Origin of the sequence: Pseudovibrio sp. Ad37 (assembly GCF_001623075.1) — a bacterium.
In the GTDB taxonomy this organism is placed as follows: Bacteria; Pseudomonadota; Alphaproteobacteria; order Rhizobiales; family Stappiaceae; genus Pseudovibrio.
Map to the genome: position 1 here is coordinate 1 of NZ_LMCF01000012.1, position 115343 is coordinate 115343.

Sequence of the window (115343 nt, forward strand, 5' to 3'; positions counted from 1 at the left end):
GGTGCATGGTTTTTATTCCTCCCACCTTACAGTCCGGATCTCAATCCCATCGAGATGGCATTTTCCAAACTCAAGGCCTTGATCCGCAAGGCCGCAGCAAGAAGTTATCAAGCACTGTGGCAGGCCGTAGGCCAAGTCTGCGACCTCTTCACAAAGCAAGAGTGCAACAACTTCTTCAAAACAGCTGGATACATGACCGATTAAACGCGACAAGCTCTAGGCACTTTGAGTCGGAAGCCTGATGGTGCGTGCAGCACGTGTGATATCCGCATAATTCACAAGAATGTGTAGGTAGATATCCTAAAGTAATACGAGCCAAATAAGGCAAATAAGGCACCTTAAACGCCAATAAAATACCAAAGATCTTTCTAAATCTATAGAATCGTTAAGCCGCGGAAATACTGAGAGAAAACAGAAACGTCAGATTCTAAAAACGGTATTCTGTGATGTAAAACATTGATTCGCAGAGATTTTTTTAAAATCGTCTGTAATAAATACTCCATTTTTCTTTCGAAATTTGGCCCCAATTTCCAGAAAAATCAGCCTCGTCGAACGCGGAAGCGATCAGATGCACTGCAAACAATGCGCTGTTGGAAACGCAAAGAACAAAATTGCAGTCAGATCGCATCAGCGTTCGTTTTTAACGAGAGCGGCTCGGTGAGCCTTCCGGACCTTAGCAATTCGGCTTGCTCCATTAATTTCGGAGTTGTCTGGAACCTCTCAATAAAAATTGAGGGAATACAATGGACTATCGTGGCACATATGACGAATTCCGTGACGCATTGCGGGCTTTCGAATCCGGTTGGGATCGCGAAAGATACAACGACGGCAGAATTCAGGATTGGCAGCTCAACGAATGGGCAGGCGGTCCGGTGCAAGACTTCTTTCCAGAGTATGATAGTTGGGGGGATCTGAACGACGACCAATGGAGTGCGATGTCTTATCGCTCCACCAACTCTCTTGGGTTCGTCGGCTACCAGTTCGGTGAAGCTCTGCTTATCGATCTGGGTTACTATGATGATGACGTCTTTTACGGCAACGGCGCAGCCACCAACACTTGGGATGGCACCTGGACCGGCAAAAATGGCGTCGACTCACTAGAAGAGTTTATGACTCCTGAAGCACAGGAAGTTGCTATTCAAGAAGCATTTGGCTTCAATCTCCAGATTATTGAAAATGGATTGTCCAACAGCGGCCAGTCACTGGACGACTTTATTGGACAAGACTTCACCTACGAGCAGAAGGGTCAGGATGTCAGCGTAACCCTCACACTGACGGGTATTTTGGCTGCTGCCCACTTGCGTGGCGCTTACGGTACACTTGCTCTCCTGCAGGGCGGCAACGTTTCGCAGGACGAATACGGTACCTCTATTCTGCAGTATGTTGAGCAGTTTGGCGGCTTTGAAAGCCCAACTGTTGATGAAGCAATCGACTACTTCCAGGATCGTCTGACTGGCGAAGAAGGCCTGAACGGCCCTCTGCCAGGCGTTGGCGTTCCAAAAGAAGATGCTGATGTGGTGGTCACATGGTCATATGGTGAACAGGAAGTCGTCAACGACTTTGACACTGAAGACGGCGTGATCTTCGTTGACTGGATCAGTGCAGACCAACTTGAAGTGACCGAGACACCAGACGGCGTACTCTTCTCTATTCCGTCCAATGGCGGGCAGACGCTGCTCCTGGCCGGGGTTGCACTTGCTGACCTGACACTGGCAAACTTCTCCATTCAGGATGCATCAGCAGCTGAATTGATCAGAGACCTTGTTGGCGGAAACACTCAGCCTGAAGAACCAACCGATCCTGTTGATCCGGTTGATCCCGTTGACCCGGTAGATCCAGGTGATGGTGACGATGGTCATGGTCATCCAGGCGATGGCGATGATGGGCATGGTGGCCATACTGGCGACATGTATATGCTCGGTCTGGACAGTGAGTCTCAGGTCATTGCAGACTTCGATCCATCTTCTGACATGATCCATATTCTGGAAGGTGTGACTGGCGAACAATTCGAGATCTTCGAGGAAAGCGGTGACGCACTCGGACAAACAGTCCGCATCGTGATCACTGATCAGTTCGGTAACATCATGTCCACCACCATCTTCCAGGGTGTGACACTCTCCGATCTGTCTCTGGCAAACTTCTCTGTCGCAGAACAGTCTGCGTTCAACGAAGTTGTCTCTGCCATTGGCGAGACCGTTGAAGTGCCGGACCCAAGTCAGGGTGGCGGATACGAGCTTGTTTATGACAACGACGGTTCAAACCCACCAACAGTCACCGGCACGACCGATGAAGGTGGTTCCAAGTTCCGCGCTGACGTAAACGCAGACGATATCGTTGGCTTTGATCCTGATAGGGACGAGCTGGACTTCGGCGGAACATCTGTTCACGGCCTCATCGTGACCAAGTCTCCTGCTGGTGAAATTGTTCTCGACAGCCCGTGGAGCTCTTCTGCACAAATTGTGCAGGGCGTCACCTATCAGGATGTCGACATCTCAGACTTCGGAGTGGTTGGCAATGAACACCTCCGTCAAGATCTTGGTGGCGTGGTCTCTTGGGAACAAGGCGTGGGCCCTCGCGAAGACGACACAGTCTACATCCGGTCTCATGAGTACGGCGTACACGAAGTTATCTCTGACTTTGACCCATCATCCATGAAGATCAGCTTCCTGTACTACGGTACACGTGAGCGTCTGAGCGTTGAAGAAACTGACGACGGCCTGCTGATCTCTACTCTGCCAAGTGGTCAGAGCTTCCTGTTCGAAGGCATTTCCCTTGATGATCTGGTCCCAGGTCAGCTGGAATTCCACTTCGATCAGGTCATGGAAGATAACCTTGAAGTTCCATTTGGCTTTGATCAGGATGATGTGACCCTCGTCAGCCGTGAAGACCTGTTGACTCCGGAAGCACCAGCTGGCGACACAACGGATGGCCACCAGACCAGACCGGGTGACTTCGGTCCAACTGATCCGGTTGAGCCAGTCGACCCAACTGATCCAGATCCGGACCCAGTTGATCCGGGTACAGGCACTCCGGGTCAGGTTCCTGGTGATGGTGTGGTCGTGTTCACATGGGCTTGGGGTGAAAACAGCGTTATCACCGACTTCAACCCAGCGGATCATAAGATCAGTATTGGTTGGATCAGTTCAGACCAGATCAGCTTCACAGAATCTGAAGACGGTCTTGTGATCTCCCTGCCATCAAATGGTGGACAGACCCTTCTGCTCGAAGGTGTGTTCCTTGAGGATCTGAATGCCGATAACTTCGACATCAAAGATCCATCTACATTGCAGGAAATCCTTGATCTGCTCAGCGGTGAAGGTTCACAGCCACCTGTCGACCCAACTCCGGACCCAGACCCAACCCCAGATCCTGACTCGGTCGACCCTGTAGATCCAGTGGATCCGGTTGACCCAGTTGATCCGGGCGATGGTTCACCTCGTGAGTTCACACTGGATTGGCAGTGGGGCAAGCAGGAAGAAGTTGCAAACTTCAACCCGGAACAGGATACCGTGAACATCGGTTGGATTGGCGGCGACCAGTTCGAAGTGGAACAGACCGACAATGGTGTGTTGTTCACTCTGCCGGGTAACGGTGGTCGGTTACTTCTGCTGGTTGGTATTGTCGTAGCCGATCTGACAGCAAACAGCATCATCGCAAATGATGCAGCTGCTCAGGCTAAGATTGATGACTTCCTGTCAAATGCTGAAAATCTGGCAGATGTGGGAACTCAGTCCGAAGCTGAAAGTGTAGACTCTACCTACATTCCAGAGGCTCCTGAAGCATCAACCACTGCACAGGAAGCAGCTGCTTCCAATGACAGAGATGATGATGCGGTTGCCGCTCCTGCTCAGGAAGCTGAACAGGAAACTGGTCCTCGTGAGGCTCAGAATGCTCCTGAATCAGCTCTTGCAGCTGCGGCCAACGGCAATGGAGCAATCGGAGGCGATACCGTTGAGATCAATTGGGATTGGGCATCAGAAGAAGTCATCACAAACTTCGACCCTGCAACCGACACCATTGATTTTGGTAATCTGAATGCATCACAGGTTCAGATCACGGAAGAGAACAACAGTGTTGTGATCGAGGTTTTGGACAATGGTGGCCACACCTACACCTTGAACGGCATTAACGTGGAAGACCTCACTGCGGAGAACTTCGAAGCTGACGACTTCAACACCATAGTAACTGAAGACGGCGGAGTTGTAGATCAGATGCATTCGATTAATCAGGATGATAGCCTGATCTGATTGATGAGCTAATCAAAAGAACGGCTCCCTCCCGGTGAATACCGGGAGGGAGTTTCTTGCTTTAATTCCCAAAGCAATTGAGAGAAAGCTTATGCCCGACAGCCAAAGACAGAAAGAATCTGTAATCACCAGTGCATTCAGATCTCTAAGGTCCGCACTGGTTGGAATTGGTGGCGTCAGCATGCTGTTGAATATTTTGATGCTGACAGGACCACTCTTTATGCTGCAGGTCTATGACCGCGTGCTGGCAAGTGGATCGGTTCCAACGCTCGTCGTTTTGGCAACTCTTGTTGGTGTCCTTTTTCTTTTCTATGGAATTCTGGAAACACTCCGCAGTCGTGTTTTGTCCCGTCTTGGGCAACGTGTAGATGCCCAGCTCTCTGGCGTTTCCTACGAGATCTCAACGAGCCTACCACTTATTCTCGGCCCCAAAGGTGCAAAGATGCGCCCGGTTCAGGACCTGGATCAGGTGCGCAGTTTCCTTTCAGGCCCAGGCCCTGCCGCCATCTTCGACTTGCCGTGGATGCCACTCTATTTCGGTATCGTGTACCTCTTCCATCCCTATCTTGGCATGATGGCAATCGGTGGTGCGTTGGTCATTTGTGCGCTGGTTGGGTTGAATGAACTTACCTCCCGCAGACCTTCGAGTGAGGCTGCAGCTGAAACAAACCGCCGCTCTGCTATTGTTGAAGCCAGTCGTTCCAATGCTGAAGTCATTCAGGCAATGGGCATGATGGAGACGATGAAGAACAGATGGCACAAGGGCAATGATGCCTACTTGGTCAAGCAACGCAAAGCAGGTGACCGAGCTGCCTTTTTCGCAACAGCCGTCAAAACCTTCCGCTTCATTTTGCAGTCCGCCATGCTTGGCATGGGCGCATGGTTGGTCATCCAGCAAGAGGTCACCTCTGGTGTCATGATTGCCTCTTCAATCATGTCTTCCCGTGCTTTAGCTCCCGTTGAGCAAGCTGTTTCCCAATGGAAAGGTTTTCTGGCAGCCCGACAAGGCCTCGCCCGTTTGCGCAAGGTAGTCGAAAATAAAGAAGACACCAACAACGTGATGGAACTACCCCTTCCGCATCAGAAGATTGATCTGGACGGTGTGGCATGTGGTCCGGTTGGTATCCGTCAGCCAATCGTGCAAGGCATCTCGTTTAGTCTTGCGGCTGGCGAAGGTCTTGGCGTTATTGGCAAGTCCGGTTCTGGCAAATCAACCTTGTCTCGCTCGATTGTCGGCATCACCAATGCTCTGACAGGATCAATCCGGTTTGATGGCTCAGAGCTTGATCAATGGACGTCGGAGCGCATCGGTGAATTTGTTGGCTTCTTGCCGCAGGACATTCAATTGTTTGATGGCACGGTTGCGGAGAATATTTCCCGGTTCAAGGAAGACGCAAACCCTGATGACGTCATTGAAGCCGCGAAAATTGCCAGTATCCATGAGTTCATCACAAGCCTGCCGGACGGTTACAACACGATTATTGGTAGTGGTGGTTATGCCTTATCTGGCGGCCAACGTCAGCGTATCGCCCTCGCCCGTGCCATGTATGGTGAGCCTTTCCTCATCGTTCTGGATGAGCCCAACTCCAATCTGGATTCTGAAGGCGAAGCCTGTCTGAGCCATGCGATCAAGCTGATGCGGGGCCGAGGAAAGATCGTCATCGTGATTGCCCACCGCCCAAGTGCGATAGCAGCGGTTAATAAGGTGCTTGTGCTCAACGATGGCCGACAAGCCGCTTTTGGTCCGCGTGATGAAGTTATGAAGCAACTTGTGACACCGGTTCAAACCCAGCAAGTCCCGCAAAAAGCAGCAATTAAAGCTCCGATCAAACGAGGAGCAGCATAATGTATAATCATTCTGAAAGTGACAAACAGATTAAGGGCAGTATCAGGTTTCATCTGGTCTGCGCTGGTCTTCTGGTTGTTATCCTTGTCGGAGGCGTAGGTCTTTGGGGCGGCCTGATGGAAATTCGCGGTGCAATCATCGCTCCCGGTACCATTGTCGTTGAGACCAACACCAAGAATGTGCAGCACATGGAAGGCGGCATTGTCCGCTCCATCATGGTGACTGATGGGGATACCGTTGATGCGGGAGACACCCTGCTCCGCCTTGATGACACGGTGACCCGAGCCAACCTTGCTGTTGTGACCAAACAGCTCGACAACCTCTATTCGCAGGAAGCTCGCTTGATAGCTGAGCGTGATGGAGAGGAAGAAATTCTCTTCCCAACACGAGCCACAGATGATGCACATTCTCAGGTTCTGAATACCATTCAGGAAGGGCAACGTCGAATGATGGTCGCGAAGACCAAGAACCTTCGTGGCCGACAGGATCAGATGCGTGCTCAGATTCAGCAGTATAAAAAGCAGATAGATGGACTGTCTCAGCAAAGAGATGCCAAAGAAATTGAAATCAGCTTGATAGATGGCGAACTGGAAGACCTCAACAAGCTGCTGGCCAAAAGACTGGTCACAGAGTCCCGTGTCACAGCCCTCAAACGGGAGAAAACCAAGCTTCAGGGTGAATATGGTGACTTCATAGCCCAGATTGCCAAGACAGAAGAAGCCATCGCAGAGCGCAATATTCAGATCATGCAGATCGAAGAAGATGTGCTGACAAAGACACTGGAACAGCTTCAGCAAGTCCGGGCAGAGGTTGCCCAGCTTGAAGAAAAGAAGATCGCTGCACAGGACCAGCTGATGCGCATGGAAATCAAATCACCTCAGTCTGGCACAGTGCACGACCTGACCATTCACACCATCGGCGGTGTTATCGCTCCCGGTGAGGTGTTGATGCAAGTTGTGCCACGTGAAGACGTTCTGGTGATTGAAGCGCAGGTGCAGCCAATCGATGTAGATCAGTTGACACCCAATCAGGAAGCAACGATCCGCCTGCCAAGCTTTGATCAACGCACAACACCTGAGTTGATAGCAGAGGTGAAGACGATCTCACCTGATCTTTTGGAAGACCCCAAAACCGGTCTCAGCTTCTATATGGCTGAGCTGACAATCTCAGAAGATCAGCTGGATAAACTGGGTGGTAAAAATCTGGTGCCAGGTATGCCGGTTGAGGCGTTCATTCAGACAGAAAACCGCACGGTGATCTCATACATCATGAAGCCAATGGTCGATCAGATCGCCCACGCAATGCGTGAGTAGGGACGCCGTGTATCGCCGAAAAGTGGAAACCGGTTTTCGGATAAAGATACGCGAGCAAAAGCCCCTACTCTGCTCATTCACATTGATGGTTGAGGCTGTTTACCAGCCAGCCTCAACATCACCCATCTCTACATAGATGCTCTTAACCTGAGAGTATTGATCCAGCGCCCACTGACCATTCTCGCGGCCAATGCCGGAGTTCTTGAAGCCACCGAATGGCATCTCGACCGGGGTCAGGTTGTAGTTGTTGATCCAGCAAGTGCCAGCTTCCAACTGATCAATCACACGGTAGGCACGCTGAATATCTTTCGTGAACACAGCAGCAGCCAAACCAAACTCGGTGTTGTTGGCGCGGCGGATCACATCAGCTTCATCATCAAAGTCCAGCACACACATCACAGGACCAAAGATCTCTTCGCAAGCAATGCGCATGTCGTCTTTGACTTCAGTGAAGATGGTTGGCTCAACAAACAGGCCGCGACCAAGGCCGGCCACCTGCGGACGTCCACCACCAGCATAGAGAACCGCACCTTCGCTCTGGCCAATCGCGATGTAGTCCATCACTTTCTCAAGCTGAGCTTTGGAGACAAGCGGGCCAAGTTGTGTGTCTTCATTCAGCGGATCACCAATAAGGATCTTCTCGGTCCGCTCTTTCAGACGCTTCAGGAACTCATCTTTGATGGAAGAATGCACGAACACGCGTGTGCCGTTGGAGCAAATCTGACCGGTGGAATAGAAGTTAGCATTCATCGCCGCAGCAACGGCATTGTCGATGTCACTGTCTTCAAAGATCACGATCGGAGACTTGCCGCCCAGCTCAAGGCTCATGTGCTTCAGCTGAGAAGCTGCTTTTTCAGCAACCTTCATACCTGTTGGCACGGAACCTGTCAGGGAAACCTTGGCAATTTCAGGATGGGATACCAGAGAAGCAGCCGCTTCACGGTATGCCTGCACCACGTTGAATACACCATCCGGCAGGCCAGCTTCACGGAAGATCTCAGCAAGCTTGAGCGCAGACAGGCAAGTCACTTCAGATGGTTTGAAGATCATCGCATTACCAGCAGCCAGCGCCGGAGCAGCTTTCCATGCAGCAATCTGGATTGGGTAGTTCCAAGCGCCAATGCCAAGGCAAATGCCCAGTGGCTCGCGCTTGGTCAAGGCATAAGAGCCACCCAGATCGATGTGTTCGCCGTTGGAGGTTGCCGCAACGCTTGCAAAGTATTCCAGCGCTTCAGCACCGGAAGCAGCATCAGCCACCAGAGTTTCCTGCAGCGGCTTACCCGTATCAAGCGTTTCCAGCTCGGAAAGCTCACGGTTACGCTCGCGCATCAGGTCGGCAGCCTTACGCAGAACGCGGGAGCGCTCAGCAGGTGCCATGGAGCGCCAGATCGCAAAGCCAGTCCGTGCGGATGCAACAGCTTTGGTGATGATTGCCGGTGTTGCGGAGTGAACCCGCGCAATCACTTCCTGTGTTGCTGGATAAAGGCTGAGGATCTCCTCACCCATCGTATCTTCAACGTAAGTGCCGCCAATAAAGTGAGAGCCACCAGGCTGCGCACGCTGGGATGCATTTGTCAGGTTATCTGTTTTCGTCATTTCTTAATCCAACACTTACCGTTGTTCGTTCTGCCAGTTAGGGTGAACCCACGCCTGCTTATCACTGGCAGGAAGCATACCTTTTCCGAGAATATGGTCTGCAGCCTTCTCACCAACCATAATGGAAGGCGCATTGAGGTTTCCGTTCGTAATCTGCGGGAAGATGGAGCTATCCGCAACGCGCAAACCGTCAACACCAATCACACGACATTCGCTGTCAACCACAGTACTTTCGTCATTCGCGTCACCCATCTTACAGGTGCCACACGGATGGAACGCGCTCTCGACATGTTCTTTGATGAAAGCATTCAGTTGATCGTCGCTTTCAACGTCTTTGCCTGGTTGAATTTCCTTGCCGCGGAATGGATCAAACGCCCGCTGAGCAAAGAGCTCACGTGTCAGGCGAATGCACTGGCGGAAATCTTCCCAATCGTCTTCATGGCTCATGTAGTTGAACAGCACATTCGGCTTGTCCATTGGGTCCGCAGATTGCAGCGTTACTGCACCACGAGACTTGGAGCGCATCGGGCCAACATGAACCTGATAGCCATGGCCTTCAGCTGCCGCCTGCCCGTCATAGCGAACCGCAAATGGTAGGAAGTGGAACTGAATGTCAGGGTACATCACGCCCGCTTTGGAGCGAATAAAGCCGCAGGTCTCAAAGTGGTTTGTGGTGCCTAGACCAGATTTTGCCAGCTGCCACTGAGCTCCAATCACGCCTTTGGAGATCAGATTCCAGTGCTTGTAGAGCGTAATCGGCTGAGTACAGGCCTGCTGAATATAGAGCTCCAGATGATCCTGAAGGTTCGCACCAACGCCCTTACGATCTGCAATCACATCAATGCCCAGAGCAGACAGAGCCGCCGCATCACCGATGCCGGAATGCATCAGCAGCTTTGGTGAGTTGATGGAAGACGCAGAAACGACAACTTCGCGGGAGCATTTGACCTGATACACCTGCCCGCCGCGCATATACTCAACACCAACAGCACGTTTGCCTTCCATAAGAATGCGATTGACGTGCGCGCCGGAGATAATCTCCAGATTTTCGCGGCCTTTGATGGGCCAGAGATAAGCGTTGGAGGCGGACCAGCGACGGCCATTGTGCACCGTCATCTCCATATCGCCAAAGCCTTCCTGACGATAACCGTTGTAGTCGTCAGTTTTAGCGTAACCAGCCTCTTCACCAGCCTGCACAAAGGCATCGTAAAGCGGGCTCCAGCGTGTACCGCGAGAGACGTAGAGTGGGCCGGACTTTCCGCGCCAGTCCCCTTCTACTTCGGTGTTCTCAAGGCGCTGGAAGTAAGGCAAAACGTCTTGATAACCCCAGCCTTTCGCCCCCATTTCCTCCCAGCTGTCAAAGTCGCAGGCATTGCCGCGCACATAGACCATGCCGTTGATGGAGGAAGAGCCGCCAATCACCTTACCACGTGGCAAAGCAAGCTTACGCCCATCCAGATGCGGCTCAGGCGCACTCTCATAGCCCCAGTCATAACGGGACATGTTCATGGGATAGGACAAGGCAGCAGGCATCTGAATAAACGGACCAATATCCGAACCACCAAACTCCAGCAAAACCACCTTGTTTTGGGGATCTTCAGAAAGACGGTTTGCCAGGGCGCATCCAGCAGAGCCGGCGCCTACAATAATGAAATCTGCAGTCATTGTATTCTCTTGGGCTTGAAGCCGTATTCCAGTTATTATTGTGTCGTTTCTGTCGTTTCAAAACTGTCGAAACATTTCTTCACGTAGTCCTGAACCAGCATTGTTGCCGGTGACCCGTCAGGTCGGTTTGTCGTTAGCACGCATTGCAGCCAGAGCCCGTCAATCATCGCAGCTGTACCTTCTGCCGCTGTAATCGCCGTCTCACGATCTGTGACGCGGTGGTATTCCGCAGTCAGGTTCGAGATCAGCCGTCGGTGGTAGATCTGAAGCAACCGGCGTGTTCCGGGTTCAGTCCGTGCCACCACATAAAACGCAAACCACGCCGAGATAACGGAGGGCTGAAACTGCTCATCGCTGAAGTTGGTATGGATGATCGCATCGATCCGCTCCATAGGGGTTTTCGTCTTCAGCAAGCGCTTGCGGGATTGCTTGCTCAAGTCCGTCAGCAAAAAGCTTATGGTTGCGTTGAAGACAGCTGCCTTCGAGCCAAAGTAGTGATGTGGCAGGCCCGTCGAAACGCCGGCATTCTTGGCAATATCTGCCATTGTTGTCGCTGCGTACCCCTTTTCATGGATCGCTTTGATCGTTGCCATAATTATCGAGGTTTTGCGTTCCTTTTCCATTCCGACCTTAGGCATTTGTGCCGAACTCACTCCAAGCTTATTTTTATTGAACGTTCAATCAATAAAAATAGTTATTAGAACATTTCGGAGCTTTTGAAAAGTATTGCACTCAGATTTATCGTAATTAATATCTGACGGAGAGGTTGCCTTTAGTCCATCGGGTGTTTATTAGCTTTAGTGAACGAAGGAATTTGAAAATTTAATTGTCGTCTAGGTATTGTTGAGGACATGTTTTCTGCACAATTCTACGGCTCTATTAAATAAATATAGAAATTGGGGAGATTTACATGAGTGTTGCTAGTGGCCTGATAAAGAAACTTTCTACTTCTGCTTCAGTACTATTACTAATCACTGGGTCAGCTCTCGCCGCAGAAGCGGAAGCCTGTAAAACCGTACGCTTCTCCGACGTGGGCTGGACAGACATCACCGCAACCACCGCCACAGCAACGTCTGTGCTGGACGCGCTCGGTTACGAAACAGACGTAAAAGTACTTTCCGTTCCAGTCACTTATGCGTCTCTCGCAAACAACGATATTGATGTATTCCTCGGCAACTGGATGCCGACAATGGAAGCTGATATCGCGAAATATCGTGAAGCTGGCACCGTTGATACTGTTCAAACCAACCTGACTGGCGCCAAGTATACTTTGGCTGTTCCTAAGTATACCTATGACAAGGGTTTGAAGGACTTTGCGGACATCGCAAAATTCTCTGGAGACCTTGATGGCGAGATCTACGGCATTGAAGCAGGCAACGACGGTAACCGTCTGATCCTCGATATGATCGAGAAAAACGCGTTCGGTCTCAACAAAATCGACCTCGTCGAATCATCTGAAGCTGGCATGCTGTCCCAGGTCGCGCGTAAAACTCGCAAGAACCAGGACATCGTCTTCCTCGGTTGGGCTCCGCACCCAATGAACTCCAATTTTGAGCTGGAGTACCTCACCGGTGGTGACGAGTTCTTCGGTCCAAACTTCGGTGGCGCTGACGTTCTGACCAACACCCGCGCAGGTTACTCTGCTGAGTGTGCGAACATGGGCAAATTCCTTCAGAACCTCACCTTCTCCCTGCAGATGGAGAACGAGATCATGAACGGTATTCTGAACGATGGTGAAGAGCCAACAGACGCAGCAAAAGCATGGATCAAGAAGAACCCTGAGGCTCTTGATAAATGGCTTGCTGGCGTAACTACTTTTGACGGTAAAGATGGTCTTGCTGCTGCAAAGACTGCATTCGGCCTCTAAGGGTCATTACCGAGCATGAATTGAGAGGCGGATGCGATACACTCGCAGTCCGCCTCTTAGCGCATTATTCCAGAACACTCCGACAGCTGGAATAGCGATTGCGCAACTGGGGCAAGCTGCTTGTCGGTACCAACTATTTTGTATCCTGCCCTACAAATGAAATGACGCTTATGCGTTGATATACAATAACAAAATCTGAGGTTTCCCGTGGAGTGGCTAACAGAGCACAAACTACCCATCGGCAAATGGGCCAAGTGGGGAGTTGACTGGCTCACCGACAATGCAAGTGGCTTTTTCGATGCGATTTCCGTTGCAATCGAATGGCTCATCGACAGTGTACTATGGCTTTTACAAGCCCCTCACCCGCTCGGCATTGTGGTCATTGCCACAGCTTTGGCCTTCGTGGTCAGAAGATCCTTCGTCTTTTCAGCCTTTGTTGCGGTGAGCCTGCTGCTTATCATCAACCAGGGTTATTGGGATGAAACCACAGAAACGCTGGCGCTGATCCTCAGCTCCACCTTTATCTGTATGTTGATTGGTATTCCTGTCGGCGTTTACTCCGCGCATCACCCTAAGTTCTTCTCATGGGTACGGCCTGTGCTGGATTTGATGCAGACAATTCCAACGTTTGTTTACCTTATCCCTGCCCTGATCCTGTTCGGTCTGGGTGTAGTTCCAGGTCTGATTTCAACAGTCGTCTTTGCCCTGCCAGCATCCATTCGCCTCACCCAGATTGGTGTTGCATCCACGCCGCAGCATCTGCTGGAAGCCGGTGAAGCTTTTGGCGCGACCTATTGGCAGAAGCTCTTTAAGATTGAGCTGCCATATGCGCTGCCAAACATCATGGCTGGCTTGACGCAAACCATCATGTTGTCACTGTCCATGGTTGTGATCGCTGCCCTTGTTGGCGCGGATGGCCTTGGTGTTCCAACACTTCGTGCGTTGAACACAGTGAACATCGCTAAAGGATTTGAGGTTGGTATTGCAATCGTGCTGATTGCTATTGTGCTTGACCGTTTCTTCAAGAGCTCAGAAGAAAAGGGCAGCAAAAAATGACGAATCCTGTTGTTTCCTTCAAAAACCTTTCCATTGTTTTCGGAGATCAGCCCGACGCTGCCCTACCCTTAATTGATGCCGGCAAAACCCGCGCTGAAATTCAGGACCAAACCGGCCAGTTGGTTGGCGTTGCCAACGCGACCTTCGACATCCAGCAGGGCGAGCTTCTCGTTCTCATGGGCCTGTCCGGTTCTGGCAAGTCCACCCTGCTCCGCGCCATCAACGGCCTGAACAAGGTTTGCCGCGGCGAAGTGCTCGTTGCTGATGATGGCGAGCAGGTCAACCCAACCACCTGCTCTACCTCGCGCCTGCGTAAACTGCGCCGCGAACGTGTTGCCATGGTGTTCCAGCAATTCGGCTTGCTGCCTTGGCGTACAGTCCGAGACAACGTTGGCTTCGGCTTGGAGCTCTCCGGTATTCCTAAGACTCAGCGTCTGGAACGTGTCGAAGAACAGCTGGAACTTGTCGGTCTTGGCGGCTGGAGTGATAAATACGTGCATGAGCTTTCTGGCGGCATGCAGCAGCGTGTTGGTCTGGCGCGTGCATTCGCAACAGATGCTCCAATCCTGCTGATGGATGAGCCGTTCTCTGCACTCGATCCTCTCATTCGCAGCCGTTTGCAGGATGAGCTGCTGGAACTGCAGGAAAGATTGCACAGAACCATCGTGTTCGTGAGCCATGATCTCGACGAAGCCGCCAAAATCGGCAACCGCATCGCCATCATGGAAGGCGGTCATGTGGTGCAGATCGGTACTCCGCAGGAAATCGTGAAGAAACCAGCGGATGAGTACGTTGAGTCCTTCGTTGCGCACATGAACCCGCTCAATGTTCTGCACGCTGAAGACATCATGACTGATCTCTCGCAGATGAGTGCTGATGTGATCGTGAGCGTTGAAGAGATGCCAAAGTGCACAGCAAAGCAGATGATCCGAGAAGTGATTGAAATGAAACGCCACAGCGCAGGTCCAATCGCGGTTTATCGCGGAGACCGCCCGGTCGGCATCATTCGCGAACAGGAAATCATGGACTGTTTCGTTTAGGACGAAGAACATTCATCGATTCTAAACAGGCGCATCTGCAAAGATGCGCCTGTTTTCGTTAACCTAAGAAATCCTCAGGCATTTGCGGCCTAATAGTTGCTTTAGAAGAATAGTGCTCACTCAGCTTTCGAGTGTTTGCATAATTTGACGAGTGGAATTACAGAGAAAGACGTTTTTATTTAAAAAATTTGGATCGTGCCATGACTATTGACATTGCTCAGGAAAATCCGGGTTCAACAAAGCGGAGTTATATCCTCTTTTCTGGCGGTTCGTTCTTCGGGCGTATTATGACATGGGTCACTTTGACGATTGCTACATTGGGTATCTACCGTTTCTGGGCCATGACGGGCCTGCGTAGATCTCTTTGGTCCGCGACCCATCTGGAAGGCGATCATCTTCGCTACCATGGCACGGGCAAAGAGCTTTTCATTGGTTTCCTGATTGCTCTGGCAATCCTAATTCCATTCTACGCGCTTGGCTTTGGCCTCCAGTTCATGGGGCCGATTGCAACAATCGTTGGTTTCGGCATCATGTTTGTTGTTGGTTTTCTGCTGACACCCTACGCCTTGTTCCGCCGCCGCAGATACCTGCTAACCCGCACAAGCTGGCGCGGCATTCGCTTCCACATGCAAGGCTCTGCCTGGCGTTATGTGGGCGCATGGCTCTTCTGGACCATCCTCTCAGTCCTCACCCTCGGCATTGCTCTGCCATGGCGCATGGCAAAGCTGGACAGAATGTTGGCAGAAGCCAGCTACTTTGGGAACCAGCGGTTCAGTTATTCTGCGACAGCGAAGGATTACTTCCGGGCATTGGTACTTGTTTTTGTGATTTTGTTTTTCCCGGGCATCATTGCGTTGTTAGCAGCAATATTCACGCAAGGTAAATCACTTGCCCTGCTGCCTATTGTTCTAGTCCTCGCAGTATTCTTAATGCCTCTTGCTATGGCTAGTATTTTCCGCCTGCAAGTCAACTCCACAAAGATTGGCGATGCTAGCTTTGAGAGCCATATCGGGGCCTCCAAGTTCTACGGCGCCTATATCATTCATGGTGTGATTGTTGGCGTTGGTATCTCAATTGTAGGTGCGGTTGGCACTCTGCTGGCTGTAACCGTTGGAGTCCAGCTAGAGCCACAGAGTGGCTTTTTCAGTCTGGCTTTCTTGCCAGTTTTTGCTCTTTATTACGGTGTGCTTCTGTTCGCCAACATGATGGTCCTTCAAGTCATGTTGTTTGAGTGGAAGATGAGCAGCATGGTGGTCATCAACGCCCACAGCGTAAAGGACGCAATTGCTGCTGGTGATTTGGAAAATGCAGTCGGTATGGGGCTCGCTGATACACTTGATGCAGGATTTGAAGTGATCTGACCATGAAGCTACTGCTTGGAAACGCTGAGTTTTTTGACGGCACTTCTGCCGCTGTACGCAACTGTCAGATCTGGTTTGACTACGATGAGATGATCCTGACAGATCTGGCGGGCGATCAGGAGTATACGCGATGGTCTGCAGCGAAGCTGCTCTGCGACTGGACATCTCCATCCGTTATGGTCGTGGAGGTGAATAAGCCCACCAGCACCGCTTACGTCAAAATCACGGATGTAGAGACTGCAAAATCCGTTGAACGCAAAATTCGTTTGGTAGCAGGGCTTCCCAAACGTGAAAACACAAAGAAAATTGTATTCGGAAGTTTGACATCCATTGCCCTAATCGCGGTCGCTCTGATCTTTTTCCTGCCTGCCTTCTCAAAATACGCGGTTCACAACGTGCCAAAGTCCTGGGAAGCAGAGCTTGGTAAGAGCGTTGAAGCAACACTGATCCCGGCTCTGAGTGAAGAGAAGATCTGTAAGGCATCAACGGGTCAGGCCGCTTTGGAGCAAATGGCAAAACGCCTCACAAAGGGCATGGATTTGCCGTTTGATCCGGTGTTGACGGTGGTTGAAAGCAAGATACCTAACGCCTTCGCCCTTCCCGGCGGCAGGATCACTATTCTCTCCAACACATTGGAAGTGGTTGATAGTCCTGATGAACTGGCAGCTGTGCTGGCGCATGAGCTTGGCCATGTCAAACACCGTCACTCCATGCAGCAGCTCATCAATGTGGCTGGTACGGGTATTGTCTTTTCCATGTTCATCGGAGACTTCACCGGCGGCAGCATCATCGCCAGTGTGGGTGAAGCTATGCTCGACAGTTCTTATTCCAGAGATATGGAGCGCGAAGCTGACTTGTTTGCGGTCCAGATGCTGGAAAATGCAGGTGTAGACCCAACCGGATTGGCCAGTTTCCTCGAGAAAATCTCGAAAGAGCATCACGATGAGAATGCCATCTCACAGGCTTTGGGCTTCCTCTCCAGCCATCCACCGACGAAAGAGCGCGTGGATACGCTGAACGAGATTGCTGATCCGGAAGCACCAAAAAATCCGGTCCTCAACAAGTGGCAGTGGGAAAGCTTGAAAAACATCTGCTCTGAAACAGCAGAGTTGAGCGCATAAGATTAAGTGGCTGGGAACCAAACCCCCAGCCATAAAGCGACATTAATCCAACAGCTTGCCCAACCTCACGGCAGTCTTGCCAACCAGCAGGCGACGACTTGGCATAATCAGCACGCAGTTGTCGTGTGGTGTTGTAACTGGCGTGTCCCCATCCATCGCGATCACTGTTCCTTTCTCGGCAATCACCTCCATCCCGAGGTAATCTTCGCTGAAACGGAAGCTCTCATTTTGAACCGTAACAGGGGCCACGATTTCTATCGTCTTTTGCGGAACCAGCGGTGGCTGCTCAGCAAGAAATGCCTCGCCAAAATCAGCTGACACGCATTCTGTTGCGCGCAGGAACCGTATAGACGCCGCAATAGCACGAGGCCCAGCCGCAGCTTCCCAATGTTGCCCTGCTTCCAGCAACAGCGCAGCCTTGGGGCTCATTGCGTCGCCAAACCCATCATAATCACGCAGCCGCTTGCCTTCCTCATGGCCGGAATCGCAGATAATCCACTCAGGATCAGCCACTTGCTTGGCTAACGCACGGCCTTTTTCCTGATCCCCAGCCAGCATAAGCGGCGGATTCTTGTGCTGCATGCTATGCAAATCCAGCAGGTAATCTACGGTATCGACAACAGGCCGCACTTCGCGTGCTCGTTCCAGCTCGCGCGTCACTTCCGGGCCATTCAGCGAGCAATTTTGCCAAATGCGGTTGAAATCCTGATCCAGATACCGCGAAGCAGTTGGGTCATTCCGGTCAAACGAGTTGTAAGCCGCTACATTCATAAAAGCGAAGCTCAGCTTGCCACGCACAGGGCGAACTTCCTGCTTGAACAACCAATCCAAAGCAACAGCGCCACACGGCTCATTGCCATGCACCAGCGCAGAAATCATCACATGCGGGCCAGCAGTGCCGGAATCAAATGTGGTGATCCAGTCCACTCCGGTATTGCCGACTTTGTAGGCCAGGATATCGGGAAAATCGATTTCGATAGGGTAAGCTGTACTTTCAATAATCATGGCAATGGTCCTTGAAAAGTATAGGTCACACCAGCCAAACAACCATATCTAGGCCGGTGTCGAATATGGGTCCTCAATCTCAAAGGCGCGCGTGAACTCAATGAATTTTCTGGCGATTGGCGTGCTTGGTGTCGTTGCAGGCAATATGAAGGCGTTGAGGTAGGAGATACGCGGCTTAAACGGCAGAAAAACCAGTGTTTCTGGATGGTTTCGCGCCACAGGAAACGGGTTGAGGACGCTGACACCAACACCTGCATGCACCAGCTCACTCACGGAGACGGCGGTAGAAGATTCGGCAACAATATTAGGCCGAATTCCCCGTTCCGCAAACATGCGCTCCAAAATCGCTCGCACGGGAAACCTTCGTGTGAGGGCGACGAAATCTTGCCCATCGAAGTCCTCAGGCTCAATAAATGCTTTGCTGGCAAGAGGATGATCCCGATGCAAAACCGCATGTGCAATGGCAGAGCGCAGCGGTTCCAGGGTCAATCCAGCGTGCTTGGATAACCCGTCGGTAATCCCCAGATCGGCATGCCCTTCGGCCACATGATTGCGAACGTCCGAGGATGTACCAATCTCCAACTCAACCTTCTGCCCCGGATAAGCCTTGATGAAAGCAGCCATCACACCCAGCAGAAAACGGTGTGAGATCGTTGGCGGCGCAGCAAGGCGCAGCGGCTTGCTACTGTGCTGAGAAACGAAGGTCTCGTTCTCAATCCCCGCCAGCATCTCAAAAACAGGCTCTAGCTTCTCATTCAGAGCCAAAGCATCAGAGGTTGGCACAAGCCGACCACTTTCCCGATTAAACAGCGTTTTACCAAGACGTTCCTCAAGATGCTTGATCGCGCGGCTCACCGCAGGCTGCGAAATACCAAGGCGTGCAGCGGCGGCAGTTGTTTTCCGAACGCTGATGACAGCGCGTAAAACTTCAAACTCTCGAAGGCTGAGACGGGGGCGTGTAGGGGTATTTGACATAGTTCTATGCGTTTTGATTATAAAATTTTGAATGACAATGTTGAAAACACATACTACGGTTTAAGTCAACCGCCAAGCTCTACCGGTGATTTGCCCGTTTTGGCAGAAGCACACTCATATAAAGAAGCAGCGGCATTGTTACTGGGCGAATGAATTTTAATCGCCAGAGGGAACGAAAATTTTGAGGGGGGAGCAGCAATGATTAAGCTGCACAAATGGCTTGCTGGAACAGCAAGTGCCATGTTGCTTATGGGTGGAATAGCGTCTGCTGAAGACCTGACAATCGGCTTGTCTTCAGAGCCAAGCGCGATTGACCCGCACTACCATAATCTGGGTCCGAACAATATGATTGCCTATCATATGTTTGACCGGCTTATTCACCAAAACGAAAAACAGCAGCTACAGCCTGGTCTCGCAACCAGCTGGAAGCCAATTAACGCCACCACATGGGAACTGAAACTGCGTGAGGGCGTGGTGTTCCATGATGGTAATCCGTTCAATGCGGATGACGTGGTGTTCTCATTTGAGCGCGCACCAAATGTGCCAAACTCACCATCCAGCTTTGCCACATACACCAAAGGCAAAACGGTCAAAAAGATTGATGACTACACAGTCCATATCACAACTGAAAAGCCTTATCCGCTTGTTCCTAATGACATTTCAACCGTCAGCATCATCTCTGTAGAAGCCGGAACGGACGCGACAACCGAGATGTACAACTCCGGCAAGGCAACTGTTGGCTCCGGCCCGTACAAATATGCTGAGTACGTACCAGGTGACCGCATTGTTTTGGAAGCAAACCCTGATTACTGGGGCGCAAAGCCGAAATGGGACAAGGTAACCTTCAAGCCAATCAAATCCGGCCCATCTCGTGTGGCTGCTTTGTTGGCGGGTGATGTTGATCTGATCAACGGCGTCCCAACAACAGACATTGAAGTGCTAAGCAGCAACGACAAAGTCTCCTTGTGGCAGGGCCCATCCAACCGCGTCATCTACTTGCATCTGGATCATGACCGCGATGACAGCCCATTCGTGAAAGCCATGGGCGGCGGGGCCATCAAAAACCCGCTGAAGGATCAGCGTGTTCGTGAAGCGATCTCCAAGGCCATCAGCCGCGATCTGATTGTTGAACGTGTGATGGAAGGTGTCGCCGTCAAAGCAGGCCAGCTTCTGCCAGATGGCTTCTTTGGGGTCAGCGAAAACCTGAAACCGGTTGAATACGACGCAAAGGGCGCGAAAGAGCTGCTTGCAGCTGCCGGTGTTGGTGATGGCTTCGAACTGCGCATCCACGGCCCGAATGACCGTTACATCAACGATGCCAAGATCGTGGAAGCTATCGCACAGATGCTCAACCGCGTTGGCATCAAAACCGATGTGGAGACCATGCCGCGGTCTGTTTACTTCAAGCGCGCATCTCGTGGTGGTCCAAACAACACGCCCGAGTTCTCAATGGTTCTCGTGGGGTGGGGCGCTGGTTCTGGCGAAGCATCGTCACCACTGCGCTCTCTCATCCACACCTACGACAAGAGCCAGGGCTTCGGCTCTTCCAACCGTGGCCGCTACTCCAATGCTGAAGTGGATGCCATGATTGAAGAAGCTCTGGCAACTGTCGATGATGAAAAGCGTCAGGACCTGCTCGCAAAAGCAACTGAAATCGCCATCAACGATCAGGCGATCATTCCGCTGCACTATCAGGTGAATACGTGGGCGACCCGCAAGGGCCTCGAGTACCTGCCTCGCACAGATGAATACACCCTGTCCTGGGGCGTATCCGCTGAGTAATCGCATGCAAACAAAAGACCGGCATAGCGCTTATGCCGGTCTTTTTCTTTTCTAAGGCCAAAACTCACCTCTATTATTTCAATGGGTTGGCTTTACCTGCGAAAGATTTAAAGACATGTCTGTCTTCGTTCTCAGACGCCTGATGCAAAGTGGCATAGTCATGATTGCTATGTCCGTCATTGTGTTCTTTGGCGTGAATGTGGTGGGGGACCCCATCGATATGCTGGTCGCACCGGATGCGGATCAGGCCGAGATTGAGCGCGTCATCCGCGACTTCGGCCTCGATAAGCCCGTGTGGCAGCAATATACGGTCTTCGTCAGCAACGCCTTCAAAGGAGATCTCGGTACCTCCTTTATCTTTGGTGAGTCAGCGCTCAAGCTCATTGTGGAGCGGATGCCCGCCACACTGGAGCTCGCCTTCATGGCGCTTCTCATGGCGATTGTCATTGGCATTCCGTTAGGTCTTTACGCGGGTCTACGCCCCAACGCCATCTCCTCGCGTCTCATCATGAGTGGCTCAATTTTGGGTTTTTCACTGCCCACATTTTGGGTTGGCATCATGATGATTATGCTCTTTGCCGTGATGCTCGACTGGGTGCCCGCCACAGGGCGTGGAGACACCATCTCGGTGCTCGGCATGCAGGTCTCGTTCCTCACCGCAGATGGCTTCTCTCACATTGTTCTCCCGGCTCTCAATCTCGCGCTCTTAAAAATCTCGCTGGTGATCCGCCTGACACGGGCAGGGGTGAGGGAGGTCATGCATATGGACTTCATCAAGTTTGCCCGCGCCAAAGGCCTATCCTCCAGCCGTATTGTCATGGTGCACCTGTTCAAGAACATCATGATCCCCGTGGTCACGGTCCTCGGCTTGGAGTTTGGTTCACTCATTGCCTTTTCAGTCGTAACGGAAACAATCTTCGCATGGCCCGGCATGGGTAAACTGCTCATTGATGCCATTCAGCAGCTCGATCGCCCGATCATCGTAGCCTACCTGATGATCATCGTGGTGCTCTTCGTCGTCATCAACCTGATTGTTGACATCCTTTATTCCATTTTGGACCCGCGCGTGCGGCTTCAGGATGCGGCGAACTAAGGGGCATCTCATGACCATCGAAACAAGCCTCAAACCACCGCGAAAGCAGCTTTTCTCTGGCGATACTCCTATGAGCCGCTTTCTCTCGGAGTTTGTGGAGAGCAAAGTCGCTGTCGCCGCTGCGCTCCTGCTGTTCACAATCATCATGGCAGCACTGTTCGCCCCATGGATCACCCCGCAAAACCCTTACGACCTGGCGCAAGTCAGCGTGCTGGATGCCCGCATGGAGCCGGGAGAGCAAAGCTTTGACGGATACACCTTCTGGCTTGGCACAGATGGGGCAGGGCGCGATCTGTTCTCTGCAATCCTCTACGGCCTGCGCATCTCGCTCTCCGTCGGGGTGACAAGTGGCATCATCGCTCTTGTCATCGGCATGTCCGTCGGCCTGATCGCAGCTTATGTTGGAGGCCGTACAGAAACCTTCATCATGCGCATTGTGGACCTGCAGCTCTCCTTCCCAGCCTCTCTGGTTGCTTTGATGTTGCTGGCACTGATGGGCAAAGGCGTCGACAAAATCATCCTCGCCCTCGTTGTCGCGCAATGGGCCTATTACGCCCGAACGGTGAGGGGAACAGCCCTTGTTGAGCGTGGCAAAGAGTACGTGGAAGCTGTCACGTGCCTTGGCCTCAGTCATGCCCGCGTGCTCTTCCTGCACATCATGCCAAACTGCCTGCCGCCACTCATTGTGGTAGGAACGGTTCAGACCGCCCATGCCATCGCGCTGGAAGCAACCCTGTCGTTCCTCGGCGTTGGCCTGCCACAAACAGAACCATCTCTCGGCCTGCTCATTGCCAATGGCTTTGAGTATGTGATCAGTGGCAAATACTGGATCTCAATCTTCCCCGGCATAGCCCTGCTCATCACTGTGGTTTCAATCAATCTGGTGGGTGATCAGCTGCGTGATGTCCTCAACCCGCGCCTGAGGAAGTGAGGACAATATGAACACGCCAAACACACTCACAGTCAAAAACCTCAAAACCCACTTCTTCACAAAGGCAGGTGTGGTCAAAGCCGTTGATGATGTCAGCTTCTCTGTCAAACCCGGCGAAATCCTGGGCCTCGTTGGTGAAAGCGGCTCCGGTAAAACCGTCACGGGTTTCTCGCTCATCGGTCTGGTGGATGAGCCGGGCAGGGTGATCGGCGGCTCAATCCTCCTCAATGGGGATGATCTCGCCAGAAAGAATGAAAAACAGTGGCGCGAGCTGCGGGGCAAGAAGATCGCTATGATCTTTCAGGACCCCATGATGACCCTCAACCCCGTCCTGCGCATCGATACGCAGATGATTGAGGCCATTCAGGCCCACGAGGACATCTCAAAACAAGCTGCACGACAGCGTTGCCGAGAGGCACTGGTTCGTGTCGGCATCGCTTCTCCGGATGAGCGCCTCGCGTCCTACCCGCACCAGTTCTCAGGCGGCATGCGCCAACGTGTTGCCATTGCCATCGCATTGCTGCACGAGCCGGATCTGATCATTGCAGATGAACCAACAACAGCGCTGGACGTCACCATTCAGGCACAGATCCTCTACGAGGTTCGCAAGCTGTGTTCCGAGACCGGCATGTCCCTCATCTGGATCACGCATGATCTGGCTGTCATCAGCGGTTTGGCAGACAGGATCGCCGTTATGTACGCTGGGCGGATTGTGGAGCAGGGCAGCATTGATGAAGTGCTGGACACACCGCTGCACCCCTACACCAAGGGCCTCATTGAATCCGTCCCAAGCCGCAACAAACGCGGCGCCAAGCTCTACCAGATCCCCGGCATGACACCCTCTTTGCTCAACCTGCCCGCTGGTTGCGCCTTTTCCAGTCGTTGCTCGGCAAAGCAGAGTGACTGTCTGGTTGCTACGCCAGAAATCACGCAGTTAGGAGAGGAAAGGCAAGTCCGTTGCTTCCATCCTGTAAAGCAGGAGGAAATGGCATGACACTTCTGGAAACTCCGGTCATCGAGCTGCAAGGCGTCTCCAAGCGCTTCACCAAAAAACTGGACCTTGCTGAAAAAACACTTCGTTTCTTCGGCTCCAACCTCAAAGAGCAGGTGGTCCACGCCGTTGATGACGTCTCGCTCAGCATTGCACCGGGCGAAGTGGTTGGTCTTGTTGGTGAAAGCGGCTGCGGAAAATCCACGTTGGGCCGCGTCGTGGCAGGCATCCATGAGGCCAGCAACGGCACCGTTCAGTTCCACGGAGACAACGTGAAACAGCTCTCCGGTGCGGATGCCAAAAACGCCCAGCTGAAGGTGCAAATGATCTTTCAGGACCCCATGTCCTCTCTCAACCCACGCAAACGGGTGAATGAGATCATCGGGGAAGCCCCGCGTGTCCATGGCTTGGTCTCAAAGGCAGAGATCTCCGACTATGTGGACCAGATGCTGCTGCGTGTGGGGCTCGATCCGGATTTCAAAACCCGCTATCCGCATCAGTTCTCCGGCGGGCAGCGACAGCGTATCGGCATTGCCCGCGCTTTGGCGGTGAATCCGGAGTTCCTCGTCTGTGACGAGTCCATTGCAGCGCTGGATGTGTCCATTCAGGCGCAAGTCATCAACCTTTTCATGGACTTGCGGGCACAACTCGGGCTCACCTATCTGTTCATCAGTCATGACCTTGGCGTGGTGGAGCACCTTTCCGACCGTGTGGTGATCATGTATCTGGGCCGCGTGGTTGAGATTGCTAAAACAGACGAGCTTTTCGCTAGACCCAATCACCCCTACACACAGGCCCTGCTGCGTGAAGTCCCGCGTATTGATGCCCGCAAACAGGTGTATGAGCCGATCAAAGGCGAAATCCCGTCACCTCTTGCACCACCAGGCGGATGTCATTTCCATCCGCGCTGTCCATTTGCCACCAAACGATGCTCAGAGCAGCAACCAACCTTGAGGGAAATTGCTCCCGGCCATGTCTCTGCCTGTCACCTTAATGATGCCTAGTTAAACCAAAAACATTTGAGAGAAACACATTGCCCCAATCCATCGAAAACGTGCTGAACATCCATCGACCCATAGAGCTGACCAACCCGCTGGTGGTAGACTCTCCTCATTCCGGAGAGATCTACCCGGCGGACTTCCGCCCCTGTGTGCCCGCCAGCCGCTATAAATGCGCAGAAGACAGATACGTCCACGAACTCTTTGAAAAAGCAGCTGAAACCGGCGGTGTCTACCTCGAGGCGCTCTTCCCTCGCATCTACATCGACCCAAACCGCCGCGCAGACAACATTGACCCGGCCACCATCAAAGGCTGGACACGAGCAGCGAAGCCCGATTTCCGCAGTGACCTCGGCAAAGGCCTCATCTGGACAGAAGCCCCACCCACCAGCGGCCCGCTTTATGATCGTGAGTTGAGCGTTGCGGAGATCGAAAACCGCATAGACGCCTATTACACGCCCTACTACGGCGCCCTCACTCGCCTCATGGAACAAGCCCATGCCCGCTTCGGTGTGGCCTATCATCTGGACTGCCACAGCATGCAGGCGGTCTCCACCGTTATGCACGAAACTGGAGCAGGCGAGAAGCGGCCAGACATCACCCTCAGTGATCGGGATGGTACCACCTGCGACCGCGAATACATCTACACAGCTTGGGAAATCCTCACGAACCTTGGCTATGAGGTGAAGATCAATGATCCCTACAAAGGCGCAGAACTGGTCATTCACACAGGCCGTCCCGCCCAGAACTGGCACTCAATCCAGATCGAAGTCAGCCGCGGCCTCTACATGAGCGAAGTGACACTCGAAAAATACCCAAACTTCATCACTCTCCAACAAGACCTGGGAACCTTCCTGAATCGCCTCTCCGAGTTCACAAAACAAAAAATCCAGCAGCCCGTTTAACTTAACAAACTTTGTAGAGCGGAACTAAGAGATATAGCGCGGCAATCATAATGGAAAAATATGGTGCACCCGATAGGATTCGAACCTATGGCCTCTGCCTTCGGAGGGCAGCGCTCTATCCAACTGAGCTACGGGTGCATATTGCCAGACAAGGATGCCCTTGAGATTTTTAGTCTTTACCTGATCCTTGACCGTGCTGCAATGCGCCAAATTCTTAGAGCACTCTTAAATGTGGAAAGTCCTTTGGGGAACTCCATAAATAGCGTCATCATCAGATTGATCTATCATACACGCTCATTTGATTATTTAGGAATTTAAGTAATTTTTAAAATATATTAAGTTGGAAAGACGTAAAATAATCCAAATAGTAGATTGTACTTGTGATGAATTCGAACTACGAAAGTAAAATATAAGAAATGCTGTATAAATAAAGGGTGATTAGCTTATTTTCTTGTTTTGCGCATGATGATACATAAAGAGAAGAATTAAAAGAGTGATTAACTTGAATAATAAATTACTTGCAGCAGCCTCAATTGTTGTTGCAGGTATGTCAGTTTCAGCATTTGCTGGTGATATTGATGTTGTTGCAGACCAAGTTTGGTCCGGTGATATTGGAGCTGTAAAAACAGCAATTGAAGCTGATCGCACGCTTGTAACCGCTCATAACAGCGGTAACAGCTTTACGCTGCTTCATCTGAGCGCAATGAACGGTAACTTGGAAATTGCGACATATCTGCTTGAAAACGGTGCCGAAGTGAATGCGGTCGACGCAGACAATCTCACAGCTTTGCATCGCGCGTCTGCCAACAAAAACCAGAAAATTGTTGACCTGCTTAAAAAGCATGGCGCCACTCAGTAAGTTACTGGAGACGTGGACCTTTTTATAAAAAACAACCTATACTCAACCGTGTGGAGTATAGGTTGTTGGGAGGCGATTATTCAAAGGTTGATCCTATTCAATCAGATGAACCGTGTTCTAGCTGCTTTTTAGGATACCCAGTGGTGTCAGGTGGTTATCCCAGCTGACGCCAGCGCTCTGGCTGATAATCTGAGCCACACCATCCTCGGTTCCGCCAAAGCTGATTGCGCCGTTTCCGTCAGTAATCGCAAAGCTTTCCTCGTCCAGCGGAGCCACACCACAGCCATCTGCAACCTGGTGGAACCCGATGAAGGATCGCTGCGCCACATCCCAGTACAGGATTTTGCCGCCACGCGGGCAGGAGGCAGCTATCACATTGCCGGATCGGTTCATCTCCACGCTGCCAACATAGTTCTGCAGGCCCTTTGTAAGCTCCAGAGGCATCTCCAGCGTCGTGGCAGCCTTATCAAGCCCCAGATGCACCATCAGCGGAGGCGTTGCATCCTTCGCGCCCTGAAACTGTCCACCAACCCACACATCACCATTGCCGTCAAAGCTCATGTGGCGCAGGGAAAGCTGGTGCAAGTCAGAACCCAAGGCCTGCTTGGCAAGCAAATCACCTGTTGCGGTGTCAATGAAAGCCACATTCGGCGTCATCGTGTCCAGGTTCAGCTTCTCGCGCCCCATGTCAGGATGGGTTTCAATCCCACCATTGGCGACAACAAGCTGCGACCCATCGGGAGACATCAGCAGATCATGCGGACCAACGCCATAGCTCTCGAACTCGCCAACCTGCTTTGGCTGGTCACCGGAAACATCATAAACGCCGATAACACCGCGCACGTTTGCAAAGTCATTTTCCGGCGCGTAGGCGAGGCGACCATCAGGCGAGAACACGCCATGGCCATAGAAGTGGCGATCTTCTGGAGATGTGAAAACAACCGGCTCTCGTGCACCTGTCAGGTCTGCAAGCACCGCGAAGGTCTCAGGCCGCCGTGCAAACGAAAGTAGGCGCATAGAGTTGCGGTCAAAGGAAATGGCATGCCCGCGATCCGGCAACGCTGTCTGGAACAGCACCTCGCCATCTTCGCTAAACACAGCAAGAGCATAACTGCCCGTTGGTGTACGCAAAGCGCTGGCGAACAGTTGCAGGTCTGCGGCCTCAGTAAAAGGCAGGCCATTGGCGAAAGCCAGAGAACTGCTGGCGCTTAAAGCAACACCAGAAGCAGCAAGACCCGTTAAAAACTGCCGTCTGCTCAGAGCAAGGGGCTTAGTCGCCATCAAGCGCATTAAAGCCTCCTGCAAGGCCAACATAGCCAGCAAGGTCTTCTGCCATCACCACCTTGATGCCATCGATAATGGTGATGAGATAACGCAGTTGCTCGCGCACTTCTGGCTCTTTGCCAGTGTCCTGAAGTGGTTTTGGCAGGTTAGCAAGCACACGCTGCGCATTGGAAAATTCAAAGTTCAGCGAGCTTTCCACCCAGTCCTGCTCGTCTTCCAACACCTTTGCGTAGCCACCTGCATTCAAAGCACCTTGCAAACCTGCAAGGCTGGCTGAAAGGTAAGTGACAGCATTACCGCTGCGGGCAAATGGGGCCTTCTTTGGATTGGCCTTCTTCTCAGTCTTGCCAAGCACAACAAGCAGATACTGGTCTTTGTCGACAATCAGGCCTGTGGTGATGGCATTGAACACCAGCTCCGCAGCTTCTTTGTGGGTATGTACGACACCGCCGCCTTTGGTTGGCTCCAGAAGCACCTTGGAAAAACCGTCAGGATCAGCCCATTCGGCTTCAAGTTCCAATCCGGCACCAACCAGATTGATGCTGATGCTCTCGGCATAATCGCATAGATAAACAGCGTCCTTGCCAGAACCAAGCGTCAACGTGCCATCACTGGCGTAAGAGATGCGCTCAAGAGCAGTCAGCCCTTGCAAGGCGACGCTTTTGACAGACAGGGAAGCGGGATCGCGAACGGTAGGGTCCTGCTTGGCAACCACCTTATTGATCTGGCGGCGAACCACACCGCGACTGTCCGGCAAAAAGGCGAGGCGCTGAGCAAGGTTGTCCTGCGCCATCGGCCCATAGCGTAAAAAGTCAACACCAGCGAGTGCAGCAACGGATTTGCTGAAGGCCTCGTTAAAGGCAGTGGTACTTTCAGTCGTGGAACTGGTGCACAAATCACCAGTCCGTTTCTCAAGATCGGTCAACGCGCTGACAAGCTGTTTGGTCGCCGGGCGAATATACTGCTCTACGCTGGAGCGCGGGAACTGAGCATAGTCAGTGGTATCTGCCGCAAAAGAGGGCGTAGAGACAACAATTGCCGAGGCAACGGCCAGGCTGAGAGTGACAGCACGCTTAAACTGCATCAAAGAGACTCCAGGAACCGGATCAGATTAGCTCGATCCTTAGCAGGCATTTCAACTACACGGGTTTTGGCAGCTTCTGCTTCACCGCCGTGCCACAGCACAGCTTCCAGCAGGCCACGTGCACGTCCATCGTGCAGGAAGAACCTGTGATTATTGACAGTTTCAGTCAGTCCAATACCCCAAAGCGGCGGTGTTTTCCATTCATTTCCGCTGGCAGAACCTGTTGGACGACCATCAGACAAACCTTCGCCCATATCGTGCAACAACAGGTCTGTATAAGGCCAGATCAGTTGGAACTGATGCTCCGGGTTTTCAGCCGTGCGGCTGGTGACATATTTAGGCGTATGGCAGCTTGCACAGCCTGTCTCGTAAAATACCTTTTTACCAGCAAGCACTTGGGTGTCATTCGCATCACGACGCGCTGGCACGGCAAGGTTTTGAGAATAGAACACCACAAGGTCCAGAACCGGGTCAGGCGCCTCAGAAACACCAAGATGCGCCTGCTCGCCATGGGCCTGCTCAAAGCAGGCCGTCTGGGCTTCGGTGCAGTCGCCATAATTGCGCAGGTCATACGGTGTTGAAATGCCGATATCGCCTGCAAATGCGCCGGCAGATTGAGATTGCACGGTGGCGTTCAGGGCTTTCCAACCAAAGCGGCCAACCTGCTTTGCGTCAGGGTCAGCAGGGTTTATCCAGCTCACACGGCCAGAGATGCCATCACTGTCAGCGTCATCCGGGTCTGCTTGCGAGGTGATGTCGGTTTCTGCAATCGCTTCCAGCAGGCCAAGGCCAATCATTGGCGGCGCAACACGAGCAGAAATCAGCGCATGCTCAGACATCGGTCCATAAGCTAGATTTTCAATAGTGTAGGTCGGTTTGCGTAAAGAGGCTGTCTCACCTTCAGAAAGATCAATCTTGATCTCTTCATAAGTGATCTTCATCTCACCTTCACCCGGAACACCCGGCACGCCAAAGTTCTGCAACTGGCCACCATAGGTCGGTTCGGGAAGGAGAGGCACTTCACCGCTCTCAATCAGAGCCCGCTCTTCCGGCGTGGAAGGGGCAACTGAGAGGCGCATGAAGATGGAAACTGGGCGTTCGTCATCAACCGGCGGGCGACCACGCCCTGCTTTCGGGTGACAGCTTTCGCAGGCGCGGGCGTTAAACAGAGGGCCAAGACCGTCAGAGGCGCGCGTAGAACTTGGGGTCGACACCCAGAACTTTTGGAACAGGCTCTCACCCAGACGGAAGTCCTGATGCTGCTCGAAAGGGAGGTTGGCACTTGGGTAGGTAAAGACAGCGCGATTGAGAGGCTTCCGGGTCGTTGTTTTCCCCGCTTGCATCAACTCAAAATTTTCAGCTTTGGAAAAATCAGTCGGCGCCTTCAAAACCCGGCTGACTTTCGCTTTATCCCCGTCACTGAGATCGGTTCGCTGGTTCAGATCAACAGCAGAAGCGGCGGGAATGAGGAAGCTGGTAAAAGCGGTGGTAGTGGCTATCACTCCTGCACGACGGCGAAGTGTGGCTGGAACCATTCCTGGCATAACGGGTGCCTGTATTTACATAGGCCTTCGCAAAAACGCTAAAACACGCAAATGAACGCACATAACAACGCAAACAAAAGGCGAGGGGGATAAGTCCCGCACGAGGTGTCTCGTGCGGGACTGGATATCTTATTCGAATACTGCAGAAGGGTTGTCGAGGCTGTCGGAGCCTTCGAATGCAATATTTTCCAGCTTCAGCACCTGAACAGCACGCTGAATGGAAGATGTCTGGTCAACCAGGCTATCGATAGCAGCCTGTACCACTGCGTTACCCTCTGTGTTTCCTTCACCAATCATCTGGTCGTAGGATTCAGTGGTTTCAGCGTGGGTTTTCATGGCTGTAAAGGTGCCGAGGGAAGCATTCAGCTTGCCTTCCAGCTCAGTTGAAACAGCGGAATCTGCCTTTGCAAGCAAGTCCTTAAGGGAAGCACCCTCAACAACAGAACCGTCAACGCGGGTGTATTTACCCTGGAATACGTTGTTGATGCCAACCACGTCGTTGTAGTGGGACATATGGGTGTTGTCAGAGAAGCAGTCATGCTCTTCTTCAGGATCGTTCAGCATCAGGCCGAGCTTCATGCGCTCACCAGCCAGTTCACCGTAAGACAGGGAACCCATGCCGGTCAGGATGGTTGCGATGCCTGCAGCTTCGCCTTTGTCAGCCAGCTCTTTACGTGCTGCGCCGTCGGCTTTCCATGCTGCGACCATCTCTTCCAGATCGGTGATAAGCAGCTTCGTTGCAGCCTGAAGGTAGTCAGCACGGCGCTCACAATTGCCACCGGTGCAATTTGCAGTGTCGAAATCAGAAGCAGGACGGTTGCCAGCACCTTTCCCCGTTCCGTTCAAATCTTGTCCCCACAGCAGGAATTCAATTGCGTGGTAACCGGTCGCAACGTTTGCTTCCACTTCACCAGCTTCCTGAAGCTGTTCAGCAAGCAGCGCAGGGGTGATTTCAGTGGCGTCGATTTCTTCGCCAGCAACAGTCAATTTAGTGTTTGCAATGATGTTCGCTGCGTAAAACGGGTTCTCTTCGGACTCATTGCCGTAAGCACCATCAACGTAGTCGATCAGACCCTCGTCAAGCGGCCAGGCGTTGACCTTGCCTTCCCAGTCATCAACGATCGCATTACCAAAGCGGTAAACTTCTGTCTGCTGGTATGGGTTACGAGCTGCAATCCATGCGCGGCGTGCGGCTTTCAGGTTGTCTTCAGTTGGCTCTGCGACAAGCGCGTCCACTGCACCCTGAAGGGTCTTCGCAGTTGTCAGAGAGTCTTCAAACGCTGCCTGGGCGATGTCGCCGTAGGTTGCAAGAACGTCAGAAGGAGTTGCAGCGACAGCAACAGTAGAAAGGCTGCCGAGTGCTACAGTGCCGAGCAAAGCGCCACGGATAAAGCTCATTGTAATCCCCTTAAATGTGCAGTGAATTCGCCTCGCGCTGCGAGCGGAAAATCCGGGCTGCACGAATTCAGTTTGCCAAATGTTGTCATGCCCTAAAGCGTGAGAAAACTGCGGCTATTTCATATTCCTGACTATTGTTGTCAAGTTTAAAAACGTGCACTTTCAGTAGTTTAGAGTATTTCTAAATATGAGTTTCAGTTGCAACTTATTGTCATTAAAAGCTTTTCCGTACTTTTGCAGTTGCAAATCATTCGCATAAATAAATGGGATAATATTGGGAAAATACGCGAATCCCCCGCTCAACTGTTACCGTTTGTTTGGCATATCTTGACTTCGCAGCACCTATGCGCTCTTACGGAACCTTCTTCAGGTACATTGCATTTAATTGGCATCAATCAGCCAGTCTGTCTGCACCAACAACGATAAGAACAGGGTATGGCAGCTCGATTAAACACGCTTGCTCAATTGATACTTCGTGGCTGGAAAGCAAACGCATTTCGCTTGCTGCTGGTTCACTATGCCTTCGTTTTTCTCGGTGCAGTTGCAATCACACCTATTGTTGCTGGTATCGGCAACTTCGTTATTGGCCTTTCCGGCAATGCGGTGCTGGCCGATTATGAGATCGCGTCTTTCTTTCTGTCGCCGATTGGACTGCTCGGTGCATTCTTCTTTGTCGTCGTCTTCATCGCCATGGCACTGCTTGAGCAGGTCGCTCTGCTCGCGGTGCTGGACAGGCAGGAAAGCGCGTTCCCTGCTGCACGTAATGCCCTGTTTTCAACGCTCAGCATGTTTCCCCGCCTTGGTATGTTTACATGGCGGCTGACACAACGCTTAGTGATGGCAATGATCCCGGGTCTTGTCATTATCGCACTGAGTATACTAATCTTTTTGCAAGAGCATGACTTCAGCTACTACCTTCAGTTTCAACCCGTTGAGTTCTGGATGGCTGCCTTCTTCATCGGAATTGGGGTGGCACTGGTTATCGTTATGCCACTCTACGCCATCCTCGTCTGGGGGCTGTCTTTGCCGCTCGTGGTGCTGAGAGATCATCCTGTTGGCTCCGCCTTTTCGCGGGCCCGGTTCCTCTCGCGTGGCCTCCGTCCTGTCTTTGCAGGTGCCGTCTCGCTGTGGTTGCTTCTGGACATCCTCATCCATGCGTTCTTCCTGATCTCGCTGGAACTGATCGGCTCCTACGCCATTTCGTTTGGGGAGAATTCCCCCGAGACATTGGCAGCGATCCTGGGCAGCCTCGTCGTGCTTCTGTTGGTGGGCAACACGCTGATCAGTGGCGTCATGTCTGGCACTATGGCATTGCTTTTCAAGGCAGCTTTGTTCGTTGCCGATGGAAAAGGGCACACGTTTTCCGAGGTGCCACATACGCCAAAGCTGGAGAGTAAGTGGGCCAACCCACTGACACCGATGCGCCTTGCCGCTCTCATTGGAGTGGTCGGAACCATCGTGGTGCTGACAGGGACGTATTGGGTCTCAGCCGATCTGCCGCAAAAAGATGTCCTGATCATCGCCCACCGCGGTGCCTCCGCGCACGCGCCGGAAAACACCATAGCCTCGCTGGAGCGAGCAATTGAGGACAAAGCCGACTGGATTGAGGTCGATGTTCAGGAAGCCGCAGACGGCTCTGTGGTTATCGCCCACGACAGCGACTTCATGCGCCTCATCAGCAAGCCAGCCAATGTCTGGGACCTGACACTGGAGGAAATCCAGTCTCTCGATGTGGGCGGATGGTTCGGGATGGAGTTCCAGGGTGAACGCGTTCCAACGCTTCGCGAGGCGCTTGAGATTGTGAGGGGGAAAGCAGTTCTCCTCATCGAGCTCAAATATTATCCCCGCAGCCGCAACGAACATCTAGAAAACGAGGTCGCCCGCATCATCACGCAGGCTGAAATGGAAAACGACATAGCAATCATGTCGTTAGAGCGATCAGCTCTCTCAAGAATGCGAAAATTAGAACCAAATTGGAACATCGGCCTTCTTACCGCCACATCTATCGGTAATTTCTCCGAACTCAAAGGAAACTTCGTAGCAGTCTCCTCCGCCTCCGCCTCTCTGAACTTCATTAGAAGAACACAAGAGACCGGTAAGCAGGTTTTCGTCTGGACGGTTAACAATCCGTCTACCATGTTGCGCTACATCTCCATGGGCGTAGATGGAATTATCACGGATGATCCTGCACAGGCGCGTAACACCTTGGAAGAATATAAAGAAATGAACCAGTTCGAGCGGTTATTACTTCATACTTCTGTCCTGTATAATCTGAGCTTGAACTGACACTTAGACCGTAAGAATCTAGTATATGCCGTATCTTCTAGTAGTGTTTATGGGCGCGTTGCTGACTGCCCTCTCGATGACCAATTCTGCGACTTCCAAGCCGCCAGTATTGCTGCTGGGAGACCGCGACACTGTCAATGCGATTGTTGCCGAGGTTAATCTCCCCGACGACCGTCGCGGACTCGTGCATGTCATTTTGGAAGATGCTCGCGTCAAAGCAGAGCGCCTGGATAGCCCAATTCTGCCGATTTCTGCCAGTTCTGAACCTCTCGTAGAGCTTCCTGCAGAGAAATTTACACTTGAGCAGCTGGATGTAGAAACGCGCAGTGAACTTGTTGAAGTCCTCGACGAAGACCAAATGTCCGAGTTGCACCGCGCAATAGAAGTGGTTTTGGCGAGCACTGAAACCGTTAGCGTAGATTGATCTGAAATACTAGGCTATCCATTTGAAGTAACAGGCTTATTACTCATCATCTTCGTTATCGTCCGGAATAGCAAGATTCACTGCTCCTCCTACGACACTTGTTCCAACTTTCGCAGTTGTTGTTACTGCAGTTGTAGCAACAGAGACCGCAGCTCCCCCGACTGAAACCACGGCACACCCAGAAATTCCGAGTAATACTGCAAAGATACTGACTGTTATCGCGGTAAGTTTCATTCATTCCCCTCAAAAACTGTCGTGAACCTCTTCAAAGGTCACCTATTTCACTTAAATTTGAGGGGTAAGAATTACGATTTCCCTACTTAATTCCTGCCCGCATGAAGCTCTGCACAAATTGTCTCTGAAACAGCAGGAACGCGATCAACAGCGGACCTGATGTCATGAGCGTTGCTGCGTTGATAACGCTCCACTCCACACCACCATCAACTGCAGCAAAGATAGAAAGCCCAACAGTGACGGGACGCGTCTCTACCGAATTGGTGATAATCAGAGGCCAGAGGAAATTGTTCCAGTGGTGGCTGACCGAAACAAGCCCGTAAGCGAGGTAGGTCGGAATTGCCAGCGGCACGTAAACCTTCCAGAGCACATGCAATGGTCCGGCACCTTCTACCCGAGCAGCCTCGTCCAACTCACGTGGAATGGTCTTAAACGTCTGGCGTAGCAAGAAGATCCCAAATCCAGACGCCATATAGGGCAAGCCAATTGCTACGATTGTGTCTATCAGGCCAAGATTTCGGATCATCTTGTAGTTCTCGACAATCAGTATTTCCGGCATCACAAGCAGCTGTAAAAGCACCAGAGTGAACAGGATATTCGAGCCGGGGAACTCGAAGCGCGCAAAGGCATAAGCTGCCAGAGTGCCCAAGACAAACTGTGCAATCAAAATGATCGTCACCAGCATGATCGTGTTCAGGAAGTACTGAGCAAATGGAGCTGCTGACCAGGCTTTGGTGAAGTTCTCCAAAGTGAGCGGTGCAAACAACTCGAAATTGGCTTCATAAGCCGCAGGATGGAATGCAGTCCAGATCGCATAGAGCAGAGGCAGGGCCCATAAGATCGCCAGTGTCCACGCCCCGAACGTATTGAGAGCACGATCAAAATCGAACTGGCGTGGACGGGCTGGTTCAACAGTGTTGGAAAGAGATAAGTCGCTCATCTGTAGTGCACCCGACGATCCATAAAGAAGAATTGACCGATCGCAATGATCGAAAGAAGTGCCAGCATCACGACAGTCAGCGTGGCGGCATAAGAGGTTTGCCAGTACTTGAAGGCGACCTCATAAATATAAAAGAGCAGCAAAGACGAAGCGTTATCTGGCCCTCCGCCTGTCATGGTGAAGATGTGGTCCACCAGGCGGAAAGAATTGATAACAGCATTGATAGATACGAACAAAGTTGTTGGCATAAGCAAAGGCCATGTGATTTTCCAGAAGAAGGTCCAACGGCTCGCCCCTTCAATATCAGCAGCTTCTTTGTAGGAGGGTGGAATGGCTTGTAGTGCTGCCAGATAGAAGATCATGAAGAACCCGGCTTCTTTCCAGATAGTTACAACCATCATGCAAATCAGCACTGTTTCCTGCTGGCCCAGCCATGAGTTCTCGGGGAGCCCGAAGACGCCCATGCGGATCTGATCGATCAGCCCAAAGCCCGGCGTATAAAAGAACAGCCAGATATTTGCGACCGCGATCAAAGGCAACACAGTCGGTGCAAAGAACGACATGCGTACAAGGCTACGTCCCTTGAGCTTGTCATTCACCCAGATGGCCATCAGCAGAGAGATACCGATAGAAGCTGGAATGGTTGCCATCGCGTACCAAAGGTTATTGACCAGCACTTTCCAGAAGGTTGGGTCCGCCATCAACTCCTCATAGTTCTGCAATCCAACAAACTTGGCTGGCCTGCGCCCACGCGGAGTGGAGAAGAAGCTATTGATTATAGTGGTGATGGCCGGGAAGTGGGTAAACGCGAACAACATCACCATTGCTGGAGTGAGCAACAGCCACGCGTAAATCCACTGCATACGTCTGGTCATCGGGCAACCTCTTGGAAAATGCTGGAGCGAGGCACACAGCAGCTGCGCCTCGCCAGATCACGTGAAATTAAAAAGGCTTAGCGGTATTCAGAAAGAATACGGTCCGTTTCTGCCTGCGCACTTTTCAGTGCTTCTTCCGGTGTTTTCTTGCCGGTGATTGCAGCATGCAGGGCGTCGTTGAAGACACGGGTCACGCGCTGGTTCTGGTACGTGGAGAGTTCTGCAACGGCGTGCTTCAGCTGCTCACGAGCAACGAGTGCTGGCGGGAAGTCAGCTGCATAAGCCTTCATCTCGTCAGTCTCCCAAGCTGCTGGAGATGGCGCAACGTAGCCAGTCGCCATAGACCACTTTGCAGCCTGTTTCGGAGCAGTGATCCACTTCACGAAGTCTACAGAGGCTTTTTTCTGCTCATCGCTGGAATCTTTGAAGATGTAGAAGTTACCGCCACCGGTCGGTGCGCCGCGACGCTTGTTTGCCGGCAACATAGCAACGCCGAAATCGAACGGAGCGTTGTTGCGCACGTTGGTCAGGTTACCAGTCGAGGTCCACATCATAGCGGTATTACCTTCAAAGAAGGCCTTCGGAGTAGCACCCCACTCGATGATGCCTGGAGCCATCACACCATGCTTGCCAGAAAGGTCGACAAGGTACTGCAGAGCTTCAACAACCTTTGGATCGTCAAAGTTGGTCTTGTTCCCTTCAGCGTTCGCCAGAATAGCGTCATTCTCGGTGGTCAGGCCCTGGAACAGCCAGTATGGGAAACCAGAGGAAGGAATGCGCACGCCCCACTGGGTCACGTTGCCGGAAGCGTCTTTCTTGATCAGCTTCTGGCTCATAGAAACCATTTCTTCCCATGTTGCAGGTGCTTTTTCAGGATCCAGCCCCGCCGCTTTAAAGGCTTCCTTGTTCCAGTAGAGAACTGGTGTCGAGCGCTGGAATGGAATACCGTAAGTCTTTCCACCAGTCTGCGAATTTTCCATGAAGGCAGGATAGAAGCTATTCAACCACGTCTTGTCTTCGTCAGAGTTTGCCACATCATCAAACGCAATGATCACGTCTTCATCGATCAAAGTGAACATGTCGACTGACAGAATTACAGAGAGCTGCGGAGGGTTGCCGCCACGCGCTGCGGTCAAAGCTTTGGAAACAGTATCCTGATAAGAACCGGCATAAACAGCATCGATATTCACGTCAGGATGAGCAGCCGCATATTCTGCTGTATGTTCTTCAATTGTTGTCGCGGCTGTACCGCCAACAGCCACAGGAAAATAGAATTGCAGATCAACCGCATGAGCGCTGATCGCAGTACCAAGGGATAGAGCAGCAACAGAAGCTGCCAGACCTAAAGACTTGAAAATGGATTTCATAGGTTTATATCCTCAAATTGCCCTAGTAATTGGGGCACTCCAATGCGCTGATGCGCGTTTTTCAAGCCGGCTCGAATTGCACCTCGACCGGCTTGAATTCTTCCCGGCGCTTGCCGGTATCTCTCTGAAAGCTTGCGGGAATTTTATCATCCCAGGCTAGGCCAATGTTCTGCCCTGGGCTCAATTCGGTGCTGCCTTTCACGCGAACAAGCAGCTTTTCACCGCCAACAGAACAATTAGCCAGCGTATCTGCCCCCATGTATTCAAGGCTTATCACCTGGGCCGGAACGCCGTTTTCACCAGTTAATCTGATGTCTTCCGGGCGCAGGCCCAGCAAACATCCTTTTGGTGCGTCAGGCAGCAGGGATTGAGCTGTGACAGGGGTGACAGAACGAACCTTGTCCAGCTCCACAATGTTCATCGGCGGAGTACCAATGAAGCGTGCTGTAAACACGCTGGCAGGGCGCTCATAGATTACTTTTGGCGTTGCAACCTGCTCAACCTCACCTTTGTTCATCAGCACTACCTGATCGGCCATGGTGATGGCTTCTGTCTGGTCATGGGTTACATAAACCATTGTCAGCCCAAGCTGCTGCTGTAGTGCTCTCAACTCTACGCGCATCTCCTGACGAAGCTTTGCATCAAGGTTGGAGAGGGGCTCATCCATCAGGCAAACAGGCTTTTGAGAAACGATGGCGCGACCTAGAGCAACCCGTTGTTGCTGCCCTCCAGAGAGCTGGGATGGCTTCCGGTCCAACAACTGAGAAATCCCGAGAAGATCAGCTGCAGTCTTCAGCCGCTCATCCCGCTCCGCTCTGCCTACTTTGCGCACTTTGAGCCCAAACAGAATGTTTTCAGCCACAGAGATATGCGGAAAGAGCGCATAGTTTTGAAACACCATAGAGATATCGCGCTGGGCGGGGGAATGGTACGTCACATCTCTCCCGCCTATTGTAATTTGCCCGGAAGTCGCTTCTTCCAACCCGGCAATCAAGCGCAACGTCGTGGATTTGCCGCATCCACTGGGCCCTAACAAAACCGTAAAACTTCCACCATCCACGGACAGGTTGACATTGTTGACTGCCGTTGAATCTCCCCAGGACTTGGTCAGATTTGAAAGTTCTAGGCGAGCTGGATGGTTCAGGTTGCTCATAAAGTAGGCTCCTGTTTGCAGATCACGAGCTCTGCAGATGACTTCTCAATTATTGAAAGGATTGAAGCTGGCGGGGTTTCTTCGCAAAAGATCTTCGAAACATCAGTCAGGAAGCCAGCGCGAACATGGGCGAGGCGACCGAACTTGGAATGGTCCAGAACAAGAAACGATTGACGGCAGTTCGCCAAAATAGCCTGACGGGCAGTGGCTTCATCCTCGTTGAAGTCCAGAAGAGTGCCATCGCTATCCACGCCAGCAACGCCGAAGATGCCGACGTCGAACTTGTAGTTTTTGAAAAAACCTTCTGCGCTTGAACCAAGAACGTCCAGATCGCCATGACGCAATCGGCCTCCTGCAATCGTAACTTCGCTGGAAGTGTTCCGTAGCGCTGCAATGGCTACGTTCATGTTGTTTGTGAAGATCTTCAGTCCCTCATGGGTATCAAGTGCTTCTGCAACAATCTCAGGTGTCGTGCCGATGGAAAAAGCAAGTGTTGCACCATCGTCGATGTACTCCGCAACAGAGTTCCCAATCGCGTTCTTTGCTTCAAAATTGAGGATCTTTCGGGCTTTGTAGGTGATGTTGCCCCGGTTTGCCGGAACCTCGACGCCACCATGAACCCGTCTCAAAAGCCCCAGTTCGCTCAAGCGGTTTATGTCTCGGCGGATCGTCTGGGTGGTAACCGTAAACTGCTCCGACAACGAGTCTACGCTCGCGAAACCATTGGACCGCACGAGAGAGATGATCTCTGATTGTCTTGTACTGAGCGCTGTTTCCATCACAAAAGTCTGCTTCAATCTGCAAAAATGCTGTTCATATGAACGTCTACTATGTTCATATGAAACTTATGTGATATCTCAGACTAATAAAAGTGAAGCTTGTTTTGGCTGGTTTTCTAGGTACTTATACCGACTCACTTAAACAAAAAAGCGCGCCCTGTTAGCAGAACGCGCTTCAAATCATCCAGATTTTGACAAGACTCAGGTGAGTTGAGTAAAGAATTTTAAGCGAGCCTTATGGGCTTCTGCGATGTGGTGACGTGCAGCTTTGTCAGCACGGTCACAATCCCGCTTGGAAATTGCATCCACAATCTCTGCATGCTCTTCAATCGCCAGACGACGACGATCATCATCGGTCAAGGTTGTGCCTGCCAGCAGCAGCAAAGATAGGCGCATATGATCAATTTGCTCAACCAGATAGCGGTTGTGGGAAGCGAGATAGAAGCGGCGATGGAACTCACGGTTGGTCTTGATCAGGCGCTCTGCATCCGCAAGGTTCTGCATGTCGGATTCGACCATTTCCTGCAGAATTTCGATCTCAGCGCTTGAGGCGTGCTGCGCAGCAAGTCGACCAGCAGTTCCTTCTAGGACTTCGCGCAGATAGTACAGTTCGCTGATCTGGTTGTGGTCCAGACTAGGAATGACCATGCCGCGGTTTGGTTCATGAACAGCAAGCCCTTGCGCTTCAAGGCGCTTCAGGCCTTCCCGGATAGGTGTGCGACTGACGCCGAATTTCTCTGCCAGTTCAGCTTCTCTCAAGCGACTGCCGGGTTTCAGCTCACGGCTTTCAATCGCTTTAATGAGACGGCGGTAAATCTCAGCTCCATTGGGTGAATTGGCAGTCACATCTTATTCCCGGGATTAGTAAAGGCTTAGTTTGTAGCTTCTACATGCCAGCCTTCTTAAAGACGGGCAGGGCCACATAGGGGTCCTGCCAGTTTCTGTATCAAATTTCAATCAGGTATAGCACAGCCTAGTTAATAACTAGCATGCCCAAGTTGTATCTGGCTTACGCGCCACCAGCAGGCCAAGGGCCATGGAAGCCGGAACCTTCTTTGTCCGTACGTTCAAAACCATGCTGACCGAAAAAGTCCCGCTGACCTTGAATGACGTAGGCCGCAGTCCGCTTCTGACGGATCATGTCAAACGAACCAAGCGCTGCTGAAAGAGCAGGTGTAGGCACGCCGTTGGTGATGCTCAGGCTCAGCATATCGCGCAGACCAGGAACAGCATCTTTCATACGTTCAGCAATAGCAGGAGCCAGATAGAGAGATTTCAGGTCAGGATTTTCATCATATGCCTGCGCAATCTCATCCAGGAAGCGTGAGCGGATAATGCAACCCTGACGCCAGATGCGAGCGATGTCACCCATTGGCAGATCCCAGCCGTTTTCCTTGCCGCCAGCAGCCAGCACAGCAAAGCCTTCAGCGTAGGCTGCAATTTTACCGGCAATCAGAGCGCGTTCACAGGCATCAATGCCTTCCTGCTTGAGTTCCCAAGTCAGCACTGCATCAGACTGCGGATATAGTTCTGCAACTTCCTGACGGAGTGCGCGACTTGCAGACATGCAGCGAGCTGCAACAGCTGCATCGATACCAGTTGCCGGAACGCCAAGCAGATGCGCTTCGACAGCAGACCAGCGACCGGTGCCTTTTTGACCAGCAGTATCCAGAATAACATCCAAAATTGGCTTGCCGCTCTCTTCATCAATCACACTCATAACGTTTGCGGTGATCTCAATGAGGTAAGACGCCAACGGGCCTTCATTCCACTTGGAGAAGATCTCGGCTTGTTCCTGAATGCTCAGGTGAAGGGTCTCGGTGAGAACTTCGTGCACTTCAGCAATCATCTGCATGTCGGCATACTCAATGCCGTTGTGCAGGGTTTTCACAAAGTGGCCAGCGCCTTCAGCGCCCATCAAAGCAACGCAAGGTTCGTCATTGTGCTTTGCTGAGATCGCTTTCAGGATAGGCTCGATACGCCCGTAAGCGGCTTCAGAAGCACCAACCATGATGGATGGACCGAAGCGAGCGCCTTCTGCACCACCAGAAACGCCCATGCCAACAAAGGTGAATGGCGTGTCGGCCAGTTCTTTGTAGCGGCGATTACTGTCGTGGAAGTCGCTGTTGCCTGCATCAATCAGAATGTCACCGTCTTTCAGGTGGTCTTTCAGAACAGAAATTTGCTGATCAACTGGCTCGCCTGCCGGAACCATCAAAATGATAGGACGAGGGGCTTTGATGTTCGCTACCAGCTCTTCTGTGCTGTAGCAGGGAATAAACATGTCTTTGAGGTGTCCAGCCTTCTCCATGAAAGCTTGGGTTCCCTCTGCAGTACGGTTGAACACCGCTACTTTGTAGCCATTGTCTGCGATATTAAGAGCCAGATTGGCTCCCATGACGCCTAGTCCAACAAGGCCGATATCCGCCTGTGTCATCAATACTCTCCGCGCTGCAAGTGGTGCACAGACGCGCGCAACAAACCTAATCCAATAGCTAACTTGGCGATTGTATGCGCTTGTGCATCAGAAACTAGGTCTGTGGCATAGGTGAAAAACAGGTTTTTGCCAAGGTGAGAATAAGAAAATTCCGCAAAAGCCTAATAAAACTGCCGAAATAAAGCTTTCGCGGGATCTACACTATTTCAGGTGCTTGGAAAGTACTTCTTTTGCCGCTGTTTCCAACGCCACTGCGGACGCTTGCAGCTGACTACGTTCCAACTCATCCATACTAGGGAAGAGGGTAGCTTCAATACCATCAGCACCCAGCACCCGCGGTACCGAAAGGGCTGTATCCCTCACGCCAACGATCTCTTCATTGACGATGGAAAGGCTGATGACAGCATGTTCATTTGTCACAATAGCCTTCACAATGCGGGAGAGCCCTGCGCCAATGCCGTAGTTGGTTGCCCCTTTGCCTTCGATGATCGAATAGGCAGCGTAACGAACACCATGGTCAATGCGGTCACGAACATCTTGAGTGATTGGCTTGTTGATCTGCTCGGCAAAAGTAAACAACGGCGTGTTGCCTGCCTTCGCGCCAGACCAGATAAGCACTTCACTATCACCGTGCTCACCAAGTACATCTGCATGCACAGAGGTTGGCGTAATGCCCAGATGTTTACCCAATAAAGTACGGAAACGCGCAGTATCCAGAATTGTACCTGAGCCGATAACGCGATTGCGCGGCAAGCCAGAAATTTCAGTCGCAACCTGAGTCATGATATCAACCGGATTGGTTGCGATGATCAGGATCGCATTTGGTGCATATTTCAGCACCTCAGGAATGACTTTTGCAAACACGCCAGCATTGCGTGCCAACAGCTCAATCCGGGTCTCACCCGGTTGCTGGTTGACACCAGCTGCAATCACGACGACTGCTGCATCCTTCAAGTCACTGTAATCGCCACCAATAACACTCATTGGGCGCGCAAACGGGGTTGCGTGAAGAATGTCTTCTGCCTGAGCAATAGCGAGTTTCGGATTGTAATCGACGAGTACAATTTCATTGCCCACACCGTTCATGGCCATGGCGTAGGCTGCAGTACTTCCAACAGCGCCAACACCAACTACACCGATTTTCATAGGGCCATCCTTTTCTCGCAGTCTACAAGGCATCCTGCTGGCTTTTTAATATTATGCCTGTCTCCTAGACAGTTGCTTTAGGGAATGCAATTCCCTCAAGCGTGACATATCAGCTCGCATGCTTACTTCTGGCATCTTGGACAAAAGAATGTTGAACGCCCATTTTGGACCTTCCGCTCAATGACGCCAGCACACTTAGGTGTTCGGCAAGCTTCCCCCTCGCGATCATAGACAGAGAAGTTGTGCTGGAAATATCCGAGAGAACCATCCGCTTGTCGGTGATCCTTCAGCGAAGAACCGCCGGATTTTATCGCTTCCTGCAGGACTTCCCGAATGTGCTTGGAAAGCTCATCGGCCTTTTTGAGCGGCTTACCGGATTTGCTTGCAAGTGTGGATGCGCTGTTGAAGGGACTTAACCCCGTTCTCCAGAGTGCTTCACACACATAAATGTTACCCAGTCCTGCAATGAACTTCTGATTGAGCAAAGCTGCTTTAAGAGAGGTCTTCCGGTTCTCAAACAGCTTGGCGAGGTAGGCTCCATCCAGCTCATTGCCGAGTGGTTCGATCCCCATATCGACAAACATTGGGTGTGTCGTCAGCTCGCTGCGAGGAATGAGCACCATAAATCCAAACCGACGCGGATCATTGTAAATGATCTTTACGATCGTTTCCTGATCAGAAGACCGAACATGGAAGATGACATGGTCATGCTGAGGGTGTTTACCTTTTGCATGATACATTTCAACGGTTTGTGTTGGTTCTTGATCATCAGTCTCGATCCAGCGGAACGAACCCGACATGCCAAGGTGCATCACCAATACATCTCCGCTGTCCAGATCAAGCAGCAGATATTTAGCACGGCGGCTGAAGGAAACAACTCTGCGACTTTCCAGGCGATCTACGAAATCATCGCCAAAAGGAAAACGAAGATCAGGTCGGCGTTGTTCAACTCTGCAAATTGTTGCATTGTCAAAAAAAGGTGCTAGTCCGCGACGGACTGTTTCAACCTCCGGTAATTCAGGCATAAGATATCCGTTGGTACAGTGGTTTGCTGCTGGGCAAAGATTACGTTCAACAATAGCGCTTTGTAACAAGCTGTACTATGTTCGCCCGCGAAATGGAGTGATTTGATTATGGCGCGTGAGTTCTCAACCCCTGAGCAGGCATCCGTAACAGACCCGACTGAAATGGCAACTAGCTTCGGGTTTCGCACAGTTCGCGAAGGTGAAAAGCAGGATCTGGTGGATGATGTTTTCCACAAAGTGGCGTCCCGCTATGACCTGATGAACGACCTCATGTCTGGTGGAATGCATCGTCTCTGGAAAGATGCGATGGTTTCCAGCATGAACCCACCAAAGAATGGCGCCCGTGAATGGCGACATCTGGATGTGGCTGGTGGGACTGGAGACATAGCAACCCGCGTTGTTGAGCGTTCTAACCGGACAATCAAATCAACCGTCTGCGATATCAACGGATCGATGCTAGGCGTTGGCAAAGATCGCGCAAGCGCAGCTGGTCTTTCTGAAAACATTGAGTTCATTCAGGGGAACGCAGAAGAGCTGCCTTTCCCGGACAAACACTTCGATGCCTATACCATTGCATTCGGTATCCGTAACGTCCCGCAAATCGAAAAAGCACTGCAAGAGGCTCACCGTGTGCTTAAACGCGGCGGTCGCTTCATGTGCCTTGAGTTCTCACAGGTAGACGTGCCAGCACTCGATAAGGTTTATGACCTGTTTTCCTTCCACGCCATTCCAAAAATCGGACAGGCTGTGACAGGTGATGGAGATCCATACAGTTATCTCGTAGAATCTATACGCAAGTTTCCAAATCAGGAACGTTTTGCGCAGATGATACGTGATGCAGGTTTTGAGCGTGTCACCTATCGAAACTACACCGGCGGTATCGCTGCACTTCACTCCGGCTGGAAAATCTAACCAGTTATGATCGCAAATATTGTGCCATTTATGCGTCTGGTTTTCGCGGGTTATGTTATGGCCCGCGAAGGTGTGTTCGGACTCGTTTCTCTGCCAGATCTCCCTCCCGGACCGCGCTTGGCTATTAGCGTCGCACGTATGGTTGAGCGCCGCGGCATTGAGAAAAAAGACGCAGCAGCACGCCTCACAGATGCGCTGAACCGCCTTGGTCCCTCCTACATTAAGTTGGGGCAGTTTCTTGCGACACGCCCGGATGTGGTTGGTAAGGAAGCCGCAAAGGAGCTGTCTGCACTTCAGGACAATGTTCCGCCATTTCTAACGCAGTACGCACGCAAAACAGTCGAAGAACAGCTCGGTAAAACAGTCGAAGATCACTTTGAAGAGTTTGGTGAACCAGTCGCTGCTGCATCGATTGCACAGGTACACCCTGCGTACTTCCGAAACCGCGATGGCGAACTGGAAAAAGTAGCCGTTAAAGTACTGCGTCCGGGGGTTGAGCGCGGGTTTAAGCGCGACCTGAAGAGCTTTTACCTTGCTGCGCGTCTTGCAGAGCGCTTTAGTCCTGCAAGCCGTCGCCTTCGTCCTCTCATGATGGTTGAGACGTATGAGCACGCTGTCATTTTGGAAATGGACCTGCGCATGGAAGCCGCAGCTCTCTCTGAAATGGGTGAAAACAGCAAGGAAGATAAAGATTTTCGCGTTCCCAGTGTGGATTGGCCACGGACCTCTCGTTCCGTACTCACCATGGAATGGATTGACGGTGTAAAGCTTTCCAATCTTGAAGGTATCGAGGAAGCAGGTCATGACCTGGCGGAGCTGGGCAATAATGTGATCCAGACTTTCTTGCGCCATGCCGTACGTGACGGTTTTTTCCACGCGGATATGCATCAAGGCAATCTCTTCATTGAACCGGACGGGACACTGGTCGCAGTCGATTTAGGGATCACAGGACGTCTGGGACTGTCTGAACGTCGTTTTCTGGCAGAAATTCTCTATGGCTTCATAACTCGCAATTACCTGCGAGTTGCCGAAGTTCATTTTGAAGCTGGGTATGTGCCTGCCGATCAGGACGTGAATATATTCGCGCAAGCAATTCGGGCGATTGGTGAGCCGATCCATGGGCATGATGCCAGTGAAATCTCAATGGCGCGTTTGCTGACACAGCTGTTTGAAGTGACCGAGATGTTCAACATGCACACTCAGCCTCAGTTGATCTTACTGCAGAAAAATATGGTTCTGGCAGAAGGTGTAGCCCGCTCGCTGAACCCACATCTGGATATGTGGAATACGGCTGATCCTGTTGTAACCGGTTGGATTCAGAGAAATCTTGGCCCTATGGGACGCATCACAGACCTAGCAACAGGCGTGACTGTTTTGGGGCGTCTGGCAAGTGATTTACCGATTATTGCTGACCGTGCGAGCAAGTTTTCCAATCAGCTGGAAGCGATGGCAAACAACGGCCTGAGATTCGATGAGGCAACCGCAGATGCGATTGGTAAATCGGAAGCGAAGCATAGCCGTTCTGGACGTGTCGCACTTTGGGTCATAGCAATCGCTCTTTCAGCAATTGCTTACGGCATCTATCTCTAAGATATTCTGAGTTGAAACTATGAAAAACGGGAGTTGTTACGCTCCCGTTTTTTATTGGTTAGCCGGATACAGCTGAAAATTCTAGAAATAATTGGATCATACTAAGTTACTGCATAAAATTATCTAAGTTTTATATAGTCATTGCAATTGATGATATGAATTGTAGGCGGGTTGTTGCTCACTAAAACGTGCTAAAAGCAAGGTAGCTTAAGAGAAGTATTTGAGATTTCTAAGGGTCTACTCAAAACCTTCAGAGAGTGCTCAAAGCAATTGTAAACTATCTTCCTGGAGGTGCCGCTGTGCCAGACAGTTCTGAATTGGGGACCCGTGAACGGTTACTTGATGCAGCAGAACGCTTGCTCGCTGAACATGGTCTTGCGGAAACTTCTGTAAGAATGATCACCGAAAAAGCCGACGCTAATGTTGCAGCAGTCAACTATCACTTTGGCAGCAAAGATGATCTTGTCAGAGCGGTCTTTATGCGCCGCCTTCGCGAAATTGACGATATGCGCATGCAGCGTCTGGATGCGCTGGAAGTTGGCGCGCGCGAGCCCGACCTGGAAGAGATAACCCGCGCATTCATGGAGCCCTTGATTGTACAAGGGATCTCAAGAGATACTGGAAAGCTGGTTCCGTTTGTTGTTCTCATTCGTCAGGTTTTCTCCGACCCAGAGTCCGGCCAGAAGATCATGCACTCATGGGAGCCACCAAGAATTATCCTTCGTATCACGAAGGCTCTGGCGAAAGCCACCAAGAGCGACATTCCAACGGGCCCTCGTGCTCAGTTGCTGATGATGCTCATGCACAGCGCAACGTTAGAGGCGCTTTACGTTGTGACTGGGGCTTCCAAAGGCCCTTACGATGAAGAAATGGATCAGGACGAGATAGTCGAAGGCACTATTCGTTTCGTGTCCAGCGGCATTCGTGCCTTCTTTATGGCTGGCGCGCTCGAAGAGGCCTGATACTCTGACTAAAATGGCGAGATGCGGCGGAGAGTCAGATTCAGTCTGCCTCCGTCCTTAAGGAGGCTCGAACTCCCGCCAAGAATACGGTCAATGCCGTGGTAGCAAAGCCGCGACTCTCCTCCGAGTACAACAACGTCTCCTGAATTAAGCTTGAGTGATTGCGTCGGGCCTCCGCGTTTCACACCGCCGAGCCGAAAAATTGCTGTGTCTCCGAGACTAACCGAAACAACAGGGGCTTCAAATGTCTTTTCGTCCCTGTCTTGATGCATGCCCATTTTAGCTGTTGAAGCATAGTAGTTCACGAGGCAGGCTTCTGGCGCTGCCGAGCAGTCACCAACCTTGTTCCAAAGATCCTGCAGGACCTCAGGGATATCAGGCCAAGCCTGGCCGCTCTCAGGATGTAGAGGTTGGTAGCGATAGCCACCCTTGTCAGACACCCATCCCAATGCACCAAGATTGCTCATCCGAACAGAAAATGGTTTTCCTGTCCGCGGCATCACGGGAGTGAACAACGGAGCTTCTTTGACGAGATATCTGAGCGTATCGACAAGTTCCTTCTGCTCCTCAGAAGAGAAGTATCCGGGCAGGTACTTGAAATCTTTAGGAAAGTCATAGCTTATTTGCATCTCAAGACCTCTTCTAATCTGGACATATTTGCTGAAAAGACCGCTTACAAAAACGGAAAATTTGGAGAGATTTGCCGAAAGTGAATTTAACCCATAATCTTCAAAATAACGGCTCCCAGTTAAGGAGATCCACAAATGCACCCTCTTTCTACGTTACTTTCGACTGTACTAAATATTTTTGCAGCGTTTGTTTCACTCCTGATCTTGATCGCACTTATTACCGCTATCGTTCTTTATGTTGTTGATCGACGCCAACACAAAGATGCCATTCGGCATAACTTCCCTGTCGTGGGTCGATTCCGAGCGCTCTTCTCGCATTTAGGTGAGTTTTTCCGTCAGTACTTCTTCGCTATGGATCGGGAGGAAATGCCGTTCAACCGGGCAGAGCGAACCTGGGTGGATCATGCTTCCAAGGCAGAAGGTAATACAATGGCGTTCGGGTCCACAAAAAACCTCAACTTACCCGGAACGGCACTGTTCGTGAATGCCCCCTTCGCAAAATTGGAGAAGGAAATCGATGAGCCTGAGCCGCTTCTCATCGGTCCTTACGTCGAAAATCCCTATGTGCCTCCCAGTTACTTTAACATCTCTGGCATGAGTTACGGCGCCATTTCCCGACCTGCGGTCCTCGCTCTTTCACGAGGTGCGAAGATGGCAAAGTGCTGGATGAATACTGGAGAAGGTGGCTTATCTCCGTACCATTTAGAAGGTGGTGCTGACATTGTCTTTCAAATGGGGACAGCAAAAAATGGTTGCCGGAATGATGACTCCACGCTCAATGAAGACAAGCTGAAAAAAATAACGGACAACGCTCAGGTCAAATTGGTCGAGATCAAACTCGCTCAAGGCGCAAAACCCGGAAAAGGTGGTCTCTTGCCTGGTGGAAAGGTGACACCTGAGATCGCAGAAATTCGTGGGCTCAAAGTCGGGCAACCATCTCACGCTCCAAATCGTCATCCTGAGATCAGCAATACGGGTGAGCTCTTAGACTTCATCAGCCGCGTCCGCAGCATTGCCAAGAAGCCTGTAGGTTTCAAGACAGTGATCGGCTCAAGCGCTTGGGTGGAAGAGCTCTGTCGTGAAATCAACCATCGTGGGATCGAGCATGCACCTGACTTTATCACCATCGATTCGGCAGATGGTGGTACGGGTGCAGCGCCAATGCCTCTCATGGACAACGTAGGTCTAAGGATCTCTGAGGCACTTCCAATTGTCGATCATGTCTTGCGAAAGCATGATCTGCGTGACCGTATCCGTATCATTGTTTCTGGAAAGCGAATTATCCCGTCCGCCGTTGCCCTAGTGTTATGTTCAGGGGCTGATTTTGTAGTAACTGCTAGGGGCTTCATGTTCGCACTGGGCTGTATCCAAGCAATGCGGTGTAACAAAAATACCTGTCCGACAGGTATCACCACCCATAATAAAGCACTTCAGACTGGTCTTGACCCAACAGAAAAGAGCCACCGAGTCGCTGCTTATTGTCATAGCGTGCGGATGGAGGTTGATATGATTGCTCATGCATGTGGGGTCGATGCTGCAAGGCAGCTTTCACGAGAGCACGTGCGCATCGTCCAGGAAAGTGGACACTCCGTCTCTCTTGAAGAGCTCTATCCACAAACACCCTCTTAGAAATGAGGGTTACGCAGAAAACCGGGATGCAATGGAGGTGTTTTCTGTGGTTTTCCAAAGAAAAGTTCAATTTCTTAACTCAGAAAATGGCTTCGGGTAGATCTTGTGTCGATATATCGGGTCCTGTCCCTTGCAGGGGCAGGGGACCCCTCTTATATAGCCAATTGAAGTTTTCTTGCGTGTTTGCGACAACTCACGCAAGTGCAATGTATTGGGGACCGGTCGGATGCTGATCCGACATTATCCGAAGGCCTTTGGGGTTCGGGCGGTCTGCCGAAAGGAGAGTTAAAAACATGGCAAAGGTCATCGGTATCGACCTCGGCACGACAAATTCGTGCGTATCTGTAATGGACGGCAAGGACGCCAAAGTAATCGAGAACGCAGAAGGTGCGCGTACTACCCCTTCTATGGTTGCGTTTTCTGACGATGGTGAGAAGCTTGTAGGTCAGCCAGCGAAACGCCAGGCTGTAACCAACCCAACAGACACCCTGTTTGCTGTTAAGCGTCTCATTGGTCGTCGCTTTGATGATCCAACAGTCGCAAAAGACAAAAAGCTGGTTCCATACGAGATTGTTGAAGCTGACAACGGCGACGCATGGGTAGAGGCTGAAGGTGAAAAGTACTCCCCATCTCAGGTTTCCGCGTTCATTCTGCAAAAGATGAAAGAAACCGCTGAGAGCTTCTTGGGTGAGACTGTTACTCAGGCTGTTATCACGGTACCTGCATACTTCAACGATGCTCAGCGTCAGGCAACTAAAGATGCTGGTAAGATCGCTGGTCTTGAAGTTCTGCGTATCATCAACGAACCAACCGCCGCTGCTCTTGCATACGGCATGGACAAGAACGACGGTAAAACCATTGCGGTTTACGATCTTGGCGGCGGTACCTTCGACGTTTCCGTACTGGAAATCGGCGATGGCGTATTTGAAGTGAAGTCCACCAACGGTGACACCTTCCTCGGTGGTGAAGATTTTGACATGCGTCTGGTTGACTACCTTGCGAGTGAGTTCAAAAAAGAGCAGGGCATCGACCTTAAGAACGACAAGCTCGCATTGCAGCGCTTGAAAGAAGCAGCTGAAAAAGCAAAAATTGAGCTGTCCTCCGCATCCCAGACCGAAATCAACCTGCCGTTCATCACAGCAGATGCTTCTGGTCCTAAGCACCTTACCCTTAAACTGACCCGCGCTAAGTTTGAGCAACTCGTTGACGATCTGGTTCAGCGTACTGTTGCTCCAATGAAAGCGGCTCTTAAAGACGCAGGCCTTGCAGCTGGTGAACTCGACGAGGTTGTTCTCGTCGGTGGCATGACTCGCATGCCTAAGGTTCAGGAAATTGTTAAGCAATTCTTCGGCAAAGAACCTCATAAGGGCGTAAACCCTGATGAAGTTGTTGCGATGGGTGCAGCAATTCAGGCTGGCGTTCTGCAGGGTGATGTTAAAGACGTTCTGCTTCTCGACGTTACTCCGCTGTCCCTCGGCATCGAAACTCTTGGTGGCGTGTTTACACGTCTGATCGACCGTAACACCACAATCCCAACCAAGAAGGGCCAGGTGTTCTCTACAGCAGAAGACAATCAGACTGCAGTGACCATCCGTGTCTTCCAGGGCGAGCGTGAAATGGCTGCGGACAACAAGATCCTCGGTCAGTTCGATCTGGTTGGCATCCCACCAGCACCTCGCGGCGTCCCACAGGTTGAAGTAGCCTTTGATATTGATGCCAACGGTATCGTGAACGTGTCTGCAACCGATAAAGGCACAGGTAAAGAGCAGCAGATCCGTATTCAGGCATCTGGTGGTCTGTCCGACGCTGACATCGAGCAGATGGTGAAAGACGCAGAATCTCACGCTGAAGACGATAAGAAGCGTAAGGATCTGGTTGAAGCCAAAAACCAGGGTGAAGCACTTCACCATTCAACAGAGAAATCCGTCAAAGAGTACGGCGATAAGGTTTCAGACGAAGACAAGTCTGCAATTGAAGGCGCTTTGGCTGCATTGAAAGTGTCTCTGGAAGGTGAAGATCTGGAAGATATCACTGCGAAAACCCAGTCTCTTGCAGAAGTTTCCATGAAACTTGGCGAAGCTATGTACAAGGACGCTCAGGCAGAAGAAGCCGGAGAGGGGGCTGAAGACGATGGTGAGCCAAAGCCAGTTGACGATGTGGTTGACGCAGACTTCGAAGAAGTTCGCGACGACGACAAAAAGTCCAGCTAACTAATACTTTTACCTCGCAAGCTCCTATGGGCTTGCGAGGTAAACTTTATTCAAGTATTTCCCGACTGTATGGAAGATTTTAGTCGAAGAGAACCTTTTGGGTGCAATTGCATTTGAGAGAGCTGCTTCCTACATATGGGTAGTTGGTAATGTGTGCGCTGCGCTTAAAGCTGCACCTCAATCACCGACTGAACAGTAAACAGTTTTGTTTTGAAGATGAGTGCAGTTCACGAGTGAGTTCGTTGCGAAGCAAGAATTAAACTCGACTGCCCACAGTGACCTCAGACTGAGCTGATGTTCTCCTGAGGCTTCAAAACGCAGATAGACATCACGTCTTTGGAGCTTATTTCATAATGTCTAAACGCGACTACTATGAGGTGCTGGGGGTAGCACGGGAGGTCGACGAAAAGGCACTTAAGAGCGCTTATCGCAAACTCGCGATGAAATTCCATCCTGACCGAAACCCTGGTAATGATGAAGCGGAAGCAAACTTTAAGGAAGTAAGCGAAGCTTACGAAACCCTGAAAGACCCGCAAAAGCGCGCTGCCTACGATCGATTTGGCCATGCAGCCTTTGAAAACGGCGGCTTTGGTGGTGGCGGTGGAGCAGGTCCAGGCGACTTTGCTTCCTCCATGGCAGACATCTTCGATGAGTTCTTTGGCGGCGGTGGTAGCCGTCGTGGTTCTGGCCGTGAACGTGGCGCAGATCTACGCTACAACTTGGAAGTCTCTCTTGAAGAAGCTTACGAAGGTAAGTCCGTCGAGATCGAGGTTCCAACCTCAGTAACATGTGAGCCGTGCAGTGGCTCCGGTGCAAAGTCCGGAACTCGTCCGTCCACCTGTCCAACCTGTGGCGGTGCTGGGCGTGTCAGAGCGGCTCAGGGCTTCTTCACCATGGAACGCACTTGTCCGACTTGTCAGGGTCGTGGCGAGATCATTACAGATCCATGTGACAGCTGTGGCGGTACTGGCCGGACAACGAAAGAGCGCACGCTCTCCGTGAATATTCCGTCAGGCATCGAAGATGGCACCCGTATTCGCTTGTCAGGCGAAGGTGAAGCCGGTGCTCGCGGTGGTCCCGCAGGCGATCTTTACATCTTCCTGTCCATTCGTCCGCATGAGTTCTTCCAGCGTGACGGTGCTGACATCTTCTGCCGCGTGCCGATTTCAATGACAACTGCCGCTCTGGGTGGTCAATTCGAAGTTCCGGCTTTGGATGGCAATACAGCACGCGTGAAAGTTCCTGAGAGCACTCAGACCGGAAAGCAGTTTAGACTGCGCGGTAAAGGCATGCCGATTATGCGGTCAAGCCAGAAGGGCGACATGTATATTCAGGTTGCCGTGGAGACTCCAGCAAATCTTACGAAGAGGCAGAAAGAGCTTCTTTCAGAATTTGAAGGTGAATCCTCTGGAGAAAATCATCCGGAATCTACGGGATTTTTTGCAAAGGCAAAAGATTTTTTGGAGAATTTCAAGGCATAGCTCTTTAAATTGCCACCAATCAGTAATATCTCAATAGTACCCTTTGTTGATGCTACGGAGAGTTGAATGTTTCACGAAACGAGGTCACGGGCAGAAAATGCCTTGAACAAATTTCGTGAGCCTTCCAAATTTCTTCGGGCGTGGGTGGAAGCACCACTCACGACCGGAGCGGTTGCCCCATCAGGCCCTGTTCTCGCTCAGAGAATGGCAGAATTTGTACCCGTTCAGTCGAATAATCCGGTTTTAGAGTTGGGACCTGGCACAGGCCCGGTTACAAAAGCTATTCTGGAAGCAGGTATCTCAAAAGATCGCCTTACCTGTTTGGAGTACAGCACAGACTTTTGCGAGCATCTCAGTGACAAATTTGAAGGATTGAACGTGGTTCAAGGTGATGCTTACAACATGCGTCCCAGCCTTGAGCATATTGCCCCAAACTCGCTGTGCGCTGTGGTTTCGAGCTTGCCGCTTGTGTCCAGGCCGATGGAATTTCGTTTGAAGTGCATTCGTGATGCCTTCGCTCTTATGAGACCTGGTGCTCCTTTTATTCAGTTCTCATATTCTCTAGCGTCTCCGGTATCTCTGAAATCCAAAATGTTCAGTTGGTCGAAAACCGGATGGATCGTGAAGAATATTCCTCCAGCTCGTGTCTGGATATTCCGAAAGCCCTTTTGATTTCTCAAAGACAGGCGTTTAGCGGCCAGTCACTTAAAAACACATATCTTCCATAAACCTTACGCTCGGGCAGTATGAGGTACTCTGCGTGCCGACTTTACCTGAGATCATGCAGCTCTTGGACAAGAGAATGCAGAGCCATGTCGTGAGGATAACCCTATGAAGCCAAAGATACTCGTTTTTTCAGGTTCAACCCGCAAAGGGTCCTACAATAAAATGTTGGCAGAGCTGATGGCGAAACACCTGACGATTGCCAATGCAGAAGTAACCACAATCAGCCTTGCCGACTATCCTCTGCCTATTTACGATGGTGACCTGGAAGATGATACGGGTATCCCTGAGAACGCATTCAAGCTCAGGAAGCTCATTGAGGCCCATCATGGGATCTTCATAGCCAGCCCGGAATACAACTCCTCAATCACCCCATTGCTGAAGAATACATTGGACTGGATCAGTCGCATCCAGTTGCCAGAGGAAGAACCGCTTCAGCTCTTCCACAAGTCGATATATGCTGTCGGCGGGGCTTCTCCCGGTGCGCATGGCTCTTTGAGAGGCCTCATGCACCTGAGAACGATCATGGAAGTGTCTTTAGGATGCCTTGTACTGCCAGAAATGGTCTCTATTAATTTTGCGGGCAAGTCCTTTGATGAAAATGGCGACCTCACAAAAGACCATCAGATCAAGCGATTGCATAAGCTTGTTGACCGCTTCGTCAGTGAGGCAAGTCACGTAAAGCTACAGGATAACTGAGTTTTTTTGGCTTGCCGCATTGGCAATGCGGCAAGGACTACATACATAATACCGCAGACACAAATTTGAAATTGAGTTGCGCGGGAGTTTGCTCCGTTGCCGATAGAACTCTGGAGAAAAATGAATGAGTGAACCTGAACAGTGGCACGGCACAACCATCTTGACTGTGCGCAAAGGCGGCAAAGTCGTAATTGCTGGAGATGGTCAGGTGTCTCTTGGATCAACGGTCATCAAAGGCACAGCACGTAAGGTCCGCCCACTGGCAGGCGGTAAGGTTATTGCCGGTTTTGCAGGCGCTACTGCTGATGCGTTCACGCTGTTTGAGCGCCTTGAAGCCAAGCTTGAGCAATATCCCGACCAGTTGATGCGTGCATGTGTTGAGATGGCGAAAGACTGGCGCACAGACCGCTACCTTCGCCGTCTGGAAGCCATGATGCTGGTTGCCGACAAAAAGCACTCTCTGGTGCTGACAGGTACCGGCGACGTGCTTGAGCCAGAGAACGGCGTCATGGGCATCGGTTCCGGTGGCAACTTCGCGCTGTCCGCAGCACGTGCGCTGGTTGATATGGACCTGACCGCAGAAGAGGTTTGCCGCAAGTCCATGACAATCGCAGCAGACATCTGCGTCTACACAAACAGCAACGTTACCGTTGAAGTGCTCGACGAAGAGTAACTATAGCGAAAAAATACGACTGGAGATCAATAATTTTCGATCTCCAGTTCTGCGTTCAAGACACTTTTAGATCAGCTTAATTTGCTAAGCCAAGGATACTTGAAGCTTTTATTGTTCCATTTTGATTTGACGAGGAACTGATGATATCAAGAGCATCTCTTACCGGAGCCATCTCCGCAGGAATTATCAGCGCAGATCAAGCTGATAAGCTCGTCTCCTATTTATCTCTTCAAGCAGAAAACATTCAGAACCAACAAACGTCTGAGAGCCTTCACGACCCGGAAGAAGTCCGGTTTACTCGTGGCTTTCATGACATTTTCATTAGCCTCGGTATCCTAATTCTTTTTGCTGGCTACGGTATTGGGCTCGGTGAGCCGCTCACTCAAGGCGGTCTTCCTACAGCTGCTGTTGCTGTTGCTGCTGCCATCATCACATGGGTGCTGGCTGAATGGTTCACCAAGATTAAGAATCTCGCTCTTCCTTCAATTCTACTGACAGGATTGTTTGGAGGTTCAATTGCATTTGTTGGATTTGGCCTGTTCACACCAGATGTTCTGAACAACGACTCCGAGGCCACTCAGGTCATTCTGAGTTCCATCTTCGCTTTAGTGGGCGCTTCGTTGTTTTACTGGCGCTTTAAGGTGCCAATCACACTGACCGTCATTGTTGCGGGGATCATGGGCTTGATCGTAGGCGCATTGACACTGGTAACTGACACGAAAATTCTTGATTATCTGTCCTGGGTTTCGCTGGTCTGCGGTCTGTTTGCATTCGCTTGTGCGATGAACTTTGACACCAAAGACACCAAGCGGGAAACACTCAACACAGACAAGGCCTTTTGGCTTCACCTGCTTGCTGCCCCGCTTATCGTTCATTCCATCTTGAGTGGAATGTACTTTGAACAGCAGACAGAAGCTTATGCCTTGGTCTCCATTGCTGTTGTCTTGGCATTTGGTGCGGTTGCTCTCATCATCGACCGTCGTGCAATGCTGGTTGCAGCGCTGAGTTACCTAGGCTTTGCATTAGCCTATTTGCTGGAGTCTGCCGACTTTTCTGCATCGCAGCTAACTGCTATCTCCCTTGTATTGCTTGGGAGTTTTGTTTTGCTACTCGGTTCAGGTTGGAACGTGGCGCGACGGATCGTCATGCGCCCTCTTGCAGGAACCACACTCACTACATATCTGCCACCTATCCGGAACTAGAAAGTAAGAAAATGACAAATTTCTCTCCTCGGGAAATCGTTAGTGAACTTGATCGCTACATCATCGGCCAGCATGACGCGAAACGCGCGGTCGCGATTGCACTGCGCAACAGATGGCGTCGTCAGCAGCTCGATGATGAGTTGCGTGAAGAAGTTCAACCAAAGAACATTCTCATGATCGGCCCGACCGGTGTCGGTAAGACTGAGATCTCTCGTCGCCTAGCAAAGCTTGCGAATGCTCCTTTCACAAAAGTTGAAGCAACCAAGTTTACCGAGGTGGGGTACGTTGGCCGTGATGTAGAGCAGATCGTGCGTGACCTGGTCGAATCCAGCATTGCACTTGTGCGCGAGCAAAGCCGCAAAGAAGTCGAAGCAAAAGCACATGTTCTTGCTGAAGAGCGTGTTCTGGATGCGTTGGTCGGCAACAATGCTAGCCCGGCCACCCGTGATACATTCCGCAAGAAGCTGCGTGAAGGCGACCTTGACGACAAAGAGATTGAAGTTGAGGTGCGTGCCAACCCACAGATGCCAAGCTTCGATATTCCTGGCATGCCAGGGGGCAGCGTCGGTGTCATGAATATCTCTGATATGCTGGGCAAAGCATTTGGTGGTCAGACCAAGCCGAAACGCACAAACGTCAAAGATAGCCACAAGCTGCTTCTGGCAGAGGAGTCCGACAAGCTTCTTGATGAAGAGAAGGTTGTTCAAGAGGCAATTGAGCTGGTTGAAAACTCCGGCATTGTTTTCCTCGATGAGATCGATAAAATCTGCGGGAAAGATGGCCGTAATGGTGGTGATGTTTCCCGCGAAGGCGTTCAACGTGACTTGCTGCCATTGATCGAGGGTACTGTTGTTTCAACAAAACATGGCCCGGTGAAAACAGACCACATTCTGTTCATCGCATCTGGTGCATTCCACGTCTCAAAACCATCAGACCTTCTGCCTGAACTTCAGGGCCGTCTTCCGATCCGTGTTGAGCTGAAAGCGCTGACGAAAGAAGATTTTGTCAAGATCCTGACAGAAACCGAAGCCAGCCTGATCAAGCAGTATGTTGCATTGATGGCAACGGAAAGCGTGAGTATCGAATTTACCGAGGATGCAATCGACGAGATCGCGACAGTTGCTGTTGATTTGAATGCGACGGTCGAAAACATAGGTGCTCGCCGGCTGCAGACTGTGATGGAGCGTGTACTGGATGAGATTTCCTTCGCCGCACCAGACAAGTCTGGTGAGCAGGTCACAATTGATGCAGCCTACGTGAAGTCGAATGTGAGTGAACTGGCCAAGAATGTCGATTTGTCTCAGTTCATCCTCTAACTGACGAAAAAATCAGTCGGAAAAAGAAAACCTAACGGAATGTGGCAAGGAAAAATACTTGCCGCATACCACCTCAAGTGGCAGCATGCCGACATGGTAGCTATTCGCAAAAGTAATGAAGAAGGTCACGACCGAAAGTTTCTGGTTGTAGTCGATGACACTCCAGAATGTGGTCGAGCCATCGTTTATGCCTCAAAGCGTGCGGCCCGTACCGGCGGCGTCGTTCTCTTGCTCTTTGTCATTGCACCCGGAAACTTCCAGCATTGGCTAGGGGTTGAGGACATCATGCGTCAGGAAGCGCGTGATAACGCAGACACCATTTTGGCAAAAGCTGCCGAAAGAGTGAGAGCTGCTGCACGGACAGAACCAGAGTTGGTTGTGCGCGAAGGTCATCAGTCAGATGAGATCATTGACCTGATTGAAGAAGATGCAGATATTGCGATTCTTGTATTGGCAGCAGGAACCAGCAAAGAAGGCCCAGGGCCTCTTGTTTCATCCATTGCGGGCAAATCGGCTGGAACATTCCCGATTCCGACAACCATCGTACCAGGTAATTTGGACGATGATGCACTAGATGCTCTTGCCTGATCAGGTTTACCTATCATATAGAACTTGAAAACAGTCATTGCTGAAGCGTTAAGTAGTGTAAACTGTGCTGCGACTGCTTGCGAAAGCTCTTTGGCATAAAAATCGGAAACAAAACCATGTTCATTCAGACCGAAGCGACACCAAATCCGGCAACTCTCAAGTTTTTGCCTGGCCGCGTAGTCTTGTCGGAAGGCACACGCGATTTTCGCTCGGCAGGAGAAGCCACAATATCACCGCTGGCGGAGAAGCTTTTTACTATTCCAGGCGTTGTTGGCATCTTCTTTGGCCATGACTTTATCACCGTAACCAAGGATGAGACTGATTGGCAGCATATGCGCCCGGCCATTCTTGGTGCGATCATGGAAAACTTCATGGCCAACACCCCGATCCTGAAAGGTGAGGAAGCTGGTGATGGCGATACAGGAGAAGAGTTCTTCGATGCGGAAGACGAAGAGACTGTAAACATGATCAAGGAGCTGCTCGAAACCCGCGTACGCCCTGCAGTTGCTCAAGATGGTGGCGACATAACATTCAGGGGATATCGTGAGGGTATCGTTTATTTGAGTATGCGCGGCGCCTGTGCAGGTTGCCCATCCTCAACGGCAACGCTTAGTCATGGTATTCAGAACCTGATGCGGCATTTCATCCCAGAAGTTCAAGAAGTTAGACAAATGTAGTTTTTGCTAATGTAAATCTTCTGAAACAGGGCAGCACCAGCTGCCCTTTTTGCTGCAAGGCCCCAAAATACTTCGGGTGTTAAACGAATTGGTTGCTCGACAACCAGCTGCCCTAACGATAAGCCGAACTTATGAAGCTGCTTGCTATTGATACCGCACTAAGTACCTGTGCTGCCGCCGTTTTAACCGATGAAGGCGGAGTGCCGGATATTGTCTCCCAATGCGAAGACCTCGGACGAGGTCATGCCGAACGCATTATGGGCATGGTTGCGAGTGTCATGACGGACTCCTCGACAACGTTTAACTCACTGGACCGCATTGTTGTGAATGTTGGTCCGGGCAGTTTTACAGGTCTACGTGTCGGCCTTTCCATTGCGCGTGGCTTTGGTCTCGTTCTCGAAAAGCCTGTTGTTTCGGTCACAACATTGGCCGCAATCGCACACGAATCTTTGGACGCTGCTCCCGTCAGAAAACCAATTCTGGTGGTTCTCGATGCGCGCCGTAATGAAGTCTACTGTCAAAATTTTGATGAAACTGGTGCTCCGATTGGAGAGGCTCGCGTTTCAACCGTCAAGGACCTCGCACACAGTCTCGATGCTGAGACCATTCTGGCAGGCTCTGCTGCACAGGCTGTCGCCAATGCTACAGGCGTAGATAAGTCTCGCGTTTGTAATGATGCCGCTGCTGCATCGATTGACTACATCGCAAAGCTCGGTAAAGGTGCAAAGCGTCAGGATAAAGCTCCGATGCCACTCTACCTTCGGGCTCCTGATGCTATTCCGGGTGAGAAAGGAAAGGTTCGTCGTCAATGAAGTCCTGGTGGACATCAGAAAAGCCGCCGGTTATCGAGTGTGCTGAGAAAGACGACCTGCCTAAACTGGCGAAACTTCATGCCGAGTGCTTCAGGCAGGATTGGGGTACAGCAGAACTTGCCGCAATCTTTGAGCAAAAAGGCGTTTTCTTCCTGTCTGCCCGCACATCTGGTGTGACTGGAAAAGCCGATCTGGGCTTTGTCGTGATCCGTTCGATTGCAGGAGAGGCCGAAGTCTTGACTATTGCAGTCTCCCCGAAGCATCAAAAAAAGGGGATAGGGCGGAAACTTATGGAAGCCGCCATTTTCCAGCTTTACTCTGATCGTTCCGAAGCACTGTTCTTGGAAGTGGATGACACGAACAGCTCCGCGCTGAAGCTTTATAAAAACTTGGGCTTCAAGCAGGTTGGAGAAAGAAAAGCGTATTATGCGGCTAGCGAAGGCAGTGGAACAGCGCTTGTTATGCGTTGCGATCTCGTTTAAGCGACACTACGCATGTGAGATGAGGCTTTTAGCTCACGCTCAAACCGCGTTACAGTGAAACTGGTTCTTTTCTCTCACAGTTTTGAGGGCTAGGATACCAACGCAGACTGGAACTGTGGTGCCTGTGTGATTTTGAGGAATTGGGGCAAATGACGGCAGAAGAAAAAATGACGCTGATTGAAATGTGTGCTCATAAGGGTATGCGGATGACAGAACAGCGCCGCGTGATTGCTGATGTAATTCAGTCTGCTGAAGACCACCCAGATGTGGAAGAGCTTTACAGAAGAGCCTCCAAGATCGATCCAAAGATCTCTATCTCAACTGTTTACCGCACAGTGAAGCTTTTCGAAGATTCCGGTATTATTGAACGTCACGATTTCCGCGATGGCCGCTCCAGATACGAAACCGTTTCTGATGAACACCACGATCACCTGATCGATTTGCGCACAGGCGACGTGATTGAGTTCCGCAGCGAAGAAATCGAAAAAATGCAGGAAGAAGTCGCGCGTAAGCTGGGCTTCAAACTGGTTGATCATCGCCTGGAGCTCTACGGTATTCCGTTAGCCGAAAAATAGGGGCCGTGCATGGCAACTGTCAGGGCAGTTTGCATACTTGCCGCACTAACACTCTTAACGCTAACCCTCGTTCCCCCTCAGTGGGTCGCAATGAAGCTAGGTTGGCGCATTCAGCGGCAAATTCCTCTGCTTTGGCACAAAATAGCGTCTCGTCTGATTGGGCTGCGCATCCAGCAGCATGGGGAAATGGCGTTGGAACGCCCTCTTCTCGTAACGTCCAATCATTGCTCCTGGCTGGATATTGTCGTTATCGGATGCACCAAGCCACTGAGCTTTATCGCTAAGTCTGAAGTTGCTGGATGGCCGATATTTGGTCAGTTTGCTAAGCTCCAACGGACAGTCTTTGTCAATCGACAGCGCAGAACTGATACTGGTCGTGTCGCTCAGGAAGTCGCTAAGCGCATGGCTCAAGGCGATGCGATGGTGTTGTTTGCCGAAGGCACATCCAGCAATGGCAATGAAGTACTGCCATTCAGATCTGCACTGGTGGGGGCTGTTCATCACGCAATGAATGTCGGTGAAAAAGATGTTGCTTATGTGCAGCCTCTCTCAATTGCCTATACGCGCCTGCAAGGCATGCCAATGGGACGTTTCTGGCGCGCGCATGTTGCCTGGTACGGCGACATGGTACTCGCTGGCCATCTCTGGTCTGTCATTAAAGAAGGCGGATTAGATGTTGATTTGACATGGGGAACTCCCGTTCCTATCGAAAAAGCAACTAATCGCAAACGCTTAACGCGCGATTTGGAAGAGCAGGTCAGAGGGATGACCATAGAAGCATTGCAGGGAAATGGTCCCAAACAAGAAGAGCAGGCTCAAACCTGAACAAGACAAGGCTTCTCTTTCAGCGTAAAACAGAGTAAAGCTCTCCGAAATTCTAAAAATGACGAGCTGACGTTGCTGATGAAATAGGCAGGTGCGCTCGAATTGCTGGGCATTAGAAAAAGAAGATACTCCGGCAGCAGATCCACTTGAGGATTTAATGGATAACCTAGTAGAAAACGAAAACCTGAGCCAATCCGAAAAAACTGCGGAGGCGCTCGACAAAACCGAAGCGACCCGTAAGGTTTTCATCAAGACCTATGGCTGTCAGATGAACGTCTACGACTCCGATCGTATGAACGACGCGCTGAGCAACGATGGTTACGTTAAAACAGAAAATCCGGATGATGCGGATCTGGTTATCCTGAACACCTGCCACATTCGCGAGAAGGCGGCCGAAAAGGTTTACTCTGAACTTGGCCGTATCCGTAAGTTGAAAGAAGCGAAAGCCAAAGACGGCAAGCAGATGATGGTGTCTGTCGCCGGCTGTGTCGCTCAGGCTGAAGGTGCGGAGATTTCTCGCCGAGCGCCTATTGTTGACCTTGTTGTTGGCCCTCAGTCATACCACCGCCTTCCAGAGTTGCTGAACCGCGCATCCAATGGGTCAAAGGTCGTTGAGACAGAGTTTGATATTCAGGAAAAATTCAAACACCTCGCAACACCTTCCAAGGAAGCAGTCCGCAAGCGTGGTGTCACTGCATTTGTGACCGTTCAGGAAGGTTGCGATAAGTTCTGCACTTTCTGTGTGGTGCCATACACTCGCGGTGCTGAAGTCTCTCGTAAGGTTGAGCAGATTGTCATGGAAACCGAGCGCTTGGCAGCTGCTGGTGTCCGTGAAGTGACATTACTTGGTCAGAACGTCAACGCATGGCACGGTGAAGGTCCAGATGGCCGTGAATGGGGCCTTGGTGAGCTTCTGTTCCGTCTGGCAAAGATCGACGGCATTGAGCGCTTGCGCTACACCACGTCCCACCCAAGGGATATGGAAGACAGCCTGATTGCAGCCCATCGTGATCTTGATACTCTGATGCCTTATCTGCATTTGCCAGTTCAGTCCGGGTCCGATGCGATCCTGAAGGCAATGAGCCGCAAACACACCCGTGATGACTACTTCCGTCTGATCGACCGCATTCGCGAAGCGCGTGATGATATCGCACTCTCCGGCGACTTTATCGTTGGTTTCCCGGGCGAGACTGATCAGGATCACAAAGACACTCTGGATTTGATCCGCCGCGTCACCTATGGCTCTGCATTCTCCTTCAAATATAGCCCGCGCCCGGGTACTCCGGGTGCAACACTGGAAGAGCAGATCGACGAGCGAGTGAAGTCCGAGCGTCTGGCAGAATTGCAAGACCTGCTCAGCACCCAGCAAAAAGACTTCAATGCGTCATTGATTGGCAAAACAATTGATGTACTGTTTGAGAAGGAAGGCCGCAGAGAAGGTCAACTTGCAGGTCGTTCACCTTGGCTCCAGCCAGTTCATGTAAATGCGCCGTTGGACCTGTATGGTGAAATCAGATCAGTAGAAATTGTCGCTGCCAGCGCAAATAGTCTGGAAGGCCGCCTTGTTTAGGTGCATGATGCTCCCAGATTCTCGCGTAAAAGCGAACGGAGGCATTATTTGAAGGGCAGAGCCCAGACAACGTCCGCTTCAAGGACGGCCATGCGCCCCATTGCGGCATCAGATATGATGCATGTGGTATTGGCATTCGAAGACAATAGGCTTGTGAGCGATCTGTTCGGTCAGTTCGACCAGAACCTTGCGCTGATTGAACAGCGGTTAGGTGTTGAGGCAGTCGCACACGGCAATCAGATCACTATTCGCGGTAATAAAACGTCAACAGAGCAGGCTAAGCTTGCTCTCGAGTCGCTTTATACGCGTCTTCAGGGTGGTCACGACATCACGCCTGGCGATGTTGATGGCGCAATCCGTCTGGCAGAAGTTGCTGAAGCGCAGCTTTCTCTGCCAACGATGGAACCCAAGTCTCGCATGGCATTTGCGCAGATCGCAACGCGCCGCAAAACACTGGTTGCCAGAACAGCCGCTCAGGATGCTTATATCCGGGCAATGGATCGTTCTGATTTGACATTTGGCGTTGGCCCTGCTGGTACAGGTAAAACCTTCCTTGCGGTTGCATACGCAGCTGCATTGCTGGAGCGTGGTGAGATTGATCGCATGATCCTGTCCCGCCCAGCTGTTGAAGCTGGCGAACGTCTCGGCTTCTTGCCGGGTGACATGAAGGATAAGGTCGATCCATATTTGCGCCCGCTGTACGATGGCCTCAACGAGATGATGGCACCGGAAAAGCTGGAACGCGGCTTGGAAAGCGGCATGATTGAAGTTGCACCCCTCGCATTCATGCGTGGCCGCACGCTGTCCAACGCGATCGTTATTCTCGATGAAGCCCAGAATACGACGACGATGCAGATGAAGATGTTCCTGACTCGCTTGGGTGAAAACTCAAAGATGATCGTGACAGGAGATCCGAGTCAGGTCGACTTGCCTCCGGGCCAGATGTCCGGGTTACGTGAGGCCATGAAAATTCTGAGTGGCGTCGAAGGTATCTCTCGCGTGGACTTCACAGAGAGTGATGTTGTTCGTCATGAGTTGGTGGCGCGTATCGTAGGCGCTTACGACAATGATAGCCGCCGCCGGTTGGAAGCCAAAGAACGCAGGCAAGCTGAAGAGGCTGCCAAGGCAAACGAAGAGCAAGGCTCTCAGGAATGAACGCAGCTTGCCCGGTACACATCGACCTGCTGATTGAAGCAGGCGATTGGGAGAGTGAAGAATTATTGGAAGTGATTGCTGAAAAAGCAATCGCCGCCGCTTTTGAAACAAGTGAGCTGAGTGTAATAGAAAACACAGAAGTTTCTCTCGTCTTCACCGATGATGCCCATATTCAGGATCTGAATAAGATGTGGCGCGAGAAGGACAAGCCAACGAACGTCTTGTCTTTTCCGGGAGATGATAGCGAAGAGCCACCATTCGGCCCGCTATTAGGTGATATTATTATTGCAAAAGAGACGGTAAAGCGCGAAGCTGTAGAGCTTGAAATTCCATTTGAACACCATCTGATTCATCTTATTGTTCATGGAACCCTTCATCTTTTTGGATTTGATCACCAAATAGATGAGGAAGCGGAAGAAATGGAAGCGGAAGAACGCCTGATTTTGGCGAGCTTACAAATCCCCGATCCATACAAAGATGCGCCATTATCGGCAGATAAATAACCCCTGGTATTCACGGTGAATATGGGGAACAACGAGAGAGAGATGAGCCCGGAACCTCGAAGTACAGAAGGTGCAAGCACCTCCGTTCAGGCCGAAACTGTAGAGCCTGCAAGTAGTACCGGCACAGCTGTTGCCGAAGATACCTCTGAGCCACAAGCGATGAAGCCTGGTGTCCTGACCAGGCTGAAATCAAAACTGAACCCGTTTAGAGGTTTCCGAAGAAGCGCGGCTGTTTCATTGCGCGAAGATTTGGAAGATGAACTCGCCCGCGATAGTGAAGGTGCTGATGCTGCTTTCACTAAGGAAGAGCGGGAGTTGCTGACAAACATCCTCCAAATGCGCGAATCTCGAGTTGAAGATGTCATGATCCCACGGGCCGATATTGAGGCCGTGGAAGATACAACGACAATTGGTCAGGTGATGGCCTTGTTCAGGGCGTCCGGCCACTCTCGTATGCCTGTTTATCATGACAATCTGGATGATCCGCGAGGCATGGTCCACATCAAGGACTTGATGTCCTACTTCGTCGAGTTGGCTGTAAAAGCCAAGAAGACCGATGTGCCTTTGACCTTGGTGAAACCAGAAAAGAACTCCTCCGAGAAATCGACAGAAGAAAAGTCGCTGCTCGATTTGTCTTGTGTTGATCTCTCAACACCATTGAACGCGACAGGCCTGATCCGGCCTCTGCACTTTGTGCCTCCATCCATGTCTTCTTCTGACTTGATGAAGAAGATGCAGGTAACCCGAGTACAGATGGCGCTTGTGATCGATGAATACGGTGGAACCGACGGCCTCGTGTCACTTGAGGATATCGTTGAGACTGTGGTTGGTGACATTGAAGATGAGCATGATAAGGACGAAGAAGAACTTATCATGAATGTCAGCCCGGGTGTTTGGGTAGTTGACCCTAGAATTGATCTGGAAGACCTTCAGAAAGAGCTCGGAGCAGATTTCAAGCTCGTCGAAGAGCAGACAGAAGAAGTGGACACGCTTGGTGGTCTGCTGTTCTCTATTTTGGACAGGGTTCCGGTTCGCGGTGAGTTGATTATAGATAAGACCTTGCCAGCCTTCGAGTTCGAAGTAATTGATGCTGACTTGCGCCGTATCAAACGCCTTCGTATTTCCAAGCGTCGGGTTGATCAACGCGTGGCAGTTCAGAGAATACGCCCACGCAGGCCGGAAGCTGCAGAATAAGCAGCACAAAATTGAATTTTTACCTATGACATTCGGGAGTGGGGAATGGTCTCTGCCATTGATAAGTCTCGAACTCTGATAAGCAGTCTTCGGGAATTATCAGGGTGGAGACACGGACTTTTTGCTTTTGCAGGAGGAGTAGCATCTGCCTTTGCGTTCCCTCCTTACGGGGCTTTTCCTATCCTTTGGGTGACGTTGCCACTACTGATCCTTCTTCTTGATGGAGCAAGGGGTCAAACCGCAGATCGACGGAAAACCCGTTTTTTTGCGTTCTTTCGTGTTTCCTGGGCGTTTTTCTTCGGGTTCTTCCTGATTGGATTGTTCTGGATTGCAGAAGCGTTTCTCGTCGACGCAAAGAGCTACGCTTGGATGATCCCCTTCGCGCTGGTCATACTACCCGGCGGTCTTGCTTTGATCCCGTCATTGGTGTTGGGCGGGGCTTCCTTATTCTGGACGCATGGGGTCTCACGTATTCTGCTTTTTGTGGTTGCTTTAGCTCTTTCCAACTGGCTGCGTGGGCACATGCTGACAGGTTTCCCATGGAATGTGTGGGGCTATGCCTTTGCCGAAAACCTGACGCTGATGCAAAGCTTCTCTGCCTTGGGAATTTACGGTGTTGGTTTTCTTGTGTTGTTCCTGTTTTCGATGCCTGTTGTGCTGATTGACCAGAGGCGTAAGGCTGCTGCTGCCTATATCTCCGCGTGTGTGCTTGTATGGGCCGGCGTGGTTGCATACGGAACGAATAGGTTGCAGGCTCCTCAACAGGCGGTTGAAGGGCTTCAGGTGCTGGTAATACAACCCAATGTACCTCAAGCGGACAAGTGGAAGCCTGAGAACAGACAAAGACTCCTACCGCTCTATCTTCAGCAAACACAGCAAGCGCTTTCCGAGCTGAAACTGGATACCGAGACCCTCATCTTCTGGCCTGAATCAGCTTTTCCATTCCTGCTGGATGAGGAACCAGGGGCTCTGGAGGCCATCGGAGCCATGCTTCCCCAAAATACTATGTTGATTACAGGTGGTATTCGCCGCGAACTGTCCGAGAACGGGAATCTCTTTTTTAACAGTACTTTTGTTGTGTCAGACGAAGGTGCACTCATAGATATCTATGACAAAGTGCGGTTGGTTCCGTTCGGGGAATATTTGCCAAAACGCTGGCTTCTACAATCCATTGGTGTGGAGCGCCTTGTTCCGGCTCCAGCAGATTTTACTGCAGGGACGCGGCACAAAAAAATAGATTTAAAAAATTCACTTAGTTTCCAGCCCCTGATTTGTTATGAGGCAATCTTCCCGCAAACTGTTCTGCCTGTATCTGAGCGACCTAACTTGCTCGTAAATCTAACGAATGACGGATGGTTTGGTGAAACAGCAGGTCCATACCAACATTTAGCACAGGCAAGAATTAGAGCAGTTGAACAAGGCGTGCCGTTGGTGCGAGCTGCAAATACTGGTATTTCCAGTCTAGTAGATTCCAATGGTAGAATACTCGCAGAAGTTGTTCTAAATAAAAAAGGTAGTTTCAATAGGGAATTGCCTAAAATACTAAGACCCACGCCTTACGTGAGGGTGGGTGATTCAATTTTTTGGGGAATTATTCTAGTAGTTGTTAGTCTCCTATTGGTGATGGAGAAATTATTACCTACCCGTAGAGATTGACGAATGCACGCAAATGTCGTCATCTAATACACGTAAAGGTTTTCGTCTGGATCGTCAGATTTGGCCTCAAAAAAACCTTATGGGCCTGCCACCGATGCCTCTGTCAGAGGTTGTTTTGGCAATAGTCGAAATGCAGGTTTGATGAATTGCGTTCTTGCGAGAGTTGCTGAAATGCGCTCTCGTTTAAATAAAAACCCACGGTAAGGCACCGTAAAAAACCAAAGAAGAGGGCCTTTGATAATGCCCAGCAAAAAAGCACCAAACCCTATCGATATTCATGTCGGCAGCCGTGTACGTTTGCGCCGCATGATGCTTGGCATGAGTCAGGAAAAACTTGGCGAAAGCCTTGGTATTACATTCCAGCAAATCCAGAAGTATGAAAAAGGGACCAACCGGATTGGTGCAAGCCGCTTGCAGCACATTGCGACCATTCTGAAAGTGCCTGTCGCCTTTTTCTTCGAAGATGCTCCGGGAACCCCGGATGAGACGCCTGGTGTTGGTGATAATCCACAAACCACATACGTCGTCGACTTTTTGTCATCTTCTGATGGTTTAGCTCTCAACAAGGCTTTCGTTCGTATAGAAAACCCGAAAGTTCGCAAAAAGGTTGTAGAGCTCGTCAAGAGTCTTGCTGGGGATGAAGATTAAGTTTGTGATCCGTAAAATTTCGCAATTCTCCGGTAATTTTGATCTAAATCTCTTGACGTAATCGACATTCCTTGTTTGATGTAACACCAGAAGCGACGGATATGCCGTCGCTTCAATTATATTTTTCTTCCCAGAAGGACGTTTGCCAATGGCTCGTCAGAACTACGTGTTCACGTCGGAATCGGTTTCAGAAGGCCATCCCGACAAAGTCTGCGATCGCGTTTCAGATACGATCGTAGACGCATTTCTAAAGGAAATGCCAGAAGCCCGTGTAGCGTGTGAAACGCTTGCAACAACAAATAAGCTTGTTATTGCAGGTGAGACCCGCGGCCCGGCCTCTCTCACAAAAGAATATTTGGCTCACATTGCCCGCCTTGCTGTAAAGGATATCGGGTATGAGCAAGCCGGCTTTAATTGGAAAGACCTGGATGTTCAGGTTCTTTTGCATGGCCAGTCCGCTGATATTGCTCAGGGCGTAGACGCTGCTGACAACAAGGACGAAGGCGCCGGCGATCAGGGTATTATGTTTGGTTACGCATGTCGCGAAACTGAAGAGCTGATGCCTGCTCCAATCTTATACTCCCATAAGATCCTGCGTTTGCTGGCAGATGCTCGCAAATCTGGCAACGAGCCGATGCTTGGTCCAGATGCGAAGAGTCAGGTTTCCATTCGCTATGAGGATGGTAAGCCTGTAGAGGCAACGTCCATCGTGCTGTCCACTCAGCATCTGGATGAAACCATGACATCTGATGATGTGCGTGCTGTTGTCGAACCGTACATCCGCGCAGCACTGCCGGGTGATTGGGTGACCAGCAACACCATCTGGCACATCAACCCAACCGGCAAGTTCGTTATCGGTGGTCCTGATGGCGATTGTGGACTCACAGGTCGTAAGATCATCGTGGATACATACGGCGGCGCAGCTCCACACGGTGGCGGCGCGTTCTCGGGTAAAGATCCGACGAAGGTTGACCGCTCTGCTGCATACGCTGCTCGCTATCTCGCGAAAAACGTTGTGGCCGCTGATTTGGCAGACAAGTGCACCATTCAGCTGGCTTATGCGATTGGTATCGCTGAACCGCAATCAGTCTTCGTCAACCTGCATGGTACAGGTCGTGTTGATGGCGAACGTGTTGAAGCTGCAATCCGTGAAGTCATGAGCTTGACCCCACGCGGTATTCGCGAGCACCTCAATTTGAACAAGCCAATCTACGCACGTACAGCAGCCTACGGCCACTTTGGCCGCGAAGCTGAAGGTGATGGTGGTTTCTCTTGGGAGAAAATCGACCTTGTCCATAACCTGCGTGATGCTGTAGAGAAAGCCTACGCTTAACCTCTAACGCTAGAGAATGAACAGCTGGCCGGGGCAACCTCTGGCCTGCTTGTGTTTATGAGAACGATGGTAGATCACTACAAAGGCTCTTTTTTCGGCCGCCGCGTCGGAAAACCAGCAAGTCCGCGACAATCGCAGTTGCTTCAGGATGTTATGCCACAAGTGGCGTTGGACCTGACACAAACACCTCCAGAAAATCTGGCAGAGTTATTCCCCGTCCCAGTAAAGAGCGTATGTCTTGAAATTGGCTTTGGGGGATCTGAGCACCTAATTCATCGCGCCAGAGAAAATCCTGAAATCGGATTTATCGGGTGTGAGCCATTTAGCTCTGGCATTATCAAGGCTGTCTCCAGCATTGAAGAACACGGTCTCAAGAATATCCGTTTGTTTGATGATGACGCGGGTAAGTTGCTCGACTGGCTTCTGGCTGCATCATTGGATATGGCTTATCAGCTTTACCCAGATCCATGGCCAAAGAAGAAGCACTGGAAGCGTCGCTTTGTGAACCAGATCAATCTGACGCGCATTGCACGTGCTCTGAAGCCGGGCTGTGAATATCGATTTGCCAGCGATATCGACACCTATGTGGATTGGACGCTGTCCCATTGTCGCAGGCACCCGGCTTTTGAGTGGAGCGCCGAATGTGCTTCTGACTGGCGTACACCATGGAACAATTGGCCAGGTACGCGGTACGAACGCAAGGCACACCGTGAAGGTAGAATTGGCCGTTACCTGACATTTTTACGGGTTCAAGAGACGAAAACCTAAAGGGGACTCGCTTTTGTCTGCGCTCATCTTTGATTTTCTGTTGCATACAGTGGTCAAATGACTATATTGCAGAGCAAGAGTTCTCTATCGGCTCAGTTAAGAGCATTGAGGAGTGGGCCCCGAAAGGACCCGCTCTTTTTTATTAGCTAAGTCGGTAGTGATGCCTGACTGTCGAAATTCAGGTATCCGAAATAACTGCCAAAGACACTAAGCATGTCTTTGCATTAAGACGATAGGTACCAAGTGGACGAAACCGATCCCCGGATTATAAAGGAAAAGGGCCTAGAAGCCCGCGTAGCTGAAATTGTCGAACCGGTCGTTGCTGATCTGGGCTATCGGCTGGTGCGCATCCGTGTAAACGGAAACAATGGCTGCACCCTTCAAATCATGGCAGAGCGCCCGGACGGGACGATGGCTGTTGAAGATTGTGAAGAAATCAGCCACGCAGTTTCCCCGGCGCTGGATGTGGACGATCCAATCTCTGGTGCCTACCATCTCGAAATTTCATCTCCAGGTATTGACCGCCCGCTCGTTCGCGCAGGCGACTTCGAGCGCTGGACCGGACATGTTGCGAAAATCGAAATGTCTGTGCCGCAAGCTGGGCGTAAGAGATATCGTGGACACATCATCGGTGTGGAAGATGGATGCGCGCTTATCAGAATGACCGATGTACAGGAAGGTCAGGATGAGGCAGCTCGTCTTCCGTTGGATGAGATTGGGTCAGCCGTATTGGTTTTGACTGATGAACTGGTCGATGCGGCATTGAAAGCCGATAAAGCCGCAAAAGCAGCCCGTGGGGAGCCTACGGACGACGACAGTTACCTCAATCACTGATTAGCTGTTCTTGTTGCGCAATGGGTTATGGGCGGTTCCGGTTTTAAAGAGCCACCCTTTTGTTTTGATGTTCCTGCTGGTGTGAAGGAAGGCAGGGCGTGGAAGGAGTTGACGAGGAATGGCTATCAGCGCAAACCGTTTGGAGCTGCTGCAGATCGCTGAAGCGGTCGCCCGCGAAAAGTCGATCGACCGTAGCATTGTGATTGCTGCTCTTGAGGATGCAATCCAAAAAGCCGCTCGCTCCCGTTATGGCACCGAGACTGAAGTTCGTGCCGAGATTAATCCGAAAACCGGTGAAATCCGCCTTCAGCGGTTGCTGCAGGTCGTTGATGTTGTCGAGAACATCTCAACTGAAATTGCTCTGGTTGATGCGCAGGAGCGCAACCCGGATGCAACAGTCGGCGATTTCATGGCAGATCCATTGCCGCCGCTCGACTTTGGACGTATTGCTGCTCAGTCCGCTAAGCAGGTCATCGTTCAGAAGGTCCGCGAAGCTGAGCGTGATCAGCAGTACGATGAGTTTAAAGACCGTATTGGTGAAGTGCTCAACGCTGTTGTGAAGCGCGTTGAATATGGCAATGTTGTTGTCGACACCGGTAAGGGTGAAGCAATCGTTCGTCGTGACGAACTGATCCCGCGCGAAATCTTCCGCAATGGTGATCGTATTCGTGCGCTGATCTTTGATGTGCGCCGCGAACAGCGTGGTCCACAGGTCTTCCTGTCTCGTACACATCCTCAGTTCATGGCAAAACTGTTCGCGCAGGAAGTGCCGGAAATCTATGACGGCGTTATCGAGATCAAGGCTGTTGCCCGTGATCCAGGCTCCCGCGCTAAAATCGCAGTCCTGTCTAACGACAGTTCTATTGATCCGGTTGGCGCGTGTGTTGGTATGCGTGGTTCTCGTGTTCAGGCTGTTGTTGGTGAGCTTCAGGGTGAGAAAATCGACATCATTCCTTGGAATGATGATGCGGCAACCTTCATCGTAAATGCACTTCAGCCTGCTGAAGTTGCTAAGGTTGTCCTCGATGAAGACTCCGAGCGCATCGAAGTTGTTGTTCCTAACGATCAGCTGTCTCTGGCAATTGGTCGCCGCGGTCAGAACGTACGTCTTGCTTCTCAGCTCACCGGCTGGGGCATCGACATTATGACGGAAGCGGAAGAGTCCGAGCGTCGTCAGAAGGAATTCCAGGTTCGTTCCGATCTCTTCCAGAATACCTTGAATGTTGACGAGATGGTTTCTCAGCTCCTCGCATCAGAAGGCTTTACTTCTGTAGAAGAAGTCGCGTACGTTGACCTCGACGAAATCTCGTCCATTGAAGGCTTCGACGAAGAAACAGCCGACGAAATCCAAGCTCGTGCACGTGAGTACCTGGAAGAGCAGGAAGCGAAACTCGCAGAAGAGCGTCGTCAGCTTGGTGTTTCCGATGAGCTGGTTCAGGTCCCAGGTCTTACATCCGCAATGCTTGTTGCATTGGGTAAAGACGAAATCAAAACCATGGAAGACCTCGCAGGCTGTGCAGCTGACGATCTTGTTGGCTGGACGGAACGCAAGGATAAAGAAACCATTCGCGTGGAAGGTACTCTGAGCAGTTTCGATCTGTCTCGTGCTGATGCGGAAGCTGTCGTGATGTCAGCGCGTGTTGCTGCTGGATGGATCTCTGCGGAAGACCTTGTGGAAGTCTCTGAAGAAGAGCTGGAAGTCGAAGAAGAAGACTTCGAAGGCGAAACATTTGAAGAGACTGTGGTTGACGCCGACGAGGAATTGGCGCAAGAGAGCGGTGCAGAAGACGCAAAAGGCGAGCAGTCCTCTGAATAATCTGTAGCCGCTTGACTGCAGAAAAAAGTTTTATACGGGGGTGTGTTGAAGTTGCAGCAAAAGGCTGCGGGTTTCTACATCCCCGTAACTGAATGAAAAATAACAACAATAGTAGGGTTGGGAATACGAAGTGCCGAGAAAAAATGAGCCGACAGAACGAACCTGCGCGGTCACGCGTGAAGTTCTACCGGTGACAGACCTTCTCAGATTCGTTATGGCTCCTGACAAAACTGTTATAGTTGATGTGAAAGGCACCCTCCCGGGACGTGGGGTTTGGGTGTCGGCAAAGAAGTCTGTTTTGCAGGAAGCGATAAAAAGGCGCGCTTTCTCGAGAGGCTTTAAGGAGCAGGTAAACGCTGAAGACGGTTTGGCCGACCACACCGACAAACTGCTGGAGCAGGCAGCTCTGGGCGCACTGTCCATGAGCCGAAAAGCTGGCAACCTACATGTTGGCTTTTCGAAAGTCGAGGCAGCTCTCAAAAAGGAGAGTGTTCTTGCTCTGGTGCACGCCACTGAAGCCTCTGAAGATGGTGTGCGTAAGTTGGCGGCCCTAGCCGCTTCTAGATTTGGCAAGGTGGATCGTCTCAGCGTGATCCGCCTGTTTAACTCGGAACAGATGAGTACGCATCTGGATCGGGATAACGTTATACATGCTGTACTGCTGGCCGGCGAGGCAGGCAGAAACTTCGTGAAGCACGCGCAACGCCTTGCGCAATTCCGGGAAGTTTCTGTCATGGCTGACGACGACGGTACAAAGGGTGCAGTGGCGCAGGACTGAAGGCAATATGAGCGATACCAAAGACAACCACGACAATCCCACCGGCGGGGAAAAGAAAACGCTGGGCCTCAAACGCGGAGGCAGTGTTGAGAAGGGCACTGTTAAGCAGAGCTTCTCCCACGGCCGCTCCAAGGCAGTCGTCGTGGAAAAGAAGAAGCGCCGTGTAGTTGTGCCGGGCCAAGAAGGCTCCGCAGCACCTGCACCTGCTGCAGCTTCCTCTTCAACTCCTGCAGCCTCCCAGTCACGCCCGGAAAAGCGTCAGGGACAGCAGCAAGAGCGCGGTCCTCAGCAAGCTCGCCGTGGTGCGGGTGATGCTCAGAAGCGCGGTGAAGGCGGCGGTCGCGGTGGCAACCGTAACAACAATAACAACCAGCGTGGCGGTCAGCGTCGCGGTGGTGGTGGCGGTCAGGGCGGTGGTGCCGTTCTGAAAACCTTGACCAAGGGTGAAGCAGACGCACGTCTCGCAGCGCTTAAAATGGCTAAGGTCCGCGAAGTCGAAGATGCTAAACGCCGCGCTGAAGAAGCAAAGCGTCAGGAAATCTTGGCTGCACAGCGCGCTGTAGAAGCAGAAAAACAACGTGTAGAAGACGAAGCTCGCGCTAAGCGTGAAGCTGAAGAAGCTGCTGTACGTGCTAAGGCCGAAGCTGAAGCGAAAGCGAAGCGTGAAGCTGAAGCGGCTGCAAAAGCTGCTGAAGCTCCAAAGCCAGCACAGCGCGAAGAGCGTCCGGCACGTTCCGGTGATCGTCCTCAGCGCAGTGGCGATCGTGGTCCTCGTCCAGGTGGCGACCGTGGTCCTCGCCCAGCAGGTGATCGTGGTCCACGCCCGGCAGGTGACCGTGGTCCTCGTCCAGGTGGTGACCGTGGTCCACGCCCGGCAGGTGATCGTGGTCCACGCCCGGCAGGTGACCGTGGTCCTCGTCCAGGTGGTGATCGTGGTGGTCGTCCACCAATGCGTGATGGCAAGCCGCCAAATCTGAATGGTCCTCGTCCAGGTGGCGGGCGTCCAGGTGGAATTTCTGCAGCTCCGGCAGAAAGCATGGAAACTGGTAAGGAAGTGAGCAAAAAGGCTCTAAAGCCTGCGCTACGTCCTAAAAAGCCTGTTGTGGCTGCTAAGCCAACACCTAAAGGCAACGATGACCGCCGTAAGTCAAAACTAACGATTACCCGCGCCACCGGTGGTGATGAAAGTCGTAATCGTTCACTGGCATCCATGCGCCGTCGTCGTGAGAAAGAAAAACGTAAGGGTCAAAAGGTTGTTCGTGAGAAGGTCGCGCGTGAAGTTGTGCTTCCGGAAGTGATCACCATTCAGGACCTTGCTCAGCGTATGTCTGAACGTGCTGTTGACGTCATCAAACTGCTGATGAAGCAGGGCCAGATGATGAAAATCAACGACGTGATCGATGCTGATTCCGCTGAACTGATCGCCGCAGAGATGGGTCACACCGTAAAACGTGTGTCTGAAGCTGACGTGGAAGAAGGTCTCTTCACCGTTGAAGACAACGACACTGATCTGTCCAACCGTCCACCGGTTGTTACAATCATGGGTCACGTTGATCATGGTAAGACGTCCCTTCTCGATGCGCTCCGCAAGGAAAACGTTGCTTCCGGTGAAGCTGGCGGCATTACACAGCATATCGGTGCATACCAGGTCGAGCAGAATGGCCAGAAGGTCACCTTCATCGATACCCCTGGTCACGCAGCGTTTACTCAGATGCGTGCTCGTGGTGCTAAGTCCACTGATGTTGTGATCCTCGTGGTTGCTGCTGATGATGGTGTGATGCCACAAACCAAAGAAGCTATTGTTCACGCAAAAGCTGCTGGCGTTCCGCTCATCATCGCGATCAACAAAATGGATAAGCCAGGCGCTGACCCTTCCCGCGTTCGCAACGACCTTCTTCGTGAAGATCTGGTTGTAGAAACCATGGGTGGTGACGTTATCGATGTTGAGGTCTCTGCTAAAGAAGGCACTAACCTTGATAAGTTGATCGAAATGATCCTGCTGCAGGCTGAGGTTCTTGAGCTGAAAGCTAACCCTAACCGTGCCGCTGAAGGTACCGTTATCGAAGCTAAGCTTGACGTAGGTCGCGGTCCAGTTGCTACTGTTCTGGTTCAGAAGGGTACACTCCGGGTTGGTGATGTTGTCATTGCTGGTTCCGAATGGGGTCGTGTTCGTGCGATGCTTGATGAGAATGGCAAGCCAGTTAAGGAAGCTGGTCCTTCCAAACCGGTTGAAGTTCTTGGCTTCCAGGCGACACCATCCGCTGGTGACATGGTTGCAGTTGTAGAAAACGAAGGCCGTGCTCGCGAGATTTCCGAATATCGTCACCGCCAGAAGCGCGACAAGATGGCAGCACGTATTGCTGGGTCTCGTGGTTCTCTGGAAGCGATGATGAAGGGCTTGCAGGAAGAAGGCAAAAAAGAATTCCCGCTCATCATCAAATCCGATGTGCAGGGTTCCGCCGAAGCAATCCAGGGTGCGCTTGAAGAACTTGGCAACGACGAAGTCGGCGCGCGTGTTGTGGCAGCTTCCGTTGGTGGTATCACCGAGAGCGACATCACTCTGGCGATTGCGTCCAAAGCACCAATCATGGCGTTCAACGTTCGTGCAAACAAACAGGCTCAGGAAGCTGCACGTCGCGAAGGCGTCGAGATCCGCTACTACAGCGTGATTTACGACCTCATCGATGATGTGAAGTCCACTATGTCTGGCATGCTTGCTCCAGAACGTCGCGAAACCTTCCTCGGTTACGCAGACATCAAAGAAATCTTCAACATCACCAAAATCGGTCGTGTTGCAGGTTGTCTGGTCACCGAAGGTGTCGTTCAGCGTGGCGCACAGGTTCGCTTGCTGCGTGACAACGTCGTCATCCACGAAGGTGAGCTGGGTACACTTAAGCGCTTCAAAGACGAAGTCAAAGAAGTTGAATCCGGTGTTGAATGCGGCATGAACTTCACAAACTACAAGGATATGCGCGTCGGTGATGTCATCGAGTGCTTCCAGGTAGAAGAGATCGCTCGCTCCCTCTAACAGAGTGAAGAGCTAAACGAGCGAAATGAACATTCAGCAGCGCCGGCGCGGATTTATCCCCGTCGGCGCTCTGTTGTTCCAAACTCAAAGCAAATTGAGAGATAAAAATGGCAAAAGCACGCGATGAATTTGCAGGTCAGCCGTCTCAGCGCCAGTTGCGTGTTGGTGAGATTGTCCGCAAAGAGCTGTCAGACATTCTTACACGTGGCCGGATCACAGATCCTGATCTGGATGGCGTTATTGTTACCGTGCCGGAAGTTCGCATGTCGCCTGACCTGAGATGGGCAGACGTTCTGGTCATGCCTATGGGTGGTCGCGATATTGATGTTGTCCTCGCTGCACTTAAACGCAACGCGAAGTACCTTCGTGGGCAGGTCGCTCGACGCGTCACAATGAAATACACTTGTGATCTACGTTTTGTAGCCGATACGCGTTTTGACGATGATGATCTGATTACTCGACTGCTGCATGAGCCTAGCATCCGTAAGGACTTTGCTGATGGTGGCATCGATGACGATGATGATCAAGATGAAAACCGCGACTAAGCTTTACAAAGCATATTGCTAAAGAAGAAGTCGTGGGTTTCAGGCCAGAGTATGCGCTCAGAAGCGCAACGCATGCAAAGAATTAAGAGCTGAGAAGTATGGCGCGCAAACAGCAGCGACGTAGACCCCGTTTTCCTGTAAACGGATGGCTTGTGTTGGATAAACCTCTAAACCTGACCTCTAATGATGCATTGGGGCAGTTGAAGAGGATTTTTCATCCTGAAAAAGTTGGACACGCAGGAACGCTTGATCCGCTTGCGACCGGCTGCTTGCCTATCGCCTTTGGGGAGGCCACTAAAACGGTTCCATACATCATGGATGGACGAAAGGTTTACCGCTTTGAGGTGACCTGGGGCACGCAAACCACCTCTGATGATGCTGAAGGCGAACCGGTCAAGACCTCCGATGTGCGCCCAACGCAAGATGAGATCCTCGAGGTTCTGCCAGAGTTCCGTGGCGCCATTGAGCAGGTTCCGCCAATTTTCTCCGCAATCAAAGTTGACGGAAACCGTGCTTACGATCTTGCCCGGGAAGGCGAAGACGTAAAGCTGGATGCACGTACGATTGTGGTGCATCGCTTGGATCTGGTCGAGTGTCCAGATGTAAACCGTGCGGTTTTTGAAGCTGAATGCGGCAAGGGAACCTATGTTCGCTCATTGGCCCGTGACCTTGGTGAGCGCCTTGGTACATGTGGCTATGTCACCGATCTGCGCCGGTTGCTGGTAGGACCATTCGGTGAAGAACAGATGGTTACTCTGGATGAACTTCGTGCCGCTAAAGAAACTATGGCGGTAGAAGTAGAAGAAGGTGAAGAGCCACCGGTTCTCGATCCCCACGAAAATTCAGAACTGATCGGACACATCAAGCCAGTTGAAGTCGCACTCCACCAGTTTGCAGAGGTGCCAATCACCTCTGATGCTGCTGCGAAGGTAAAACGCGGTAATCCTGTCTTGCTACGTGGTGCAAATGCACCGATTGGGCCCGAGGAAATCTATGTGGTTTCTGGAGGCAAGCTGATTGCTTTTGGCGAAGTCTCAAAAGGTCAGTTCAAGCCAAAGCGAGTTTTCAATCTCTGATGCCTTTCTGAAAGTGGAGCGCCACACGTGAATGTAAATCATCGCGGGGCGCAATCACTGAAAGGCAAACTGTTCTACTGCGATTTATGGCTGCAAGCCTCTTAAGATTCTTCTGGTTTTTTGAGAGTTTTTCAGTCATAGTCCCGCCGCTGGGAAGCTACTGCTTACCCGGTTATTATGTGTTGGCCTGACCCTGCTAGACGACATCTTGGCACGGCCCGAGCTCAGCACATAGCTCTGTAAAAGAGCGCATGCCTTCTGGGCATTTAATAAGAGGCAGTATGACTGCCATTAGATAAGGAAAAATCGATGTCGATTACGCCTGAAAAAAAAGCTGAACTGATCAAAGAATTTGCGATCAAAGAAGGTGACACTGGCTCTCCGGAAGTACAGGTTGCTATCCTTACGCACCGCATTACAGTTCTGACTGACCACTTCAAGGGTCATAAGAAAGACAACCACTCACGTCGTGGTCTTCTTAAAATGGTTGCACTTCGTCGTAAGCTCCTTGACTACGTTAAGGGTAAAGACGTTGCTCGTTACCAGTCCCTGATTGAGCGTCTGGGCATTCGTCGCTAAGACGAAGAATTCAAAGCGCGGCAGCGAAAGCTCGCCGCGTTTTCCTTACCCTCTCCTATTTCCAAGGTATTTCGGGAAATTGCGAGAGGTATATTCTGGATCAGATCGTTCTCTTCCAGAATGAACGCAGGCGAATGAAGACCTGGCAGGATTGCCAGAAGCTTACAGCGTATCTCCCAAAAGTGGAGACCGGTTTTTGGTCAAAGGTACGCACAATCAAACGAAAGCTTCTCGCTGTCTTGCCTGCAATCGTTCGACCTGAAAAAGGCATCGCGCCCTTGATACTCAAGGAGTTGGTGCGCGCATTGCCGGCAAATGACAGCCTCAAGTTTGATGACGACCATCAGGCACTGAGGCGAACGTTAGGATAAAGATATGTTTGATATACATCGCGTGGAAGTAGATTGGGGCGGACGTCCGCTCATCCTTGAAACCGGCAAGGTTGCCCGTCAGGCAGACGGCGCAGTCATCGCAACATACGGCGAGACAAAAGTTCTCGCGACAGTCGTGTCCGCGAAGACCGCAAAGCCAGGTCAGGATTTCTTCCCACTTACCGTAAATTATCAGGAAAAGGCATACGCTGCTGGCCGCATTCCAGGTGGCTTCTTCAAGCGCGAAGGCCGTCCTTCCGAGCACGAGACCCTGACATCCCGTCTGATTGACCGTCCGATCCGTCCGTTGTTCGTAGATGGTTACAAGAACGAAACTCAGGTTGTTCTTACTGTTCTGTCTCATGACCTCGAGAACGCTCCAGACATTCTGGCAATGGTTGGCGCATCCGCAGCACTCACCATCTCCGGCGTTCCATTCATGGGCCCAATCGGTGGCGCTCGTGTTGGTTACATCAACGGCGAATACGTTCTGAACCCAACAGTTGACCAGATGGAAGAAACCGATCTGGACCTGATTGTTGCAGGTACGAATGACGCTGTTCTGATGGTTGAGTCCGAAGCTCAGGAACTGACCGAAGAAGTAATGCTCGGCGCTGTTATGTTCGGCCACAAAGGCTTCCAGCCAGTGATCGACGCTATCATCCAGCTTGCTGAAAAAGCTGCTAAAGAGCCACGTGAACTGAACCTGCCAGATCATTCTGATCTGTTCGGAAAAGTTCAGGAACTGGCTGCTGAAGAGCTCGGCGCTGCATACTCCATCACCGTTAAGACAGAGCGTAAAAACGCTGTTGATGCTGTGAAGGCGAAAGTTGTTGAAGCTCTTGTAACCGGTGAAGAAGGCGCTCCTGACGCGACTGTCATCTCCGACCTGTTCAAGAAAGCTGAAGCTGCAATCGTTCGTGGCCGTATCCTTGATACTGGCTCCCGTATCGATGGCCGTGACCTTTCCACTGTTCGCTCTATCGTTTCTGAAGTTGGCATGCTGCCACGTGCACACGGTTCTGCCTTGTTCACACGCGGTGAAACTCAGGCAATGGTTGTTGCAACACTGGGTACAGGTGAAGACGAGCAGTTCGTTGACAAGCTCGAAGGCACCACCAAGTCTGCATTCATGCTGCACTACAACTTCCCTCCATACTCTGTAGGTGAAGCTGGTCGCATGGGTTCCCCAGGACGTCGTGAAATTGGTCACGGTAAACTGGCATGGCGCGCTGTTAACCCAATGCTGCCTGCACACCATGATTTCCCATACACTCTGCGTGTTGTGTCCGAAATTACTGAGTCCAACGGTTCTTCCTCCATGGCTTCCGTTTGTGGTGCATCCCTGTCCCTGATGGACGCTGGTGTTCCTCTGAAGGCTCCTGTGGCTGGTATCGCAATGGGTCTCATCAAGGAAGGCGAGCGCTTCGCAGTTCTCTCCGATATCCTTGGCGACGAAGATCACCTCGGCGATATGGACTTTAAAGTCGCAGGTTCTGCAAACGGCATCACTGCACTGCAGATGGACATCAAGATCGACGGTATCACCGAAGAGATCATGAAAGTCGCTCTGGAGCAGGCTAAAGGCGGTCGCGTTCACATCCTTGATGAGATGGCAAATGCAATCACCGAAGCTCGTTCTGAGCTGGGTGAGCATGCTCCACGCATCGAAGTGATCAAGATCCCAGTAGACAAGATCCGTGAAGTGATCGGGTCTGGCGGTAAAGTTATCCGCGAGATCGTTGAAAAGACCGGCGCAAAAGTGAACATCGAAGACGACGGCACCGTTAAGGTGGCTTCTTCTGACGGTAAAGCGATTAAAGCTGCTCTCAACTGGATCAACTCCATCGCTGCTGAGCCAGAAGTTGGCGTAATCTACGAAGGCACAGTTGTTAAGACTGTTGACTTTGGCGCATTCGTAAACTTCTTCGGCGCACGCGACGGTCTGGTTCACATCTCCCAGTTGGCTCCACGCAAAGTTGCGAAAGTAACTGACGTGATCAAAGAAGGCGACAAAGTCTTCGTTAAGCTGATGGGCTTTGATGAGCGCGGTAAAGTTCGCCTTTCCATGAAAGTTGTCGATCAGGAAACTGGCAAGGAAATTCCTCGCGAAGAAGCTGCTCCAGCTCCTGCAAAAGACTAAGCTTTTCTAGCTAAATTCAAAAAAAGGCCGGTTCAGAAATGGACCGGCCTTTTTCTTGTTTCAAGCTCACTCCGCTGCGCTCTTAGAGGTCTGCGCCTTAAGACGTGAGTGTCCGGCCAGAATATACAGCCCGCTCAGTACAATAATCGCGGAGCCTGCCAGTGTCATTGCGTCGGCGGTCTCGTCAAAAATCAGGAAGCCGAGCAGGAGGCCGAAAAGCAATCGGGAGTACCGGAAAGGGGTGACGACGGACACCAGCCCGGTGCGCATAGCAACCGTAAGCGAGTAATAAGCCCCAATGCCGACAAGGGTGCCCGCAGCGATGACCAATCCGCTGAAGAGATCAGGCCAGACAAACCCGCCAGACCAGAATGAGTAAACTGCGCCAGTTGGGATAAGCACTGCAAAGCCGTAAACACCAAGCTGCATGTTGGAAAGGGCAGGGGGAGCCGCTCGCGTTGCCAAATCACGACCAGCAAAGCCAATCATACCGATGATGGCAAGGATCGAGGTCACCTGAAAGCTTTCCGAACTTGGCTGGATAATCATCAGCACGCCAATGAAACCGATCAGGATCGCAAGCCACCGCTGCCAGTTCACACGCTCACCAAACAACACGGCAGCACCCAGAGTGACTGTAATTGGAGTGGCCTGAAGAATAGCAGAAGTGCTGGAAAGCGTGTTCAGTGCCAATGACAGCAGGAAAAACAGCCGCCCCGTAATTTCAAAAACCGCACGCGTGTAAAGTGTCGCCTTCAACGCTTCCGGCGTAAAAGCCCGTTCACCGCGTCTCCAGGTCAACAGCAAAAAGCCGAATGTGCCGCCGATACCAAACAACATCAGTGTTTGCCCAACGGGCACTGAAGCCGTCGCTGTCTTAAGCAGCGTATCCTCAATGGCAAACCCCAGCATTGCAAGCACCATCCAGGAGCTGCCGCGTATATTATCCATAATAGTATCCCCTTGCGGGAGCAGCTGCCTGGGTCTCGGAAACGCGTGAAAACGCAACCCTGCTGCATTTTTAAGTTCTGTAAAGATGAGAGCGCATTCTCGAAAACAGATCTTGGTTTTCGAGCAGGAGTACGCGTTAAAACAAAGATTTAGAGTCTGATGCGTGCATGGTGTGAACACACCGTACTCTGAGTAAGCTATCCGCTATCTTAGCGCAAGAATATGAGTTTCACGCGGGTTTCTATTCAGGTGGACTTGAGAATTCCTCATAGCTGGAGCGGTTTTAGCACCGCATGGCTTTACCAGCAGTGTTGAAGCATGGGTTCCCGAAAGTTCGGGGGTGAGCAAGGCGAGCAGGCAGTGCCTGCGCATTGTGAGTAAATTAGTTTCTTCGGCATTGGCTGCTCGCCTTGCCCGGGCGTTTTTGTATGAAACAAGATCTCCTCCGAAAGGCATTGGGAGCAGGCACTGTCAACGATGCACACGCTTGCCAGAGGCAAATGTGAGTGTCGATGATAGCTAAACGCCTGCCAGTGTAGACGCCCATCGGGTGACCAGCTTCCGCTTGGTCCCTGCACTAAAGACTTTCAAGGGGTGTTTCAACGAACCCGCCGGGTGATGCGTTACTTCATCCGGTAGCCCCGCCCAGCCCACGCCGCACTGATGGACGGTCCATCAGCTGCCCGAATACGTGAGCACAACACTGAGAATATGCGGGGTTGAGGGCAGGGGGATAAGTTTTTTCAGATTTTTCGCAGGACAGGCCGTACATGACCAAGCATGAAACGAGAACCAGCTTCGCGAGACAGAGCAAACTCCGGGACACCAACTGCCATATGAGTTTGAAACTCTTTAGTGCGCCTGCTATACCCCTCCACACTATAATTTGAGGGGCTTTCGTAGGCTTGGGGGACGTGATGAGTGACATGCGACTGGTTGTTGTAGGCGCAGCAGGCCGAATGGGGCGTGCGCTGGTACGCACAGTGACCGAAATGGACGGGGTTGTGGTGTCAGCCGCGATCGAGCGCAAACACTCCCAGTTTCTGGGCACAGATGCTGGCGAACTCGCAGAATGTGGTAAACTCGGCGTTGCAATCACCGATGATCTTGAGGCGGCATTTGCAGGTGCAGATGGCGTGCTGGACTTCACCGTGCCAGAGGCAACGGTTGAATTTGCAGAAGCTGCGGCACGTCATTCTATTGCGCACATTATCGGCACAACCGGAATGACGTCTGCTCAATCTACCGAACTTGCTCACGCCGCGACATCAGCCCGCATTGTAAAATCAGGCAATATGAGCCTAGGTGTTAACCTGCTCGCATGCCTCATTAAAAAGGCCGCTGCAGCTCTGGATGAAGATTTCGATATCGAAGTCCTGGAAATGCATCATCGGCATAAAGTTGATGCCCCATCAGGAACAGCATTGCTGTTGGGTGAGGCAGCAGCTGAAGGCCGGGGGATTGATCTTGAAACCCATAGTGTTCGCACACGAGACGGCATTACGGGTGAACGAAAAAGAGGCGACATCGGCTTTGCAACATTGCGAGGTGGATCTGTCGTAGGTGAACATACGGTGATGTTTGCGAGCGAGGGAGAGCGTATAGATCTCTCACATATCGCAACGGATAGACAACTGTTTGCTCGCGGTGCCGTGAAAGCAGCCCTCTGGGCGCACAATCAGCAACCGGGCCTGTACTCAATGGCTGATGTTCTCGGCCTGAATGATGAGTGACATACAATGCATGCTTGCTAGAGCGTGTTCTGTTTGATTGGGTTCAATCAAACGACAAGACTTCGCTCCAACAAAGATGTTGGAGCGCGATGCGCAAACGTACATGAACGCGACGTGCTCTGATGAGCGATGAGCAAGACATGTGAAATGAGACTTGAAACAGTCCTTCCAAGACAGCTGTTTTCAAGCAAACATAACCTCCTTAGGAGAGCTTAATGGAACGCCTTTTGGTTCTCGTCCGTCACGGACAAAGCGAATGGAATTTGAAAAACCTGTTCACCGGCTGGAAAAACCCAGACCTGACAGAACAGGGTGTTGAAGAAGCAACAACAGCCGGTAAAAAACTCAAAGAAATGAACCTGACATTTGATCTGGCGTTCACTTCTGACCTGCTGCGTGCTCAACACACTCTTAAGCTGATCCTTGGTGAGCTTGGTCAGGAAGACCTGCCAACATCAAAAGATCAGGCTCTGAACGAGCGTGACTACGGTGACATCACCGGCATGAACAAAGACGAAGCTCGTCAGAAATTTGGTGAAGAACAGGTTCACATCTGGCGTCGTTCTTTCGACGTTCCTCCTCCAGGCGGCGAAAGCCTGAAGATGACTGCAGAGCGCACCCTGCCTTACTATCGTTCTGACATTCTTCCTAAAGTTCTCGAAGGCAATCGCGTGATTGTTGCTGCACACGGCAACTCCCTGCGTTCCCTCATCATGGAACTTGAAGGACTTTCACCTGAAGAAATCCTCAAGCGCGAGCTCGGCACAGGCAAGCCTGTTGTTTATCGCCTTGATGAAGAAGGTAAGGTTCTTTCAGTTGAGGACCTGGCAGAAGTTTAAGCCACCCTCAAAATTCAGAATCATAAAAAGCGGCTCTTCGGGCCGCTTTTTTATTTGGCTGAGTTGCACTGCTCTGGAATGGCTGAATTAGAATTGTAAAAATATAAATATTATTCACACAAATAGTCTTTGTTAAAATACTAAGTATGTGAAATTAAATACACTTAAAATTATCAATAATAGATAATGCATGCGTCATTATTATTTACCTTGCGCTACGTAAGATTCGATGCAAGCCTCTCCATGCATACAGAAAATGTATGACCGCATTAATATATTAATTGAGAGGACAACCTATGAAGTTTTCAGTAGCAAACGACGGTCGCCCAGCATCTGCTCAAGCAAAGCCAGCAAAGTTGAATGGTGGCCTTGCTCCAAAAGATGAAGAGAAAAAACCAAAATAATTTAATGTGTGAGGCAGTTTAGGCTGCCTCGCTTCATTTTTGCAGAGTGTTTTATCTGCGAGGGAATTCCTGTGAAGTTTGTAAGAATGGTCAAATCTGCCCCGGACGTCGTCAAGGCAGATGGAACGAACCTTGGCATGATGCCAGCCCGGGCAATGAAGTATTGTGAACCCCTCCTTACTGCTTCTCGTCAGGGCTACTATGTTTACCCGCCAGTAGATTTTTATCTGATGTGGACCGGATCTGAGGCCCTCTATCGGCTTGGCGCCGAGGGCGAGTGGACCCTGCTGGATCGGTTGTATCTTACAGACTTCGTGGAAGACTACCAAAACTCCTGCCCAGAGGGGCTGGAGGATTACTACCCGCCATTTCTGGATGTGTTTCCTGAAGGCGACATCGTTCAGATCGGCGCTGGTTACAGCTTGATCGGCGATGAAGGTCAGTGCCATTGGGTCCGCGGCCCAATCAACCTGCCGTCCAATGCAGGCTATGATTGCTTTGAAGCGATGATTGACTCCAGCTGGTTCTGTTCACCGCTCTTCATCAATATCAAGCTTCGCAAACAGGATGTCCCAATCAGCTTCCCACGCCACCGGCCTTTGTTGCAGGTCGTGCAGTTGCCCAACACGATCCTGCCGAAGACACCGATTGTCCAACCGGAAATCACCGAGATGGACAGCAGTTCCCAAGAGTTTTGGCAGGCCTGGGCAAGAAGTTACGACAAACGCAATGGCGGACGTTCTGGCAGCTACGCCAGTGAGCAGCGCCGCATCAACACCCAATATGCAGTCGCCGACTAGTCGCTCCTGAAAAGGCATCAGAAAGCCGATGATCGTAGCCAAAAAACTGAACCGCAGATTTCGTCAGCACATCGAAGAGCAATCAATGTTCTTCGTCGCAACAGCTGCTGCCACAGGGCACATCAACCTGTCCCCCAAAGGCATGGATACCCTCAGGGTTTTAAGTGACGAGCGCATCATCTGGCTGAACCTGACCGGCATTGGCAATGAGACAGCCACCCACGTGCAAGATGATGGCCGCATGACGCTCATGTTCTGTTCGTTCGGCGAGCAGCGCCTCACGCTTCGAGTGTTTGGAACAGCAAAGGTCATTCATCCAAGAGATGAGGACTGGGCTAAACTGGTTGCTCAGTTCCCCGACCTGCCGGGGTGTCGACAAATCTTCGACCTTGATATCGAACTCATTCAGACCTCATGCGGCTCAACAGTCCCGCGCATGGATTTGGTTGATACGCGCGTTGAAAAAGAATTCCTGCCCTACTACGAGACGATGGATCGTGAGGAGTTGGAGAACTACTGGCGCAAGCACAACGCCACAAGTCTGGACGGCCTGCCCACCAACATTCTGGAGCCTGCCTGAAATCATCATTGGATGTTTTAACGAAAGTCGGGTTTAGAGCTGCAATTGAACCTATATAAGACACGCACACAAAGAAGATCTGAGAGGCGTGTTTTATGGGATTGTTGGTGTTGGTACGCCACGGGCAAAGCGAATGGAATGCGCTAAAGGTTTTCTCAGGACAGGCCAATCCTGAGCTGAGTGCCAAGGGCATTGAAGAAGCCCGAAACGCAGGTCGTACTCTCCATTCTCAGGCAATCCAGTTCGATCTGGCCTATTCATCAGGCCTTAGGCGCGCCCGCAAAACACTGGATCTCATTCTCGAAGAAGCTGAGCAATCTCATCTGCATGTCATTGAGGACAAGCTCTTCAATGAAAGGGCCTATGGTGATCTCACAGGCATTTCTATCGAAAGCGCGGTTCAGGAACACGGTGTGGAGCAAGTGCACCAATGGCGCCACTCCTTGCACGCCGTGCCGCCCGGTGGTGAAAGTGTGGAGATGACCGCGAACAGAGCTCATGGTGTGTTTAAACACAGTGTCCTGCCTCAGTTGATGAATGGAAAAAATGTCATCATCTCCTCGCACCGAAATACAATTCGAGGGCTGGTCTCGAAGATTTGCAAGCTTAATCAAAAAGAGACCGAGTGCATGCACATCGGCACCGCACAGCCGCTCTTCTTTCAGGTAAACAGCGCTGAAGATATTCAGCAAATCAGCAAATAAAAAAGGCGGCCCGCAAGCCGCCTGAATTTTTATTGTCAAATCACTCGAGCGCATTCCCAAAAAGTGGTTCCGGTTTTCAGATAAGAATACGCATGAAAATAAAGGGCTAGACCTTGAGCGTGAAGCCAGTCTGCTCTGCAATCTGATTAAGCGGCTTTTCAGGGCGCGCACCAACGTGGCTGATAACTTCACCAGCACAAAGGCAACCCAGCTCAGCACAATCGCTCAGGCTGAAATCACGCGCCAGACCAAACAAGAAGCCAGACGCAAACAGGTCTCCAGCGCCTGTCAGGTCACGCACACCGCCAATAATAGCGGAAGCTGGCACATGTACAGTTTCCTCGCGAGAAATCGCCATAGCGCCTTCTGAGCCCAATGTCAGCGCGGTTAGTGTGCAATCCTCGCGCACCATCGCAATCGCAGTTTCAATGTCAGAGGTCTGGTAGAGCGCTTTGAGCTCATGCTCATTGGCAAACAGAATGTCAACTTTGTCTTCCTGGATCAGTTCTAGGAATTCATCGCGGAAACGATCAACGCAGAAGCTGTCTGACAATGAAAGCGACACCAGCTGCCCTGCTTCATGGGCAATTCTGGAAGCTTCAAGAAACGCATTTTTCGCTGCCTCTTCGTCCCAGAGATAACCTTCCATATAAGTGATTGCAGAATTGGCAACCACATCGCGGTCGATATCAAACGCAGTCAGCTTGGTCGCTGCACCCAGATAGGTGTTCATAGTCCGCTCACCGTCCGGGGTGATCAGGATCATGGAGCGGCCAGACGCGAGATCATCACGCAGCGGGCCTGTGTTGAAGTGCGCGCCAATGCTGTTCATGTCATGGCGATAAACGTCCCCAACTTCATCAGCTGCGACCTTGCCGATAAAGGCAGGCGCACCACCAAGCGAGGCGATACCAGCAGCAGTATTGCCTGCACTGCCACCGGAGATGCGGGTTGTTTGACCCATCAGGTCATAGAGGCGCAGCGCTTCGTCTGTATCGACCAGGCGCATGGAACCCTTTACCAAAGACTGCTCAACGAGAAAGCTATCTTCTACATGAGAGAAGACGTCAGTGATTGCATTGCCGATGCACAATGCATCAAACTTGAATTCAGACATGTAAAGTCCTTGTAACTAGCCCGGATCACAAGCGCCCGGAACGATACATAGGTGACTCACCGTTGGAGCAAGGCCTACAACTGTTATTTCCCTGGTGTAGGACGCAAAGCACGGTTAGCCTCAGGTTCCCGAATTTTTTCGCGGAACGGGCTAGCGTTGTACACCCCAAGAATATTCAGTTCAGTCGAATAAAACGCCAGCTCCTCAAGTGCAAGGGCTACGTTGGGTTCTTCTGGGTGTCCTTCAATATCTGCGTAAAACATGGAGGCGAAAAACTGACCTTCAAGCTGATAGGATTCCAGCTTCGTCATGTTGACGTTGTTGGTCGCAAAACCGCCTAACCCTTTGTAAAGAGAAGCAGAAACGTTTCGAACGCGGAAAATGAAGGTCGTGATGATCGGTTGGCCAGTGTTCGCAGTCTGCTTTTTCTCGCGAGAGAGGATCACGAAACGGGTCGTGTTATGGGCAGCGTCTTCACAATCACGTGCGAGGATATCCAGACCATAAACATCAGCCGCAAGCTCTGGAGCAAAGGCCCCGATTGTTTTGTCGCCACCTTCAACAACCTGGCGTGCGGATCCAGCTGTGTCAGCGCCAATAATCGGCTTAAGGTTATGATCGCGAATGAAGTTTCGGCATTGTCCAAGCCCCATGATATGGCTTTGAACACTCTTCAGCTCTTCCAGCTTGGTGCCTTTGATGCCCATCAGCTGAAACCGAATCGGCATGAAGTATTCGCCGATAATGTGCAGATTGCTGCGAGGAAGCAGGTGGTGAATGTCTGCAACGCGTCCCGCAACCGAATTTTCGATCGGGATCATGCCAAGTTCTGCTTCTCCGGTCTCGATCGCGTGGAAGCAGTCTTCAAAAGTCGCGCAAGGGATAGCTTGGTACTCTGGGTAAACGGCGTTGCACGCCATATGGGAGTTAGCTCCCACTTCTCCTTGAAACACGACTTTGCGCTGATCTGACATCACTATACTCACGGCAATTTAGAAACCTGATACATTTGAGGCTTCGCCAACAGTCGCGAAACAGCCCCTCGCACAAATTGCCCTAGATGTGAGGGATTGCAAACCTTAATAATACTCAGAGGCGAAACTTAAGGTGAAAAGACCTCAAGAATGAACGCGTTTACGGTCCTGTTGAGTGCTCTGCAATGAAATCCCCAGATCTAAAAGCGCTCTGGTGTGATATTTTGTCGCATTCTCTTGAGTTCAGGTAAATTGGTTGCGCTGCGCCTTCACTGCAATCTGAATTGGCCTGAGCGGGATATCCTCGAATAAATCAGTAGTTTATAGCCATTTTAAACTGCTGACCGGCGAGAGTTGTTGTGTTCCTTGGTTTTTTGAGCTCTCAAACATCAACCTGTGGTCCACATCACTGCAAAAGACCTAGGAAAAACACTAATTAAATTATGGACAAGTGCCCGAAAATAACTGTAGTTTCCCAGCAAAATACACATATCGAGTTAGGTGCCGTGCCTGCTGCATGAAGGCTAGCCTAACCAAATATTCGGAGCGTGTGAGCTATGAATTCGTTTGAACTGAACAAAATTGCCGGCGCAATTCTGTTCGCCTTGGTTGTATTCATGGGCCTGAATGTTTTGACGGAAGTCATCTTTGCGCCTCATGGAAACGAGAAACGCGGTTTTGAGATTGAAGTCGCTGGTGCCGACAACGGCGCAGGTGATGAAGCTGCGGAAGAAGTCAAGGTCGTCTCAATTGAAGAGCTGCTCACCACTGCTTCTGCGGATGCCGGTGCGAAACAAGCTAAAAAATGTGCAGCTTGTCACACCTTCGATCAGGGTGGAAAAAACAAAGTTGGCCCGGGTCTCTGGGGTGTTGTAGGTCGCGCACCTGCATCTCATGATGGCTTCTCTTATTCCTCAGCGATGCAGGAATTTGCGGCAAACAATCCTGAGTGGTCCTTTGAGCAGCTCAACGAGTTCATCAAAGCACCTAAGAAACATGTTTCTGGTACATCCATGGGCTACGCTGGTCTGAAGAAAGACAAGCCACGTGCTGACCTGATCGCTTACCTGCGTTCACTTTCAGACAACCCAGTACCGATCAATTAATATTGAATTGATATCCCTCCCACATATGTGAGGGTAGAATTGTTAAAGAGCCGGGATTTGATCCCGGCTTTTTTATTGTCTGAATTTGCGTGAATGCTAACCTTTTCCTCGTTTCTTCCAGTTAAATTTTTGTCATCTTGGCAAAAGACGTTGTAGCGGAAGTGTTTTCAGCCGTAATCTTAGTTTAAGTTTGGCTGAAAGCTGCAAGAAAAGTTCAATTTTCAGCGCGTGGTGTTTTTTCTACGCTAGAACTACTGATTGTATTTATGGAGGAATGCTGTGCGTACCAGACTATATAGCTCACTGACAGGTTTGGCGCTTGCCATTGCAAGCCTGACATCCTCCGCAGCAATTGCTGAAACCAGTGAGCCTGAATGGCGGTATGCAGACTCCCTCATCAGCGCTCCTCAGATGCCGGAAGGTTTCGCGCACTTCCCCTATGTCAATCCGGATGCTCCCAAAGGGGGCAGGGTGCGGCTCTCGGCAACGGGCACCTTTGACAGTTTGAACCTTGTGGCATCAAAGGGCATTCGTGCAGGTGGACTGGGCCTCATCTACGATACCCTGATGACCCCATCAATGAGCGAGTCCTCGACTGAATATGGCTTGATCGCTGATGCGATGAAATATCCCGAAGACTTTGCGTGGGTGGTCTATCGCTTGCGCCCTGATGCACGCTGGCACGATGGCAAACCAATCACCACAGAAGATGTGGGATGGTCATTCGATCAATGGACCACGCAAGATCCTTCCCGAAAATACTATTATCGTCATGTTACGGGCTATGACATTCTGAGCCCGACAGAGATCCGCTTCAACTTCGATAAACCGGGTAACAGAGAAGCCCCGCAAATCCTTGGTTCGCTCTACATCATGCCAAAGCATTGGTGGAATGAGAAAGGTGCTTCTGGAAATGTGCGTGACATTTCCAGAAGCACCTTGGAAGTGCCCCTCGGCTCTGGTCCGTACCGCATTGGAAAAGTCGTACCTGGGCGTTCAATCTCATTTGAGCGCGTTGACGACTATTGGGGGCAAGATCTGAATGTGAATGTTGGTTCCAACAACTTCGACACAATCGCCTACGATTACTACCGCGACGAAACCGTGCAGCTTGAAGCCTTTAAGGCTGACCGTTTTGACTGGCGCACGGAAACCACGGCAAAGAACTGGGCAACCGCCTACGATATTCCTGCTGTGAAAGCCAACCATGTGGTGCTGGAAAAATTCCCGCAGACGTATCGTGGTAGTGGCTTGATGCTGGGCTTTATTCTCAACACCCGCAAAGAGAAGTTTCAGGATCGTCGGGTGCGCCGGGCACTGAACTATGCCTTGAATTTCCAGGAAATGAACCGCACGATCTTCTTTGATCAATACAGCCGTTTCACCAGCTACTTCGACGGAACAAAGCTCGCATCTGCAGGCTTGCCAGAGGGGCGTGAGCTGGAAATTCTGAAGTCTTTGAAAGCGCCAGTGCCTGAAGCCGTCTTTACAGAGCCCTATGAGAATCCGGTATCCGAAGATTCCCGTCAGGAGCGTGCCAACCTGAGAAAGGCAATCGGCCTTCTTAAAGAAGCTGGCTACGTGCAAAAGCAAGGTAAGCTCGTCAACAAAGAGACTGGTGAACCATTCACAATCGAATACCTGATGAATGGTGGCCGCTTTGAGCGTGTAGCTCTTCGTTATCAGGCCTCGCTGAAGAAGCTTGGCATTGACCTGCAGCTGCGCGTCGTCGACAGCTCACAATATGTCAACCGCGTCCGCAGCCGTGATTTCGGCATGATCTACACCGGCTGGGCGCAGTCTCTCTCTCCGGGCAACGAGCAGAGAGAGTATTGGGGCTCAAATGCAGCAGACAGCGAAGCCTCTCAAAACTATGCGGGTATCAAAAACCCTGCCATCGACAAGCTGATTGATATCATCATCAACTCTGACGATCGTGACGAGCTGGTTGCTGCAACTAAGGCTTTGGACCGTATCCTGATGTGGGAGCAATACGTTGTTCCAGGGTGGACATCTCCATTCAGCCGCGTTGCGCGGTGGGATCGTTTCGCACACCCAAAACAGCTTCCTGAATTCTCCATAGGTTTCCCAACCGTTTGGTGGTGGGACGAAGAAAAAGCCAAGAAGATAGAGGAGGCCAATTGATGACGCTTAGCCAAATCAGTAGACGTAGCTTCCTGCACTTCAGCGCGGCCACTGCGGCAGCCTTTCTTGTACCCGGTGGAGCCCTGCCGGTTCAGGCAGGAACCTTAAGCCACGGCCTCTCTGTCTTTGGTGATCTGAAGTACCCAAAGGATTTCACGGCGTTTGACTACGTCAATCCGGAAGCTCCGGTTGGTGGCAAAATCGCCATGACTGCGCCGAGCTGGGGCTACAATCAGAACCCGCAGACCTTCAACACGTTCAACACCTTCATCCTCAAAGGAGATGCCCCACCGCGTATGGAGCTCTGTTTTGATAGCCTGATGGTGCGTGCCTATGACGAACCGGATGCCGTATATGGTCTGGTGGCCGAAAGCGCTCTGGTCTCTGAAGACGGCAACTTCGTCACCTTCAAAATTAGGCCAGAAGCCCGGTTCCACGATGGGTCGATGCTTAATGCAGAAGATGTTGCTTTCAGTCTGAACCTTCTGAAGGAAAAAGGGCACCCGATTATCAGTCAGTCCATCAAGGAAATGGTCTCTGCGACCGCACCGGATGAACACACTGTCACGGTCGCTTTTTCAGGTAATCACAGCAGGCAACTTCCCTTATTGATAGCAACTCTCCCTATCCTCTCAAAAGCGTACTACACCCGCTACAACTTCGAGGCGTCAACACTGACACCGCCGTTGTCCTCGGGACCATATATGGTCGGACGCTATGAGATTGGCCGGTACATAGAGTACAAAAAGGTAGAGAATTACTGGGCAAAAGACCTGCCAGTAACCAAAGGCCATCACAACTTCGAAATTATCCGTCTGGACTTTTTCCGAGATCGTCAGGCAACATTCGAAGCCTTCAAGAAAGGCCGTTTGACGTTCCACGAAGAGTTCTCGTCAAAGACCTGGGCGACAGAATACAACTTCCCTGCATTAACAGAGGGACGTGTTGCCAAGAAGGAATTTGCCATCCGCCTCCCATCAGGAGCGCAAGGCTGGTTCCTCAACACGCGCAAAGAAAAGTTCTCCAATCCCAAGGTCCGTGAAGCGCTCGGCTACGCCTTCGATTTTGAGTGGTCAAATTCCGCTCTGTTTTATGATCTGTACACCAGAACCCAGTCGTTCTTTGAAAACTCGGAAATGAAGGCTGTTGGTCTGCCAAGCGATGCCGAACTGGCCCTGCTTGAGCCCTACAAGAAAGACCTGCCAGATGGGGTCTTTGGCGAAGCGATCACACAACCGGTTTCCAATGGTTCAGGTCAGGATCGCAAACTCCTCAGAGAAGCCTCGCTTCTGCTCAAAGAGGCAGGCTACTACAGACGCGGTGAGCAGTTGATCGGGCCTGACGGAAAGCAGCTGCAAATGGAGTTCCTTTCCAACTCGCCTGCTTTCGAACGAATTGTACTGCCATATGTCAAGAATCTCAGACTGTTAGGCATTGAAGCAAGCTTCCGCGTCGTTGATCCGGCACAGTTCCAGAAGCGTGTAGATGATTTCGATTATGACATTGTCGGGCATCGTTTTTCTCTGACACCAACACTTGGGCCGAGCATCCGTAACTTCTGGACATCGGCCTCTGCTGAAACCTTCGGATCTTACAATCTCTCGGGCATCAAGGTGCCTGCTGTCGACGATTTGGTGGATAAGGCGCTGAATGCATCCTCGCGTGAGGAAATGATAACCGCTGCCAGAGCATTGGATAGAGTTCTGCGCGCAGGCTATTACTGGGTGCCGCAGTGGTTCAAAGCCTTCCACACAGTAGCTGTCTGGGACATGTTCGGCATTCCGAATGATATGCCGGCATATGCCTTCCCCGTAGAAGCGGCGTGGTGGGTGGATTCAGAAAAAGCCGCTCGCATCGGCAAGGAAAATTAGGGACAAAAGAAGCCCATGGGCGCCTATATTCTGCGTAGATTGCTTTTGATGATCCCGACCCTTATCGGCATCATGGCAATCAACTTTGTCATTATTCAGTTCGCACCAGGTGGACCGATTGAGCAAGTTATCGCTCAATTGCAAGGGGATAGTGTATCCGCAACCAGCCGCATTTCGGGTGGTGGAAGTGATTTTGGAAGTTCTGCCGCAGCCAATCAGGGCGGCGGAGACAGTGCAGGATCGAAATATCGAGGAGCACAGGGTCTTGATCCGGAGTTCATCAAGGAACTCGAGGTCCAGTTTGGCTTCGATAAACCTCCTCTGGAGCGTTTCGGGCGCTTGATCTTGGACTACGCGACCTTCAATTTCGGCGAAAGCTACTTCCGTGACATTGCTGTTGTTGATCTGATCGTCGAAAAGCTGCCGGTATCGATCTCGCTGGGCCTATGGATGACGCTCATCTCCTATGGCATCTCGATCCCCCTTGGTATTCGCAAAGCAGTAAAAGATGGCACCTCGTTTGATGTCTGGACGTCCAGCATCATCATTGTTGGCTATGCAATCCCGGGCTTCCTGTTTGCAATCATGCTGATTGTTCTCTTCGCCGGTGGCTCTTTTTGGGATTTCTTCCCGCTCCGAGGCCTCACCTCAGAGGGCTGGAGCGATATGTCATGGCCACAACGGATTCTCGACTACTTCTGGCATCTGGTCTTGCCATTGACTGCGATGGCGCTCTCCGCCTTTGCAACAACAACGCTTTTGACGAAGAACTCTTTCCTCGATGAAATCCGAAAGCAATACGTTCAGACTGCTCGCGCCAAAGGCCTGACAGAGCGTCAGGTGCTTTATGGCCATGTCTTCCGCAATGCGATGCTTATCGTTGTCGCTGGCTTCCCGGGTGCGTTCATCTCGGCGTTCTTTGCAGGCTCGCTCCTCATTGAGACGATCTTCTCGTTGGATGGCCTTGGCCTGTTGGGTTTTGAATCGGCGCTCAACCGTGACTATGCAGTTATGTTCGCCACGCTTTATATCTTCTCGTTGATGGGTTTGATTGTGAATCTGGTTTCAGACCTCACCTACACCTGGATTGATCCCCGGATCGATTTCGAAAGCCGGGAGGTGTAACGAGCAATGGACACACAACTCGAAAAACGCCTTCAGGATCAGGGCTACGAAACAATCAATCCGCTGCCAGAGCAGACGCAACCGCCTGAAAAGCGGCAAAAGCTGTCTCCTCTCAACCAGCGCCGCCTGCAAAACTTCAAAGCCAACAAGCGTGGATACTGGTCCCTTTGGATTTTCCTCGTCCTGTTTGTGCTCGCACTGGGCGCAGAATTCATCACCAACGACCGCCCAATCCTGGTTTCCTATAAGGGCGAGCTACTCATGCCGGTCTTTACGGATTACCCGGAGGAAAAGTTTGGCGGTTTCCTTGCAACAACGGATTATCGTGATCCATTCATTCAGGAAGAGATCGACGCCAACGGCTGGATTCTCTGGCCTCCGATCCGCTATTCCTACCAGACGGTCAACAACGAAATCCCGGTCCCGGCACCAGCTCCTCCAAGCTGGATGATGGATAAGGAGCTGCGCTGCGAGCGTTATGCTGAGGGTGTAAACGATCCAAACTGTACAATTGGCAACTGGAACTGGCTCGGCACGGATGATCAGGGCCGTGATGTGCTTGCCCGTCTTGTCTACGGATTCCGCATCTCGGTGCTCTTCGGTCTGGCGCTAACACTGGCATCCTCCGTCATCGGCATTGGTGCCGGCGCCGTACAGGGCTTCTACGGTGGTTGGGTTGACCTCGGTTTACAGCGCTTCATTGAAATCTGGACAGCAATGCCGACGCTCTACCTCATTTTGATCATCTCGTCGGTGCTGACGCCGGGGTTCTGGATCCTCTTCTCAATCCTGCTCGCATTCTCGTGGGTGGCTTTGGTTGGCGTAGTCCGGGCGGAGTTCCTGAGAGGCAGGAACTTCGAATACATCTCCGCTGCGCGAGCTTTAGGCGTTTCCAATGGTACGATCATGCGCCGCCATCTGCTGCCAAACGCGATGGTCGCAACGCTTACATTCATGCCGTTCATCCTGAATGGGTCTATCTCCACGCTGACAGCGCTGGACTTCCTCGGCTTCGGCTTGCCTCCGGGCTCCGCTTCGCTGGGTGAGCTGCTCAAGCAGGGCAAGAACAACCTTCAAGCGCCATGGCTTGGCATGACAGGCTTCTTCGTCCTGTCGATTATGCTCAGCCTGCTGATCTTCATCGGTGAAGCGGTTCGCGATGCCTTTGATCCACGCAAAACGATGAACTGAAGGGAGGATCGCATATGACTGATAATCAAACGCTCCTCTCTGTTGAGGACCTTTCCATCGCCTTCCAGCAAGGCGAAAAGGAAAATCTCGCCGTTGACCAGATCTCTTTCGACATCAAGGAAGGCGAGACCGTCGCACTTGTGGGCGAAAGTGGCTCAGGCAAATCTGTTTCAGCACTGTCCGTGCTCAAGCTTTTGCCCTATCCGGCTGCAAGCCATCCAACTGGCAAGATCGTCTATCAGGGTGAAGACCTGATAGCTGCGACCGAAAGTGAAATGCGCCGTGTGCGTGGCAACAAGATCTCCATGATCTTTCAGGAGCCTATGAGTTCACTGAACCCGCTACACACCATCGAACAGCAGATCGCGGAGATCCTGAAGATCCACCGCGGCCTCGGTGAGACGAATGCCCGAAAACGTGTGTTGGAACTTCTGGATCAGGTCGGCATTCCAAATCCGGAAGAACGCCTGAAGTCCTATCCGCACCAGCTCTCCGGTGGTCAGCGCCAACGTGTCATGATCGCCATGGCATTGGCAAACGAGCCGGACCTGCTGATTGCGGATGAACCGACAACGGCACTCGATGTCACGGTTCAGGCGCAAATCCTGCAGCTGCTGAAAGACCTGCAGAAGAGCACAGGCATGGCTATGCTCTTCATCACGCACGACCTTGGAATTGTTCGCCGGATCGCTGATCGTGTCTGTGTGATGACACAGGGCAAAATCGTCGAACACGGCGATACCGAAGATATTTTCGAAAGCCCTCAGCACGAATACACCCAGCATCTGCTGGCAGCTGAGCCTAAAGGGCATCCACCTGCCGGCGATACCAGTCAGCCAATTGTCGTGGAAGCCAAAGACCTCAAGGTCTGGTTCCCCGTCAAACGCGGCTTCCTGCGTAAAACTGTCAGTTACATCAAAGCAGTCGATGGCATTGATGTGACCGTTCGCGCTGGGCAGACACTGGGCATTGTGGGTGAAAGTGGATCAGGGAAGACCACGCTGGGTCTTGCTATCCTGCGTATGATCTCCTCAAACGGTCAGATTAGCTTCAGTGGCTCTGATATTCAGGAGCACTCGTGGAAGCAGATGCGTCCACTGCGCCGGGATATGCAAATCGTGTTTCAGGATCCATTCGGTTCCTTGTCGCCGCGTATGTCAGTCTCGGAAATTGTCGGCGAAGGTCTCAAGATCCACATGCCTAACCTCACGGCTAAAGAGCGGGAAGCCAAGGTTGCAGGTGCGCTGGAAGAAGTGGGGTTGGATGCAGCTACTAGGTTCCGTTATCCGCATGAATTCTCAGGCGGGCAGCGCCAACGTGTCTCGATTGCGCGGGCAATGGTGCTGGAACCAAAGTTTGTGATGCTGGATGAACCAACGTCGGCGCTGGATATGAGCGTTCAGGCACAGGTCGTCGACTTGCTTCGCGATCTGCAAAAGGCTCATAGCTTGGCGTATTTGTTTATCTCGCACGACCTCAAGGTCGTCCGTGCACTCGCCAATGATGTGGTCGTTATGCAGCATGGCAAGGTGATGGAGGTAGGGACGTCAGACGAGGTCTTTGACAACCCGCAGACCGAGTACACCAAAGCCCTGATGGCTGCTGCATTCCGTCTGGAAGCAATTGAGGGCGTCATCAGCTCTTGATGTGCTGCTACCTTAGCTCAATGAGCAATAAGAACTTACCCATGGCCGAACATTCGGCCATGGTCATTGCAAATCTACGGTAGAAGTAAGGAACTAGGTTCCAACGACAACATCCTTGCCGACTTTTAGCGTAACCTTGCCACTCGCTTCCATCAGCTGAATTGATGTCCGCTTAACTGCTTCGGCCATTGCCTTCGTGTACCCGCCATCACCTTTCAATGATGTTGGTTTGAAATTCTTCAGTTTGGAATCTTTGCTCACCTCATCAAGAAACTTATCTTCAGCGCGTTTCTTTTTTTGCTTGAGTTCTTTGAGGAAGGCGTCTTCGGTTTTTTCATCCACCTTAGCTTTTTTGAAAGCAGCCTTGATCTTGCTGGTGTCTTTGTAGACCTTTTCGATGTCTTCGAATGTCAAAAGCACGGCCATCAGGATCTCCCTTTTGTTGTTTCTTTTGGATCAACGGCCAGTATCACGCCAGGGACACTACTTGCGCATTCTTACCATAGAGTAACAAAAGGAAGTGGAGGTTGAAGCATTCAAGGCAAGGTGCTTGTACATCGTGCGGAGAACTTACATCCAGCGCCGGACGCATGCTTTGTAGGCAAGGTACTCTTGACCAAAGTTCTCTTCCAGAAGGTCTTCTTCAGGTTTGATCTGGAACAGGGTGATGTAGACAGCAAAACCCAGAGCAACTGGAATGGCGAACAAGTTCCCCTGAAAGATGGCCCATCCCAACAGGATGAATTGCAAGCCCAGATACATAGGGTTGCGCGTTTTGGAGTAAATTCCGTCAGAAACAATCGCACTCGCATTTTCAGGGTGCGAAGGGCTCGTTGTCGTCCGCGCTCTGCGAAACTCAGAGAGCCCGGTCACTCCAAAATAACCACCAGCTCCGATGCCAATCACAAGAAATGTTGTCTCTGCACCATGCAGATTGATATCTCCGGGAAGCATCGTTGCAACCATCCAGATGATAACCGCAAAGCTAAAGAAGACGGCCACAGGCGGGAACCTGAGTTTTAAATTTTCCATTGTGTTCCAGTAGTTTGTTGTTCCAGAAATGCAGGAAGCCTATCAGTTCTCTGAGAGTGCCAGCTTAACACCAAGCGCGCCAAACGTAGCTGCAAAACCTCGTTTGAGCCAAGCCATAACTTTTGGGCGGTTGATCACATAATCGCGGGCCAGCGACGCCATTGCGCCGTACCCGATGAAAACAACAAATGTAAGTGCCATAAAAACAAAGGCATGGAAGAGTAGAGCAGATGTTGCATTTTCACTGTCAGGAGAAACGAACTGAGGGAGGAAAGCGAGGAAAAACAGAGACAGCTTTGGGTTCAGCACATTAAGCAGAATACCGTCGAGTGCAGTGCGATAAAGAGTTCTCTCGCGCTTCTCTCCACTCACTTCCAGCGCACCACCACTGCGCAGGATGCTCCATGACATGTAAAGCAGATAAGCAACACCAAGATACTTCAGGATCTGATAAGCGAGGGCGCTGCTATGAAAGATCGCTGCCACCCCAATAATGCTTGCCAAAGCTGCTGGAACAATCCCGAGCGTACAACCAAACGCAGCAGCAACACTTGGCTTAAGCCCTTTCCCAAGCCCGATAGCAATCGTGTAAAGCACACCTGGTCCGGGCAGCAGGACAACAATGAAGGACGTTAGAAGATACTCAAGTGTCATGGAAGAGCTCACAAATTGATAGCACAGCAACAGAAGCACCAGTCTATCTGATTGCTCAGGTGTGTCCAATGAACTCGAAGAAAATGACCTGAAAGTAGGTAGGAGTGGAAAGGCGAAAGACGCCTTCCCAAATCACATAGCTTAGTTAGTCTTGCTCGTGGTCTTTGCCAGCAATGGCTGCTGCAAAGTCTTTTGCTGAGAACGGCTCAAGGTCATCTACGCCTTCACCAACGCCAATGAAGTGCACTGGCAGGCCGTATTTGCGGGCAATCGCCACCAGAATACCGCCGCGGGCTGTGCCGTCCAGCTTGGTCATTACAAGACCAGTTACACCAGCAACCTTGCCGAAAATCTCCACCTGAGAAAGAGCATTCTGGCCTGTGGTCGCATCAAGGGTCAGCAAAGTGGTATGCGGTGCATCAGGAACACGCTTGCGGATCACGCGAATGATCTTCTCAAGCTCATCCATCAGTTCAGCTTTGTTCTGCAAGCGGCCAGCGGTATCAATCAACAGCACATCAGTATCGTTGCTGAGAGCGGCATCAACGGCATCGTATGCAAGGCCAGCAGCATCTGCGCCAGTATCGCGCGCCACAACTTCAGCACCAGTGCGCTCACCCCAAATTTTCAGCTGCTCAACAGCTGCAGCGCGGAACGTGTCGCCCGCTGCGAGCATCACTTTCTTACCCTGCTCATGCAGCAGAGATGACAGCTTACCGATTGTGGTGGTTTTGCCTGTACCGTTTACGCCAACCATCAAGACGATGTGTGGTTTATGACCGCTTTCAAGGTCCAGCGGTTTAGCAACAGGGTCAAGGACGCTTTCAATTTCTTCAGCAAGGATACTGCGGACTTCCTCGCCTGAAATTTCCTTATCATAGCGACCATCAGATACACGGTCGGTAATCGCAATCGCTGTATCAATGCCAAGGTCTGCTTGAATCAGAATATCTTCCAGCTCTTCAAGAGTATCTGCATCCAGCTTGCGCTTGGTGAAGATCGAGCTGATGCCCTCAGATAAGGCATTAGAAGAACGGGAGAGCCCAGCTTTAAGACGCTGGAACCAGCTCGTTTTTACTGGAACATCTTCTCCAGTTTCCTCAGTTCCCGGAGTTTTTCCAGCTTCTTCAGCCTCTCGGCTCTCCTCGACCGCTCCAGTTTCCTCGTCTCCTCCGGATCCTCCGCTTTCCCGAACACTTTCAGAGCTTCCTGCTTCTTCAGGTCCTTCCGCTGTTCCTGATGCTTCAGTGATCTCATCTGTGAGAACGGGTTGTCCATCGGCTGTATCCTCAGCAACGGGCCCAGCATCATCGCTGACCTTTGGGGAAAGTATATCTTGCTCAGGCTCAACGTCTGCTGAATTTTCCTCACGCAGATCGTCATTATCCAGGTAGGCGGTCTCTTCGAGGGCTTTGGTTTCTGCCTCATCCAAATCATGAGGCTTATCAGAAACTTTCTCTTCAGTCGCAGGTTCCGACTCAGGTGTGAGCTCTGGATTTTCCAGATCAAGAGTTTCATCTGCGATTGCTTCAGCCGTTTCTTCAAGACCTTTAACGGGGTCAAGCGGAACGGATTGAACCCCTTCTAAGGACTCACGCAGCTCTGCACTGTCAGGAGCTTTTTCCTCCTGCAGGCTCTGTGTTTCTTCTGAGGAACCGCCAAACAGGCGACTGAAAAAACTGCGCTTCTTTTCGCTCATGCTGGAAAGATACCTTTGAAATGTAAAAGCTTAAGCTGCTTTGCCAAGTGGCTCTGCAATTAGATGTCTTTCGGTATGCCCTGTAATGCGTGCGGAGACAAGGCTTCCGGCAATATCCGCATCCAGTTCAACCTGAGTAAATTGCTCGGTGCGACCAAGTCCCTCACGCTCAATCAGGACCTCGCGCTTTTTGCCTACTTCGGCACGAAGGTGAGCCAGCAAAGCTTCCTGCCCTTTTTCACGAAGGCGTGCAGCGCGCTCTTTAATGATCTTGCGATCGAGCTGCGGCATACGGGCCGCTGGAGTGCCTGGGCGTGGGGAGAACGGGAACACATGCAGATGTGTCAGCCCACACTCATCAACGATGCGCAGGGTGTTCTCAAACATCTCATCAGTCTCGGTCGGGAAACCGGCAATAATGTCAGCGCCGAAAACAACATCCGGGCGCATCTTGCGTACATCTTCGCAGAACTGGATAGTGTCCTCACGAGAATGACGGCGCTTCATGCGCTTGAGGATCATGTTGTCGCCAGCCTGCAAGGAAAGGTGCAGATGTGACATCAGACGATGATCATGCGCAATTACGTCCATCAACTCATCATCAGCTTCAATGCTGTCGATGGAGGACAGACGCAAGCGCTTGAGATCAGGAACCATCTTCAAAATCTTGGAACAAAGCGTGCCAAGCTTCGGCGTTCCCGGCAGATCAGCACCGTAGGAGGTAATATCAACGCCAGTTAGAACAATCTCGCCATAGCCATTGTCGACAAGGCGTTTGATCTGGTCAATCACCACACCCATCGGCACAGAGCGTGAGTTACCACGGCCATAAGGGATGATGCAGAAGGTGCAGCGATGGTCACAGCCATTCTGAACCTGAACAAACGCACGAGAGCGTCCTTCCAGCCCATCAATCAGGTGACCTGCAGTCTCGCGCACGCTCATAATGTCGTTAACGCGCACCTTCTCGGTTTCTTCAATGCCAAACTGAGCGACACGGCCATAAGAGGCGCGCTCCAGCTTTTCAGAGTTACCAAGAACCAGATCCACTTCGCCCATCTCGGCAAAGGTTTCAGATTCTGTCTGGGCCGCACAGCCAGTCACGATAATACGTGCATCCGGATTTTCGCGGCGGGTTTTGCGAATGGTCTGCCGTGCTTGACGGACAGCTTCGTTGGTCACGGCACATGTGTTGATCAGCACGGCATCCTTAAGGCCCGCGGCCTTTGCTTCGCGCTTCATCACTTCCGACTCATAAGCGTTCAGTCGGCAGCCAAATGTCACAACATCAATGCTCACTGCGTAGGCTCCATTGCCGCGTCCCCCGAAGCGGTCTTTGTGTAGGTGAGGGTGTCGAGATTGAGCTCGCCCTCGAATTCAATTGCGGTTTCACCGGTCATCATGATGTGGTCGTTGTCCTCACGCCACTCAATACCCAGCGGTCCTCCCGGCAGATGGACGGTACACTTGCGTGCGGTCCGGCCTGTCCGTGCTGCTGCAACACCGGTTGCGCAGGCTGCGGTGCCACAGGCTCGCGTCAAGCCAACACCACGTTCCCAAACCTTCAGGCGGATCTCGTTTTCGCCAATGATTTGAGCTAGAGAGATATTCGCCTTCTCAGGGAACATCGGATGACACTCAAGCAATGGTCCAAATCGCTCAAGGTCGTGGGCTTCAATATCATCCACCCAGAAAATCGCATGCGGATTACCAACATTCACAACGCTTGGCGAGTGCAAAACCGGAGTATCAATTGGCCCGATCTGTAGCTCAATTGCGCGCGTATCGGCAAACTCTTCAGCCAGTGGAATCTGATCCCACTCAAGGCGAGGTGTACCCATATCAACGCTCACCAGCGTTTCAGTGTCAGAAGCGTGTGCAATCAGCAAACCAGCGTTGGTCTGAATAGGAACGCTTGGAGTGCCTGCCTCACCCATTAGCAGACGGCCAATGCAACGTGTTGCGTTACCGCAAGCATCTACTTCGCTGCCATCGCGATTGTGAATGCGCATAAAGGCATAAGCATCAGAACTTGCAGGCTCGATCGTAATCATCTGGTCAAAACCAATACCCTTTTCGCGGTCTCCGATAGCTGCAATTTGCGTCGGAGTTAAGACAACCTTCTTTGCGCGGCCATCAAACACCACGAAATCATTGCCTAAACCGTTCATTTTCAAAAAGGGAACCAGCGTATCCGCCATGAGCTTGCTTCCATTCATGCGTAATCCGTCAAGAAGGCACTATATGGATTAAATTACTTTAGATTACTAGGGAAAATGCAGGGAAAAACCTTGTCTGAGACGATTGTGAGGACAGCTTTAAAGCCTCCCTAATCGAATTCTCTGATTTTGCACTAATCCGCACAGACTTCCAGCATGTCTCCGGGCGCCATTTCCTTCAGGATTTCGCGCATCACTTCCGGATAAACCGCAACGCATCCTTCCGTCGGCAAAAAGCCTTCTCGTGCCACGTGAAAGAAGATCGCGCTGCCTTCGCCTTTGACCGCCGGATACATATTGCAATCCAGCACGACAACAATGTCGTAAAGCCGATCATCTCGCCACATCTTCTCATGGCTGGGCTCAAACGGCAGATCGACAGGGCGATTATAAAGAGCATCCTGAGGAGAATCACACCAACCATCGCTCTGGGACAGGGGTGAAACTGGCAAATACGTGACTGGACAAGAGCTGCGATCCGAGCGGTAATACACATTCAGCAGTTCAAAACGCCCAATCGGAGTCGCACCGTCACCTTCGCGCTTTGTGTGCGTCAAACCAGATCGTCCAAGTGCACACGCAAATGTTACTGCGCCTAGTGTCAGTGTTCCCGTGTGAGGCTCATCACCTGTATGCCGCACAAATAGGGTCTTCTGGGTCTTCTGGGTCTTCTTAAGTAGCTTTGCGGGGGGAGTGGGTACTGCGAGAGGAAGCATCTATGAACCTGTTGTCCTGCGGAAAACACCGGGAGAAACACTCCCAAATAAAGCGGGGGTCACTTACGCGTGAAGTAGATTTTACGAAAAACTTTGAGATTTACCACGTTTTTGCTCGCCTTTTTTTCGGCAACCCTTCATGTATTTATGTGAGATAAGTTTTAGGACTAGCACCAAAGATTGGTGATTGGGTGAGAATATGACTGCACGTAAAATTCTGCTTGTAGATGACGATAACGATCTGCGCGAAGCGCTCGTTGAGCAGCTGTCGCTTTATGATGAATTTGAAACCACTCAAGCTGACAGTGCTGCGACTGGCATTAAAAAAGCAAAAGAAGATCACTTCGACCTGGTTCTGATGGACGTTGGTCTGCCGGACATTGATGGCCGTGAAGCTGTGAAGTTGCTGCGTAAAGCAGGCTTTGGCGCTCCAGTCATCATGCTCACCGGTCATGATACAGACAGTGACACAATCCTTGGTTTGGAAGCTGGCGCAAACGACTACGTCACCAAGCCATTTAAGTTCGCTGTTCTGCTTGCTCGCATTCGTGCGCATCTGCGTCAGCATGAACAGAGCGAAGATGCTGTGTTCACCATTGGCCGTTACTCCTTCCAGCCTGCTGCAAAGTCCATGCAGGACGATAATGGTGGGAAGGTTCGTCTGACCGAAAAAGAAACTTCTATCCTGAAGTTCCTCTACCGTGCAGGTGAAAAGCCAGTGACCCGCGATGTGCTGCTGCATGAGGTTTGGGGCTACAATTCCGGCGTCACCACACACACGCTGGAAACCCATATTTACCGTCTGCGTCAGAAAATTGAGCGTGATCCGTCCAATGCGGAGCTGCTCGTGACAGAAGCTGGTGGATATAAGCTTGTGCCTTGAGGCATAAGCAGCTAATCCAAGAACTATGAGTCTAGCCCGCGACATCGAAATCTTAAGACGCGTTCCTCTCCTCTCGCAATTTTCAGAGGACCAGTTGCGCCTGCTCGCATTCAGTGCGGAAACCATGCAGGTGTCTAAAGGTGGGACAATTTTTAATGAGGGTGAGCGGGCAGACGGTGGCATTGTGCTGACAATCGGCAAGGTGCAGCTGGAAACCGGCATGGGGCGCGACGCGCGTCCCAGAGGCACCTACGGCCCCGGTACTCTGTTCGGTGAAAACGCGCTGATGGCTGAGGGCAAACGTCCGGCCCGCGCTGTCGCACTTGAAAATTGCGAATTGATCCGCGTCCGCCGCGCACTCTTCTCCCGCATGCTGCAGGAATTCCCTGAAACGGCACAAAAGCTTTATGTCGATAAAGCAAACCAGTTTACGACAGCTGCCGCCGCTTTGGCGCGCGTTGGTCGCAAGCTGGACGAAGTGGACGCTCTCAATGAACGCCATAAACAAGAAGTTGCTGCCAAGGGCAGTTAAGCCAGCAACCCTTTAAAGCGGCTTCTGCACGCGGCTCTCTTTAAAATCATAGATAATCGAGCTCTCAATCTTGGTGATGTAGGCCCGCTTTGTGAACTTTTCAAAGGCAAGGCTTTTCAGGTGATCGATATCTCGTACACGCAGATGGGCGACGATATCGTATGCTCCACTGATGAGTGTGACGGATTTTACTTCCGGTAGCCCAACGACCTCCTGCATGAATTCCTCCACCAGAAGTGCTTCGTGTCTGTCCAGCTGAATGAAGAACATTGCCTCAAAGCCCACTCCATAGGCTTTCGAGTCCACAACAGCATGGCTACTCTGTAAAATACCACTGTCTTTCAATCGCTTAATACGCTCATGGCAAGCCGATGGGCTCAGGTTAACCTCTGCAGCTACCTGTTTATTGGGAAGCAGTGCATTGTTCTGCAAAATTTCTAATATGACGAAGTCTGTTCGGTCGAGATGGTGATAAGAGGTCATTTTTCGGAATAAATTCGATATTCGGAGGGTATGCGCCGCAGTATATTCGGAGAAAATTTGGAATAAAACCTCTCATAAGAAAATACTCTCAATGGCAGCGAATACCCTTCTCTTTTTGATCACCATCCTAAGTCTGATTATCGTGCCCGGCCCGGATATGCTGTATGTCACCAGCAGGGCACTTGCGAGCGGAAAACCCGCTGCCCTCAAAGCATCTCTCGGCATTTCAGCTGGTTATCTCGTGTTCACCGTCTTGGTTGCTGCGGGTTTTCAGTCCCTCTTTCTGGCGGAACCAAGACTGTTTCAGGCAATTCGTTGGGTGGGTCTGGCCTATCTTATGTACCTGGCCTATCGCCTCTTCTTCGCAAGCGGCATGTGGACTTCAGAAGATGAGCAACAAGCATCTGCAGACACCAATGATCTGAAATTCGGCTTCCTCACCAGTTTGCTGAACCCAAAGGGAATGCTCTTCTACTTCTCCCTGCTGCCGCAGTTCTATGTGCCGGAGGTTATGCCCTTCTGGCTCTATGCGCTGATTTTCGGCATGGCGGCAAGCCTGCTCTGCCTGATTGTCTACTACGGCGTTGGTAGCCTCGTTTCTGGTCCCGCACGCGTGTGGCTTGCAAACAGCAACAACGGCAAACGCATCTCCATGCTCGCCAGCCTTTGCGTCTTTGCCGTCGGCATCTCTATGGTCGTTGCCGATATCGCGTAATGCTTAAGCATACACAGCTGGAGGTAAGCTCTCAGCTGTGTCAGAACTTGAGTTTCGTTAATCCAAACCAATGAATTTTTCCATGTATTGTTGGATTTGCTCGTGCACCTCAACACGATCGGTTCCTTCAGGATCGGTGCAAACCGGATCATCATTATCCGCCTCCAAAAGGGCTGTGCCCTCAGGTTTGCAGGATGGAAGAAACGCAAAGTGATCCCCATGATCAGTTACCGCGTAAGACGCATCCGGTATGAGGGATAAGATATTATTGCCCTCAGCCTCTAGATCAGCTCCAAACGTTCGATCCTGATGACCGATATTGATGAATTGCACAGGAATCTGAATGTCTTTTGCACTGGCTTTATCAAAGGCGACGGTATAGCCAGGATCAATTGAGACAACTTTGGTTACCCTTTCATCCTTCGCATTTCCGATAAAGCCATCAGGTAGGTGGTCAAAATCAACACCACCTTTTGAAAAGAAGATGCAGCCTGGATCAGCACTTTTATAGGTCTTGCAGTATTGACTGAATTTCTCCCGATCCCATCGTGCTCCTGCCAGATTTAGTACACTCGCTCCACCCATGGAAAACCCGGCCGCGATAATCTGGGACTGATCAATATATCGATTAAAGTTTGGGTCGTTTAAAATTGTGTCTAAGGTTGCGCTGAGATCTTTGGCGCGCTCGTCTAACAGTATGGATCGCCTTGGAGAAGAATCCCCCGATGTGCTTCCAGGGTGATTTACCGCGACAACCATCGCCCCTTTTTTCGCAAGAGCAGAAAACAGCCAGCCTGCAGAGAACATGTTACCGCCAGATCCATGAGAAAAAAGGATTAGCGGAAACTTCCCTTCCTTCACCCCTGCACCCACATAGGCGTAATTTCCCACAAAGACGGGATTGTCTCCCCGTAAGCCCTTGTAGGTTTTTGTGCCGACAGGATACCAGATGGAGCCGGCGACAGGGCGTGTCCGATGTGTAGTTTTTACAGTAATCTCGTCAAAGCCAGGAAGTTCATCATTCGCAAAGGCAGAAGAAAAGGTGAGGGTGCATAACGCACTAAGCAACAAACGTTTCATCATGTCATCCATTTTTTGAATTGGGATGACGTTTCTTAGCGCGGGCCTGATCACCAAGCGTCCTATCTGCAGAAAAGAGGACTATCTTGTAAGATTGAGGACTATTTTCACAAAAAAGGACGCCGCTAGGGCGTCCTCTATAGGGCAATGGCAAGCGTCTTAATCAGTGCCAAGGATGGCTCAGTCCCAGTTTGTCTTCGTAGCTGTCGATGTGGTGGGTCTTTTCAAAAGTCTGACCAATGTCGTCAAGGCCGTTCAGCAGGCAGTGCTTGCGGTGTGGGTCCAGATCAAACTTGATTGAGCCGCCATCCGGGCCGCGAACTTCCTGTTCTTCCAGATCAACTGTCAGAGTCGCATTCGCACCGCGGGATGCATCGTCCATAAGTTTGTCGAGATCTTCCTGACTCACCACGATCGGCAGAATGCCGTTTTTAAAGCAGTTGTTGTAGAAGATGTCAGCAAAGCTGGTGGAGATCACACAACGAATGCCGTAATCCAGCAGAGCCCACGGCGCGTGCTCACGGGAAGATCCGCAGCCGAAGTTGTCGCCAGCAACAAGGATCTGAGCATTCTCGTAGCTTGGCTTGTTCAGCACAAACTCTTCGTTCTTGGAACCGTCGTCGTTGGTACGCATCTCATGGAAAAGTGCAGTGCCAAGGCCTGAACGCTTGATGGTTTTCAGAAACTGCTTCGGAATGATCATATCGGTGTCGATGTTGACCAGTGGCAGCGGCGCAGCAACGCCTGTCAGTGTACTAAACTTTTCCATGGAATACTCTCCTCGGATCTCTGGAATTCTCTAATTTTTATTAGGCTACAGCGAGATCAATGCTCTCGTTCAGGCCCATCATAATATTCAGGTTTTGGACGGCTGCGCCGGAAGCGCCCTTGCCAAGGTTGTCATAGATTGCGACCAGCAGAGCTTGGTGCCGGTCATCATTGGCAAAAACGTGCAGCTGCATTTTGTTTGTGCCGTTGAAAAGTTCCGGGCTCAGGTCCTCAATTGCATTGACGCTTTCAAACCCTGCGACCTCCACATCTCCAGCAATGCTGGAGAAATGGTCATCAAGCACAGCGTGCAGATCTTTACCTGTCGGTGCGTTACGCAGTTGTCCCAGTTGCAACGGCACGAATGTCATCATGCCCTGCGCGTAGTTGCCAACCGCTGGCTGGAACAATGGTGCATGGGCAAGGTCAGCATACAGCTGCATTTCCGGCAGATGCTTGTGTCCAAACTGCAAACCGTAAGGCCAGTAAGAAGATGGCTTGTCGCTGGCTTCATACTTTTCAATCATCTGACGACCACCGCCAGTATAACCGGAAACTGCGTTCACAGTGAGTGCGTGCGTGGACGGGATAACCCCAGCTTCCAGCAGTGGACGCACAGTCGCGATCACACCTTGCGGGTAACAACCCGGATTGGAAACGAAACGCGCGTTGGAAATGATCTCCGCCTGATCCTTCGTCATCTCAGGGAAACCATAGGCCCAATCTGGATTAACGCGGTGCGCAGAAGATGCATCAATAACGCGGGTGCTATCATTTTTGATGAGAGACACACTTTCCAGTGCAGCTGCATCTGGCAAACATAGGATCGCAACATCAGCAGAGTTCAAAAGCTCTGCACGAGCTGCCAGCTCCTTGCGGCGCTCCGGAGCGATGCTGAGGATCTCAATGTCACGGCGCCCGGCCAGACGCTCGCGGATCTGTAGACCCGTCGTTCCGGCTTCTCCATCAATGAACACGCGCACTGACATTTTTGACTCCTTGGAGCTTGTAGTTGGAATTAGGTTCATGGGTTGTACAACGTCCATCACCCATTGTCACAGAATAGGGCGCGTTTTTTAGGCCTCTGTCCTCAATTGGCAGTTGAGGGGGGCTCAAGCAACTTCAGGTTCACAGGAAGGGCTTTTCTAATATTACCAGAATTCCCGTATGTCGCTCACATCCGAACACATTCTGCTGAAAACGATGTTTTTGCTGGATTCTTGTCGCGTTTCGCATTGAAATATTGAGTAAATGCACCTTAATAGGTTTCAAAGGCATAGGCCGCGTCCATGTGGCATGTTCGCGCAGCCTGTGCCGACTATAATGTTGGATGAGGAACGCCTGAATGTCTGTAACGACAGCCGAGGCTAAAGCTGGGCTTATTGCCGATACCTGTGCACTGCTAATTGACGATAACGAAGACGAAGCAAGGTTTGCTGAAGACCTCTTCTCTCACGCCGATGCAGAAGATCTCCTGAACTATACCCCATCAGAGCTTGCGGTCGTATCGCAGGAAGCCTGGGCTGATTTCGCAAATCACCCGCTGGGGACCCATCGTATTCGTGTGTTCAACCCGCAGCCAAACGCTGATGGCAAGCAGCTCGAAGACATTACCATCGTTGAAATCGTTAACGATAACATGGCCTTCCTCGTTTCCTCTGCGATGGGGGCAATCCAAACAGCTGGCTACGAAGTCCGCCTCGTACTGCACCCGCTCTTCATCGTAGAGCGTGATGATGATGGCGGCCTGCAAAAGTTCCACGGCACTGTTGGTCTTGGAGGACCATCTGTTCGCCGTGAAAGTCTCATCCATATCCACCTCACGCGTTTGAACTCTGAAGAGGACATCCAGAAGCTCGAAGAGACTCTTGATCTTGTTCTCAATGACGTCCGCCAGGCGGTGCACGACTGGCGCCCGATGCGCGATCGAATCCAGCTGGCGGTTGAAGAATACCAGCAGGTCCGCTCAAAGGCAGACAACAAGCAGTTTGACGAAGCAATCGCCTTCCTTGAGTGGATGGCGGCTGATAATTTTACCCTCTTGGGTATCCGCGAATTCATTTTCGATGACACCAGTGAAAACAGCGAACTCTCTCTGATAGAAGGCTCTGGTCTCGGCATTCTGACCGATCCGAAGGTCCGCGTGCTTCGCAAGGGCTCTGAGTTCGTTGTTATGACACCGGAAATCAGAGAGTTTCTGCTGAAGCCGGAACCATTGATCATCGGTAAAGCCAACATCCGCAGCCGCGTTCACCGTCACGTGCACATGGACTATGTTGGGGTGAAGCTGTTTGATGATGAAGGCAAGCTCCGTGGTGAACTGCGCGTTGTCGGTCTCTTCACCGCAACAGCGTACACCCGCTCAACCAGCTCCATTCCATACATTCGCCACAAGACCGCGAAGGTAATGAAAAAGCACGGCTTTGACCCGGAAAGCCACAGCGGTCGTGCACTTCGCAACATCTTGGAAGGTTATCCGCGTGATGATCTGTTCCAGATTGATGTTGAAACCCTCTCCAACTTTGCAGATGCGATTCTTCAGCTTAACGAGCGGCCACGTGTCCGTGTTCTGTCCAGAACCGATAAGTTCGACCGTTTCGTATCGATCATCACTTACATCCCGCGTGATCATTTCACCACGAGCATTCGTGAGCGAGTTGGTAAGTATCTGGCAAACGTCTACGAAGGTCGTCTGTCTGCCTGGTACGCAACCTTCCCTGAAGGCCCTCTTGTCCGCGTTCACTACATCATTGGCCGTTACATCGGTGATACGCCTCAACCGTCTCAAGCAGAGCTGGAAGCCTCTATTCAGGTCATCGTCCGCACCTGGACAGACAGCCTGCGAGAAGCGCTCCGCTCAGTTTATGGCAATGCCATCTCTGGCGCACTGCTGAAGCGATACGGCTCTGCGTTTGATGGTGAATACACCTCCGCGACACCAGCGGTGACCGCGACCAAGGATATTCGCCGCGTTGAACAGCTGGGCGAGAAGCGTCCGCTTGTTATCAGCTTCTATAAGCGCGAGCGTGAGGGTAAGGGCCAGATTTCTCTGCGCGCCTACCACCTCAACAAACCGATTCCACTGTCTGCTCGTGTGCCGATGCTCGAAAATCTCGGGTTCCGCGTCATCAATGAGAGAACCTACCGGATTACACCGTCAGATCGCGAACTCAGCTACCTGCACGACACCACGCTGCATCTGGATGAAAACCGCTTCCGCAACTTCACAGAAGCAGACATCGAGCGCCTCGGTGCATTGTTCCTCGCAGTCTGGAACAAACAGGCTGAAAACGATGGTTATAACGCCCTCGCACTAACAGCAGGATTGGCATGGCGCGACATTGCCATGATCCGGGCGCTCTCCCGCTACTTGCGTCAGGCTGGAATCCTCTATTCTGAAGATTATATGTGGGGAACTCTTAACCGCTATCCACAGATCGCTCAGCAGCTGGTGCACCTGTTCCATACACGCTTCGATCCTACACTCGGAACGTTTGAACGTTCGGGTAAGGAGGGGCGTCTGATTGATGAGATTTCCGCAAGCCTTGATGAAGTAACGAGCCTGGATGACGACCGTATTCTCCGTCGTTTCCAGAATTTGATCCTGGCGACGCTGCGCACCAATTTCTTCCAGTTGGATGACACTGGTCAGCCTAAACCGACCTTCGCGTTCAAGCTTGACCCGCATAAAGTGGAAGGCCTGCCAAAGCCGCTGCCGTACCGCGAGATCTTTGTGTACAGCCCGCGCGTCGAAGGCGTGCACATGCGCTTTGGTCCGGCTGCTCGTGGTGGCCTGCGTTGGTCCGACCGCGCTCAGGATTACCGCACAGAAGTGCTTGGCCTTGTGAAGGCACAGCAGGTCAAAAACGCTGTGATCGTTCCTGTTGGCTCAAAAGGTGGTTTTCTGCCGAAGCAGCTTCCAACAACTGGTAGCCGTGATGAGTGGATCGCAGAAGGAACTGAAGCCTACAAGATCTTCATCTCCTCTCTGCTGGATCTGACAGATAACCTGGACGCTGACCTCATCCTGCCGCCAGAGCTGGTTGTTCGTCACGATCAGGACGATCCATACCTCGTTGTGGCAGCTGATAAAGGCACCGCAACCTTCTCAGACACCGCAAACGCGATCTCAGAAAGCAAAGGCTTCTGGCTGGGTGATGCATTCGCGTCCGGCGGTTCTGCCGGGTATGACCATAAGAAGATGGGCATCACCGCACGCGGCGGTTGGGAAGCTGTGAAACGTCACTTCCGCGAAATGGACCGTGACATCCAGAAAGAGCCATTCACCGCATGTGGTGTTGGTGACATGTCTGGAGACGTGTTCGGCAACGGTATGCTGCTTTCAAAGGCAACCAAGCTCGTTGCTGCTTTTGATCACCGCGACATCTTCCTTGACCCGAACCCGGATCCAGCTGTGACCTGGGAAGAACGCAAGCGTATGTTCGATCTGGGGCGCTCGTCCTGGCAGGACTACAACAAGGAACTGATCTCAGAAGGCGGCGGCATCTACCCACGTTCTTCCAAGTCTATTCCACTGACCATTCAGGTTCAGAAGATGCTCGGTCTTAACAAGTCGAAAGCATCTCCTCAGGAGGTCATGACCGCTATCCTGAAGATGCAGGCAGACCTGCTGTGGTTCGGTGGTATCGGTACATACATCCGTGCTTCTGACGAAAACAACAGCGACGTGGGGGATCGTGGCAACGACGCAATCCGCATCACAGCGGCTGAAGTCGGTTCGAAAGTCATCGGCGAAGGTGCAAACCT

Annotated in this window: 101 protein-coding genes and 1 tRNA gene (1 of these 102 running past the window's edge); 67 read left to right on the top strand and 35 right to left on the bottom strand. The window is 51.4% G+C overall.

The genetic code is table 11. The features are described from left to right. The 4 genes from PsAD37_RS02080 to PsAD37_RS02095 form a co-directional block, all read left to right on the top strand. The coding region (locus PsAD37_RS02080; protein WP_193778198.1) for a transposase at positions 1 to 204 on the top strand (204 nt) is incomplete at its 5' end. A 539-nt stretch (positions 205 to 743) separates the two neighbouring features. Beyond that, positions 744 to 4247: a hypothetical protein gene (locus tag PsAD37_RS02085; RefSeq protein ID WP_063294733.1), complete on the top strand. Its 3504-nt coding sequence runs from the start codon at positions 744 to 746 to the stop codon at positions 4245 to 4247. 91 nt (positions 4248 to 4338) lie between these two features. After that, positions 4339 to 6093, top strand: a complete 1755-nt coding sequence (locus PsAD37_RS02090) for a type I secretion system permease/ATPase (protein WP_063294734.1) — start codon at positions 4339 to 4341, stop codon at positions 6091 to 6093. Next, positions 6093 to 7406 carry an HlyD family type I secretion periplasmic adaptor subunit gene (locus PsAD37_RS02095; RefSeq protein WP_063294735.1) on the top strand — a complete coding sequence of 438 codons (1314 nt, stop codon included), beginning with the start codon at positions 6093 to 6095 and terminating at the stop codon, positions 7404 to 7406. The genes PsAD37_RS02090 and PsAD37_RS02095 overlap by 1 nt, the downstream gene beginning before the upstream one ends. A 99-nt stretch (positions 7407 to 7505) precedes the next feature. Here the strand turns inward: PsAD37_RS02095 and betB are convergent, their stop codons facing one another. The 3 genes from betB to betI are packed head-to-tail and all read right to left on the bottom strand — an operon-like array spanning position 7506 to position 11305. Beyond that, positions 7506 to 9002 carry a betaine-aldehyde dehydrogenase gene (betB, locus tag PsAD37_RS02100; protein ID WP_063294736.1) on the bottom strand — a complete coding sequence of 499 codons (1497 nt, stop codon included), beginning with the start codon at positions 9000 to 9002 and terminating at the stop codon, positions 7506 to 7508. 15 nt (positions 9003 to 9017) lie between these two features. Next, positions 9018 to 10667 carry a choline dehydrogenase gene (gene betA, locus PsAD37_RS02105; RefSeq protein WP_063294737.1) on the bottom strand — a complete coding sequence of 550 codons (1650 nt, stop codon included), beginning with the start codon at positions 10665 to 10667 and terminating at the stop codon, positions 9018 to 9020. Positions 10668 to 10702: 35 nt separating this feature from the next. Then, entirely contained in the window at positions 10703 to 11305 is a 603-nt protein-coding gene (gene betI, locus PsAD37_RS02110; protein WP_063294738.1) for a transcriptional regulator BetI, read from the bottom strand. Between the two features lie 272 nt (positions 11306 to 11577). Here betI and PsAD37_RS02115 point away from each other — a divergent pair, with 272 nt between their 5' ends. The 5 genes from PsAD37_RS02115 to PsAD37_RS02135 all read left to right on the top strand — a co-directional run bounded on the left by PsAD37_RS02115 (position 11578) and on the right by PsAD37_RS02135 (position 17112). After that, positions 11578 to 12534: a choline ABC transporter substrate-binding protein gene (locus PsAD37_RS02115; protein WP_063286302.1), complete on the top strand. Its 957-nt coding sequence runs from the start codon at positions 11578 to 11580 to the stop codon at positions 12532 to 12534. Between the two features lie 207 nt (positions 12535 to 12741). Beyond that, positions 12742 to 13590, top strand: coding sequence for a choline ABC transporter permease subunit (gene choW, locus PsAD37_RS02120; protein ID WP_063294739.1), 849 nt, complete (start codon positions 12742 to 12744; stop codon positions 13588 to 13590). Next, entirely contained in the window at positions 13587 to 14630 is a 1044-nt protein-coding gene (gene choV / locus PsAD37_RS02125; protein ID WP_063294740.1) for a choline ABC transporter ATP-binding protein, read from the top strand. Before choW ends, choV begins: the two co-directional genes overlap by 4 nt. A gap of 200 nt (positions 14631 to 14830) precedes the next feature. Then, the gene (locus tag PsAD37_RS02130) at positions 14831 to 15991 is read left to right on the top strand and encodes a DUF898 family protein (protein WP_063294741.1); all 1161 of its coding nucleotides are present in this window, start codon (positions 14831 to 14833) and stop codon (positions 15989 to 15991) included. A gap of 2 nt (positions 15992 to 15993) precedes the next feature. Beyond that, positions 15994 to 17112, top strand: coding sequence for a M48 family metallopeptidase (locus PsAD37_RS02135; RefSeq protein WP_063294742.1), 1119 nt, complete (start codon positions 15994 to 15996; stop codon positions 17110 to 17112). Between the two features lie 42 nt (positions 17113 to 17154). Here the strand turns inward: PsAD37_RS02135 and PsAD37_RS02140 are convergent, their stop codons facing one another. Both PsAD37_RS02140 and PsAD37_RS02145 read right to left on the bottom strand, forming a co-directional pair. Beyond that, positions 17155 to 18117 (bottom strand): M14 family metallopeptidase, encoded by a 963-nt coding sequence (locus tag PsAD37_RS02140; RefSeq protein WP_063294743.1) that lies wholly within the window; start codon positions 18115 to 18117, stop codon positions 17155 to 17157. A gap of 48 nt (positions 18118 to 18165) precedes the next feature. Beyond that, positions 18166 to 19092, bottom strand: coding sequence for a LysR family transcriptional regulator (locus tag PsAD37_RS02145; protein ID WP_063294744.1), 927 nt, complete (start codon positions 19090 to 19092; stop codon positions 18166 to 18168). 6 nt (positions 19093 to 19098) lie between these two features. Between PsAD37_RS02145 and PsAD37_RS28250 the strand changes: the two genes are divergently transcribed. The 7 genes from PsAD37_RS28250 to PsAD37_RS02175 all read left to right on the top strand — a co-directional run bounded on the left by PsAD37_RS28250 (position 19099) and on the right by PsAD37_RS02175 (position 25792). Beyond that, on the top strand, positions 19099 to 19245 hold the full coding sequence (locus PsAD37_RS28250; protein ID WP_193778199.1) for a hypothetical protein: 147 nt from the start codon (positions 19099 to 19101) through the stop codon (positions 19243 to 19245). A 45-nt stretch (positions 19246 to 19290) separates the two neighbouring features. Continuing rightward, on the top strand, positions 19291 to 20874 hold the full coding sequence (locus tag PsAD37_RS02150) for an ABC transporter substrate-binding protein (protein WP_063294745.1): 1584 nt from the start codon (positions 19291 to 19293) through the stop codon (positions 20872 to 20874). A 115-nt stretch (positions 20875 to 20989) separates the two neighbouring features. After that, complete coding sequence (locus tag PsAD37_RS02155; protein ID WP_063294746.1) at positions 20990 to 21967, top strand: ABC transporter permease; 978 nt, start codon at positions 20990 to 20992, stop codon at positions 21965 to 21967. Positions 21968 to 21977: 10 nt separating this feature from the next. Further along, complete coding sequence (locus tag PsAD37_RS02160; RefSeq protein ID WP_063294747.1) at positions 21978 to 22898, top strand: ABC transporter permease; 921 nt, start codon at positions 21978 to 21980, stop codon at positions 22896 to 22898. Between the two features lie 7 nt (positions 22899 to 22905). Beyond that, positions 22906 to 23892 (top strand): ABC transporter ATP-binding protein, encoded by a 987-nt coding sequence (locus tag PsAD37_RS02165; RefSeq protein ID WP_063294748.1) that lies wholly within the window; start codon positions 22906 to 22908, stop codon positions 23890 to 23892. Then, positions 23889 to 24893 carry an ABC transporter ATP-binding protein gene (locus PsAD37_RS02170; protein WP_063294749.1) on the top strand — a complete coding sequence of 335 codons (1005 nt, stop codon included), beginning with the start codon at positions 23889 to 23891 and terminating at the stop codon, positions 24891 to 24893. The genes PsAD37_RS02165 and PsAD37_RS02170 overlap by 4 nt, the downstream gene beginning before the upstream one ends. A 29-nt stretch (positions 24894 to 24922) precedes the next feature. Beyond that, entirely contained in the window at positions 24923 to 25792 is an 870-nt protein-coding gene (locus PsAD37_RS02175) for an N-formylglutamate amidohydrolase (protein ID WP_208991645.1), read from the top strand. Positions 25793 to 25853: 61 nt separating this feature from the next. On the opposite strand, the gene PsAD37_RS02180 is transcribed toward PsAD37_RS02175, so the two are convergent. Next, positions 25854 to 25930: transfer RNA gene (locus PsAD37_RS02180), tRNA-Arg, on the bottom strand. Positions 25931 to 26294: 364 nt separating this feature from the next. On the opposite strand from PsAD37_RS02180, the gene PsAD37_RS02185 reads away from it, so the two are divergent. Beyond that, entirely contained in the window at positions 26295 to 26651 is a 357-nt protein-coding gene (locus tag PsAD37_RS02185; RefSeq protein WP_153039664.1) for an ankyrin repeat domain-containing protein, read from the top strand. A 117-nt stretch (positions 26652 to 26768) separates the two neighbouring features. On the opposite strand, the gene PsAD37_RS02190 is transcribed toward PsAD37_RS02185, so the two are convergent. The 4 genes from PsAD37_RS02190 to PsAD37_RS02205 all read right to left on the bottom strand — a co-directional run bounded on the left by PsAD37_RS02190 (position 26769) and on the right by PsAD37_RS02205 (position 31961). Further along, positions 26769 to 27932: a DUF1513 domain-containing protein gene (locus tag PsAD37_RS02190; protein WP_063294953.1), complete on the bottom strand. Its 1164-nt coding sequence runs from the start codon at positions 27930 to 27932 to the stop codon at positions 26769 to 26771. Continuing rightward, positions 27922 to 29019, bottom strand: coding sequence for an imelysin family protein (locus PsAD37_RS02195; protein ID WP_063294751.1), 1098 nt, complete (start codon positions 29017 to 29019; stop codon positions 27922 to 27924). Before PsAD37_RS02195 ends, PsAD37_RS02190 begins: the two co-directional genes overlap by 11 nt. Next, positions 29019 to 30563, bottom strand: coding sequence for a di-heme oxidoredictase family protein (locus tag PsAD37_RS02200; protein ID WP_084407635.1), 1545 nt, complete (start codon positions 30561 to 30563; stop codon positions 29019 to 29021). Before PsAD37_RS02200 ends, PsAD37_RS02195 begins: the two co-directional genes overlap by 1 nt. Positions 30564 to 30692: 129 nt before the next feature. Continuing rightward, on the bottom strand, positions 30693 to 31961 hold the full coding sequence (locus PsAD37_RS02205) for an imelysin family protein (RefSeq protein ID WP_063294752.1): 1269 nt from the start codon (positions 31959 to 31961) through the stop codon (positions 30693 to 30695). Between the two features lie 435 nt (positions 31962 to 32396). Between PsAD37_RS02205 and PsAD37_RS02210 the strand changes: the two genes are divergently transcribed. Both PsAD37_RS02210 and PsAD37_RS02215 read left to right on the top strand, forming a co-directional pair. Beyond that, positions 32397 to 34247 (top strand): glycerophosphodiester phosphodiesterase, encoded by a 1851-nt coding sequence (locus PsAD37_RS02210; RefSeq protein ID WP_063294753.1) that lies wholly within the window; start codon positions 32397 to 32399, stop codon positions 34245 to 34247. Positions 34248 to 34272: 25 nt separating this feature from the next. Beyond that, entirely contained in the window at positions 34273 to 34671 is a 399-nt protein-coding gene (locus PsAD37_RS02215) for a hypothetical protein (protein ID WP_057463102.1), read from the top strand. A 39-nt stretch (positions 34672 to 34710) separates the two neighbouring features. Here PsAD37_RS02215 and PsAD37_RS02220 read toward each other — a convergent pair whose 3' ends face one another. The 10 genes from PsAD37_RS02220 to mutM form a co-directional block, all read right to left on the bottom strand. Beyond that, the gene (locus PsAD37_RS02220) at positions 34711 to 34905 is read right to left on the bottom strand and encodes a hypothetical protein (RefSeq protein ID WP_063294754.1); all 195 of its coding nucleotides are present in this window, start codon (positions 34903 to 34905) and stop codon (positions 34711 to 34713) included. A gap of 82 nt (positions 34906 to 34987) precedes the next feature. Beyond that, entirely contained in the window at positions 34988 to 35845 is an 858-nt protein-coding gene (locus PsAD37_RS02225; RefSeq protein WP_063294755.1) for a carbohydrate ABC transporter permease, read from the bottom strand. After that, positions 35842 to 36720, bottom strand: coding sequence for a carbohydrate ABC transporter permease (locus PsAD37_RS02230; RefSeq protein ID WP_057463099.1), 879 nt, complete (start codon positions 36718 to 36720; stop codon positions 35842 to 35844). The genes PsAD37_RS02225 and PsAD37_RS02230 overlap by 4 nt, the downstream gene beginning before the upstream one ends. Positions 36721 to 36797: 77 nt before the next feature. Further along, a complete protein-coding gene (locus PsAD37_RS02235; protein WP_063294756.1) occupies positions 36798 to 38087 on the bottom strand; it encodes an ABC transporter substrate-binding protein in 1290 nt (429 codons plus the stop codon). A gap of 61 nt (positions 38088 to 38148) precedes the next feature. Beyond that, entirely contained in the window at positions 38149 to 39240 is a 1092-nt protein-coding gene (locus PsAD37_RS02240) for an ABC transporter ATP-binding protein (protein ID WP_063294757.1), read from the bottom strand. Beyond that, the gene (locus PsAD37_RS02245; protein ID WP_063294758.1) at positions 39237 to 40019 is read right to left on the bottom strand and encodes a DeoR/GlpR family DNA-binding transcription regulator; all 783 of its coding nucleotides are present in this window, start codon (positions 40017 to 40019) and stop codon (positions 39237 to 39239) included. Before PsAD37_RS02245 ends, PsAD37_RS02240 begins: the two co-directional genes overlap by 4 nt. A 201-nt stretch (positions 40020 to 40220) precedes the next feature. Further along, positions 40221 to 40865, bottom strand: a complete 645-nt coding sequence (locus tag PsAD37_RS02250; RefSeq protein ID WP_057463095.1) for a GntR family transcriptional regulator — start codon at positions 40863 to 40865, stop codon at positions 40221 to 40223. Positions 40866 to 41028: 163 nt separating this feature from the next. Continuing rightward, positions 41029 to 42456: an NADP-dependent phosphogluconate dehydrogenase gene (gene gndA / locus PsAD37_RS02255; protein WP_063294759.1), complete on the bottom strand. Its 1428-nt coding sequence runs from the start codon at positions 42454 to 42456 to the stop codon at positions 41029 to 41031. A gap of 201 nt (positions 42457 to 42657) precedes the next feature. Further along, on the bottom strand, positions 42658 to 43602 hold the full coding sequence (locus tag PsAD37_RS02260) for an L-lactate dehydrogenase (protein WP_063294760.1): 945 nt from the start codon (positions 43600 to 43602) through the stop codon (positions 42658 to 42660). A gap of 122 nt (positions 43603 to 43724) precedes the next feature. After that, entirely contained in the window at positions 43725 to 44627 is a 903-nt protein-coding gene (mutM, locus tag PsAD37_RS02265; protein WP_063294761.1) for a bifunctional DNA-formamidopyrimidine glycosylase/DNA-(apurinic or apyrimidinic site) lyase, read from the bottom strand. Between the two features lie 108 nt (positions 44628 to 44735). Between mutM and ubiE the strand changes: the two genes are divergently transcribed. The 3 genes from ubiE to PsAD37_RS02280 all read left to right on the top strand — a co-directional run bounded on the left by ubiE (position 44736) and on the right by PsAD37_RS02280 (position 48091). After that, positions 44736 to 45539 carry a bifunctional demethylmenaquinone methyltransferase/2-methoxy-6-polyprenyl-1,4-benzoquinol methylase UbiE gene (gene ubiE, locus PsAD37_RS02270; protein WP_057463091.1) on the top strand — a complete coding sequence of 268 codons (804 nt, stop codon included), beginning with the start codon at positions 44736 to 44738 and terminating at the stop codon, positions 45537 to 45539. A gap of 6 nt (positions 45540 to 45545) precedes the next feature. Further along, positions 45546 to 47129, top strand: a complete 1584-nt coding sequence (gene ubiB, locus PsAD37_RS02275) for a 2-polyprenylphenol 6-hydroxylase (RefSeq protein ID WP_063294762.1) — start codon at positions 45546 to 45548, stop codon at positions 47127 to 47129. Between the two features lie 299 nt (positions 47130 to 47428). Beyond that, positions 47429 to 48091, top strand: coding sequence for a TetR/AcrR family transcriptional regulator (locus PsAD37_RS02280; protein ID WP_063294955.1), 663 nt, complete (start codon positions 47429 to 47431; stop codon positions 48089 to 48091). 8 nt (positions 48092 to 48099) lie between these two features. Here PsAD37_RS02280 and PsAD37_RS02285 read toward each other — a convergent pair whose 3' ends face one another. After that, a complete protein-coding gene (locus PsAD37_RS02285) occupies positions 48100 to 48720 on the bottom strand; it encodes an alpha-ketoglutarate-dependent dioxygenase AlkB (protein WP_063294956.1) in 621 nt (206 codons plus the stop codon). A gap of 135 nt (positions 48721 to 48855) precedes the next feature. On the opposite strand from PsAD37_RS02285, the gene PsAD37_RS02290 reads away from it, so the two are divergent. From PsAD37_RS02290 to pnp, 30 genes are all read left to right on the top strand, one after another. Further along, positions 48856 to 50349 (top strand): FMN-binding glutamate synthase family protein, encoded by a 1494-nt coding sequence (locus PsAD37_RS02290; protein WP_063294763.1) that lies wholly within the window; start codon positions 48856 to 48858, stop codon positions 50347 to 50349. A 254-nt stretch (positions 50350 to 50603) separates the two neighbouring features. Further along, positions 50604 to 52559, top strand: a complete 1956-nt coding sequence (gene dnaK / locus PsAD37_RS02295; RefSeq protein ID WP_275078085.1) for a molecular chaperone DnaK — start codon at positions 50604 to 50606, stop codon at positions 52557 to 52559. A 353-nt stretch (positions 52560 to 52912) separates the two neighbouring features. Next, complete coding sequence (gene dnaJ, locus PsAD37_RS02300) at positions 52913 to 54040, top strand: molecular chaperone DnaJ (RefSeq protein WP_063294765.1); 1128 nt, start codon at positions 52913 to 52915, stop codon at positions 54038 to 54040. 66 nt (positions 54041 to 54106) lie between these two features. Further along, complete coding sequence (locus tag PsAD37_RS02305; RefSeq protein ID WP_208860003.1) at positions 54107 to 54712, top strand: class I SAM-dependent methyltransferase; 606 nt, start codon at positions 54107 to 54109, stop codon at positions 54710 to 54712. A 159-nt stretch (positions 54713 to 54871) separates the two neighbouring features. Next, on the top strand, positions 54872 to 55462 hold the full coding sequence (locus tag PsAD37_RS02310; RefSeq protein WP_063294766.1) for an NADPH-dependent FMN reductase: 591 nt from the start codon (positions 54872 to 54874) through the stop codon (positions 55460 to 55462). A 124-nt stretch (positions 55463 to 55586) separates the two neighbouring features. Further along, a complete protein-coding gene (hslV, locus tag PsAD37_RS02315; RefSeq protein WP_057463084.1) occupies positions 55587 to 56135 on the top strand; it encodes an ATP-dependent protease subunit HslV in 549 nt (182 codons plus the stop codon). A gap of 140 nt (positions 56136 to 56275) precedes the next feature. Further along, positions 56276 to 57337 carry a hypothetical protein gene (locus PsAD37_RS02320; protein WP_063294767.1) on the top strand — a complete coding sequence of 354 codons (1062 nt, stop codon included), beginning with the start codon at positions 56276 to 56278 and terminating at the stop codon, positions 57335 to 57337. 11 nt (positions 57338 to 57348) lie between these two features. Then, positions 57349 to 58653, top strand: coding sequence for an ATP-dependent protease ATPase subunit HslU (gene hslU / locus PsAD37_RS02325; protein ID WP_063294768.1), 1305 nt, complete (start codon positions 57349 to 57351; stop codon positions 58651 to 58653). Positions 58654 to 58746: 93 nt separating this feature from the next. Then, positions 58747 to 59241 carry a universal stress protein gene (locus PsAD37_RS02330; RefSeq protein ID WP_063294958.1) on the top strand — a complete coding sequence of 165 codons (495 nt, stop codon included), beginning with the start codon at positions 58747 to 58749 and terminating at the stop codon, positions 59239 to 59241. A 116-nt stretch (positions 59242 to 59357) separates the two neighbouring features. Continuing rightward, positions 59358 to 59918 (top strand): NifU family protein, encoded by a 561-nt coding sequence (locus PsAD37_RS02335; protein WP_063294769.1) that lies wholly within the window; start codon positions 59358 to 59360, stop codon positions 59916 to 59918. A 131-nt stretch (positions 59919 to 60049) separates the two neighbouring features. After that, complete coding sequence (gene tsaB / locus PsAD37_RS02340) at positions 60050 to 60730, top strand: tRNA (adenosine(37)-N6)-threonylcarbamoyltransferase complex dimerization subunit type 1 TsaB (RefSeq protein WP_063294770.1); 681 nt, start codon at positions 60050 to 60052, stop codon at positions 60728 to 60730. Beyond that, a complete protein-coding gene (gene rimI / locus PsAD37_RS02345) occupies positions 60727 to 61212 on the top strand; it encodes a ribosomal protein S18-alanine N-acetyltransferase (protein WP_063294771.1) in 486 nt (161 codons plus the stop codon). The genes tsaB and rimI overlap by 4 nt, the downstream gene beginning before the upstream one ends. Positions 61213 to 61361: 149 nt before the next feature. Beyond that, positions 61362 to 61787 carry a Fur family transcriptional regulator gene (locus tag PsAD37_RS02350; protein ID WP_063294772.1) on the top strand — a complete coding sequence of 142 codons (426 nt, stop codon included), beginning with the start codon at positions 61362 to 61364 and terminating at the stop codon, positions 61785 to 61787. A 9-nt stretch (positions 61788 to 61796) separates the two neighbouring features. After that, positions 61797 to 62612, top strand: a complete 816-nt coding sequence (locus PsAD37_RS02355; RefSeq protein WP_063294773.1) for a 1-acyl-sn-glycerol-3-phosphate acyltransferase — start codon at positions 61797 to 61799, stop codon at positions 62610 to 62612. A 157-nt stretch (positions 62613 to 62769) separates the two neighbouring features. Continuing rightward, the gene (gene miaB / locus PsAD37_RS02360) at positions 62770 to 64182 is read left to right on the top strand and encodes a tRNA (N6-isopentenyl adenosine(37)-C2)-methylthiotransferase MiaB (RefSeq protein ID WP_063294774.1); all 1413 of its coding nucleotides are present in this window, start codon (positions 62770 to 62772) and stop codon (positions 64180 to 64182) included. Positions 64183 to 64230: 48 nt separating this feature from the next. Then, positions 64231 to 65337 carry a PhoH family protein gene (locus tag PsAD37_RS02365; protein ID WP_370446570.1) on the top strand — a complete coding sequence of 369 codons (1107 nt, stop codon included), beginning with the start codon at positions 64231 to 64233 and terminating at the stop codon, positions 65335 to 65337. Further along, positions 65334 to 65840 (top strand): rRNA maturation RNase YbeY, encoded by a 507-nt coding sequence (ybeY, locus tag PsAD37_RS02370; protein WP_063294775.1) that lies wholly within the window; start codon positions 65334 to 65336, stop codon positions 65838 to 65840. The genes PsAD37_RS02365 and ybeY overlap by 4 nt, the downstream gene beginning before the upstream one ends. A gap of 42 nt (positions 65841 to 65882) precedes the next feature. Further along, positions 65883 to 67034 carry a hemolysin family protein gene (locus PsAD37_RS02375; RefSeq protein WP_208991646.1) on the top strand — a complete coding sequence of 384 codons (1152 nt, stop codon included), beginning with the start codon at positions 65883 to 65885 and terminating at the stop codon, positions 67032 to 67034. Between the two features lie 45 nt (positions 67035 to 67079). Beyond that, positions 67080 to 68690 carry an apolipoprotein N-acyltransferase gene (gene lnt, locus PsAD37_RS02380; protein WP_063294777.1) on the top strand — a complete coding sequence of 537 codons (1611 nt, stop codon included), beginning with the start codon at positions 67080 to 67082 and terminating at the stop codon, positions 68688 to 68690. 240 nt (positions 68691 to 68930) lie between these two features. Then, complete coding sequence (locus PsAD37_RS02385; RefSeq protein ID WP_082596806.1) at positions 68931 to 69338, top strand: helix-turn-helix domain-containing protein; 408 nt, start codon at positions 68931 to 68933, stop codon at positions 69336 to 69338. Between the two features lie 148 nt (positions 69339 to 69486). Further along, positions 69487 to 70671, top strand: coding sequence for a methionine adenosyltransferase (metK, locus tag PsAD37_RS02390; RefSeq protein WP_063294778.1), 1185 nt, complete (start codon positions 69487 to 69489; stop codon positions 70669 to 70671). 66 nt (positions 70672 to 70737) lie between these two features. Then, the gene (gene trmB, locus PsAD37_RS02395) at positions 70738 to 71439 is read left to right on the top strand and encodes a tRNA (guanosine(46)-N7)-methyltransferase TrmB (RefSeq protein WP_063294779.1); all 702 of its coding nucleotides are present in this window, start codon (positions 70738 to 70740) and stop codon (positions 71437 to 71439) included. 243 nt (positions 71440 to 71682) lie between these two features. Continuing rightward, positions 71683 to 72273, top strand: coding sequence for a ribosome maturation factor RimP (gene rimP, locus PsAD37_RS02400; protein ID WP_063294780.1), 591 nt, complete (start codon positions 71683 to 71685; stop codon positions 72271 to 72273). Between the two features lie 118 nt (positions 72274 to 72391). Beyond that, positions 72392 to 74089, top strand: coding sequence for a transcription termination factor NusA (gene nusA, locus PsAD37_RS02405; RefSeq protein WP_057463071.1), 1698 nt, complete (start codon positions 72392 to 72394; stop codon positions 74087 to 74089). Between the two features lie 130 nt (positions 74090 to 74219). After that, the gene (locus PsAD37_RS02410) at positions 74220 to 74867 is read left to right on the top strand and encodes an RNA-binding protein (protein ID WP_084407637.1); all 648 of its coding nucleotides are present in this window, start codon (positions 74220 to 74222) and stop codon (positions 74865 to 74867) included. A gap of 7 nt (positions 74868 to 74874) precedes the next feature. Continuing rightward, a complete protein-coding gene (infB, locus tag PsAD37_RS02415) occupies positions 74875 to 77895 on the top strand; it encodes a translation initiation factor IF-2 (protein WP_063286348.1) in 3021 nt (1006 codons plus the stop codon). Between the two features lie 107 nt (positions 77896 to 78002). Then, a complete protein-coding gene (gene rbfA / locus PsAD37_RS02420; RefSeq protein ID WP_063294782.1) occupies positions 78003 to 78440 on the top strand; it encodes a 30S ribosome-binding factor RbfA in 438 nt (145 codons plus the stop codon). Between the two features lie 98 nt (positions 78441 to 78538). After that, on the top strand, positions 78539 to 79516 hold the full coding sequence (gene truB / locus PsAD37_RS02425; RefSeq protein ID WP_063294783.1) for a tRNA pseudouridine(55) synthase TruB: 978 nt from the start codon (positions 78539 to 78541) through the stop codon (positions 79514 to 79516). Between the two features lie 309 nt (positions 79517 to 79825). After that, entirely contained in the window at positions 79826 to 80095 is a 270-nt protein-coding gene (gene rpsO, locus PsAD37_RS02430; RefSeq protein ID WP_057463067.1) for a 30S ribosomal protein S15, read from the top strand. Between the two features lie 375 nt (positions 80096 to 80470). Further along, complete coding sequence (pnp, locus tag PsAD37_RS02440) at positions 80471 to 82609, top strand: polyribonucleotide nucleotidyltransferase (protein WP_063286351.1); 2139 nt, start codon at positions 80471 to 80473, stop codon at positions 82607 to 82609. Between the two features lie 66 nt (positions 82610 to 82675). On the opposite strand, the gene PsAD37_RS02445 is transcribed toward pnp, so the two are convergent. Then, complete coding sequence (locus tag PsAD37_RS02445; protein WP_063294785.1) at positions 82676 to 83560, bottom strand: DMT family transporter; 885 nt, start codon at positions 83558 to 83560, stop codon at positions 82676 to 82678. A 917-nt stretch (positions 83561 to 84477) separates the two neighbouring features. Here PsAD37_RS02445 and dapB point away from each other — a divergent pair. The 5 genes from dapB to PsAD37_RS02470 all read left to right on the top strand — a co-directional run bounded on the left by dapB (position 84478) and on the right by PsAD37_RS02470 (position 88620). After that, positions 84478 to 85293, top strand: coding sequence for a 4-hydroxy-tetrahydrodipicolinate reductase (dapB, locus tag PsAD37_RS02450; protein WP_063294786.1), 816 nt, complete (start codon positions 84478 to 84480; stop codon positions 85291 to 85293). 215 nt (positions 85294 to 85508) lie between these two features. Further along, positions 85509 to 86132 (top strand): 2,3-bisphosphoglycerate-dependent phosphoglycerate mutase, encoded by a 624-nt coding sequence (locus PsAD37_RS02455; RefSeq protein ID WP_057463063.1) that lies wholly within the window; start codon positions 85509 to 85511, stop codon positions 86130 to 86132. Positions 86133 to 86622: 490 nt separating this feature from the next. Further along, on the top strand, positions 86623 to 87336 hold the full coding sequence (locus tag PsAD37_RS02460; protein ID WP_063294787.1) for a DUF6065 family protein: 714 nt from the start codon (positions 86623 to 86625) through the stop codon (positions 87334 to 87336). Positions 87337 to 87364: 28 nt separating this feature from the next. Beyond that, entirely contained in the window at positions 87365 to 87916 is a 552-nt protein-coding gene (locus tag PsAD37_RS02465; RefSeq protein ID WP_063294788.1) for a pyridoxamine 5'-phosphate oxidase family protein, read from the top strand. Between the two features lie 95 nt (positions 87917 to 88011). After that, positions 88012 to 88620 (top strand): 2,3-bisphosphoglycerate-dependent phosphoglycerate mutase, encoded by a 609-nt coding sequence (locus PsAD37_RS02470; RefSeq protein ID WP_063294789.1) that lies wholly within the window; start codon positions 88012 to 88014, stop codon positions 88618 to 88620. Positions 88621 to 88726: 106 nt separating this feature from the next. Here the strand turns inward: PsAD37_RS02470 and PsAD37_RS02475 are convergent, their stop codons facing one another. Beyond that, positions 88727 to 89737, bottom strand: a complete 1011-nt coding sequence (locus tag PsAD37_RS02475) for an adenosine kinase (protein WP_063294790.1) — start codon at positions 89735 to 89737, stop codon at positions 88727 to 88729. Between the two features lie 83 nt (positions 89738 to 89820). After that, entirely contained in the window at positions 89821 to 90711 is an 891-nt protein-coding gene (locus PsAD37_RS02480) for a prephenate dehydratase (protein WP_063294791.1), read from the bottom strand. Positions 90712 to 91268: 557 nt separating this feature from the next. Between PsAD37_RS02480 and PsAD37_RS02485 the strand changes: the two genes are divergently transcribed. From PsAD37_RS02485 to PsAD37_RS02510, 6 genes are all read left to right on the top strand, one after another. Then, positions 91269 to 91817, top strand: a complete 549-nt coding sequence (locus tag PsAD37_RS02485; protein ID WP_063294296.1) for a cytochrome c family protein — start codon at positions 91269 to 91271, stop codon at positions 91815 to 91817. Between the two features lie 279 nt (positions 91818 to 92096). Beyond that, on the top strand, positions 92097 to 93962 hold the full coding sequence (locus PsAD37_RS02490; RefSeq protein WP_063294792.1) for an extracellular solute-binding protein: 1866 nt from the start codon (positions 92097 to 92099) through the stop codon (positions 93960 to 93962). Beyond that, positions 93962 to 95833, top strand: a complete 1872-nt coding sequence (locus PsAD37_RS02495; RefSeq protein WP_063294793.1) for an ABC transporter substrate-binding protein — start codon at positions 93962 to 93964, stop codon at positions 95831 to 95833. Before PsAD37_RS02490 ends, PsAD37_RS02495 begins: the two co-directional genes overlap by 1 nt. A 15-nt stretch (positions 95834 to 95848) precedes the next feature. After that, on the top strand, positions 95849 to 96958 hold the full coding sequence (locus tag PsAD37_RS02500; protein ID WP_063286361.1) for a microcin C ABC transporter permease YejB: 1110 nt from the start codon (positions 95849 to 95851) through the stop codon (positions 96956 to 96958). 6 nt (positions 96959 to 96964) lie between these two features. Beyond that, complete coding sequence (locus PsAD37_RS02505; RefSeq protein ID WP_063294293.1) at positions 96965 to 98149, top strand: ABC transporter permease; 1185 nt, start codon at positions 96965 to 96967, stop codon at positions 98147 to 98149. A gap of 14 nt (positions 98150 to 98163) precedes the next feature. Beyond that, positions 98164 to 99795 carry an ABC transporter ATP-binding protein gene (locus PsAD37_RS02510; RefSeq protein WP_063294794.1) on the top strand — a complete coding sequence of 544 codons (1632 nt, stop codon included), beginning with the start codon at positions 98164 to 98166 and terminating at the stop codon, positions 99793 to 99795. Positions 99796 to 99888: 93 nt separating this feature from the next. On the opposite strand, the gene PsAD37_RS02515 is transcribed toward PsAD37_RS02510, so the two are convergent. The 7 genes from PsAD37_RS02515 to PsAD37_RS02545 form a co-directional block, all read right to left on the bottom strand. Next, positions 99889 to 100221, bottom strand: coding sequence for a hypothetical protein (locus tag PsAD37_RS02515; protein WP_063294795.1), 333 nt, complete (start codon positions 100219 to 100221; stop codon positions 99889 to 99891). Positions 100222 to 100365: 144 nt separating this feature from the next. Then, the gene (locus PsAD37_RS02520) at positions 100366 to 100827 is read right to left on the bottom strand and encodes an isoprenylcysteine carboxylmethyltransferase family protein (RefSeq protein ID WP_063294796.1); all 462 of its coding nucleotides are present in this window, start codon (positions 100825 to 100827) and stop codon (positions 100366 to 100368) included. A gap of 42 nt (positions 100828 to 100869) precedes the next feature. Next, positions 100870 to 101481 carry a LysE family translocator gene (locus PsAD37_RS02525; RefSeq protein ID WP_063294290.1) on the bottom strand — a complete coding sequence of 204 codons (612 nt, stop codon included), beginning with the start codon at positions 101479 to 101481 and terminating at the stop codon, positions 100870 to 100872. 145 nt (positions 101482 to 101626) lie between these two features. Beyond that, the gene (gene ftsY / locus PsAD37_RS02530; RefSeq protein ID WP_063294797.1) at positions 101627 to 103180 is read right to left on the bottom strand and encodes a signal recognition particle-docking protein FtsY; all 1554 of its coding nucleotides are present in this window, start codon (positions 103178 to 103180) and stop codon (positions 101627 to 101629) included. A gap of 30 nt (positions 103181 to 103210) precedes the next feature. Beyond that, positions 103211 to 104479 (bottom strand): tRNA (N(6)-L-threonylcarbamoyladenosine(37)-C(2))-methylthiotransferase MtaB, encoded by a 1269-nt coding sequence (gene mtaB, locus PsAD37_RS02535; RefSeq protein WP_063294798.1) that lies wholly within the window; start codon positions 104477 to 104479, stop codon positions 103211 to 103213. Then, positions 104476 to 105399 carry a diaminopimelate epimerase gene (gene dapF / locus PsAD37_RS02540; RefSeq protein WP_244272469.1) on the bottom strand — a complete coding sequence of 308 codons (924 nt, stop codon included), beginning with the start codon at positions 105397 to 105399 and terminating at the stop codon, positions 104476 to 104478. The genes mtaB and dapF overlap by 4 nt, the downstream gene beginning before the upstream one ends. 134 nt (positions 105400 to 105533) lie before the next feature. Further along, positions 105534 to 106040, bottom strand: coding sequence for a L,D-transpeptidase (locus tag PsAD37_RS02545; RefSeq protein WP_244272470.1), 507 nt, complete (start codon positions 106038 to 106040; stop codon positions 105534 to 105536). Between the two features lie 274 nt (positions 106041 to 106314). On the opposite strand from PsAD37_RS02545, the gene PsAD37_RS02550 reads away from it, so the two are divergent. Both PsAD37_RS02550 and PsAD37_RS02555 read left to right on the top strand, forming a co-directional pair. Continuing rightward, complete coding sequence (locus tag PsAD37_RS02550) at positions 106315 to 106998, top strand: response regulator transcription factor (RefSeq protein WP_063286368.1); 684 nt, start codon at positions 106315 to 106317, stop codon at positions 106996 to 106998. 25 nt (positions 106999 to 107023) lie between these two features. Next, the gene (locus PsAD37_RS02555) at positions 107024 to 107530 is read left to right on the top strand and encodes a cyclic nucleotide-binding domain-containing protein (RefSeq protein ID WP_063294800.1); all 507 of its coding nucleotides are present in this window, start codon (positions 107024 to 107026) and stop codon (positions 107528 to 107530) included. Positions 107531 to 107542: 12 nt separating this feature from the next. On the opposite strand, the gene PsAD37_RS27380 is transcribed toward PsAD37_RS02555, so the two are convergent. Beyond that, positions 107543 to 108013, bottom strand: coding sequence for an Lrp/AsnC family transcriptional regulator (locus tag PsAD37_RS27380; protein WP_084407638.1), 471 nt, complete (start codon positions 108011 to 108013; stop codon positions 107543 to 107545). A 91-nt stretch (positions 108014 to 108104) separates the two neighbouring features. Here PsAD37_RS27380 and PsAD37_RS02565 point away from each other — a divergent pair, with 91 nt between their 5' ends. Next, positions 108105 to 108728 carry a LysE family translocator gene (locus tag PsAD37_RS02565; protein WP_063294801.1) on the top strand — a complete coding sequence of 208 codons (624 nt, stop codon included), beginning with the start codon at positions 108105 to 108107 and terminating at the stop codon, positions 108726 to 108728. 57 nt (positions 108729 to 108785) lie between these two features. On the opposite strand, the gene PsAD37_RS02570 is transcribed toward PsAD37_RS02565, so the two are convergent. From PsAD37_RS02570 to argC, 3 genes are all read right to left on the bottom strand, one after another. Beyond that, complete coding sequence (locus PsAD37_RS02570; protein ID WP_063294962.1) at positions 108786 to 109808, bottom strand: alpha/beta fold hydrolase; 1023 nt, start codon at positions 109806 to 109808, stop codon at positions 108786 to 108788. Positions 109809 to 109971: 163 nt separating this feature from the next. Then, complete coding sequence (gene leuD / locus PsAD37_RS02575; RefSeq protein WP_063294802.1) at positions 109972 to 110577, bottom strand: 3-isopropylmalate dehydratase small subunit; 606 nt, start codon at positions 110575 to 110577, stop codon at positions 109972 to 109974. A gap of 40 nt (positions 110578 to 110617) precedes the next feature. Then, positions 110618 to 111565 (bottom strand): N-acetyl-gamma-glutamyl-phosphate reductase, encoded by a 948-nt coding sequence (gene argC / locus PsAD37_RS02580; protein WP_063294803.1) that lies wholly within the window; start codon positions 111563 to 111565, stop codon positions 110618 to 110620. 356 nt (positions 111566 to 111921) lie between these two features. Between argC and PsAD37_RS02585 the strand changes: the two genes are divergently transcribed. Next, a protein-coding gene (locus PsAD37_RS02585; RefSeq protein ID WP_063294804.1) for an NAD-glutamate dehydrogenase crosses the window boundary here: on the top strand, positions 111922 to 115343 show its 5' portion. 1387 nt of this gene lie beyond the right edge of the window; only the first 3422 of its 4809 coding nucleotides appear in the window; its start codon is at positions 111922 to 111924; its stop codon lies beyond the right edge, outside the window.

Bases quoted from the DNA above. Each gene is read 5' to 3' on its own strand.
- PsAD37_RS02150 (WP_063294745.1), top strand. From the start codon at position 19,291: ATGATTAAGCTGCACAAATGGCTTGCTGGAACAGCAAGTGCCATGTTG.
- PsAD37_RS02190 (WP_063294953.1), bottom strand. From the start codon at position 27,932: ATGGCGACTAAGCCCCTTGCTCTGAGCAGACGGCAGTTTTTAACGGGT.
- PsAD37_RS02570 (WP_063294962.1), bottom strand. From the start codon at position 109,808: ATGAAACGTTTGTTGCTTAGTGCGTTATGCACCCTCACCTTTTCTTCT.
- PsAD37_RS02215 (WP_057463102.1), top strand. From the start codon at position 34,273: ATGCCGTATCTTCTAGTAGTGTTTATGGGCGCGTTGCTGACTGCCCTC.
- PsAD37_RS02095 (WP_063294735.1), top strand. From the start codon at position 6,093: ATGTATAATCATTCTGAAAGTGACAAACAGATTAAGGGCAGTATCAGG.
- PsAD37_RS02460 (WP_063294787.1), top strand. From the start codon at position 86,623: ATGGTCAAATCTGCCCCGGACGTCGTCAAGGCAGATGGAACGAACCTT.
- mutM (WP_063294761.1), bottom strand. From the start codon at position 44,627: ATGCCTGAATTACCGGAGGTTGAAACAGTCCGTCGCGGACTAGCACCT.
- argC (WP_063294803.1), bottom strand. From the start codon at position 111,565: ATGTCAGTGCGCGTGTTCATTGATGGAGAAGCCGGAACGACGGGTCTA.
- PsAD37_RS02550 (WP_063286368.1), top strand. From the start codon at position 106,315: ATGACTGCACGTAAAATTCTGCTTGTAGATGACGATAACGATCTGCGC.
- nusA (WP_057463071.1), top strand. From the start codon at position 72,392: ATGGCTATCAGCGCAAACCGTTTGGAGCTGCTGCAGATCGCTGAAGCG.
- PsAD37_RS02205 (WP_063294752.1), bottom strand. From the start codon at position 31,961: ATGAGCTTTATCCGTGGCGCTTTGCTCGGCACTGTAGCACTCGGCAGC.
- hslU (WP_063294768.1), top strand. From the start codon at position 57,349: ATGACAAATTTCTCTCCTCGGGAAATCGTTAGTGAACTTGATCGCTAC.
- rbfA (WP_063294782.1), top strand. From the start codon at position 78,003: ATGGCAAAAGCACGCGATGAATTTGCAGGTCAGCCGTCTCAGCGCCAG.
- PsAD37_RS02520 (WP_063294796.1), bottom strand. From the start codon at position 100,827: ATGGAAAATTTAAAACTCAGGTTCCCGCCTGTGGCCGTCTTCTTTAGC.
- PsAD37_RS02470 (WP_063294789.1), top strand. From the start codon at position 88,012: ATGGGATTGTTGGTGTTGGTACGCCACGGGCAAAGCGAATGGAATGCG.
- PsAD37_RS02310 (WP_063294766.1), top strand. From the start codon at position 54,872: ATGAAGCCAAAGATACTCGTTTTTTCAGGTTCAACCCGCAAAGGGTCC.
- PsAD37_RS02330 (WP_063294958.1), top strand. From the start codon at position 58,747: ATGGTAGCTATTCGCAAAAGTAATGAAGAAGGTCACGACCGAAAGTTT.
- dapB (WP_063294786.1), top strand. From the start codon at position 84,478: ATGAGTGACATGCGACTGGTTGTTGTAGGCGCAGCAGGCCGAATGGGG.
- PsAD37_RS02555 (WP_063294800.1), top strand. From the start codon at position 107,024: ATGAGTCTAGCCCGCGACATCGAAATCTTAAGACGCGTTCCTCTCCTC.
- hslV (WP_057463084.1), top strand. From the start codon at position 55,587: ATGAGTGAACCTGAACAGTGGCACGGCACAACCATCTTGACTGTGCGC.
- PsAD37_RS02160 (WP_063294747.1), top strand. From the start codon at position 21,978: ATGACCATCGAAACAAGCCTCAAACCACCGCGAAAGCAGCTTTTCTCT.
- PsAD37_RS02230 (WP_057463099.1), bottom strand. From the start codon at position 36,720: ATGACCAGACGTATGCAGTGGATTTACGCGTGGCTGTTGCTCACTCCA.
- PsAD37_RS02085 (WP_063294733.1), top strand. From the start codon at position 744: ATGGACTATCGTGGCACATATGACGAATTCCGTGACGCATTGCGGGCT.
- PsAD37_RS02320 (WP_063294767.1), top strand. From the start codon at position 56,276: ATGATATCAAGAGCATCTCTTACCGGAGCCATCTCCGCAGGAATTATC.
- PsAD37_RS02235 (WP_063294756.1), bottom strand. From the start codon at position 38,087: ATGAAATCCATTTTCAAGTCTTTAGGTCTGGCAGCTTCTGTTGCTGCT.
- PsAD37_RS02140 (WP_063294743.1), bottom strand. From the start codon at position 18,117: ATGATTATTGAAAGTACAGCTTACCCTATCGAAATCGATTTTCCCGAT.
- PsAD37_RS02195 (WP_063294751.1), bottom strand. From the start codon at position 29,019: ATGCAGTTTAAGCGTGCTGTCACTCTCAGCCTGGCCGTTGCCTCGGCA.
- pnp (WP_063286351.1), top strand. From the start codon at position 80,471: ATGTTTGATATACATCGCGTGGAAGTAGATTGGGGCGGACGTCCGCTC.
- PsAD37_RS02165 (WP_063294748.1), top strand. From the start codon at position 22,906: ATGAACACGCCAAACACACTCACAGTCAAAAACCTCAAAACCCACTTC.
- PsAD37_RS02145 (WP_063294744.1), bottom strand. From the start codon at position 19,092: ATGTCAAATACCCCTACACGCCCCCGTCTCAGCCTTCGAGAGTTTGAA.
- PsAD37_RS02305 (WP_208860003.1), top strand. From the start codon at position 54,107: ATGTTTCACGAAACGAGGTCACGGGCAGAAAATGCCTTGAACAAATTT.
- PsAD37_RS02135 (WP_063294742.1), top strand. From the start codon at position 15,994: ATGAAGCTACTGCTTGGAAACGCTGAGTTTTTTGACGGCACTTCTGCC.
- PsAD37_RS02465 (WP_063294788.1), top strand. From the start codon at position 87,365: ATGATCGTAGCCAAAAAACTGAACCGCAGATTTCGTCAGCACATCGAA.
- PsAD37_RS02355 (WP_063294773.1), top strand. From the start codon at position 61,797: ATGGCAACTGTCAGGGCAGTTTGCATACTTGCCGCACTAACACTCTTA.
- PsAD37_RS02335 (WP_063294769.1), top strand. From the start codon at position 59,358: ATGTTCATTCAGACCGAAGCGACACCAAATCCGGCAACTCTCAAGTTT.
- PsAD37_RS02565 (WP_063294801.1), top strand. From the start codon at position 108,105: ATGGCAGCGAATACCCTTCTCTTTTTGATCACCATCCTAAGTCTGATT.
- PsAD37_RS02475 (WP_063294790.1), bottom strand. From the start codon at position 89,737: ATGTCTGAATTCAAGTTTGATGCATTGTGCATCGGCAATGCAATCACT.
- truB (WP_063294783.1), top strand. From the start codon at position 78,539: ATGGCGCGCAAACAGCAGCGACGTAGACCCCGTTTTCCTGTAAACGGA.
- lnt (WP_063294777.1), top strand. From the start codon at position 67,080: ATGGTCTCTGCCATTGATAAGTCTCGAACTCTGATAAGCAGTCTTCGG.
- betB (WP_063294736.1), bottom strand. From the start codon at position 9,002: ATGACGAAAACAGATAACCTGACAAATGCATCCCAGCGTGCGCAGCCT.
- PsAD37_RS02090 (WP_063294734.1), top strand. From the start codon at position 4,339: ATGCCCGACAGCCAAAGACAGAAAGAATCTGTAATCACCAGTGCATTC.
- PsAD37_RS27380 (WP_084407638.1), bottom strand. From the start codon at position 108,013: ATGACCTCTTATCACCATCTCGACCGAACAGACTTCGTCATATTAGAA.
- PsAD37_RS02480 (WP_063294791.1), bottom strand. From the start codon at position 90,711: ATGTCAGATCAGCGCAAAGTCGTGTTTCAAGGAGAAGTGGGAGCTAAC.
- PsAD37_RS02375 (WP_208991646.1), top strand. From the start codon at position 65,883: ATGAGCCCGGAACCTCGAAGTACAGAAGGTGCAAGCACCTCCGTTCAG.
- PsAD37_RS02225 (WP_063294755.1), bottom strand. From the start codon at position 35,845: ATGAGCGACTTATCTCTTTCCAACACTGTTGAACCAGCCCGTCCACGC.
- PsAD37_RS02525 (WP_063294290.1), bottom strand. From the start codon at position 101,481: ATGACACTTGAGTATCTTCTAACGTCCTTCATTGTTGTCCTGCTGCCC.
- rpsO (WP_057463067.1), top strand. From the start codon at position 79,826: ATGTCGATTACGCCTGAAAAAAAAGCTGAACTGATCAAAGAATTTGCG.
- leuD (WP_063294802.1), bottom strand. From the start codon at position 110,577: ATGGAAAAGTTTAGTACACTGACAGGCGTTGCTGCGCCGCTGCCACTG.
- dapF (WP_244272469.1), bottom strand. From the start codon at position 105,399: ATGAATGGAAGCAAGCTCATGGCGGATACGCTGGTTCCCTTTTTGAAA.
- PsAD37_RS02210 (WP_063294753.1), top strand. From the start codon at position 32,397: ATGGCAGCTCGATTAAACACGCTTGCTCAATTGATACTTCGTGGCTGG.
- PsAD37_RS02510 (WP_063294794.1), top strand. From the start codon at position 98,164: ATGACTGATAATCAAACGCTCCTCTCTGTTGAGGACCTTTCCATCGCC.
- rimI (WP_063294771.1), top strand. From the start codon at position 60,727: ATGAAGTCCTGGTGGACATCAGAAAAGCCGCCGGTTATCGAGTGTGCT.
- PsAD37_RS02115 (WP_063286302.1), top strand. From the start codon at position 11,578: ATGAGTGTTGCTAGTGGCCTGATAAAGAAACTTTCTACTTCTGCTTCA.
- PsAD37_RS02290 (WP_063294763.1), top strand. From the start codon at position 48,856: ATGCACCCTCTTTCTACGTTACTTTCGACTGTACTAAATATTTTTGCA.
- ybeY (WP_063294775.1), top strand. From the start codon at position 65,334: ATGAACGCAGCTTGCCCGGTACACATCGACCTGCTGATTGAAGCAGGC.
- PsAD37_RS02220 (WP_063294754.1), bottom strand. From the start codon at position 34,905: ATGAAACTTACCGCGATAACAGTCAGTATCTTTGCAGTATTACTCGGA.
- PsAD37_RS02385 (WP_082596806.1), top strand. From the start codon at position 68,931: ATGCCCAGCAAAAAAGCACCAAACCCTATCGATATTCATGTCGGCAGC.
- PsAD37_RS02240 (WP_063294757.1), bottom strand. From the start codon at position 39,240: ATGAGCAACCTGAACCATCCAGCTCGCCTAGAACTTTCAAATCTGACC.
- infB (WP_063286348.1), top strand. From the start codon at position 74,875: ATGAGCGATACCAAAGACAACCACGACAATCCCACCGGCGGGGAAAAG.
- tsaB (WP_063294770.1), top strand. From the start codon at position 60,050: ATGAAGCTGCTTGCTATTGATACCGCACTAAGTACCTGTGCTGCCGCC.
- PsAD37_RS02245 (WP_063294758.1), bottom strand. From the start codon at position 40,019: ATGGAAACAGCGCTCAGTACAAGACAATCAGAGATCATCTCTCTCGTG.
- PsAD37_RS02155 (WP_063294746.1), top strand. From the start codon at position 20,990: ATGTCTGTCTTCGTTCTCAGACGCCTGATGCAAAGTGGCATAGTCATG.
- PsAD37_RS02445 (WP_063294785.1), bottom strand. From the start codon at position 83,560: ATGGATAATATACGCGGCAGCTCCTGGATGGTGCTTGCAATGCTGGGG.
- metK (WP_063294778.1), top strand. From the start codon at position 69,487: ATGGCTCGTCAGAACTACGTGTTCACGTCGGAATCGGTTTCAGAAGGC.
- PsAD37_RS02515 (WP_063294795.1), bottom strand. From the start codon at position 100,221: ATGGCCGTGCTTTTGACATTCGAAGACATCGAAAAGGTCTACAAAGAC.
- trmB (WP_063294779.1), top strand. From the start codon at position 70,738: ATGGTAGATCACTACAAAGGCTCTTTTTTCGGCCGCCGCGTCGGAAAA.
- betA (WP_063294737.1), bottom strand. From the start codon at position 10,667: ATGACTGCAGATTTCATTATTGTAGGCGCCGGCTCTGCTGGATGCGCC.
- PsAD37_RS02350 (WP_063294772.1), top strand. From the start codon at position 61,362: ATGACGGCAGAAGAAAAAATGACGCTGATTGAAATGTGTGCTCATAAG.
- choV (WP_063294740.1), top strand. From the start codon at position 13,587: ATGACGAATCCTGTTGTTTCCTTCAAAAACCTTTCCATTGTTTTCGGA.
- PsAD37_RS02485 (WP_063294296.1), top strand. From the start codon at position 91,269: ATGAATTCGTTTGAACTGAACAAAATTGCCGGCGCAATTCTGTTCGCC.
- PsAD37_RS02130 (WP_063294741.1), top strand. From the start codon at position 14,831: ATGACTATTGACATTGCTCAGGAAAATCCGGGTTCAACAAAGCGGAGT.
- ubiB (WP_063294762.1), top strand. From the start codon at position 45,546: ATGATCGCAAATATTGTGCCATTTATGCGTCTGGTTTTCGCGGGTTAT.
- dnaJ (WP_063294765.1), top strand. From the start codon at position 52,913: ATGTCTAAACGCGACTACTATGAGGTGCTGGGGGTAGCACGGGAGGTC.
- PsAD37_RS02285 (WP_063294956.1), bottom strand. From the start codon at position 48,720: ATGCAAATAAGCTATGACTTTCCTAAAGATTTCAAGTACCTGCCCGGA.
- PsAD37_RS02200 (WP_084407635.1), bottom strand. From the start codon at position 30,563: ATGCCAGGAATGGTTCCAGCCACACTTCGCCGTCGTGCAGGAGTGATA.
- PsAD37_RS02455 (WP_057463063.1), top strand. From the start codon at position 85,509: ATGGAACGCCTTTTGGTTCTCGTCCGTCACGGACAAAGCGAATGGAAT.
- miaB (WP_063294774.1), top strand. From the start codon at position 62,770: ATGGATAACCTAGTAGAAAACGAAAACCTGAGCCAATCCGAAAAAACT.
- PsAD37_RS02500 (WP_063286361.1), top strand. From the start codon at position 95,849: ATGGGCGCCTATATTCTGCGTAGATTGCTTTTGATGATCCCGACCCTT.
- betI (WP_063294738.1), bottom strand. From the start codon at position 11,305: ATGCCTAAGGTCGGAATGGAAAAGGAACGCAAAACCTCGATAATTATG.
- ubiE (WP_057463091.1), top strand. From the start codon at position 44,736: ATGGCGCGTGAGTTCTCAACCCCTGAGCAGGCATCCGTAACAGACCCG.
- PsAD37_RS02170 (WP_063294749.1), top strand. From the start codon at position 23,889: ATGACACTTCTGGAAACTCCGGTCATCGAGCTGCAAGGCGTCTCCAAG.
- PsAD37_RS02495 (WP_063294793.1), top strand. From the start codon at position 93,962: ATGACGCTTAGCCAAATCAGTAGACGTAGCTTCCTGCACTTCAGCGCG.
- PsAD37_RS02505 (WP_063294293.1), top strand. From the start codon at position 96,965: ATGGACACACAACTCGAAAAACGCCTTCAGGATCAGGGCTACGAAACA.
- ftsY (WP_063294797.1), bottom strand. From the start codon at position 103,180: ATGAGCGAAAAGAAGCGCAGTTTTTTCAGTCGCCTGTTTGGCGGTTCC.
- gndA (WP_063294759.1), bottom strand. From the start codon at position 42,456: ATGACACAGGCGGATATCGGCCTTGTTGGACTAGGCGTCATGGGAGCC.
- PsAD37_RS28250 (WP_193778199.1), top strand. From the start codon at position 19,099: ATGCGTTTTGATTATAAAATTTTGAATGACAATGTTGAAAACACATAC.
- PsAD37_RS02260 (WP_063294760.1), bottom strand. From the start codon at position 43,602: ATGAAAATCGGTGTAGTTGGTGTTGGCGCTGTTGGAAGTACTGCAGCC.